106 protein-coding genes and 1 pseudogene (2 of these 107 only partly in view) are annotated in these 114476 nt (G+C 69.4%); 44 read left to right on the top strand and 63 right to left on the bottom strand.

Annotated features, from left to right (window positions below; all coding sequences use genetic code 11):
* Together ACH5AC_RS02535 and ACH5AC_RS02530 are read right to left on the bottom strand one after the other, a co-directional pair.
* Positions 1-120, bottom strand: partial view of a hypothetical protein gene (locus tag ACH5AC_RS02535; RefSeq protein WP_398859717.1) — the 5' end (the start) only. The gene continues 225 nt to the left of window position 1, outside the view; the window shows 120 of its 345 coding nt (coding positions 1-120); the start codon lies at positions 118-120; the stop codon falls past the left edge of the window.
* Between the two features lie 229 nt (positions 121-349).
* On the bottom strand, positions 350-520 hold the full coding sequence (locus tag ACH5AC_RS02530; protein WP_398859716.1) for a hypothetical protein: 171 nt from the start codon (positions 518-520) through the stop codon (positions 350-352).
* Positions 521-882: 362 nt separating this feature from the next.
* Here ACH5AC_RS02530 and ACH5AC_RS02525 point away from each other — a divergent pair, with 362 nt between their 5' ends.
* From ACH5AC_RS02525 to ACH5AC_RS02500, 6 genes are all read left to right on the top strand, one after another.
* Complete coding sequence (locus tag ACH5AC_RS02525; RefSeq protein ID WP_398859715.1) at positions 883-1113, top strand: GntR family transcriptional regulator; 231 nt, start codon at positions 883-885, stop codon at positions 1111-1113.
* A 266-nt stretch (positions 1114-1379) separates the two neighbouring features.
* Complete coding sequence (locus tag ACH5AC_RS02520) at positions 1380-1784, top strand: DUF6507 family protein (RefSeq protein ID WP_398859714.1); 405 nt, start codon at positions 1380-1382, stop codon at positions 1782-1784.
* Positions 1781-4144, top strand: a complete 2364-nt coding sequence (locus ACH5AC_RS02515; RefSeq protein ID WP_398859713.1) for a hypothetical protein — start codon at positions 1781-1783, stop codon at positions 4142-4144. The genes ACH5AC_RS02520 and ACH5AC_RS02515 overlap by 4 nt, the downstream gene beginning before the upstream one ends.
* An 8-nt stretch (positions 4145-4152) precedes the next feature.
* A complete protein-coding gene (locus ACH5AC_RS02510) occupies positions 4153-5157 on the top strand; it encodes a hypothetical protein (RefSeq protein WP_398859712.1) in 1005 nt (334 codons plus the stop codon).
* A 37-nt stretch (positions 5158-5194) separates the two neighbouring features.
* Positions 5195-5842: a hypothetical protein gene (locus ACH5AC_RS02505; protein ID WP_398859711.1), complete on the top strand. Its 648-nt coding sequence runs from the start codon at positions 5195-5197 to the stop codon at positions 5840-5842.
* A 61-nt stretch (positions 5843-5903) separates the two neighbouring features.
* On the top strand, positions 5904-7310 hold the full coding sequence (locus tag ACH5AC_RS02500) for a DUF6177 family protein (RefSeq protein ID WP_398859710.1): 1407 nt from the start codon (positions 5904-5906) through the stop codon (positions 7308-7310).
* A 115-nt stretch (positions 7311-7425) separates the two neighbouring features.
* Here the strand turns inward: ACH5AC_RS02500 and ACH5AC_RS02495 are convergent, their stop codons facing one another.
* On the bottom strand, positions 7426-7701 hold the full coding sequence (locus tag ACH5AC_RS02495; protein WP_398859709.1) for a DUF6086 family protein: 276 nt from the start codon (positions 7699-7701) through the stop codon (positions 7426-7428).
* A gap of 28 nt (positions 7702-7729) precedes the next feature.
* Positions 7730-7873, bottom strand: a complete 144-nt coding sequence (locus ACH5AC_RS02490) for a DUF6086 family protein (RefSeq protein ID WP_398859708.1) — start codon at positions 7871-7873, stop codon at positions 7730-7732.
* A gap of 43 nt (positions 7874-7916) precedes the next feature.
* On the opposite strand from ACH5AC_RS02490, the pseudogene ACH5AC_RS02485 reads away from it, so the two are divergent.
* Positions 7917-8126, top strand: a pseudogene (locus tag ACH5AC_RS02485) (transposase); the annotation flags it as partial.
* A gap of 97 nt (positions 8127-8223) precedes the next feature.
* Here ACH5AC_RS02485 and ACH5AC_RS02480 read toward each other — a convergent pair.
* The 4 genes from ACH5AC_RS02480 to ACH5AC_RS02465 form a co-directional block, all read right to left on the bottom strand.
* Positions 8224-9828 (bottom strand): N-6 DNA methylase, encoded by a 1605-nt coding sequence (locus ACH5AC_RS02480; RefSeq protein ID WP_398859706.1) that lies wholly within the window; start codon positions 9826-9828, stop codon positions 8224-8226.
* Positions 9825-11267 carry a restriction endonuclease subunit S gene (locus ACH5AC_RS02475; protein ID WP_398859704.1) on the bottom strand — a complete coding sequence of 481 codons (1443 nt, stop codon included), beginning with the start codon at positions 11265-11267 and terminating at the stop codon, positions 9825-9827. Before ACH5AC_RS02475 ends, ACH5AC_RS02480 begins: the two co-directional genes overlap by 4 nt.
* A gap of 2 nt (positions 11268-11269) precedes the next feature.
* The gene (locus ACH5AC_RS02470; RefSeq protein WP_398859703.1) at positions 11270-14881 is read right to left on the bottom strand and encodes a DEAD/DEAH box helicase family protein; all 3612 of its coding nucleotides are present in this window, start codon (positions 14879-14881) and stop codon (positions 11270-11272) included.
* Between the two features lie 79 nt (positions 14882-14960).
* Positions 14961-15155 carry a hypothetical protein gene (locus tag ACH5AC_RS02465; RefSeq protein ID WP_073498771.1) on the bottom strand — a complete coding sequence of 65 codons (195 nt, stop codon included), beginning with the start codon at positions 15153-15155 and terminating at the stop codon, positions 14961-14963.
* Between the two features lie 187 nt (positions 15156-15342).
* On the opposite strand from ACH5AC_RS02465, the gene ACH5AC_RS02460 reads away from it, so the two are divergent.
* Positions 15343-17484: a prolyl oligopeptidase family serine peptidase gene (locus ACH5AC_RS02460; protein ID WP_398859702.1), complete on the top strand. Its 2142-nt coding sequence runs from the start codon at positions 15343-15345 to the stop codon at positions 17482-17484.
* 150 nt (positions 17485-17634) lie between these two features.
* Here the strand turns inward: ACH5AC_RS02460 and ACH5AC_RS02455 are convergent, their stop codons facing one another.
* From ACH5AC_RS02455 to ACH5AC_RS02430, 6 genes are all read right to left on the bottom strand, one after another.
* A complete protein-coding gene (locus ACH5AC_RS02455) occupies positions 17635-18669 on the bottom strand; it encodes an ABC transporter ATP-binding protein (RefSeq protein WP_398859701.1) in 1035 nt (344 codons plus the stop codon).
* Positions 18662-19636, bottom strand: a complete 975-nt coding sequence (locus tag ACH5AC_RS02450; protein ID WP_398859700.1) for an ABC transporter ATP-binding protein — start codon at positions 19634-19636, stop codon at positions 18662-18664. Before ACH5AC_RS02450 ends, ACH5AC_RS02455 begins: the two co-directional genes overlap by 8 nt.
* A 261-nt stretch (positions 19637-19897) precedes the next feature.
* On the bottom strand, positions 19898-20878 hold the full coding sequence (locus ACH5AC_RS02445; RefSeq protein WP_398859699.1) for an ABC transporter permease: 981 nt from the start codon (positions 20876-20878) through the stop codon (positions 19898-19900).
* Complete coding sequence (locus tag ACH5AC_RS02440) at positions 20871-21794, bottom strand: ABC transporter permease (protein ID WP_398859698.1); 924 nt, start codon at positions 21792-21794, stop codon at positions 20871-20873. Before ACH5AC_RS02440 ends, ACH5AC_RS02445 begins: the two co-directional genes overlap by 8 nt.
* Before the next feature lie 6 nt (positions 21795-21800).
* Positions 21801-23426, bottom strand: coding sequence for an ABC transporter substrate-binding protein (locus ACH5AC_RS02435; protein WP_398859697.1), 1626 nt, complete (start codon positions 23424-23426; stop codon positions 21801-21803).
* 136 nt (positions 23427-23562) lie between these two features.
* Complete coding sequence (locus ACH5AC_RS02430; RefSeq protein ID WP_398859696.1) at positions 23563-23838, bottom strand: helix-turn-helix domain-containing protein; 276 nt, start codon at positions 23836-23838, stop codon at positions 23563-23565.
* Positions 23839-24223: 385 nt separating this feature from the next.
* On the opposite strand from ACH5AC_RS02430, the gene ACH5AC_RS02425 reads away from it, so the two are divergent.
* Positions 24224-24763: a hypothetical protein gene (locus tag ACH5AC_RS02425; protein WP_398859695.1), complete on the top strand. Its 540-nt coding sequence runs from the start codon at positions 24224-24226 to the stop codon at positions 24761-24763.
* A 76-nt stretch (positions 24764-24839) separates the two neighbouring features.
* Here the strand turns inward: ACH5AC_RS02425 and ACH5AC_RS02420 are convergent, their stop codons facing one another.
* The 8 genes from ACH5AC_RS02420 to ACH5AC_RS02385 form a co-directional block, all read right to left on the bottom strand.
* On the bottom strand, positions 24840-25220 hold the full coding sequence (locus ACH5AC_RS02420; RefSeq protein ID WP_398859694.1) for a VOC family protein: 381 nt from the start codon (positions 25218-25220) through the stop codon (positions 24840-24842).
* 183 nt (positions 25221-25403) lie between these two features.
* Positions 25404-26513 (bottom strand): ABC transporter ATP-binding protein, encoded by a 1110-nt coding sequence (locus ACH5AC_RS02415; protein ID WP_398859693.1) that lies wholly within the window; start codon positions 26511-26513, stop codon positions 25404-25406.
* Positions 26506-27561, bottom strand: coding sequence for an ABC transporter ATP-binding protein (locus ACH5AC_RS02410; protein ID WP_398859692.1), 1056 nt, complete (start codon positions 27559-27561; stop codon positions 26506-26508). The genes ACH5AC_RS02415 and ACH5AC_RS02410 overlap by 8 nt, the downstream gene beginning before the upstream one ends.
* Before the next feature lie 11 nt (positions 27562-27572).
* Positions 27573-28535 carry an ABC transporter permease gene (locus ACH5AC_RS02405; RefSeq protein ID WP_398859691.1) on the bottom strand — a complete coding sequence of 321 codons (963 nt, stop codon included), beginning with the start codon at positions 28533-28535 and terminating at the stop codon, positions 27573-27575.
* Positions 28528-29454: an ABC transporter permease gene (locus ACH5AC_RS02400; protein ID WP_398859690.1), complete on the bottom strand. Its 927-nt coding sequence runs from the start codon at positions 29452-29454 to the stop codon at positions 28528-28530. Before ACH5AC_RS02400 ends, ACH5AC_RS02405 begins: the two co-directional genes overlap by 8 nt.
* A 93-nt stretch (positions 29455-29547) precedes the next feature.
* Entirely contained in the window at positions 29548-31182 is a 1635-nt protein-coding gene (locus tag ACH5AC_RS02395; RefSeq protein ID WP_398859689.1) for an ABC transporter substrate-binding protein, read from the bottom strand.
* Positions 31183-31631: 449 nt separating this feature from the next.
* Positions 31632-34982: an AfsR/SARP family transcriptional regulator gene (locus tag ACH5AC_RS02390; protein WP_398859688.1), complete on the bottom strand. Its 3351-nt coding sequence runs from the start codon at positions 34980-34982 to the stop codon at positions 31632-31634.
* A gap of 59 nt (positions 34983-35041) precedes the next feature.
* Positions 35042-35863, bottom strand: a complete 822-nt coding sequence (locus ACH5AC_RS02385; protein WP_398859687.1) for an alpha/beta fold hydrolase — start codon at positions 35861-35863, stop codon at positions 35042-35044.
* 102 nt (positions 35864-35965) lie between these two features.
* On the opposite strand from ACH5AC_RS02385, the gene ACH5AC_RS02380 reads away from it, so the two are divergent.
* The 3 genes from ACH5AC_RS02380 to typA all read left to right on the top strand — a co-directional run bounded on the left by ACH5AC_RS02380 (position 35966) and on the right by typA (position 39533).
* On the top strand, positions 35966-36640 hold the full coding sequence (locus ACH5AC_RS02380; protein WP_398859685.1) for a LuxR C-terminal-related transcriptional regulator: 675 nt from the start codon (positions 35966-35968) through the stop codon (positions 36638-36640).
* 254 nt (positions 36641-36894) lie between these two features.
* A complete protein-coding gene (locus ACH5AC_RS02375) occupies positions 36895-37404 on the top strand; it encodes a hypothetical protein (RefSeq protein ID WP_398859684.1) in 510 nt (169 codons plus the stop codon).
* Between the two features lie 221 nt (positions 37405-37625).
* On the top strand, positions 37626-39533 hold the full coding sequence (gene typA, locus ACH5AC_RS02370) for a translational GTPase TypA (protein ID WP_398859682.1): 1908 nt from the start codon (positions 37626-37628) through the stop codon (positions 39531-39533).
* 266 nt (positions 39534-39799) lie between these two features.
* On the opposite strand, the gene ACH5AC_RS02365 is transcribed toward typA, so the two are convergent.
* Positions 39800-40489, bottom strand: a complete 690-nt coding sequence (locus ACH5AC_RS02365) for a hypothetical protein (protein WP_398859681.1) — start codon at positions 40487-40489, stop codon at positions 39800-39802.
* A 179-nt stretch (positions 40490-40668) separates the two neighbouring features.
* Positions 40669-42741: an ABC transporter family substrate-binding protein gene (locus tag ACH5AC_RS02360; RefSeq protein WP_398859680.1), complete on the bottom strand. Its 2073-nt coding sequence runs from the start codon at positions 42739-42741 to the stop codon at positions 40669-40671.
* Between the two features lie 332 nt (positions 42742-43073).
* Between ACH5AC_RS02360 and ACH5AC_RS02355 the strand changes: the two genes are divergently transcribed.
* From ACH5AC_RS02355 to ACH5AC_RS02325, 7 genes are all read left to right on the top strand, one after another.
* Complete coding sequence (locus ACH5AC_RS02355) at positions 43074-43367, top strand: hypothetical protein (RefSeq protein ID WP_398859679.1); 294 nt, start codon at positions 43074-43076, stop codon at positions 43365-43367.
* Between the two features lie 146 nt (positions 43368-43513).
* Positions 43514-44335: a hypothetical protein gene (locus ACH5AC_RS02350; RefSeq protein ID WP_398859678.1), complete on the top strand. Its 822-nt coding sequence runs from the start codon at positions 43514-43516 to the stop codon at positions 44333-44335.
* The gene (locus tag ACH5AC_RS02345) at positions 44335-46263 is read left to right on the top strand and encodes a fumarate reductase/succinate dehydrogenase flavoprotein subunit (RefSeq protein ID WP_398859677.1); all 1929 of its coding nucleotides are present in this window, start codon (positions 44335-44337) and stop codon (positions 46261-46263) included. The genes ACH5AC_RS02350 and ACH5AC_RS02345 overlap by 1 nt, the downstream gene beginning before the upstream one ends.
* Positions 46260-47033 carry a succinate dehydrogenase/fumarate reductase iron-sulfur subunit gene (locus ACH5AC_RS02340; protein WP_398859675.1) on the top strand — a complete coding sequence of 258 codons (774 nt, stop codon included), beginning with the start codon at positions 46260-46262 and terminating at the stop codon, positions 47031-47033. Before ACH5AC_RS02345 ends, ACH5AC_RS02340 begins: the two co-directional genes overlap by 4 nt.
* 126 nt (positions 47034-47159) lie before the next feature.
* Positions 47160-48605, top strand: a complete 1446-nt coding sequence (locus ACH5AC_RS02335; RefSeq protein WP_398859674.1) for a hypothetical protein — start codon at positions 47160-47162, stop codon at positions 48603-48605.
* 111 nt (positions 48606-48716) lie between these two features.
* Positions 48717-51269, top strand: a complete 2553-nt coding sequence (locus tag ACH5AC_RS02330; protein WP_398859673.1) for a hypothetical protein — start codon at positions 48717-48719, stop codon at positions 51267-51269.
* A 30-nt stretch (positions 51270-51299) separates the two neighbouring features.
* Positions 51300-51806, top strand: coding sequence for a hypothetical protein (locus ACH5AC_RS02325; RefSeq protein ID WP_398859672.1), 507 nt, complete (start codon positions 51300-51302; stop codon positions 51804-51806).
* 18 nt (positions 51807-51824) lie between these two features.
* Here the strand turns inward: ACH5AC_RS02325 and ACH5AC_RS02320 are convergent, their stop codons facing one another.
* Complete coding sequence (locus ACH5AC_RS02320; RefSeq protein ID WP_398859671.1) at positions 51825-52247, bottom strand: hypothetical protein; 423 nt, start codon at positions 52245-52247, stop codon at positions 51825-51827.
* 374 nt (positions 52248-52621) lie between these two features.
* Here ACH5AC_RS02320 and ACH5AC_RS02315 point away from each other — a divergent pair, with 374 nt between their 5' ends.
* Positions 52622-53098, top strand: a complete 477-nt coding sequence (locus ACH5AC_RS02315) for an immunity 49 family protein (RefSeq protein WP_398859670.1) — start codon at positions 52622-52624, stop codon at positions 53096-53098.
* 8 nt (positions 53099-53106) lie between these two features.
* Here ACH5AC_RS02315 and ACH5AC_RS02310 read toward each other — a convergent pair whose 3' ends face one another.
* The 7 genes from ACH5AC_RS02310 to ACH5AC_RS02280 form a co-directional block, all read right to left on the bottom strand.
* Positions 53107-53691, bottom strand: coding sequence for a DinB family protein (locus ACH5AC_RS02310; protein ID WP_398859669.1), 585 nt, complete (start codon positions 53689-53691; stop codon positions 53107-53109).
* 77 nt (positions 53692-53768) lie between these two features.
* The gene (locus tag ACH5AC_RS02305; RefSeq protein WP_398859668.1) at positions 53769-56351 is read right to left on the bottom strand and encodes a SpoIIE family protein phosphatase; all 2583 of its coding nucleotides are present in this window, start codon (positions 56349-56351) and stop codon (positions 53769-53771) included.
* Between the two features lie 227 nt (positions 56352-56578).
* Positions 56579-56986, bottom strand: coding sequence for an ATP-binding protein (locus ACH5AC_RS02300; protein WP_398859667.1), 408 nt, complete (start codon positions 56984-56986; stop codon positions 56579-56581).
* A 202-nt stretch (positions 56987-57188) separates the two neighbouring features.
* Positions 57189-57608 carry a (deoxy)nucleoside triphosphate pyrophosphohydrolase gene (locus ACH5AC_RS02295; protein ID WP_398859666.1) on the bottom strand — a complete coding sequence of 140 codons (420 nt, stop codon included), beginning with the start codon at positions 57606-57608 and terminating at the stop codon, positions 57189-57191.
* A gap of 31 nt (positions 57609-57639) precedes the next feature.
* Entirely contained in the window at positions 57640-57852 is a 213-nt protein-coding gene (locus ACH5AC_RS02290; RefSeq protein WP_398859665.1) for an SPOR domain-containing protein, read from the bottom strand.
* 320 nt (positions 57853-58172) lie between these two features.
* Entirely contained in the window at positions 58173-58925 is a 753-nt protein-coding gene (locus tag ACH5AC_RS02285; protein ID WP_398859664.1) for a GntR family transcriptional regulator, read from the bottom strand.
* A 161-nt stretch (positions 58926-59086) separates the two neighbouring features.
* Positions 59087-60331, bottom strand: a complete 1245-nt coding sequence (locus ACH5AC_RS02280) for a DUF4190 domain-containing protein (RefSeq protein ID WP_398859663.1) — start codon at positions 60329-60331, stop codon at positions 59087-59089.
* A 122-nt stretch (positions 60332-60453) separates the two neighbouring features.
* Here ACH5AC_RS02280 and ACH5AC_RS02275 point away from each other — a divergent pair, with 122 nt between their 5' ends.
* The gene (locus ACH5AC_RS02275; RefSeq protein ID WP_398859662.1) at positions 60454-61662 is read left to right on the top strand and encodes a serpin family protein; all 1209 of its coding nucleotides are present in this window, start codon (positions 60454-60456) and stop codon (positions 61660-61662) included.
* A gap of 7 nt (positions 61663-61669) precedes the next feature.
* Here ACH5AC_RS02275 and ACH5AC_RS02270 read toward each other — a convergent pair whose 3' ends face one another.
* A complete protein-coding gene (locus ACH5AC_RS02270) occupies positions 61670-63241 on the bottom strand; it encodes a S8 family peptidase (protein ID WP_398859661.1) in 1572 nt (523 codons plus the stop codon).
* A 393-nt stretch (positions 63242-63634) separates the two neighbouring features.
* Here ACH5AC_RS02270 and ACH5AC_RS02265 point away from each other — a divergent pair, with 393 nt between their 5' ends.
* The 3 genes from ACH5AC_RS02265 to ACH5AC_RS02255 all read left to right on the top strand — a co-directional run bounded on the left by ACH5AC_RS02265 (position 63635) and on the right by ACH5AC_RS02255 (position 66129).
* Positions 63635-64624: a TerC family protein gene (locus ACH5AC_RS02265; RefSeq protein WP_398859660.1), complete on the top strand. Its 990-nt coding sequence runs from the start codon at positions 63635-63637 to the stop codon at positions 64622-64624.
* A gap of 82 nt (positions 64625-64706) precedes the next feature.
* Positions 64707-65597, top strand: a complete 891-nt coding sequence (locus ACH5AC_RS02260; RefSeq protein ID WP_398859659.1) for a universal stress protein — start codon at positions 64707-64709, stop codon at positions 65595-65597.
* Positions 65598-65613: 16 nt separating this feature from the next.
* The gene (locus ACH5AC_RS02255) at positions 65614-66129 is read left to right on the top strand and encodes an aspartyl protease family protein (RefSeq protein ID WP_398859658.1); all 516 of its coding nucleotides are present in this window, start codon (positions 65614-65616) and stop codon (positions 66127-66129) included.
* Positions 66130-66135: 6 nt separating this feature from the next.
* Here ACH5AC_RS02255 and ACH5AC_RS02250 read toward each other — a convergent pair whose 3' ends face one another.
* The 10 genes from ACH5AC_RS02250 to ACH5AC_RS02205 form a co-directional block, all read right to left on the bottom strand.
* A complete protein-coding gene (locus tag ACH5AC_RS02250) occupies positions 66136-67818 on the bottom strand; it encodes a Na(+)/H(+) antiporter subunit D (protein ID WP_398859657.1) in 1683 nt (560 codons plus the stop codon).
* 4 nt (positions 67819-67822) lie between these two features.
* Positions 67823-68143, bottom strand: a complete 321-nt coding sequence (locus tag ACH5AC_RS02245) for a hypothetical protein (RefSeq protein ID WP_398859656.1) — start codon at positions 68141-68143, stop codon at positions 67823-67825.
* Entirely contained in the window at positions 68140-69621 is a 1482-nt protein-coding gene (locus ACH5AC_RS02240; protein ID WP_398859655.1) for a proton-conducting transporter membrane subunit, read from the bottom strand. Before ACH5AC_RS02240 ends, ACH5AC_RS02245 begins: the two co-directional genes overlap by 4 nt.
* Entirely contained in the window at positions 69618-71093 is a 1476-nt protein-coding gene (locus tag ACH5AC_RS02235; RefSeq protein WP_398859654.1) for a monovalent cation/H+ antiporter subunit D family protein, read from the bottom strand. Before ACH5AC_RS02235 ends, ACH5AC_RS02240 begins: the two co-directional genes overlap by 4 nt.
* Positions 71090-71512 (bottom strand): cation:proton antiporter subunit C, encoded by a 423-nt coding sequence (locus ACH5AC_RS02230; RefSeq protein ID WP_398859652.1) that lies wholly within the window; start codon positions 71510-71512, stop codon positions 71090-71092. Before ACH5AC_RS02230 ends, ACH5AC_RS02235 begins: the two co-directional genes overlap by 4 nt.
* Positions 71509-72501 carry a DUF4040 domain-containing protein gene (locus tag ACH5AC_RS02225; RefSeq protein WP_398859651.1) on the bottom strand — a complete coding sequence of 331 codons (993 nt, stop codon included), beginning with the start codon at positions 72499-72501 and terminating at the stop codon, positions 71509-71511. The genes ACH5AC_RS02230 and ACH5AC_RS02225 overlap by 4 nt, the downstream gene beginning before the upstream one ends.
* Positions 72498-72812 carry a monovalent cation/H(+) antiporter subunit G gene (gene mnhG / locus ACH5AC_RS02220; protein WP_398859650.1) on the bottom strand — a complete coding sequence of 105 codons (315 nt, stop codon included), beginning with the start codon at positions 72810-72812 and terminating at the stop codon, positions 72498-72500. The genes ACH5AC_RS02225 and mnhG overlap by 4 nt, the downstream gene beginning before the upstream one ends.
* Positions 72809-73090: a monovalent cation/H+ antiporter complex subunit F gene (locus ACH5AC_RS02215; RefSeq protein WP_398859649.1), complete on the bottom strand. Its 282-nt coding sequence runs from the start codon at positions 73088-73090 to the stop codon at positions 72809-72811. Before ACH5AC_RS02215 ends, mnhG begins: the two co-directional genes overlap by 4 nt.
* The gene (locus ACH5AC_RS02210) at positions 73087-73554 is read right to left on the bottom strand and encodes a Na+/H+ antiporter subunit E (RefSeq protein WP_398859648.1); all 468 of its coding nucleotides are present in this window, start codon (positions 73552-73554) and stop codon (positions 73087-73089) included. Before ACH5AC_RS02210 ends, ACH5AC_RS02215 begins: the two co-directional genes overlap by 4 nt.
* Positions 73555-74107: 553 nt before the next feature.
* Positions 74108-74569, bottom strand: a complete 462-nt coding sequence (locus ACH5AC_RS02205) for a CBS domain-containing protein (RefSeq protein ID WP_398859647.1) — start codon at positions 74567-74569, stop codon at positions 74108-74110.
* 212 nt (positions 74570-74781) lie between these two features.
* Here ACH5AC_RS02205 and ACH5AC_RS02200 point away from each other — a divergent pair, with 212 nt between their 5' ends.
* Positions 74782-76026 carry a PucR family transcriptional regulator gene (locus ACH5AC_RS02200; protein ID WP_398859646.1) on the top strand — a complete coding sequence of 415 codons (1245 nt, stop codon included), beginning with the start codon at positions 74782-74784 and terminating at the stop codon, positions 76024-76026.
* A 21-nt stretch (positions 76027-76047) separates the two neighbouring features.
* Here the strand turns inward: ACH5AC_RS02200 and ACH5AC_RS02195 are convergent, their stop codons facing one another.
* From ACH5AC_RS02195 to ACH5AC_RS02180, 4 genes are all read right to left on the bottom strand, one after another.
* Entirely contained in the window at positions 76048-77097 is a 1050-nt protein-coding gene (locus ACH5AC_RS02195) for an SPFH domain-containing protein (protein ID WP_398859645.1), read from the bottom strand.
* 3 nt (positions 77098-77100) lie between these two features.
* A complete protein-coding gene (locus tag ACH5AC_RS02190; RefSeq protein ID WP_398859643.1) occupies positions 77101-77532 on the bottom strand; it encodes an NfeD family protein in 432 nt (143 codons plus the stop codon).
* A gap of 112 nt (positions 77533-77644) precedes the next feature.
* Positions 77645-78094 carry a hypothetical protein gene (locus ACH5AC_RS02185; protein WP_398859642.1) on the bottom strand — a complete coding sequence of 150 codons (450 nt, stop codon included), beginning with the start codon at positions 78092-78094 and terminating at the stop codon, positions 77645-77647.
* Between the two features lie 53 nt (positions 78095-78147).
* Complete coding sequence (locus tag ACH5AC_RS02180; protein WP_398859640.1) at positions 78148-80331, bottom strand: DEAD/DEAH box helicase; 2184 nt, start codon at positions 80329-80331, stop codon at positions 78148-78150.
* Between the two features lie 107 nt (positions 80332-80438).
* On the opposite strand from ACH5AC_RS02180, the gene ACH5AC_RS02175 reads away from it, so the two are divergent.
* Together ACH5AC_RS02175 and ACH5AC_RS02170 are read left to right on the top strand one after the other, a co-directional pair.
* Positions 80439-80708, top strand: a complete 270-nt coding sequence (locus ACH5AC_RS02175) for a type II toxin-antitoxin system Phd/YefM family antitoxin (RefSeq protein WP_060180502.1) — start codon at positions 80439-80441, stop codon at positions 80706-80708.
* Positions 80701-80964 (top strand): type II toxin-antitoxin system RelE/ParE family toxin, encoded by a 264-nt coding sequence (locus tag ACH5AC_RS02170; RefSeq protein ID WP_398859639.1) that lies wholly within the window; start codon positions 80701-80703, stop codon positions 80962-80964. The genes ACH5AC_RS02175 and ACH5AC_RS02170 overlap by 8 nt, the downstream gene beginning before the upstream one ends.
* A gap of 85 nt (positions 80965-81049) precedes the next feature.
* On the opposite strand, the gene ychF is transcribed toward ACH5AC_RS02170, so the two are convergent.
* A complete protein-coding gene (ychF, locus tag ACH5AC_RS02165; RefSeq protein ID WP_398859638.1) occupies positions 81050-82138 on the bottom strand; it encodes a redox-regulated ATPase YchF in 1089 nt (362 codons plus the stop codon).
* 400 nt (positions 82139-82538) lie between these two features.
* On the opposite strand from ychF, the gene ACH5AC_RS02160 reads away from it, so the two are divergent.
* Positions 82539-82925 (top strand): DUF6542 domain-containing protein, encoded by a 387-nt coding sequence (locus ACH5AC_RS02160; protein ID WP_398859637.1) that lies wholly within the window; start codon positions 82539-82541, stop codon positions 82923-82925.
* A 42-nt stretch (positions 82926-82967) separates the two neighbouring features.
* Here the strand turns inward: ACH5AC_RS02160 and ppgK are convergent, their stop codons facing one another.
* Together ppgK and ACH5AC_RS02150 are read right to left on the bottom strand one after the other, a co-directional pair.
* On the bottom strand, positions 82968-83714 hold the full coding sequence (gene ppgK / locus ACH5AC_RS02155; RefSeq protein WP_398859636.1) for a polyphosphate--glucose phosphotransferase: 747 nt from the start codon (positions 83712-83714) through the stop codon (positions 82968-82970).
* Positions 83715-84085: 371 nt separating this feature from the next.
* Complete coding sequence (locus tag ACH5AC_RS02150; protein ID WP_398859635.1) at positions 84086-85105, bottom strand: 4-hydroxy-3-methylbut-2-enyl diphosphate reductase; 1020 nt, start codon at positions 85103-85105, stop codon at positions 84086-84088.
* A 104-nt stretch (positions 85106-85209) separates the two neighbouring features.
* Here ACH5AC_RS02150 and xseA point away from each other — a divergent pair, with 104 nt between their 5' ends.
* From xseA to ACH5AC_RS02135, 3 genes are all read left to right on the top strand, one after another.
* Positions 85210-86418: an exodeoxyribonuclease VII large subunit gene (xseA, locus tag ACH5AC_RS02145; RefSeq protein ID WP_398859634.1), complete on the top strand. Its 1209-nt coding sequence runs from the start codon at positions 85210-85212 to the stop codon at positions 86416-86418.
* 31 nt (positions 86419-86449) lie between these two features.
* The gene (locus ACH5AC_RS02140) at positions 86450-86686 is read left to right on the top strand and encodes an exodeoxyribonuclease VII small subunit (protein ID WP_398859633.1); all 237 of its coding nucleotides are present in this window, start codon (positions 86450-86452) and stop codon (positions 86684-86686) included.
* Positions 86687-86823: 137 nt separating this feature from the next.
* On the top strand, positions 86824-87411 hold the full coding sequence (locus ACH5AC_RS02135; RefSeq protein WP_398859631.1) for a malonic semialdehyde reductase: 588 nt from the start codon (positions 86824-86826) through the stop codon (positions 87409-87411).
* Between the two features lie 80 nt (positions 87412-87491).
* On the opposite strand, the gene ACH5AC_RS02130 is transcribed toward ACH5AC_RS02135, so the two are convergent.
* A complete protein-coding gene (locus ACH5AC_RS02130; RefSeq protein WP_398859630.1) occupies positions 87492-88016 on the bottom strand; it encodes a DUF4245 domain-containing protein in 525 nt (174 codons plus the stop codon).
* A gap of 127 nt (positions 88017-88143) precedes the next feature.
* On the opposite strand from ACH5AC_RS02130, the gene glpX reads away from it, so the two are divergent.
* The gene (glpX, locus tag ACH5AC_RS02125; RefSeq protein WP_398859629.1) at positions 88144-89178 is read left to right on the top strand and encodes a class II fructose-bisphosphatase; all 1035 of its coding nucleotides are present in this window, start codon (positions 88144-88146) and stop codon (positions 89176-89178) included.
* A gap of 171 nt (positions 89179-89349) precedes the next feature.
* Here the strand turns inward: glpX and ACH5AC_RS02120 are convergent, their stop codons facing one another.
* Both ACH5AC_RS02120 and ACH5AC_RS02115 read right to left on the bottom strand, forming a co-directional pair.
* Positions 89350-89724, bottom strand: a complete 375-nt coding sequence (locus tag ACH5AC_RS02120; protein ID WP_398859628.1) for a WhiB family transcriptional regulator — start codon at positions 89722-89724, stop codon at positions 89350-89352.
* A 115-nt stretch (positions 89725-89839) separates the two neighbouring features.
* Positions 89840-90526 carry a DUF1707 domain-containing protein gene (locus ACH5AC_RS02115; RefSeq protein WP_398859627.1) on the bottom strand — a complete coding sequence of 229 codons (687 nt, stop codon included), beginning with the start codon at positions 90524-90526 and terminating at the stop codon, positions 89840-89842.
* A gap of 156 nt (positions 90527-90682) precedes the next feature.
* Between ACH5AC_RS02115 and ACH5AC_RS02110 the strand changes: the two genes are divergently transcribed.
* Positions 90683-92350: a fumarate hydratase gene (locus ACH5AC_RS02110; protein WP_398859626.1), complete on the top strand. Its 1668-nt coding sequence runs from the start codon at positions 90683-90685 to the stop codon at positions 92348-92350.
* A 111-nt stretch (positions 92351-92461) separates the two neighbouring features.
* Here the strand turns inward: ACH5AC_RS02110 and ACH5AC_RS02105 are convergent, their stop codons facing one another.
* Entirely contained in the window at positions 92462-92713 is a 252-nt protein-coding gene (locus ACH5AC_RS02105; protein ID WP_398859625.1) for a GntR family transcriptional regulator, read from the bottom strand.
* A gap of 155 nt (positions 92714-92868) precedes the next feature.
* On the opposite strand from ACH5AC_RS02105, the gene ACH5AC_RS02100 reads away from it, so the two are divergent.
* The 4 genes from ACH5AC_RS02100 (at position 92869) to ACH5AC_RS02085 (ending at position 97698) form a co-directional block, all read left to right on the top strand.
* The gene (locus tag ACH5AC_RS02100; RefSeq protein ID WP_398859624.1) at positions 92869-93204 is read left to right on the top strand and encodes a hypothetical protein; all 336 of its coding nucleotides are present in this window, start codon (positions 92869-92871) and stop codon (positions 93202-93204) included.
* A gap of 19 nt (positions 93205-93223) precedes the next feature.
* Positions 93224-94630 (top strand): class II fumarate hydratase, encoded by a 1407-nt coding sequence (locus ACH5AC_RS02095; protein WP_398859623.1) that lies wholly within the window; start codon positions 93224-93226, stop codon positions 94628-94630.
* Between the two features lie 72 nt (positions 94631-94702).
* Positions 94703-95404, top strand: coding sequence for a DUF402 domain-containing protein (locus ACH5AC_RS02090; protein ID WP_398859622.1), 702 nt, complete (start codon positions 94703-94705; stop codon positions 95402-95404).
* A gap of 287 nt (positions 95405-95691) precedes the next feature.
* Positions 95692-97698 carry a SpoIIE family protein phosphatase gene (locus ACH5AC_RS02085; protein WP_398859621.1) on the top strand — a complete coding sequence of 669 codons (2007 nt, stop codon included), beginning with the start codon at positions 95692-95694 and terminating at the stop codon, positions 97696-97698.
* 44 nt (positions 97699-97742) lie between these two features.
* Here ACH5AC_RS02085 and ACH5AC_RS02080 read toward each other — a convergent pair whose 3' ends face one another.
* Positions 97743-100070: a transglycosylase domain-containing protein gene (locus tag ACH5AC_RS02080; protein ID WP_398859620.1), complete on the bottom strand. Its 2328-nt coding sequence runs from the start codon at positions 100068-100070 to the stop codon at positions 97743-97745.
* Positions 100071-100341: 271 nt separating this feature from the next.
* Here ACH5AC_RS02080 and ACH5AC_RS02075 point away from each other — a divergent pair, with 271 nt between their 5' ends.
* The 5 genes from ACH5AC_RS02075 to ACH5AC_RS02055 all read left to right on the top strand — a co-directional run bounded on the left by ACH5AC_RS02075 (position 100342) and on the right by ACH5AC_RS02055 (position 105156).
* Positions 100342-101280, top strand: a complete 939-nt coding sequence (locus ACH5AC_RS02075; protein WP_398859619.1) for an SPFH domain-containing protein — start codon at positions 100342-100344, stop codon at positions 101278-101280.
* Positions 101277-101516, top strand: coding sequence for a hypothetical protein (locus ACH5AC_RS02070; RefSeq protein WP_398859618.1), 240 nt, complete (start codon positions 101277-101279; stop codon positions 101514-101516). Before ACH5AC_RS02075 ends, ACH5AC_RS02070 begins: the two co-directional genes overlap by 4 nt.
* Before the next feature lie 93 nt (positions 101517-101609).
* Positions 101610-102137 carry a PadR family transcriptional regulator gene (locus ACH5AC_RS02065; protein WP_398859617.1) on the top strand — a complete coding sequence of 176 codons (528 nt, stop codon included), beginning with the start codon at positions 101610-101612 and terminating at the stop codon, positions 102135-102137.
* Positions 102134-102823, top strand: coding sequence for an ABC transporter ATP-binding protein (locus tag ACH5AC_RS02060; protein ID WP_398859616.1), 690 nt, complete (start codon positions 102134-102136; stop codon positions 102821-102823). The genes ACH5AC_RS02065 and ACH5AC_RS02060 overlap by 4 nt, the downstream gene beginning before the upstream one ends.
* Entirely contained in the window at positions 102820-105156 is a 2337-nt protein-coding gene (locus tag ACH5AC_RS02055; protein ID WP_398859615.1) for an FtsX-like permease family protein, read from the top strand. The genes ACH5AC_RS02060 and ACH5AC_RS02055 overlap by 4 nt, the downstream gene beginning before the upstream one ends.
* A gap of 73 nt (positions 105157-105229) precedes the next feature.
* Here the strand turns inward: ACH5AC_RS02055 and ACH5AC_RS02050 are convergent, their stop codons facing one another.
* From ACH5AC_RS02050 to ACH5AC_RS02035, 4 genes are all read right to left on the bottom strand, one after another.
* Positions 105230-105658 (bottom strand): hypothetical protein, encoded by a 429-nt coding sequence (locus ACH5AC_RS02050; protein ID WP_398859613.1) that lies wholly within the window; start codon positions 105656-105658, stop codon positions 105230-105232.
* Between the two features lie 4 nt (positions 105659-105662).
* Positions 105663-106046, bottom strand: a complete 384-nt coding sequence (locus tag ACH5AC_RS02045; protein WP_398859612.1) for a roadblock/LC7 domain-containing protein — start codon at positions 106044-106046, stop codon at positions 105663-105665.
* Between the two features lie 97 nt (positions 106047-106143).
* On the bottom strand, positions 106144-106953 hold the full coding sequence (locus tag ACH5AC_RS02040) for a MarR family transcriptional regulator (protein WP_398859611.1): 810 nt from the start codon (positions 106951-106953) through the stop codon (positions 106144-106146).
* Between the two features lie 179 nt (positions 106954-107132).
* Positions 107133-108116 carry a LysR substrate-binding domain-containing protein gene (locus ACH5AC_RS02035; RefSeq protein WP_398859609.1) on the bottom strand — a complete coding sequence of 328 codons (984 nt, stop codon included), beginning with the start codon at positions 108114-108116 and terminating at the stop codon, positions 107133-107135.
* 133 nt (positions 108117-108249) lie between these two features.
* On the opposite strand from ACH5AC_RS02035, the gene ACH5AC_RS02030 reads away from it, so the two are divergent.
* Positions 108250-108804, top strand: a complete 555-nt coding sequence (locus ACH5AC_RS02030; protein ID WP_398859607.1) for a peroxiredoxin — start codon at positions 108250-108252, stop codon at positions 108802-108804.
* Between the two features lie 6 nt (positions 108805-108810).
* The gene (locus ACH5AC_RS02025) at positions 108811-109344 is read left to right on the top strand and encodes an alkyl hydroperoxide reductase (RefSeq protein ID WP_398859605.1); all 534 of its coding nucleotides are present in this window, start codon (positions 108811-108813) and stop codon (positions 109342-109344) included.
* A 374-nt stretch (positions 109345-109718) separates the two neighbouring features.
* Here ACH5AC_RS02025 and ACH5AC_RS02020 read toward each other — a convergent pair whose 3' ends face one another.
* The 4 genes from ACH5AC_RS02020 to ACH5AC_RS02005 form a co-directional block, all read right to left on the bottom strand.
* Entirely contained in the window at positions 109719-111053 is a 1335-nt protein-coding gene (locus ACH5AC_RS02020; RefSeq protein WP_398859604.1) for an AI-2E family transporter, read from the bottom strand.
* Positions 111054-111167: 114 nt separating this feature from the next.
* On the bottom strand, positions 111168-111842 hold the full coding sequence (locus tag ACH5AC_RS02015) for a transglycosylase SLT domain-containing protein (RefSeq protein ID WP_398859603.1): 675 nt from the start codon (positions 111840-111842) through the stop codon (positions 111168-111170).
* A gap of 404 nt (positions 111843-112246) precedes the next feature.
* Positions 112247-113572, bottom strand: coding sequence for a PhoH family protein (locus tag ACH5AC_RS02010; RefSeq protein ID WP_398859602.1), 1326 nt, complete (start codon positions 113570-113572; stop codon positions 112247-112249).
* A 332-nt stretch (positions 113573-113904) separates the two neighbouring features.
* Positions 113905-114476 carry the 3' portion of an isoprenyl transferase gene (locus tag ACH5AC_RS02005; protein ID WP_398859600.1) on the bottom strand. 202 nt of this gene lie beyond the right edge of the window, so the window shows 572 of its 774 coding nt (coding positions 203-774); the start codon falls outside the window, past its right edge; its stop codon occupies positions 113905-113907.

The following is a 114476-nucleotide window of genomic DNA, read 5'->3' as shown; positions in this document are numbered from 1 at the left end:
GGGCAGGGGGACGTCCTCGATCCGGCGGCATCGTGCGTGCAGGTCTCCGTAGCCGTCCTCGCGGGCGACCGCGCACTCGGCTGACAGCCGGGATGCGTCCACGGCACTGTGTGCGCTCACTGATCCTCACCCCCACTGTGGGCGGAGGGTAGGAAGGTGAGCACGTCTGGCACCTTCGGGAACAGCGGGGCGCAGTCGCGGCAGGCATATACCGTGAACCCAGGCCCGGTGTTCTGGTGCACTTCCGAGACTACGACCGGCACATCGGTGATCGCGCCACAGCGCACGCACATCCGGACCGGCGCCCGCCTCCGGCGCGGGGACGTCCCGGAATCTTCGCTCTGCCCGCTCACCTGGCCACCGCCTCATCGACGACCACATGCCGGTCACGGTCGATCCCGAAGTCGGTCCCGAGCCCAGCAGCCAGACGCCGCCGTCGCTGCCACAGCCGCTCACGCTCACGGTCGGCTTCAAGGACGTAGAGACGGGCCAGGCCCGCCTCGTACTCGTCGAGGGGCACGTCATGCCTGTACGGCGGCCGCTGAACGGGGCGCGACGGGGCGGCCGTATGGGACGCCTCCGGCCGTCCGGCGGATGCCGGTGCGGTGGATCGCGCACACGGCTGCGGCCCACCGTTGCCGCGCACGAACACACCCAGAGTCCACCGCACGATCGCGTGGATAATGCTCACCGTTATCAACCTCCATGGGGTTGGTGGCCACGCCCCTGGACGGCTCCACCCGTCGCAGGGGTCTTCTCCATTCCAACCATGCCATACCCTGACATGGCGCGATACGGCGTACTGACGATCGCTGGATCAAATCATGGCTGCCTACGCTGCGCTATATGGAGCTAGCGGACAATCGCCCCAGGTGGCGACAGGTGCACGAGATCATCACCGCCCGAATCAAAGACGGGACGTATCCGCCCGGCACGCGAGTGCCGAGCGTCGTGCAGCTCCAAGGTGAGTTCAATATCGCCAACGTGACTGCACAGAAGGTGCACCGGCAGCTGCGCGCGGACGGCTTGGTTTACACCGAGCCCGGGATGGGATCCTTCGTCGTTGACGCACTGCCGCCCATCGACGCTCCTACGGGCGGCGAGGCCGACTGACACGGCTGCACGAGCAGCGTTCCGTCAGCCGAGCCACTGTGAGTCTGGCCGCCAGTCTCCGGTCTGACTGCCTTCAGCCCCTCCTGTACCCCACTATGTTCCACCGCGTGAATCCAGCCAGCTGACCAGAGCCAGGCTGCGAGTTCACAGCCGCGTACGACAGAATGTTCGACGATTCACGGGACGCACGCGAGTCGCGAGCCGGGGGATGGATTGCCGCATGTCGGCCCCACGCCGCTGGCGCGTGCAGGACTTGGGGGAGCAGGGTGACGGGGTGGGACATAGACGTCGTCGGGGTGTACGGGGTTCTGTCGCAGTCGGGTGCGGAGGCGCGGAATCTGTCGGACACGGGTGTGGCGATGCAGGGGAATCTGGCGGAGGCGGCGTCGGCGGCGGGGACGATCACCAGCCAGTTGGGGCCGTATACGAGCACGGCGGGGCCGGTGGGTGCGGCGCTGGGTGAGTTCCTGCAGCGCTGGAGCCTTGATCTGCGGTACGTCGCAGAGCGTGCGTCGAGGTCGCTGAACGGGGCCGGTGAAGCGGTTGGCCATTACGTCCAGGGCGACTTGGCGATGGCGGCGACCGCGCAGGCGGAGGCGGCGAAGGAGCCGAGGCTGGATCTGCCGGGGGCGGGAGGCACTCCTGGTCTGCGGGCGGGGGCGCGGGAGTGAGCGGCGGGGCGGATCTGATCGACCCGGACGGGATACCGCACTTCATCGGGGACCTGTCCACGCTGGATATGGACGTGATGCTGCTGTCCGCGAACGCGGCGCAGTTCCGTGCCTCCGGCGGGAACGTGCACACCCTCTTCCAGGGGCTTGCCGCGTTCTACCGGGCCCCGGAAGCCCCGGACCTGTTCGCCACCACCCTGCCGGTGAAGACGAAGGCCGACGAGTTCGCCGGTGACCTGGAGCAGGTCGCCCAGGCCCTGTCGGACTACAGCTTCACAGTGCAGCCGCTGATCGAGAAGCTGGCGGTGCTGAAGGCGGACGCGACCGCCTTCGTCAACTCGGTCGCGGGGGACGGCGACTGGCGCAAGGACCAGGACAAGGTCGACCGCAACAACGAACTCTGGCGGGACGTCAACCACACCGTCGCCGCGTTCCAGGCCGCCGAACTCGCCTGCCACAACAAGATCACCGCGCTGGTCGGCGGCACGGTCCTGACCGTCGACGACGGTACGCACGGCCCGGACATGTACGGCTACCGCGCCGAGGACCTCGACCAGGCCGGCGCGACCCCGTGGGGTGCGCCGGTGGAGCGGGAGCGGGAGGGCGTGGACTGGCTGCTGCATGAGGGCAAGCAGGTCTGGGACGGCGTCTGGGAAGACGGCGTGATCGGCACCTACCACGGCCTGAAGACCCTGGTCGGCGGCGACGGCTGGGACGCGGCCGGCCAGGCGTGGAAGAGCCTGGCCCAGGTCGGCACCGCCTCCGTCCTCACCAGCGCCACGCTGGGCACCTGGTGGCTCGTCCCCGCCGACAAACTCCCCTCCTGGCTGCGCGACTCCCGCACCGCCTACAAGGAGACGGTGAAGGGCTTCGTCGCCTACGACCAGTGGCAGACCAACCCCTCCCGCGCCGCAGGTCACGTCAGCTTCAACGTCCTGACCACCATCGCCGGCACCGAAGGAGCCGGCGCGGCGGCCACCGCGGCGGGCAGGACCGGCGCCGGAGCCCGCGCCCTGTCCGCCGCGAGCAAGGTCGGCAAGGCCATCGACCCCTTCACCTACGTCGGCAAGGCGGGCGAGGTCGCCTTCGTCAAGGTCGGCGACACCTTCCGCGTCCTGAAGGACCTCCACTCCGGAGACGCCCTCAACCGGCTCCAGCAAGCCGACGCCCTGCGCCCCCCGAGGGTCCCGGACAACGCGATCCCCCTCCTCGACGAAGCCACCGGCAAGACCGTCTACCTCGTCGAGGAAGGCCACCTCCTCAACGCCGACGGCACCATCCACCAGTACAAGGACCAAGCCCCGGTAGAGAACTCGGCCGCCGAACGCGCCGTCCCGACAGAGGCGGGCGCCCGCCAACCGGAATTGGTGGGAGGTGCCCGCTCGACCGACGCCACTGCTCACGCCGGCGAAAGCCAGCCGGCGCCTCGGGCTGGCCACGACATCGCGGCAGACAGCGGTGGTACCTCTGGTTACACGGGCAGTACTCATTCGGAGTCGGGCACCGGGGCAGCTCACGACACCGGTTCCGGGGGTGGCTCCGACCACCCGGCGTCCGGGCACGCCGACGCAACGTCCGGACACGGCTCCCCGGGGAGCGATGAGATCAGGCCGGATGTGCATGGTGGTAACAGCGCAGGCGGCCCTTCGGGCGGTGGCGGCCCTGAGGGTCAGGCGCCACGCCAGGGCGAATCGGGTCCGATGGAACTGGGTGGCGAGGCGGAGCAGCGGCTGCGGGAGGGAATCCGGAGCATCCCGCGAAACACCATGAAACCCAAGGTGCTCGAGAGGATTGTAGCCAGATTGGGGGAGCATCCGTTCGGGAGTGAAATCGCCGAAATCATTAGCTCCGGCCATTTTTCCCAGTCGCCTGGCTTCAGGGAGCTGGTCTCCACTCTGGGCTCCGGTAACCTACACGCAGTTCCTCGTGCCGTCGATCAGCTTCGACTCGGCGAGCAGTTCCACAGAAGCGGCCTGCGTGATATCTCCTTCGAGCAGAAGAATGCGTCGATCAAGGCGGATATTGATGTCCGCGTCGTGGACGAGGCGGGAGAAAGCTGGGGGTATCAGCTAAAGCGTCTGGATAATCCGCGGAACCCGTTTGAGAACATTACGAAGGCGGACAATCTTGGTCAGCTATCGAAATCGAATGTCGACCAAAGGATCATGCTCGTGGATGCCCAAGGAACCATTGCTGAATGGGAAGCCAGGGGGATTCCGGAGGAACTTCTCCAGGTAAACCGAGGTGAGCACTCGGTCAAGAGTGAGAAGGGGCGTGGCATCCTGTTCGTGATCCGGCTGGAGGACGGAACGATCGTGATTCCACCGGGCTCCAAGGTCGACCCGCGAGGTGTTCTGTGATTACGACGATGCCGGTCGGCAGCTGGTCCTGGGAGACCAAGACGCAGCAGCCGCACGACAATCCGTCCAAGCGATGTGTGCAGCAGGTACTCACCGCGTGGACGGCTCTGCGGGCGTGCGGTCTCGCCGAGGGAGACGCTCAAGCGGATGTCACCGTGTACGGCAAGCACGAAGGTGAATTGCTGCTCGACCTAAAACGTGTGTGCGTGCCCATGGACATGACTGCAACCGACGACGAACTCTCGCAGGCGCTACGGTCTGTGGACCCCTCACAGTCCCGATTGGTAACCGTCGACCTTGCCACGCCCGGCGTCCTGCTTCGCACATCAGGAGTCCCCCGACGCGTTCAGAAACTGTTCGTGATCTCAGTCGATGCCTGGGCGAGCGGCGCTGGAACGGTCACGCTCCGAACCTTCTCCGACGCCTGGATGTCTCATGATCTGCGCGGTCACAGGCAGAGCGAGGTGCAGCGCGAAAACGCTCCTCGCCTTGCAGCGGCGCTCGCGGAGATCACGCGGATCACCAGGGTCGAGGTTGTTCCATCGGACCCCACTTCGTACGGCACTCCGACCACCACTGGGTTCGAGGACCTTCCGGATGAGGACCCGGACTTGCTGGATTCCTGGTACATGTTCGAAGTGCCGCGGCGAACCGACTGGCTCCTGGGACAGTTGCCGCCGAATTCTCCTCACTTCGAGACACAGGCCGAATCACCCGTCACGTTCGCCGAAGTAGCGCTGAGAGACCAAGTGATCGGTTACCTCTGGGCGTCGGACAGTGAAAATGCGGCAGGCTACGAGCCGCGTACGCCAGCCGGTGACATTTCTCTCGACGCCGGAAAGGAATGGCTGGCACGTCTGAGTGAAGCAAAACGGCGTGGTCTCCGCCCCTCCGATGCGCTGCGTGAATTCGCAGGGTGGCAGGGTGACTTTAGATCCGGCACTGTCTTGGCGGGCTCACTGCGAACCGCACCGTCATTGGAAGATCTGCAAGACCTTTCAGGGCGAGAGTAAACATGCCACACGAGGTCAGCTCCGTAAGGACAGAACATTGTCGAGGCTGATGCGCGCGCCGAGGGAACGCGGTTCCTGGTACTGGGATCTCGACAGCTTTGCCGAGCCGGGATTGGAGTCAGCCCTCTCCGTCGCGGCACACATGTGTGACGTGCTGGCCAGGCTTGAGCTCCTCACCCCCCTCCAGATCGAGTACGGCTGGTCCGTCCTAGGGGCCGGGACAACCGGCATCACCAGCACTCTTGTGCTCGCCAAGACGCCTCTGGGGGACCCCCGCCTTCCGGAGCGGGTACGTGGCAGTCGCCCAGCCGCCCACCCCGCCGCCATCATCACCGACTTCAACGTTCTCGGCAGCGGAACGTGGATCGACGCGGGAGGGCAGTCCCTGACCGAGTACCGGCTGCTAGACCTATCGCTCTGGACGGCCCCCAGTGGTCTCTCGGCTGAACTGTCCGTGCATCACGACATCTGGTCCCGATACGACTTCGCGGGACGTCCGCACCCAGAGATCCATCGGAACAACGCTCCACGACTCGCTGCCGCACTGGCAGACCTCACTGAGCTCCTCGGCATGCTCCCGGAACCTGGTGAGCGGACATTCTTCGGAGCATCCACCGTTGAGGGTGTCGCCAATTCGGAGCCGGATGAGAATGGCCTGGGTCCTGACGTGAGCAGCAGACTGTGAAAGACGAGATCGGAATGAACGAGCAGGCGGGACTCGCCGCTGAATCGATGGAACGCAACGCATGACAAAAGACGTCATAGCGCTCACCCCGAAGATGCCCGACGGCCGGTCACTGCTGACCGCGCTGCATGCGGGCGGCCCCGATCTCGGTCTGGCGGCTACCGACGACGGTGCGGTCATCCAGTTGTGTACGGCTGCTGGCCGTCCGCTGGTCTCGGTGGAATCGCCGGTTCTTGTGCACGTGCCGGGCGAGGCCCGCCGCCTTCTCGGAGATCAGGTGGCCGCCCCGGAGCTGCCGTTCTGGTGGACCGAGTTGCGTGCCTGCGTCGGCCTTCCTGAGGCGCCATCCTTGGCAGGCTCCGTCTGTGGTCGGCTGACAACGCTGCTCGGCGGGACCGTCTGGCCGCCCAGAGCCGCGCACACCGCACGTGTTTTGGCCAACGTGGATGAGAACGACGAAGCAGCGCCCTCCGGCGTCGACACCCTGACCGACTCGACAGCCGTCATCCTGGCGGACCGGCCGCTCCTCCCCCTCACCGCCTGGCTCTCCGACATCCTGCGCACCGCAGCACAGGCCAACCGTGCCCTGCACGTGGTCACACCTCCCCACACCCGCCTCACACTGCCGCTGCGCGCGGCGCTGGGCGGGACGCCCAACCGTTGGGTGGTGCAGGACCCGGCCGACGGCTACTACGACGGCCTCTCGGGCGTTCAACTCTCCTGGCAGAACGGCACGTTCCTGCCGACCGGCACCACGGTCGCCGACGCTTTCGCCGCAGGAGCCGTGTCCACCCGGCAGCGACAGCTCGCACTTTCCTTTCGCACGGTGCATGCACCGGACGAGCAACTCGTCCTCGGCCGCGCACTGGCAGCGGCCTGGCAGCACCTCACCGGTGCGCCGCCCGCCGGTTGGGGCACCGCGGAGCCCGTCAACCTGCCGTGGTCCCCGCACCAGTTGACCGATCTGGCTCGCGACCGGGCCCCTGCTTCCACGCAGCTCATCGTCGTGGGCAACACGGACCGCCCGGCCATCGCCACGCAGCGCATCGCCCGTACGACGGCGGGTGTGGCCGAGGAGGTCACCCTCACACTCGGCTACGACCAACCGCAGAACATGCCGCTGGATGCCCTGGAGTCCCTCGCCGCGACCCTCGTCTCGGAACACGGCCTGACAACCATGCTCGCCACCACCCGGCCTGCCCGCGCCGACCTGACCCTCCCGGCACGACTTGAGGCCCCACCCCTTCCGGTCTGCTTCACCCTCGGCCCGCGTGAGGTGCGCAAGATCGGCCTCACGCACGCCCTCCGCTCACCCATTGAGGTACAGCCCCGGCAACTTGGCTCACCTGCCGACCCGGCGCTTCACTACTCCCTCGGGGACGGGACCGACCACGAGGCATGGACCGCGTTCCAGAAAATCGGCGCGCATCTCAAGACCGCGCCGAGAACGGAACGTAACCACCTCTGACGGCGGTGACGAAGGGGCGCTTAAGAGGTCGTCTCAGTTGGGGCGGGCAAGAGGCAGAAATGGCAAGCTGGTCCAGGGTTCTGGGTCGGCATGGGGCGGTCTTGGACGCACCGACTCAGCGGGCCATCCAGCGCTCTACCTCCCGCGCCCGCGTGCGCAGCGCGGTGACGACAGCGGCTGGCGCCGTCCGGGGACTGCCGGGAACCTGCACGTCGCGCTGGACGCCACCACACACATGGCCGGATCCCGGTTCGGGCACCTCCACCTCGATTCCCGCGCGCCACACGAGCGCGACCGCCGCCGCCACGAACCCCTCGGAGAGCGCGAGGATCACAGAGTGCCTCGTCCGGCAGTGCCAGGCGACCAGGCCGCGCGTGAACTCCGCGTACACAGCCGGATCGACCTCGAGTGTGTCTGGGTCACCCCAATACTTGCCCTGGCTGATTTCCCGAGGGCAGCTTGAGCTCCGCCTCGAAGACCTCGACCTGCCGCAGGAAGAGGCGGCCGACACCATTCGACGGGTTCCATAGCGTCTCGTCACCGAGCTCGAAGTACATGCTCATCGCCAATTCCCCCCTGCTCAGCCGCCCCGGCAAAGGGTAGAAGATACGCAAGCGAGGCATCCGGCACCGCATCGCCCGCAAGGGCATCGAGTCCTCCACCCGGCTCGGCCGGCACCGCTGGACGATCGAGCGCACGATGTCCTGGCTGGGCGACTGCCGCCGTCTGCACCGCCGCTACGAACGCAAGGCCGAGCACTTCCTGACCTTCGCCGCCATCGCCTGCAGCCTCATCTATTACCGCAGACTGACCAATGGGACGACTCTTAGCCGTCTACCGAGAAGCGACAGCGCCGGTTCCAGGGACACACGGGACACCTGCAGGTCGGCCGCCCTTCACAGGCTCGAACCTGCTACTCGACATCGGCCTCCGGCACGTCGACCTCACCGCCCAGCGAGCGGGCGATGGCGGTGAACTCGTTCAGGGCCGACTGGAGGTCGCGGACGATCTCCTCGGCGATCACCTCGGGCGGCAGATCGCTGTCGGCATCGTCGAGGGCGGGGTCCTTCATCCATGTGATGTCGAGGTTGACCTTGTCGCGGGCGATCAGGTCCTCGTAGCTGAACTTCTTGAAGGGGCCGTTCTCGTCTTCCGACTCCGCTCGGGACGAGCGAGGCTCGCCGGGTCGGTAGGCCGCCACGAAGTCGTCGAGGTGGGCGCGGGTCAGGGGGCGCTGCTTGAGGGTGAAGTGCTGGCCGGTGCGGAAGTCGTAGACCCAGGTCTCGGTCGTGAGCGGTTTGCCGTCGGCGCGCGGGGGCTTCTTGTCGAAGAAGAGGACGTTCGCCTTGACACCGCCGGCGTAGAAGATGCCGGTGGGCAACCGCAGGATGGTGTGCAGATCGAACTCATCCAGCAGCTTGCGGCGGACTTTTTCACCTGCGCCGCCCTCGAAGAGGACGTTGTCGGGGAGGACGACGGCAGCACGGCCGTTGACCGCCGTGAGCGACATGATGTGCTGAAGGAAGTTCAGCTGCTTGTTGGTGGTCGTCGCGGTGAAGTCGTCGCGGTCGTACTGGATGTCCTCCTTCTCGACCTCGCCGTCCTGACCGATGACCGTGATGGCGGACTTACGGCCGAAGGGCGGGTTTGCGAGGACGAGGGTGGCGTGTTTCCCGCTGGGCTTGTCGGCGAGGGCGTCGCCGACGTGGATGAGGCTGGGGCCGTCGCTCTTGCCGATGCCATGGAGGAGCATGTTCATCGCGGCGAGGCGGGCGGTGCCGGTGACGAGTTCGTTGCCCCAGATCTTGCGGCCGCTGTCGTATGCCTTCCGCTCGTCCAGCGACATCTTCTTCATATGGTGGTCGCGGATGTAGGCGTGCGCGGCGATCAGAAAGCCGCCTGTGCCGCAGGCGGGGTCGGTGATCGTGTCTTCCGGGCTGGGCTGTGTGACGTCGATCATGGCGTCGATGAGGGCCCGGGGGGTGAAGTACTGGCCGGCGCCGGTCTTCGTGTCCGACGCGCCCTTCGCGAGCAGGCCCTCGTAGGCGTCGCCCTTGAGGTCCGTCCCGGTCATCGTCCACTCTTCGCGACCGATCAGCTCGACGACCAGCTTCTCCAGGAGGGCCGGCTTGGTGATTCGGTTCTGGGCATCGGCGAAGATCGTGCCGATGGTGGTGTCGGGCTTGCTGCGGAGGTGTTCCAGCGTGTCGCGGTAGTGCTTCTCCAGGGCCGCGCCGCGCTTTCCGACGAGCGACTTCCAGTTGTACTCGGCAGGCACGATCGCGCTCATGTCCTGCCCGTCCCACGGGTCGTTCTCGATCTCGTCGACCATCTTGAGGAAGAGCAGGTAGGAGAGCTGCTCGACGTACTCGATGGTGGACATGCCGTTGTCACGGAGGACGTTGCAGTAGTTCCAGAGCTTCGAGACGAGCGTGTTCGTCTGCGCCACGGCCTTGGCGGTCGCTGCGGCCGACTCGTTCGCGGGCTGCTGGTCCTGGGCGTCTACGAGGGCGGTCACAGGTCGAACTCCTGCTGTACGGCTAGCGCGGGGGCGGGGGTCGGCTCGGGGGCGAGTGCGGCGGCTCGCGGTACCGCGGCCTTCTTGGCTGTGATCTTGCGTGTACGCATGGCTTTGGGCTGCGCTGCGCGCTGCGCGGCGATGCGGGCTAGAGCAGCAGCAGCCGGTTCGTCTTCGGGCCGCTGCGTGACGAGGTTCCCGGTGAACGCCCGCTCCAGTAGGGCAGCCCGTAGGGCTTCTGCCCGCCTCAAGCCGTTGTGGACTTCCTGGTCCATGGCAGCAATACCACTCAACAACTCGTCGCAGCGCTGGACCAGTTTCTCCTGAACGTCGAGGGGAGGAATCGGAAATTCAACCGTCTTCAGCCGTTTAGCCGAGAGATGGGCGATATTCGTCGTAATGCGCACCTCACGCATGAACCGCTTTGCATGCAAATGCCTACGGAAGACCAGCAACGCCCACTCGGGCAGCACGCCCTCACCGGCCTGGAAGCGAATCAAACTGTTCGTGAAAGCGACATTCTTAGGGAACCCTCGGTACAGCGCTGGACGCCCTACGAGGTGCGGACTCTGACCCTCATTAAGCAGCACGTCTCCTGGCTCCAACCGATACTTTTCCCAGATTCCAGAGAAATCCATCTCCATGACATCCGTGGTATCGATTCGGTCTTCGAAGATGTTGGCCACTCGCAAGTACGGGCGCATTTCTGGGCCATGATGCCAATCAGGGTGCCGCGCCCGTCCGAGTTCGAGAGTACCCGCCTGCTCAACCGTGGTCATCCGCCATGATTCCGGAAGCTCCTCCGGGATCAGCGAGACCAAAACTCTCTTCCTGAGCCCCTCCAGCCGCTTGCGCGTCAACTGAAGGGTGGATGAGCCTGAGTCCAGTCGCGACAGCTGCTCTTCGAGGGCTTCGACAATGCGGTGCTGCTCCGGCAACGGCGGAACAGGGATCGGGATGGCCTTCATCGCAGCCATGCCCAGTCGAGGTCGTCCAACCCCCTTGATCAGCGCACCGGCATATCCACGTGTCTGCGGCGCAAGTAGAGCGTAGTAGACCCATTTAGTCAGAACTTCCGGATGTAGCCTCGCGCGAATAACGTCAGCCTTCACGATGGCCGGTTCGTCGAGCTTCGGAAGAATGGCGACGCGCGGCAGCGTCTCTCCCAGCGAAGCAAGGAGCAAGTCGCCTGCAACGGTCTCATGGGCACGCAGCGTCTCAAAGTGTTCGAGGCTGATGTAGGCACGCTCATCACGGAACTCCCCATCACCAACGTTCTGTAGTCGAATGACGCGAGCACCGGAATCCGTGTAGTGGGCTGACTTCAGGTTTGAGCCGAATGGTCCATCCGTTATGGCACGCGGTTCGCACGCAAGCAGGTCTTGCAGGGTGCTCCAAGCCCACCCCGCCGGAAGTGCCCTCTCCCCGTCCACGCTCACACTCAAGCCAGTTCCTGATTCAGCTCATCCAACAGTTCCAACGCCTTGTCCTTGTCCCCGAACGCCCGCATGAAGCCCCGGCCTCCGCCGCGCTCGGTGAAGGGAGCGACTCCGAAGTCCCCCGGCTCGATGCCGATGTCGTTGGAGATGGCGTCCTTTATCCGTTCCAGCCACCACAGCTGGTCCTCGGTGAACTCCACACCCGCCTGCTGCTGCCGCAGCAGCCAGCCCTCGAAGCGCTCCTCGACCACCGTACGGTACGGGCGGAGCTCGTCGTCTGCACCGAGCTCATAACGGATGAGCCTCATCAGGTCACCGAGGCCGGCTTCCTTGCCGGGGCTCGCCGCCGCCTTGCCGAGCTGTTCGTAGTGGTCCCACAGGACGCCCGCCGTCCAGGCACGGTTCGTCGCGCGGATCTTGCCCGCGAGTTCCTTCAGGGCGTCCCTCGCCTCGCGCGGGCTGACTCTCGCACCGCTGCCCAGTGCCACCCGGATCGCGGCGTTCTCGTCCCGCTGCTCCTTCTCCAGGAGCGAGTTCCACTCGGCGAGTTCTTTGCGGGCCCTCTCCGTGCGCGGTATCTCACGCATCTCGGTGACCCGCACCTCGGTCGTCTCGTCGTACGTCAGGTCCTGCTGGTGGCGGATCTCCAGGATCAGCTTCCGCAGCTCCGGGTTGCGGGTCAGGGGTGCCACGGCGTCCTGGACAAGCTTCTGGGCAAGCTCCGCGCCACCCTCGTATCGGGCACGGTCCTGGGTGTCCACGTCCACCGCGTCGGTGATCCGGCGCGCAAGGTCGGCCAGGCCGACACCTCCCGAGGTCTGAATCAGCAGCCCCTTCTCTTCCGCTCCCAACTGGCGGTCGATACGGGCCAGCCGTCGCGCCAGCGTCTCCGCCTCGTCCGCCGTCAGTGACCGCGTGCCGGTCTTGTCGAGGAGTTTCGCCAGCGAGACGCTCTTCTCCCCTGCCGGGATCAGCGGCCTGGCATCCACCAGCGGAGAGTCCGTGACACCCACGGCGTCGATCAGGAGGAAACGGTCCTTCGTCAGGTCAGGCGCGGCATCCGGCGTGACTGCCTTCAATTCGTCGGCGTCGATCGAGCGAGCGCCCCGGCCCTTCATCTGCTCGAACAGGACCGGACTCTTGATCGCTCGGAGGAAGATCACACACTCCAGCGGCTTCACATCGGTGCCTGTGGCGATCATGTCGACCGTGACCGCCACCCGCAGGCGAGGGGAGTTTCGCAGGTCGTTGATCAGTGCGTCCGGGTCTTCCCCGTTCTGCCGCGACCGATACGTGATCTTCTTCGCGAACTGGTCTCCGCGGCCGAAGACCTCCTTGACCTGCTTCAGCACCTCCTCGGCGTGATCGTCGCCCGCCGCGAACACCAGCGTCTTTGGAAGGTCCGCGCGACCCGGGAACCACCGCTGCCAGTTGTTCTTGTAGGTCGTCAGCACGGCCCGGATCTCGTCTTCGGTGATCACCGTGCGGCCGAGCTGCGCGGTGGTGTACTCGAAGTCCTCGTCCAGTTCCTCGTAGCGCTGAGCACGCGTCTGGCGGTCGCGGATACGAACGGTCGTCCCCTTCTCGATCTTCGCGCCGCCGTCGTCCCTGATGGTGGTGTTGACGCGCACGATGTCGAAGTCGACGTTGACGCCGTCGGCCACCGCCTGCTCGTACGTGTACTTCGACACCATGTTGTTGTCGAGGAAGCCCTTGGTCTGTCGAGTGGGCGTGGCCGTGAGGCCGACCAGGTGGGCGTCGAAGTACTCCAGGACGCCGCGCCACAGTCCGTAGATCGAGCGGTGACACTCGTCGATCACGATCACGTCGAAGGACTCGATCGGGACGTCCCGGTTGTACTCGACCGTGATGGGCTCGTCCGCCGCGTAGGTCTCGTCCAGGTTCGAGGCATTCTCGCGGCCCTTGGGGGCCGCCTCGTTCGTCTCCGGCTCGTCCGTCTCCAGGCCATCAGGCAGCTCCTCGCCCTTGAGCAGCGCGTACATCCGCTGGATCGTCGAGATCACGACGGCCGACGTCTCCTGAAGCCCGCCCCGGCCCAGCATGTCGACGTTGTAGAGGTCGGTGAGCTTCCGGTTCTCGTCAGGCGTGCGGTACTTGTCGAACTCCGCATGGGCCTGCCGACCGAGATTGTTGCGGTCGACCAGGAAGAGGACCCTGCGTGCGCCCGCGTGCCGCAGGAGGCGATACGTCTCTGTGACGGCCGTGAAGGTCTTGCCGGCGCCCGTCGCCATCTGGATGAGTGCGCGCGGCCTGTCGGCGGCCAGCGAGCCCTCCAGGCCCGTGATGGCGTCGACCTGAGCCATGCGCAGGCCATGAGTCTCCAGGAGCGGCATGCTGGTGCGCAGGGCCGCGCGGAAGGTGGGCGTCTCCGGTTCCTCATCCGCCCGCTTCATCCAGGCGGCGAGCGTCTCGGGCCGGTGAAACGCGAAGACCTCGCGGGAACGGGCGTCAGGGTCGACGCGGTTCAGGAAGTATGTCTCCGCGCCTGTGCTGACGTAGCGGAACGCGAAGGGCTCCTCCCGGCGCCACACGGCCATCGCGTGCTCTTTGAGCACCCCTGCCGCGTACCGTTCGTTCTGGGCCAGCGCCCCGGCAAGGGGCGTTCCCTCGCGCTTCGCCTCGATGACGCCCACGATCTTCCCGTCGACGTAGAGCACGTAGTCCGCGCGACCGGTCGCCAGGCTGAACTCCTCGATGGCGACACCCCGGCCCGCGAGCGGGTTGGCCTCGGCCTTGCTCTGGATCAGCCAGCCCGCCTTGGTCAGCATCGCGTCGATCTTCTTGCGTGCCTGCACCTCGTTGAGCGGCGCGGGGCGCTGCGCGCGCTCGACGATGGCCTCGCGGGCGGCAGAGGCGACCTTGCGGGGCTTGAGGCGCTCGCGGTCGTACTGCTCCTGGTGAGCCGCACGCAGTTCGGCGACCTGCGCCCGCAGCTCTTCTATCTGCTCGGCATACGCGGTCTTGGCCTGCTCGACGGTGGCGATGAGGCGCTCCGCCTCAGCTCGGGCTCTCTGCTCGGCCTCAAGACGGTCGCTGGTCTCGGACAGCCTGACGCGCGACTCTGCCAGCGCACGGCGATGCCCTTCCAGCGCCTCCTGAAGCTCCGCGATCTCCTCGGGGTCGGCCGACGGCACGTCGGCCTGCAGTGTCGGCGGGACGAACGCAGAGACCGCCCGGGTTCCGCCCATGGCCCGGTCGAAAAGGTCGCCCAGTTGCCAGCACAACTTCAGGGCTTCAAGCGCCTTCGTCGTGTCGAAGACGTGGTTGTGCGCGGCGTCGTTACGGCCTCGGCGCAGCCTGTCGAAGGCGTCGCGGCTCCAGCCGACCAGCACACCCGCTCGCGTGAGCGCATTGAGGCGGTCGAACTGGGTCGTGCCCTCGACGCGCGTGCCCGTCCGAGTGACGAACTCCTCGGCCAGCACCTCGCCGAACTGCCCGGCGCTCACATAGGCGGCGTTCGGGTTGGTGAACACCGTGAGTTCCGCCTGCGAGCCATAGATGGCCAGGAGCGGCTGGTACTGGTACAGCCGCCCGAAGTTGGGCGATGCCTTCGCCAGCGCCCGCAGCCGATCGTCAGCGTTGTGTCCGTTCACGCGCCCCCGCTCCAGCCCTGCAGTTGTCCCGGAGCCGTCAAGCTTATGGCCCCGGATGCCGGGCAGGTGCGGAACCGTGTCAGAACTTGATGCTGCCGATCATGCTCGCCACGCTCGTCGTCAAGTCGCTGATCGTCGGGGCGATCGTCGAGGAAGCGAGGTAGAAGCCGAGCAGGATGCAGACGACGGCGTGACCGCCCTTCAGCCCTGACTTCTTGATCAACAAGAAGACGATGATCGCCAGCAGCACCACCGCCGAAATCGAGAGTGCCACGGCGGCTCACCTCCAAGAACCCGGGTACGTGGGGGAAACAGAGCGGGTGAACTTGTAAACACATACAACAGCCAGCAGGTTCATACCCACACAGCGCTAGTGATCATAACTATGAGTACGCGCGCATCTGTCGGCGCACGGACGCGCAAGGGGGCGCATGGCCAATCATCGCCAATAGGGTCGGAGCATGACGACCGAGGCAGAGCACGAGACATACTCGTTCCCCCGACAGCACGCCCGTACCCAGCGATTCACCCTCGGCGCGCCGCGTTCGTTCGCCGCCGCGCCGGACGGCTCGCGCGTCGTGTTCCTGCGTTCCGGGTCCGGTACGGACCGCGCCAACGCGCTGTGGGTGCTCGATCCGGCGGACGGTTCCGAACGGATCGCCGCCGATCCGTACGCCCTGCTGGGCGGGGCGACGGAGGACCTGTCGCCGGCGGAGCGGGCGCGCCGGGAGCGCAGTCGTGAGGGGGGTGCCGGCATCGTCGGGTACGCCACCGACGACGCCGTGGAGCTGGCCTCTTTCGCCTTGTCAGGGCGGCTGTTCACGGCCGAGCTGAGGGCCGGGACGGCGCGTGAACTGCCCGTTCCGGGGCCGGTGATCGACCCGCGGCCGTCGCCCGACGGGCGGTACGTCGCCTATGTCAGCGGGGGTGCTCTGCGGGTGGTGGGGGCCGAGGGGGAGGGTGACCGGGTCGTCGCCGAGGCTGACGGGGAGTCGGTTTCCTATGGAATGGCCGAGTTCATCGCGGCCGAGGAGATGGGGCGGTCGAGGGGTTTCTGGTGGTCCCCCGAGTCCGACCGGCTGCTGGTCGCGCGCGTGGACGACACGCCGGTGCGGCGGTGGTGGATCTCGGATCCGGCCCAGCCGGAACGTGACCCACACCACGTCCCGTACCCGGCGGCCGGGACGGCCAACGCGGACGTACGACTGTTCCTGTTCGGCCTCGACGGGGACCGGACGGAGGTGCGCTGGGACCGGGAGCGGTACCCCTATCTGGCGCGAGTGCACTGGTCAGCGGCGGGTGCGCCACTGCTGCTCGTACAGGCGCGCGATCAGCGCAGCCAGCTGTATCTGGCCGTGGACACCGACTCCGGATCGACCCGGATGGTGCATGCCGATCAAGATCCGATTTGGCTGGATCTTTTCGCCGGGGTGCCGTGCTGGAGCCCCTCCGGACAGCTGGTCCGGATCGCCGACGAGGGGGGTGCGCGGGTCCTCGCGGTGGGCGAACGGCCGCTCACCGGAGCGCAGTTGCATGTACGGGCGGTGCTGGACGTGTCCGACGACGACGTACTGGTCTCCGCCTCGGCCGGGGAGGACGCGGACCCGGCGCGGCCGGAGATCGGCGAGGTGCATGTGTACCGCGTCAACGAACTCGGGGTCGAGCGGGTGTCCGAGGAACCCGGCGTGCACTCGGCGGTGCGCGCCGGGGGCGTGATCGTACTGGTGTCGGCGACGCTCGACCGGCCGGGCAGTCGGGTGCGGGTACTGCGGGACGGCAAGCAGACGGCGACGGTGGCGTCGTACGCGGAGGAGCCCCGGCTGTCGCCGCGCGTACAGCTCACCGAGGGGGGCGCACGCCGGATCCCGTGCGCCCTGCTTATGCCTACGGACTACCCCCGTGACACCTCCACGCCCTTGCCCGTCCTGCTCGACCCTTACGGCGGCCCGCACGGGCCGCGCGTGCTGGCCGCGCACAACGCGCATCTGACCTCGCAGTGGTTCGCCGACCAGGGGTTCGCGGTGGTCGTCGCCGACGGACGCGGGACGCCGGGGCGCTCGCCCGCGTGGGAGAAGGGGGTGCACGGCGACTTCACCGTCTCGCTGGACGATCAGGTCGAGGCGCTGCACGCCCTGGCCGAGCGCCACCCGCTCGACCTGTCCCGGGTGGCGATCCGCGGATGGTCGTACGGCGGCTGGCTCGCTGGGCTGGCGGTGCTGCGCCGGCCGGACGTGTTCCACGCGGGCATCGCGGGCGCGCCCGTCACCGACTGGCGGCTGTACGACACCCACTACACCGAGCGGTACCTGGGCGACCCGGCGGAGCAGCCCACGGCGTACGCGCGGAGCTCGCTGGTGACGGACGAGGGGCTGTCCGAGCCGGCCGAGCCGCACCGGCCGCTGATGATCGTGCACGGGCTGGCCGACGACAATGTGGTCGTGGCGCACGCCCTGCGGCTGTCCTCGGCGCTGCTGGCCGCCGGCCGGCCGCACGAGGTGCTGCCGCTGTCCGGCGTCACGCACATGACCCCGCAGGAACAGGTCGCCGAGAATCTGCTGTTGCTCCAGGTGGAGTTCCTCAAGCGGGCACTGGGGATGCGATAACCGCACAAACGCACATGAACTGCGTTAACACGCAGGCAACTTGGTGGAAGCCGTACCGATATACGGACGCGCGACGCTGAACAGCGTACGGCCGTGCGGGTGCCGTAAACGAGCCGGGGTGCGCCATGTCACCCCGGCTCGTTGCCGTCCCTATGGCTCTTCCGGGGGAACCACCTGTTTCTCCTCCGCGAAGTGGCACGCCGAGTCGTGCACGGCCGGGCCGGACGCGTGCTGGAACGCCTCCGGGACCGCCAGTAGGGGCACCTCCAGGGCGCAGCGCTCCTGGGCCTTCCAGCAGCGGGTACGGAAGCGGCAGCCGGAGGGGATGTTCGTCGGGGACGGGACGTCGCCGGCGAGCAGGATCCGCTCGCGGTGCTCACGGGCCTCCGGGTCGGGCACGGGGACGGCGGAGAGCAGGGCCTGGGTGTAGGGGTGCGTGGGGTGGTCGTAGATCTGTTCGTCGGTGCCGGTCTCGACGATGCGGCCCAGGTACATTACGCCGACGCGGTCCGAGATGTGGCGGACGATGGACAGGTCGTGCGCGATGAAGAGGTAGGAGAGGTTGAAATCGTCCTGGAGGCGGTCCAGGAGGTTGACGACCTGGGCCTGGACCGAGACGTCCAGCGCGGACACCGGTTCGTCGGCGACGATCACCTCGGGGCGCAGGGCCAGGCCGCGGGCGATGCCGATGCGCTGGCGCTGGCCGCCGGAGAACTGGTGCGGGTAGCGGTTGATGTACTCCGGGTTGAGACCGACGACGTCCAGCAGCTCCTGGACCTTGCGGCGCCGGTCGCCCTTCGGCGCGACCTCCGGGTGGATCTCGTACGGCTCGCCGATGATGTCGCCGACCGTCATACGCGGGTTGAGGGAGGTGTAGGGGTCCTGGAACACCATCTGGATGTTGCGGCGGACCGCCTTCAGGGCGCGGCCGGAGAGCTTGGTGATGTCCTCGCCCTTGTAGTGGATCCGCCCCGCCGTCGGCCGTTCCAGGTTGACCAGCATCTTGGCGACCGTGGACTTGCCGCAGCCGGACTCGCCCACGATGCCTAGGGTTTCGCCCTGGTCGAGGGTGAAGTCGACGCCGTCGACGGCCTTGACGGCGCCGACCTGCTTCTTGAAGAGGATGCCCTGGGTGAGCGGGTAGTGCTTGAACAGCCCGCTCACTTCGAGGATCGGCTCAGTCATTGAGGCACTCCCTCCAGAAGTGGCAGGCGCTGCCCCGGGTCGCGGAGACCTCGTACAGCGGTGGTACGTCCGTGACGCACACGTCCTGGGCCATCGGGCAGCGCGGGTGGAAGGGGCAGCCCGGCGGGATGTGCATGAGGTTGGGCGGCAGGCCCTTGATGGCGTAGAGCTGCCGGCCCTTCTGGTCGAGGCGCGGGATGGAGTCCAGCAGGCCCCTGGTGTACGGGTGTGCGGGGGCCTTGTAGATGTCGTGCACCGGCGCCGACTCGACGATCTTGCCCGCGTACATCACGGCGATCTTGTCGGCGACGTCGGCGACGACGCCCAGGTCATGGGTGATGAGGATCAGGCCCATGTCGTACTCGCGCTGCAGTTCGGCGAGCAGGTCCATGACCTGGGCCTGGACGGTGACGTCGAGGGCGGTCGTCGGCTCGTCGGCGATGATCAGGTCGGGCTCCAGGGCCAGCGCCATGGCGATCATGATGCGTTGGCGCATACCGCCGGAGAACTGATGCGGGTACTGCCGCACCCGCTCCTTCGCGGCCGGGATGCGGACCCGGTCCATCAGCTCCACGGCGCGGGCGCGGGCGTCCTTCCTGGACATGCCCCGGTGGACGACGAACATCTCGCCGAGCTGGTCGCCCACGGACAGCACCGGGTTCAGCGACGACAGCGCGTCCTGGAAGATCATCGCCATCTCGGCACCGCGCACCTTGCGCCGCTCGTCCTCCTTGAGCCGGAGCAGATCGCGCCCCTTGAAGAGGATCTCGCCCCCGGTGATCCGCCCGGGGGGCATGTCCAGGATCCCCATGATCGCCTGCGCGGTCACCGACTTCCCGGACCCCGACTCACCGAGCACGGCGAGGGTCTCCCCCTCGTCCACGCTGTAGCTGACCCCGTTGACGGCCTTGGCGATACCGTCCCGGGTGCTGAACTCCACCTGGAGACCACGTACTTCGAGCAGCACGGACACTGTCACCTCAGTTTGGGATCGAGAGCGCCGCGCACCACCGCGCCGCCGGGCAGGACGAAGGACCGGGCTCGGACTCCCCGCCAACCCACGGCCGCCGGACCGCCGACCCACAGCCGCCGGACCGCGCCGGGCGAGAGGCGACCGTCCGACGCCGCCGCCCCTCCCACCTGGCGCTACAGCGAAGGCCACGCCGAGCGCCGCCCGGCCGGGGAAAGCCTCATGGGCGGCGGTCGCTTCAAGTAGCAGCACCGGGGGTCACCTCAGCTTCGGGTCGAGTGCGTCGCGGACCGCGTCGCCGAGCATGATGAAGGCCAGGACGGTGATGGCCAGGGCACCGGAGGGCCACAGGAGGGCGTGGGGGGCGTTGCGGATGAAGGGGGAGGCGGCGGAGATGTCGATGCCCCAGGAGACGCTGGGGGGTTTGAGGCCGACGCCGAGGAAGGACAGGGTGGCCTCCAGCGCGATGTAGGTGCCGAGGGCGATGGTGGCGACCACGATCACCGGGGCGACCGCGTTGGGCGCGATGTGGCGGAGCAGCATGCGGGAGTTGGAGGCGCCGAGGGAGCGGGCGGCGTGGACGTAGTCGTTCTGCTTGGCGGTGAGGACGGAGCCGCGGGCGATGCGGGCGATCTGGGGCCAGCCGAGCAGGACGATGAAGCCGATGACCGGCCAGATGGTGTTGCTGGTGACCACCGAGAGGAGGACCAGACCGCCCAGGACGACGGGGATCGCGAAGAAGATGTCGGTGACGCGGGAGAGGACCGAGTCCCAGACGCCGCCGAAGAAGCCGGCGAGCGCACCGAGGACGCTGCCGAGGACCGCGACCCCGAGCGTGGCGAGGACGCCCACCGCGACGGACGTACGGGCGCCGTAGACGGTGCGGGTGTAGACGTCGCAGCCCTGTCCGTCGAAGCCGAACGGATGGCCGGGCTGGGAGCCCTCCTGGGCGCGGGCGAGGTCGCAGCGCAGGGGGCTGCCGGAGGCGATGGCCGAGGGCCACAGGGAGATGAAGACCAGGAAGAGGATGATCAGGCCGGCGATGATGAAGACGGGGTTGCGGCGCAGGTCCCGCCAGGCGTCGGACCAGAGGCTGCGGGGTTTGGTCTGGGGGCCGGTGCCTTCGGGGCCACCCGGTGTCCTCTCCAGCGTCTCCGCCTCGTCGACGCCGAGGTCCATCGCGCCTCCCATGCCCGTGCCGGCGATCGCCCTGTCCTGGTCGTACGGCTGCTCAGGCATAGCGGATCCTCGGGTCGAGTACCGCGTACAGGAGGTCGACGACGAGATTGGCCACCAGGAACACCAGCACCAGGACGGTCACGAAACCGACGACGGTCTGTGTGTTCTGACGCAGGATGCCCTGGTAGAGCTGGTAGCCCACACCATGGATGTTGAAGATCCGCTCGGTGACGATCGCCCCGCCCATGAGGAAGCCGACGTCGGCGCCGATGAAGGTGACGACGGGGATGAGGGAGTTGCGCAGCAGGTGCCGGGTGACGACCCGTCGTCTCGGCAGGCCCTTGGCGATGGCCGTACGGACGTAGTCGGAGCGCCGGTTCTCCGCGATGGAGGTGCGGGTCAGCCGGGTGACGTACGCCAGTGACACGGAGGCCAGGACGAGGCCGGGCAGGATCAGCTCGTCGAAGGGCGCCGCGGAGGACACCGACGGCCGGATCCAGCCCCACTTCACCCCGAGGAGCAGTTGGAGGAGCAGTCCGGTGACGAAGGTCGGGACCGAGATGACGACGAGGGTGAGCATCAGGACGCCCGTGTCGACGGGGCGGCCCCGCCGCAGGCCGGTGATGACGCCCAGGGTGACGCCGATGACGATCTCGAAGAGGATCGCGACGACGGTGAGCCGGATGGTGACGGGGAACGCCGTCGACATCAGCTCGGTGACCTCCTGGCCGTTGAACGCCGTGCCGAAGTCGCCGGTGAAGACGTTCCCCATGTAGGTCAGGTATTGCTCCCAGACCGGCTTGTCGAGCCCGAACTCCCTGCGCAGCTGCGCGGCGGTCGCCGGGTCGCACTGCCGCTCGCCGCACAGGCCCGCGACGGGGTCGCCCATCACGTTGACCATCAGGAAGATCAGCAGCGTGGACCCGATGAACACCGGGATCATCTGGAGCAGCCGGCGGACGACATAGCGCCCCATGGCGGGTCAGCTGACCTTGATCTCGTCGTAGACCGGGACGGAGAACGGGTTGAGTTTGACGTTCGACAGCCGCTCCGAGTAGCCGGCCGAGCCGTTCTGGTACCAGAGCGGGATGGCGGCCATGTTGTCGCGGACGACCTCCTCGGCCTGCTGGAAGAGGTCGACCGCCTTGCCCTGGTCGGTCTCGGCGTTGGCCCGGTCGACGAGGTCGTCGAACTCCTTGTTGCTCCACTTGCCGTCGTTGGAGGAGGCGTTGGTGTAGTAGAGCGGCTGGAGGAAGTTCTGGATCAGCGGGTAGTCCATCTGCCAGCCGGCGCGGAAGGGGCCGCTCATCTTGCTCTCGGTGATCTGGCTGCGGAAGTCGGCGAAGGTGCCGATGGGGTTGCCGACGCAGGCGCGGGTGTTGTCGAGGGCGTTGTTGATGGAGTTGCAGACCGCGTCGACCCACTGCTTGTGGGAGCCGGCGTCGGCGTTGTACGAGATCTTGACCTGGCCGCCGGGCAGGCCGCCACCCTCCTCGATCAGCTTCTTCGCCTCGTCGGGGTCGTACTCGCACAGGTCCCCGCACAGGTCCGGGTCGTAGCCGCCGTCCTCGCCGAGCACCGGTGAGGTCCAGTCCTTGGCGGGGGTGCGGGTTTTCTGGAAGATCGTCTCGGTGATCTGCTCCCGGTTGATCGCCCTGGACAGGCCCTTGCGGACCTTCTCCGAGCCCTCGGTGTTCCAGTTCTTGTCGTAGAACGGGAAGGCCAGGGTCTGGATGATGCCGGCCGGGGTGTTGAGGTAGCGGTCGCCGAGGTCGTTCTGGACGTTCTTCAGCTGGGCGGCCGGCACGTCGTCGACGAGGTCGAGGTTGCCGGCGAGGAGGTCGGTGTAGGCGGTGTTGTTGTCGGTGTAGACCTTCAGGTCGACACCGCCGTTCTGCGCCTTGTCGTCGCCGGGGTAGTCCTCCCACTTCCTGAGGGACATCTGGGAGCCCTTGGCGTACGACTGGACGGTGTACGGGCCGTTGCCGACCGGCTTCGCCAGCCAGCCCGCGTGGTTGTCGAAGAACGCCCGCGGCAGCGGGGAGAAGGCGGTGTAGCCGAGGGTGTCGGGGAAGGTGGAGAACTTCTGGTTGAGCGTGATGGTGAAGGTCCGCTCGTCGACGACCCGCAGACCGGACAGCGTGTCGGCGCTCTGGGCGCCCTCCTCGGGGTGGACCTTGTCGTAGCCCTCGATGGCGCTGAAGAAGAAGGCGTTGCGCTGGTTGTTCTTCAGGCTGGCGCCGTAGTTCCAGGCGTCGACGAAGGAGTTCGCCGTCACCTTCTCGCCGTTGCTGAAGGTCCAGCCGTCCTTGACGGTGACGGTGAAGGTCTGTGAGTCGTCCGTCTCGATCTTCTCGGCGAGCATGTCCTCGGCCTCGCCGGTCTCCGGGTCGTACCGCTTCAGGCCGCGGAAGACCATGTCGAGGACCTTGCCGCCCTGCACCTCATTCGTGTTGGCCGGCTCCAGCGGATTCTGCGGGTCGCCCCAGGAGGAGCTGAGCACCGCGCCGCCGGCACCGCCGCCGTCGCCACCGCCTCCGCAGGCCGTCGCCGCCAGGACCACCGCCGCCGCGCATGCGGCCCACTTGGCGTGCGTGGCTCCACGCATGGGATGCCTCCTCTTGACTGCCCTGATCCGTTATCGGCCAATATCGCCGCAAAGTGGATCAATTGCATATCAAGGGCCCCCGTATGCGGGACGGACCACCCATTCGTACGGGGGTACGGCACGGCGGCGGAAGGCGTCAGCCGGCCGGCGGCACCGGCGCCCGGAACGCCACCCGGACGTCACCGCGCGGCGACAGCGCGATCAGCAGGCTCGCCGCCATCGCGGCCGCCAGCCGCTCCAGCAGGGGCAGGGTGGGCACCCCTTTCCCGCACTCCAGGCGCGACAGCGCGCCCTGGCTCATACCGGCCTGCGACGCCAGCCGCTGCTGCGTCAGCCCCAGCTCCACACGCCGGGCACGCACCGCCGCGCCGAGAGGCCCGCTCCACGCCTCTCCGTTGTACGGAATTCCCATCGCTTCTCCCCGTTTTCTTGGTCGCGGGAAAGACGCGGAGAGACCACTCACGGTTCCCTTCTTGGGAGAGTCCCGAGCAAGTCCCGAGCAAGTCCGGGGCGTTCACCGAGCCTTATACCGAGGAATGCATATCCCAGCCAGATGTGGCCCGGATCACATGCGGCCAGGCAAATCATGGGGCCATTCGGGCGGACCCGGCAAATCAAAGCGGCGGCTTATCCCCTTTTGCGCGATTGACTCTCCCAGCGCCGACCGAAGCCAACGCCCGCACCGGGCATTGCAGTTGCCAAGCCGCCGACCACGCGGCCAATCTTCCGCTGCGCCTCGGGCGACAGCGAACAGCGACAGCCCAATCGGATTGACCAACCGAAGGAAATGCAACCCGATGAAGAAAATCGTGAGTTCCGCGCTGGTGTCCGCCCTCCTGGCCGGCGGCGTGGTGACCCTCGCCGCCGCGCCCGCCTCCGCGGCCTGCGCGCCGAGCCCGGGGAAGGGCTACCGGATCACGAACAAGTCCACCGTGAGCAAGCCGACCAACCTGCACAGCGAGTGGATGTACGACAACCTGGGCGGCACCCTCACCTACAACGAGGCCAAGACCGCCGAGGTCAACGCCAGCGGCACCGCGGGCATCGAGGCGGAGGCCGGCGCGATCTTCGCCAAGGCGAGCACCTCGTTCAGCGTCACCGTCGGCGGCTCCTGGTCGAAGACCAGCAACTGGACCTACTCGATCCCCGCCAAGAACAAGGCGGGCAAGACCAAGGTCCGTATGACGATGTTCCACGAGTCGAAGAAGTTCAAGGCCACCAAGTACACGTACTACTACGACGGCAACTGCAAGTACCACGAGAAGATCGTGTGGTCGAAGTGGATCACCGCCCCGGTGAAGAAGAACAGCAACGTGTGGGGCCTCGAATGGAAGTAGCCGCACGATGAGACCGGCCCGCCGGGGTGTCCCGGCGGGCCCGTCGCCCCGAGCCCCCCGGCGGCACCGCACCGCCCTACACCGCCACCAACTCCACCTCGAAGCCGTCCGAGTTGACCAGGTAGGCCGCATAGTGCTCCGGCCCACCCGCATACGGATACCGTTCCGCGAACAGCGGCCGCCAGCCGTGCCCGGGCGCGGCCTCGGCCAGCGCGTCCACGTCGGCGCGCGAACCCGCGTGGAACGCGAGGTGGTTGAGCCCTGGCCGCAGCCGGTCGTGGTCGACGCCGGTCATCGCCGGCGACTGCTCGACCACGACGTACGTCTCCCCCGCCCGCCAGCTCCTGCCCCGCTCCCACTCCTGGTGAGGCAGCCAGCCCAGCCGGTCGAACAGCCAGCCCCATTCCCGTACCGCACGGGACAGGTCGGGAACCCACAGCTCGACATGGTGCAACATCGCCTCTCCCTGTGCGCAGGCATGCCCGAAGGGGCGCGGGACTGTATCGATATGCGGCTCCGCCGCGTGGGCGCGACCAGCCACAACGGCGCCGCACAAGACACCCCACAGCCACTGAAAACACCAGTTCCCGGCACCCCTGAAAGCAAGGGGCACCGGGAACAACGGCCAAGCCGCCGCAGGCTACGCGTGCACGACGTCCTTCTCCTCCGCGAAGTGGCAGGCCGACTCATGCGCCGCCGGGCTGTCCGAGCCCTTGAACCGCTCGGGCACCGCCAGCAGCGGGACCTCCTCGGCGCACTTGTCCTGCGCCTTCCAGCAGCGCGTACGGAAGCGGCAGCCGGACGGCGGGTTGGCCGGGGAGGGCACGTCACCGGTGAGGATGATGCGCTCGCGGTTGTCGCGGGCCTCCGGGTCGGGCACCGGGACCGCCGACAGCAGCGCCTGGGTGTAGGGGTGCGTCGGGTGGTCGTAGATCTGCTCGTCGGTGCCGATCTCGGCCATCTTGCCGAGGTACATGACCCCCACCCGGTCCGAGATGTGCCGGACGATCGACAGGTCGTGCGCGATGAAGATGTAGGACAGGTTGAACTCGTCCTGCAGTCGCTCCATCAGGTTGATGACCTGCGCCTGGACGGAGACGTCCAGGGCGGAGACCGGCTCGTCGCAGATGATGATCTCGGGGTTCAGGGCCAGGCCGCGGGCGATGCCGATGCGCTGGCGCTGGCCGCCGGAGAACTGGTGCGGGTAGCGGTTGATGTACTCCGGGTTGAGACCGACGACGTCCAGCAGCTCCTGGACCTTGCGGCGCCGGTCGCCCTTGGGCGCGACCTCCGGGTGGATCTCGTACGGCTCGCCGATGATGTCGCCGACGGTCATCCGCGGGTTGAGCGAGGTGTAGGGGTCCTGGAACACCATCTGGATGTTGCGGCGGACCGCCTTCAGGGCACGCCCGGACAGCTTGGTGATGTCCTGGCCCTTGTAGAAAATCTCACCGGCGGTGGGGGTCTCGAGCATCATCAGCAGCTTGGCCACGGTCGACTTGCCGCAGCCGGACTCCCCGACGATGCCCAGGGTCTCGCCCTGGTAGAGATCGAAGGAGATGCCGTCCACGGCCTTGACAGCGCCGATCTGCCGCTTGAAGAGAATGCCCGTGGTCAGCGGAAAATGTTTGACCAGGTTCCGCACCGTCAGGATGGGCTCACCTCGCCGACCGTCCTCGGAGGGTTCCGCCTGGACGGCTGCCGTGGCGTCGACGTCCACAGCCGCGTCCTGCTTGCTGAGTTCAGCCATGGATCGTCTCCTTCCAGTGGTGGCACGCGCTCGCACGGCCGGGTAGTTCGGTCCCGTCCCGTTCGGTCACCGGCACCAACTGCGGAACATCGGTGCGGCAGACGTCCTGCGCCAGGGAACAGCGCGGGTTGAAGGCACAGCCTCCAGGGATCCGCAGCAGGTTGGGCGGCAGACCCTTGATCGCGTACAGCTCCTGGCCCTTCTGGTCCAGGCGCGGGATCGAGTCCAGCAGACCCTTGGTGTACGGGTGGGCCGGACGCTTGTAGAGCTCGTGCACCGGGGCGTTCTCGACGATCCGGCCCGCGTACATCACCGCGATCTTGTCCGCGACGTCGGCGACGACTCCGAGGTCGTGGGTGATGAGGATCAGTCCCATGTTGTACTCGCGCTGGAGCTCCGCGAGCAGGTCCATCACCTGGGCCTGAACCGTCACGTCGAGGGCCGTGGTGGGTTCGTCGGCGATGATCAGATCCGGCTCCAAGGACAGTGCCATGGCGATCATGATGCGCTGGCGCATGCCCCCGGAGAACTGGTGCGGGTAGTCGTTGACGCGTGCCGCAGCCGCCGGAATCCTCACCCTCTCCATCATTTCGATTGCCTTGGCCTTGGCCTCCTTCTTGGAGACGCCCTCGTGCACGCGGAACATCTCGCCGAGCTGGTACCCCACGCTCAGAACAGGGTTCAGCGCGGAGAGCGCGTCCTGGAAAATCATGGCGATGCGGCGGCCGCGGATCCTCCGACGCTCGTCCTCCTGCATGGCCAGCATGTCCTGTCCGTGGAAGAGAATCTGGCCCTTGGGAATGCGGCCGGGCGGCATGTCGAGAATGCCCATGATCGCCTGCGCGGTCACGGACTTACCGGAGCCCGACTCGCCGAGTACCGCGAGGGTCTCCCCTGCATTGACGGTGTAGTTGACGCCGTTGACCGCCTTGGCGATGCCGTCCCGCGTGTGGAACTCCACATGCAGATCCCGCACTTCCAACAACGGAGCATCCGACTCCTCCGGCATGAGATCGGAGGCGTCCGCCTTCTTGTCGATGAGAGTCACGTACGCCTCCCTCAGCGCAGCTTGGGGTCGAGGGCGTCGCGCACAGCGTCGCCGAGCATGATGAACGCCAGCACTGTCACGCTGACGAAACCGGCCGGAAAGAGCAGGGGGTGCAGGGCCTCACGGATCCGGCCCAATGACTGGTTGATCATGACGCCCCACGAGATCGTCGGCTCCTGAATACCGACGCCCAGGAAGCTCAGCGTGGCCTCAGCCGAGATCGTGACACCCAGTGAGATGGTCGACAGCACGATCAGCGGGGTCAGCGCGTTCGGCAGGACGTGCCGGAACATCAGCCGGGGGGTCGACGCGCCGAGAGACCGGGCAGCGGTGACGTAGTCGGCTTCCTTGCCCTGGATCACCGTGGAGCGCATCACGCGCGCCATGCTCATCCAGCCCAGCAGGGTGAGAGCGGTCAGCACGCCCCAGATACCGCCGATACGCATGCCGTCCTCGTCGCGGAAGCTGTTGAGGATGACGATGGCACCCACGAGGAAGGGGACTCCCATGACGATGTCGATACCGCGGGAGATGATCGAGTCGAGCCACTTCCCGTAGTAGCCGGACACCAGGCCGAGGACCAGGGCGATGAATGCCGATCCCAGGGTGGCCAACACGCCGACGGTGATCGACGTGCGGGTGCCGTAGACGGTCCGCGCGTACACGTCGCAGCCACGGGCGTCGTAACCGAACCAGGCGTCCCCGCTGGGCTCCTGGAGCGACTTGGACAGTTCACACAGCTGCGGATCAGCGCTGGTGAACAGGCTCGGTGCAATCGCCATGACAACGAGCAACAGAATGATGCCGGACGGTATGAGAAACAGCGGACGCCGGATCAGGTCACGAACGGCGTCCTTGAACAGGCTCCTGGGCTTGTCCGGTTCGGCACCGGTGGCCGTGGGGGCACCGACCGCCGTGGAAGCCGTCTGCTCAGCCGGCTCGGCGGTGACAGTGGTCTTCGTTGCGTCACTCATAGCGAATCCTCGGGTCGAGCACGGCGTACAGCAGGTCCACGACGAGGGCCATCACCACATAGACGATGACCAGAAGCGTGACGAAGCCGACCAGGGCAGGGCCGTCCTCGATCTGAATCGCCTTGAACAGGTTGTAGCCCACGCCGGGAATGTTGAAGATCCGCTCGGTGACGATGGCACCGCCCATCAGGGTCCCCAGATCGGCACCCAGGTAAGTGACCACCGGAATGAGCGAGTTGCGCAGCACATGTACGCCGGTGATGCGAAACGGCGGCAGTCCCTTGGCTTTGGCCGTGCGCACATAGTCCATGCGCAGGTTCTCCGCCACGGACGCCCGTGCCAACCGGGCGATGTACGCGAGGGAGACAGACCCGAGCACCAGGCCGGGAAGCAGGTAGCTCTTGAATCCTTCGAGTGTGCCGGCGACCGGGAAGATGCCGGCCTTGACACCAAGAAAGATCTGAGCGGAGACGCCGAGGACGAAGATGGGCACGGCGATGACCGTCAGGGTGGACATCAGGACGAGGGTGTCCAGGAACTTGCCCCGCCGCATACCGGCCACGACACCGGCTGCGATGCCCACGACCATCTCGAAGGCAAAGGCGATACCGGCGACACGGAGGGTCTCCGGCCATGCCTCGGCGATCATCTCGCTGATGGGCCGGCTGCCGCTGAGACTGGTCCCGAAGTCACCCTGCAACAGGTCCGTCAGGTAGTACCAGTAGCGGACCGGAAGGGCATCGTTCAGGTGGTACTGCGCTGTCAGCGCGGTTCTGATGCTTTCTGGAACTGGTCGCTCTCCGTACAGGTTCTGTACCGGATCGCCGCCCATGGCGGTGACAAGAGCGAAGATCAGAAAGGTGGTCCCGATGATGACCGGGATCATCTGGAGCAGCCGTCTTGCGACGTAGCGGCCCATGATTCCTCCTCGCGGGAACGACGGAGGCGGCGCAGGCCGTCTCCGTCGTCAGCTTCCCGTGTTATCTCTGTGTGACCCAGCCGCTGAGTCTGTTCAGGCCTTCTCGACCTTGGCGAGCTCTACCTGGTTGAACAGGTTCATCTCGACGTTCTTGACGTTGGTCGAGTAGCCGAAGACGTTCTTGCCGAAGCGCAGCGGGATCACCGGCATGTCCTTGACGAGAATGTCCTCAGCCGCCTGCCACTTGGCGATGGCCTCTTCCTCGGTCTTCGCCTCGCGGCCCTCCTGGACCAGCTTGTCGAAGTCCTTGTTGCTGTAGCCGTAGTAGTTGGAGGAACCGTTGGTGCTGTACAGCGGGCCGAGGTAGTTCTCCATGGACGGGTAGTCCATGATCCAGCCCATCCGGAACATGCCGGAGAACTTCTTGTTCTCGACCTGGGTCAGCAGCTCGGAGAACTTCGGCACCGGCTGGCCCGCACACTTGATGCCGAGGTTCTTCTTCAGCTGGTCACAGGTGGCGTTGATCCACTGGTCGTGGCCGCCGTCGGCGTTGTAACCAATGTTGATCGTGTTGCCGTCGATGCCGCCGGCCTCGGCCAGCAGCTTCTTGGCCGCCGCGGGGTCGAACTTGCACGCGTCACCGCACGCGCCCTCGCGGTAGCCGCCCACGACCGGCGAGACGAAGGCGTCGGCAACGGCCTGCGAGTCCTGGAAGACGACCTTGATGATCTCTTCGCGGTCGATGGCCATCGAAATGGCCTTACGGATGCGCGGGTCGCTGTACTTCTTGTCGTACGTCGGGAAGGCGACGAACTGGAAGGTGGACGCCTCGGAGCTCTTGAACCGGTCACCCAGCTCGGTCGGGGCCGTGCCCATGACCTCGGTCGGTATCTGGGTCACGACATCCAGGTTGTTGGCCAGAAGGTCGTTGTACGCCGTCTCCTGGCTCTGGTAGATGCGGAACTCGACACTGTCGACCTTGGGCTTGGCACCAAGCTTGTAGTCGGCGTACGCCTTGACCTTGATGGTCTTGTCGTGCTGCCAAGTGCCGTCCATCTGGAACGGGCCCTGGCCGATGGGAGCTTCCTCGTATGCCTTCAGGTCGCCGCTGACGGCCGACTCCGGCATCGGGTAGAACACCGTGTAACCGAGTACCGACTTGAAACCGGAGAACGGCGCGGACAGCGTGACCTGGATGGTCTTGTCATCGACTGCCTTGAGCCCGGAGAGTTCCTTCGCCTTCGGCTCAGGGGCCTTCTTCGGGCCCTCCTCGCCATCGGGGTCCACGGGGTTCATGTCCTCGTAGCCCTCAATGGTCCCGAAGAAGTAGTTGCCGTCGGCCGCGTTGGGTCCGTAGGCCCCCCAGTTCCACGCCGCGACGTAGTCCTTGGCGGTAACGGGCTTGCCGTCGTGCCAGGTGGCGTCCTTAAGCTTGATCGTCCAAACCTTGTTGTCCGGGCTCTCGATGGACTCTGCGGCGGCCAGCACAGGCTGGTTGTCGGCGTCGAACTCGACGAGCGGCGTGAAAAGACCCGACAGCACCTGCGAACCGGACGACTCGGTGGCGGCCTGGGGCACCAGCCGCTTGGGCTCGGCGATGTCCAGGCTGAATCCGCCTCCCTTGCCCGTGTCCTTCTTGTCGTCTCCACTGCCACTGCTGCAGGCGCTGACGCCCAAGGCGACGACGATGGCACCCGCGACCCACTTGGCGCTCTTGGCACCGCGCATGGGTTTCCTCCTCATGAGTCCAGTTGTTCACTGCATGACGGAGTACTGGACACACCACCGACACCAACGACGGAGAGAAAGTCCCGTACCCCCACGCTCGCGAGCCGCCGCCGCCCCCTGCGACGCGCAACCCCTTCCCCGAGCTCTACGCGCCTAACTATCTGCCATGGACGGTGACCGAACCACACCCCCAAGGTCTCGGTTCGATCACACCTGGCGCGTACTTCTTCCAAAATCCGGACAAACAGTTTGCCGAAAGATCCCTGCGAAACGGACTTGTTACACAACTTCCGGTACCCGGTGTCCGCATTTCGGACGCCGGGCAGAAAAACCAGTTGCGGATGAAGCCGTCGAGTGCCTGCCGCCCAGGCACGGCACGACGAAGCGGGCAGAAGTCCCCACACGACCAGCAGACTAGTGCGGACCAGGCAGAATCGAAGGCCCCTGGGTCAGGATGAAGGGTTTTCCCTGTGTCGTCTCTCTGTCCATGATCCGTTCGCCCCTGACAGCAGCGCACGAGTCTCGGACGCGCGGGCAGCGCCCGTCTCCTCATAGGTGGCCAATGCCTCCTGCCAGGCTCGCAGAGACGCCTCCGGCTCCCCCAAGGCCCGCCGCGCGTGCCCGAGGACGCGAAGGGCGTCGGCCCTGCCCATAGGCTGATCGCTGGCAGAGCAGAACGCGAGCGCCTGCTCCGCCAGCCGGGCGGCGCCCGCCGGCCGCTCCTCCGCGAGTTCGGCCTCCGCCAGGAGGATCAATGCCTGGGCATGGAAGAGGACATACCCTCCGGCCTCCGCTATCGCCTTCGCGTTCTCCGCACAGGCGCGGGCCTCGGCGAGCCTGCCCAGACGCAGGTTGCTGCCGGCCAGACCGTTCAGTGCGCGCAGTTCCTGAGTGCGCGCTCCGCAGCGGCGCGCCAGTGCCAGTGCCTCCTCGAAACGCTGCACCGCACTGCCGTGGTTGCCGACGCTGTGCGAGAGCAGGGCCCGCGCGGTGTGCAGGTCGGACTCGGCACGCGTGTCGCTCGTCTTCAACGCGGACGCCCGCTCGATGTACTCCAGGGCCCCGGCCCGGTCCCCGGACTGGAGCGAGGCGACGGTCAGCCAGAACAGGGTGTAAGCGAGATCGATGTGGCTGCTCCGGTCCTGCTGCATCTCGGCCGCCTCCGTCAGTGCCGCGACCGCATCGAGGGCCCGCCCCCGCTCATGCAGCACCACTCCCAGGTTGCGTCGGGTGATGGCTGCAAGAGTCGGTACGCCGGGACTCAGGTCAGCGCACAAGGCCAGAGTCTCGATGAGGCGTGCCTGCGCGTCGGCCAGCCGTCCCATCTCGCACAAAATGGCACCGACGTTGCCCAGGGTGATGGCCTCCCCGACCCGGAAGCCCGCCCGGCGTGCGGTGTTCACACTCCGCTCGCCATAGACGAGGGCGTCCTGCAAACAACCCGTATACCAGGAGGTCAGCGCCAGACTGTTGAGTGTCGCGGCCTGGCCCTGGGTCGCACCCGTCCGGTGATAGAGATCCAGGGCTCTCAGATCGTGCCTCTTGCTGTCCTCGTAGTCACTCTGGTTCAAGTGGGCACTCGACAGGCTTCGGTGGGCCGCTGCCTGGCCGGTCAGGCTGCCGTCGGCCTCCGCCGCAGCGAGGCCCGCGGACGCCACCTCGATCCAGTCGCTGGCATGTGCGCGCTGCATCATGTAGGGACGTATGGCGTCGGCGAGCGTCCAGGCGATCCCCAAGGAGCCGTGTTCCGCGGCGTGTCGCACCACGGCGACGATGTTCGCCCGCTCGCCGTCCAGCCACTCCAGGGCCGCACCGGCGTCGGCGAAGGCAAGTCCGGCGTCCGACTTCTCGACCGGCAGGCGCAGTGCCTCGGGGAGATACACGCCAACGGCGGCGTCGACCGATGCCAAATACCACTGGTGCAGCCGTACCAGGGCAGCCGTGCGCTCGGCCTCGCTGTCATGCAGATACGCACACTCCCGGGCATAAGCTCGCAATAGGTCATGAAACGTGTAGCGACCCGGGGCGCTGTCGTCCAGAAGATAGGTGCGCGTCAGCTGCTGAAGCAGATCGGCCGCTTCCGTTGCAGACGTGGCTGCGAGCGCCGCCGCCGCAGGCAAGGGGATGTCGGCTCCAGGTATCAGGCCGAGCAGACGGAACATACGAGCGGCCGCGGCCCCCAGAGCTGTGTACGACGCGTCCAGCACCGCCCGGACGGCGCTCTGCTCGTCTCCCTCCATCCGTAGCGCGGCCAGTCGGTCACCGCCGAGGCGGGCCACCTGGTCAGCGAGGGTCCGGTTCGGGTGGAGGACCAGGTCCGCCGCCATGACACCGACGGCGAGCGGCAGACAGGCGCAGGCGGACGTGAGGGCCGTCACAGCTTCGGGTTCGGCTCGTACCCTCGCGGTGCCGACCACCTTGGCCAGGAACTGCTCCGCTTCCGCGGGCTCCAGCACGTCCAGTGCTACGGGTACGGCGCCGTCCCGGGCGACAAGTCCGCCGAGGGCGTCACGGCTGGTCACCAGGACCAGACAGCCGCTACTGCCGGGAAGGAGCGGCCGGACCTGCGCGGCGGAGCGGGCGTTGTCGAGAACCACAAGTAATTGCCTGTCCGCGCACAGGGACCGGTACAGGGCGGCAGCGCTTTCCTCCTCGGCGGGAACGCGCTGGGCCTGAACCCCGAACGCGCGGAGGAACTCGCTCAGGACGTCGATGGGCCGGGCCGGCCGACCGCTGTCGTAGCCATGCAGGTTGGCGTACAGCTGTCCGTCAGGGAAGTGGTCGCGGCGTGCGTGCCCCCAGTGGACGGCGAGTGCCGTCTTGCCCACACCCGCCTGCCCGGTGACAAGGCCGATCGCGACCGCCCCCGATGAAACGTCTCGACGGTTCGGAAGCACCATGTCCAGGCGCCGCACAGCCCCTTCACGTCCGGTGAAGGCCGGGCTCGACGGGGGCAGTTGGGCGGGCAGGACCCACCCGGCGCCCTCCATGGGTGAGCGGCCCCCCGACACGTCCTCCCGGTCCTCGAAGCAGCCTCCCGGCTCCAGCAGAGACGCGTCGTCCGCCAGGATCCGCCGATGCGTGGCCGCGAGTTCGGCACCGGGCTCCAAGCCGATGTCCCGGATCAGCCGGTGCCGCGCCTGCTGATAGGCCGCCAGTGCGTCATAGCGGCGACCGGATCGGTAGAGGGCGACCAAGAGTCGCACATACAAACGCTCGCGCAGCGGATGGCCGGCGATCTGGGAAAAGAGGTCGGCTACGACTTCCGCGTGACGCCCGAGCCTCAGCTCCGCGTCGACCCACTGCTCGAAAACGAACATACGGGCGTCGTTGAGCCGGGGTGCCTCGACGTGGACAAGGTGTTCCGCGCGGCTGTCGGCCAGCGCATCGCCCCGCCACAGCGCCAGTGCCGCTCGCAGCCGAGCCGAGGCGGCGGCGACCTCTCCGCGTTGCCTGGCCTCTGCAGCGCGGTGGGTGAGCCGCTCGAACTCCGTGAGGTCGAGTGAGGCGTTGTCCAGCCGGAGCATGTAGCCGCCGGAGCGAGTGGCGATCGCCACCTGATCCCCGCTCACGGTGTGCATGCCTTGACGCAGCCGCTTGACGTAGTTCTGCAGGGTGGTGCGGGCCGTCGCGGGCGGTTTGTTCCCCCACAGGCCGTCGATCAGCTCATCCACAAAAACCGTTCGGTCTGCCCTGAGCAGCAGCAGGGCCAGCAGGTCTCGTTCCTTGGGGGCCGTGATCGGCAGGAGCTCCCCAGCCCAGCGCGCGTCCAGCGGTCCCAGAATCCGGTACTCAAACACCCGTGCGTCCCTCCGCCCCCGCAGCCCTCATCGTATGCGCGGCAGAGCGCGGACCGGTACTAACGGGCGAGGAACGGGCCTAGTACCGAGGCGAGTTCGGTGGGCGCGTCCAGTGCGATGAGGTGAGCAGCGGTAGCGAACTCGACCAGAGTGGCGTTGGGGATCTCCGTGGCGTACCGGCGGCCGATGTCCTGGAAGTCGGCGACGTCGAGCCTGCCGATCCCCACCAGCGTGGGGACTGAGATGAGGGCGATGTCACCGGCGGCGCCGCCCTGCGAGTGCTTGTCCACGATGCCTTGGTTAACCAGCGACGTCCGGAGCGGGCCGCGGAGTTGGTCGGCCGTTCCCGCGGCAACGTCGTCCCACCTGCGAGCAGGCCCGCGCAACCACATGTCCAGGTTCACACGGATGGCGGCCTCCAGGTCGCCCGCGGCCAGGGCCGCCGTTTCGGCTTCGTCGTACGCGACCATTTCCGCAGACCAGTGGTATCCCGGCCACGGCGGGGCGAGCAGCGTCAGGGAGTGCACCCGGCCCGGGTGGGTGAGCGTGAAGTCCACGGCCACGCGGCCTCCCCAGGAGGCGCCCACAAGCTGTACACGTTCGTGGCCCAGGTGGTCCAGGAGGCGGCGCAGGTCGTCGGTCTCGCTGAACGGCCCGGTCGGGGGTGCGGACTCGCCGAAGCCACGCAAGTCGTACCGGATGACTGTGTGCCGTTCAGCGAGGGCGGGGACGACCGCGTCCCACATGCGGTGGTCAGCGACACCGGCGTGCACGAGCACGACGGGCGGTCCGTCGCCGGCGACGGTGTAGGAGAGGTGGCCAAGATCGTCGACGAGTACGAGCATCCGCAGATGCTCGCAGGACGGCAGTGCCCGTGCCACCCAATAAGGAAGGGTCCCGCTCCCGCTTCGTGGCCACCACGCTAGCCATCCGCTAGCGCACGACTCACATGCTGCCGACGCAGAACACATGGAGGTGTATTCATGGTCAAGTACCCGAATGACCGCGGTGCGCTCCGGGTCGTCCTCGTGCAGCAGGATCCGCTGCTGCGGCGGGACATCCGCTCGGCGTTGACCGATGGCGCCATCGAGGTCGTCGCGGAGACCGGAGCGCTCGAACGGGCGATCCCTCTGGTCACCGCGTCGTTCCCGGACGTTGTCGTCATGGACATGGACTGGCCTGGCGTCGCCGCGCTCGACATGTGCAAGTCCCTCGTGGGCGAGATCGGAGTGGGGGGAATCCTGGCGACGACCCGGCGCTGCGAGGACGCCACGCTACTGCGCTCGGCGCTTGCGGCGGGAGTCCGCGGGTATGTGGCGAAGTCCACGGACACGACGGAGGTCGTCGGCGCGGTGAAAGCGATCGCCGACGGATCCATGGTCGTGGGCCATGCGGCAGCACAGCTCATGGCCGGACTGTTGCGGGCCACGGATCGGCCCGCCGGGCCGGGCCTGCGGTCGGCGTTGACGCGGCGGGAACTGGAGGTCCTCGAACTCGTCGCGAGAGGGTACGACAACCGGCGCATCGCGCGTTGCCTGACGCTGGCCGACAAGACCGTGCGCAACCACGTCTCCGCCATCCTCGGCAAGATCGGGGCGAGCAGCCGGACCCAGGCTGTGGTGCGCGCGCGGGAAGCGGGATTCGGGCTGGCCTACTGACTCGGCTTCCGGACGCTCACTCACCGAGTCCCACGGCTCTCGCCCGGCACCAGGACAAAGTCGGGACATCCGCCCCGTGCGCCCGGGACGGGCGGCCGGAGATCCTCTTCATGCCCGTCCGGGGACGACTGCGGGAACCCCGCCGGTCACGTACCGCGAGACAGGCAGTCCCACGCGCACGCCCTCTCGACCCGACCAGTCGACGAACAGGGCGGTCAGCGTGCCCAGTACCACATAAACGGAGGGAAGACAGAATGCAGAAGATGCGCGCGGCAGGAGTGGCGCTGGCCACCGCCTTGGCCGTTTCCGGCGGTGCCCTGACAGTGTCGGCAGCGCCCGCCTCGGCGGCCGAGCGGTGCAACCCCCAGGTGAGTCGTAGCTACGCGCAGACCCAGTCCAGCTGGTGGTTCATCGCGGCCAGCGGAACGGTGCGCAACACCACGGCCCAGCAGGTCCACGAAGCGGTGTCCTACACGCAGAGCGGGACCCGCTCGACCTCCGTGTCGGGCGAGATCAGCGCGTCGGCCAGCATCGTGGTCGCCGAGATCAACTCCAAGACGTCGTTCAGCGTCGACAAGAGCGTCACGTTCACCGCCGGGCGGACGACGACCATCGTGGTGGGTCCGCGCTCCACGGTGCGCTACAAGATCGGTGTCAAGAAGCGGACGTTCCTGGTGACGGAGAAGCGCACGTACTCCAACTGCAAGGTGGTCACCTCGTACGGCACGGTCACTGCGGCTGACCGCACAACCGAGACCAGCTAGTCCCAGGGCGCCGTGGGTGTCCCCGAGCCCACGGCGCCCCGCCCCGACGTTGGCGAGGAATCCGGCCATATGCCTCAGCCGGTGTCGCAACGGCCCTCCAGAAGTCAGTTCCCGGAGAGCCACGTACCATGGGGTGAGGCCGTGGCGTGTCAAGCCCGGCAGGCCCGCGTCACACGGACGTACGCGCAGGCCATCCTTACACTCCGGGAGAACGCCTCACTATGGCCACGCGCCACGACATCCGTAACGTCGCCATCGTCGCCCACGTCGACCACGGCAAGACCACCATCGTCGACGGCATGCTGAAGCAGGCCGGTGCCTTCGCCGCCCACCAGCTCGACTCCGTCGACGACCGCATGATGGACTCGAACGACCTGGAGCGTGAGAAGGGCATCACGATCCTCGCCAAGAACACGGCGGTGAAGTACCACCCCAAGGACGGCGGGGACCCCATCACCATCAACATCATCGACACCCCCGGCCACGCCGACTTCGGCGGCGAGGTCGAGCGTGGTCTGTCGATGGTCGACGGTGTCGTCCTGCTCGTCGACGCGTCCGAGGGCCCGCTGCCGCAGACCCGTTTCGTGCTGCGCAAGGCGCTCCAGCAGCGGCTGCCGATCATCCTGTGCATCAACAAGACGGACCGGCCGGACTCCCGGATCGACGAGGTCGTCAACGAGACCTACGACCTGTTCCTGGACCTGGACGCCGACGAGGACCAGATCGAGTTCCCGATCGTCTACGCCTGCGGCCGTGACGGCGTCGCCTCGCTGACCAAGCCGGAGGACGGCACGGTCCCGGCGGACTCCGACAGCCTGGAGCCGTTCTTCTCCACCATCCTGGACACCATCCCGGCCCCGTCCTACGACGAGGACGCCCCGCTCCAGGCCCACGTCACCAACCTGGACGCCGACAACTTCCTCGGCCGTATCGCGCTGCTGCGCGTGCACCAGGGTGAGCTGAAGAAGGGCCAGACGGTCGCCTGGATGAAGCGGGACGGCTCGGTCTCCAACGTCCGCATCTCCGAGCTGATGATGACCGAGGCGCTCACCCGCAAGCCGGCCGAGAAGGCGGGCCCGGGTGACATCTGCGCGGTCGCCGGCATCCCCGACATCATGATCGGCGAGACGCTGGCCGACACCGAGAACCCGGTCGCGCTGCCGCTGATCACGGTGGACGAGCCGGCGATCTCCATGACCATCGGCACCAACACCTCCCCGCTGGTCGGCCGCGGCGGCACCGGCAAGGGCGCCGACAACAAGGCGGCCGTGAAGGACCGCAAGGTCACCGCCCGCCAGGTCAAGGACCGCCTGGACCGCGAGCTGATCGGTAACGTCAGCCTCCGCGTCCTGGAGACCGACCGCCCCGACGCCTGGGAGGTCCAGGGCCGCGGTGAGCTGGCCCTCGCCATCCTCGTCGAGACCATGCGCCGGGAAGGGTACGAGCTGACGGTCGGCAAGCCGCAGGTCGTCACCAAGGACGTCGACGGCAAGGTCTACGAGCCGGTCGAGCGCATGACGATCGACGTGCCCGAGGAGCACATGGGCGCCGTCACCCAGCTCATGGGTGTGCGCAAGGGCCGGATGGACAACATGTCGAACCACGGCTCCGGCTGGGTCCGTATGGAGTTCGTGGTGCCGTCGCGCGGTCTCATCGGCTTCCGTACCGAGTTCCTGACCCAGACCCGCGGCACCGGTATCGCCCACTCCATCCACGAGGGCCACGAGCCCTGGTTCGGCACGCTCCAGACGCGCAACAACGGTTCGCTGGTCGCCGACCGCTCCGGCGCCGTCACCGCGTTCGCCATGACGAACCTTCAGGAGCGCGGTGTGCTCTTCGTGGAGCCGGGCACCGAGGTGTACGAGGGCATGATCGTCGGTGAGAACTCCCGCTCCGACGACATGGACGTGAACATCACCAAGGAGAAGAAGCTCACCAACATGCGGTCCTCGACGGCCGACGTGGCCGAGTCGATCGTGCCGCCGCGCAAGCTGTCGCTGGAGCAGTCCCTGGAGTTCTGCCGCGACGACGAGTGCGTCGAGGTGACCCCGGAGGCCGTGCGCATCCGCAAGGTGAACCTGGACGCCCGTGAGCGCGCCCGGGCGGCCAGCCGCGCCAAGCACGGCTGACGTCGGCACGCGGCCCGGGGCGAGGGTGCTCTCTCCGGGCCGCTGTCATCCGGGGGCGCTGGTACAGCGAGATGGAGCCGACCAGCGCCCGGATGCAGGAGTCGGCAGCACGGAACGCAGGGGAGCGCGTTGCCGTCCTGAGCGAGGTCCTTCTCCGGTGCGCGCCCGTATGACGCGGCCCTGCTGGGCTGACCATGCCACGGTCTCATCGTCTGGTACGGAGACGCCGGGACGGGCGCCCGCACAGAGCAGGCGCCCCGTGTTCCCTAGGCCGCGCCCTTCGTGGCCGGGTCGCCCTCTACGCAGGAGTGCCGGGCCGCCTGTCGGGCAAGACGGTCGTCCCCGGTGACCTGGCCCTCAATGGTCTGGTGGCAGTCGAGGATGCCGTCGAGTTCCGACCTCCAACTCCACGCATGCCCTGTGGCGGTCTTGCCACCGGGGCATGCGTAGCTGAAGTCACCCTCCACTTCCCGCACCGCGGCGTAGCGCACGAAGGCTCCGGCGCCGTACATCTCGGAGGTGGTGTTGCCCAGGCCCGAGTCCTTGGCATTCAGATCGGTGAAAGCGTACGAGTCGACGTCCTCCGCCAAGGTGCGCGCGTCGGTGTCGATCTCACCGATCTCCTTGCCCAGCGAGAAGAGGACCTCCGCCGCGGAGACGGATGGCCCGGTGGCACTCTCCACCGACCGGCGCGGAACGTACACCCGCGTCAGCTTGCTCTGCAGCATTCCACCGGCATCGTCCAGCTGCTCCTGCTGGGAGACGATGGTCAGCTTGTCCGTCTCCTTGACGCCGGTCCACACGAAGGTGCCGTTCGCGCATCCCTTCACCTCGGGCTCAGCGCTGCCGCTGTCGCCGGTCTTGTCGTCACCGCCACTCGTGCAGGCCGTCAGCCCAGCCACCAGCGCCGCCGTGGCCAGACCCGCCGCCCAATTCCGCCATGCCGTGGCGCGCATTTGCCGACTCCCTTCCCCCGCTTTGTTCCCCCAGCGCACGCAATGCCTTGCGCCCGCAGCTTGATCAATGGTCGATCTCATCGTGCGGATGCCGGGACATGCGCGGCAAGCGTGTTGAGCAAACCTTGAGTCATGGGGCCATCAGCCCGGAACGCCTGTTTCTCGTCGGGCCGGGAACCTCAGCCCCCGGAGGACGGGCTCGCCGACGGCTTCGCGGTCTTCTTCAGGAACCCCATGTCCTCGTAGACCGGCGTCTGGAAGCCGAAGGCGCCCGCGTTGACGAGGTTCTTGCGGGCGGCCGTCAGCTGGGGACGCTGATAGAGGGGAATCGACCCGGCCGCGGCCCAGATCCGGGCGTCGGCCTTGCGGAGCAACCCCCGCTCCTCGTCCTCGTCCAGCGTGGAGATCGCCCGGTCGAAGAGCTGGTCGACCTGGTCGGTGCCGACGCGGGTGTAGTTCTGCTCGACGTTGAGCGAGCCGTCCGCGGCCGGTACCGGCTTGGCGTAGATCGGCCGGGCGTCGGTGGCCGGGAAGGCGGAGGCCGGCCAGGAGTACAGGGCGAGGTCGTACTGGCCGTTGGCGATGTGGTCCTTGAAGTAGCTGGCGTCGGAGACCTTGGTGATCTCGGTACGGATGCCGACCTTCTCCAGCATCTTCACGATCCGGTCGGCCACGGTGCGCAGGCTCTGCGAGCCCTCGCCGGAGGGCACCACGAAGCGCAGGGAGAGCGCCTTGCCGTCCTTGGCGAGTGCGCCGCCCGCGGCACCGGCGGGCGCCGCGGTGCCCTTGGGGGCGTAGGCGCCGGGCGCGCCGCCCTGCTGCGGCTGGGGGCCGACGAACTGCTTGCCGTCCTGAGCGAGGTCCTTCTCTGCCTTCTCTGCCTTCTCTGCCTTCTCCGACTTCTCCGACTTCTCTGCCTTCTCCCCCTTGTTCTCCTCCCCGACGATGTACGTCCCGTCGTCCCCGCCCTCCGACTTCTCGTCGGTGTCCTTCCCGGCCTTCTTGCCCTCGCCCCCGGCCGCCTCGTTCTCCTTGACCGGGCCGCCCACGACCCACCCGGCGTCCGCGAGCAGCGCCCGTGCCTCGGCGGTGTCCTGGCCGCCGAGCGCCCCGCTGCTGTCGGCGTAGGCGTCCTGCCCGGACAGGGCGAGGTGGCTGCCCACCGGTACGGCCGGCAGGCCGAGCGGCTTGAGGACCAGCTGGGCCAGCTCCTTGCGGTCCAGCGCCCGTGCCACGGCGCGCCGCACCCGCTCGTCGGCGAGCGGACCGTCGGCGCCGTTCAGCGCGAGCTGGGTGTACGCCGGCTCCAGCGACCGGCGGACCTCGATCTCCCGCAGCCCGCTTTCCGAACCGGCCTGTGCCCCGGCCGCCCCCTTCGCCGCGCCCTCGATCCGGTCGGCGGCGGCCGCGTCCACCTCCGCGAGGTCGACCTTCCCGTCGGCCAGCGCGGTGACCCGCTCGTCCCTCGGCACGGCCGTCAGCACGATCTCGGAGAGCTTGGCCGACTGCCCCCACCAGCGCGTGTTGCGGACGAGGGTGACCTGCTCGCCCTTGCGGTCGACCTCCTGCACGGTGAACGGCCCCGCGGTCACGTTCAGCTTGCGGCGCGCCCCGTCGTTGAACGCGTCGGGCGTGCCCATGACGTCCTTCGGGTACAGCGGCGAGAACAGCGACTGCCAGTCGGAGTAGGGGCGGGCGAAGGTGACCCGGACCTCCAGGTCGCTCTTCCCGCGCTCGATCTTCTCGACGCGGTCGTAGCCGGCGTTGCGGGCGGTCCAGTAGGCGCTGTCCTTGCCCGACAGGGCGCGCCACTGGGCGGCGAAGTCGGCGGCGCCGATCTCCCGGCCGTCGCTCCACACGGCCTGCTGGTTGAGCCGGTAGAGGACGACCTGTTTGGGTTCGGTCTCGACGACCTTGGCGGACTCCAGGTAGTCGGGATTGCGCTCGGGACGGCCGCCTTCGTCGAGGCGGAACATCGACGGCAGGACGGCCTGCGCGACCCGGGTGGTGGTGGCGTCGGCGTCGGCCTGGAAGGCGTTGAAGGTCTCCGGTACGGAGTCCACGGCCCAGCGCAGGGTGCCCCCGTCGGCGATCTTCGCGCGGGCGGCCGGGGCGATGTCCTGGGCGGCCAGTGGCTTGCCGGCCTCGTCCGCGGAGCCGCAGGCGGCCAGGGTGGGCACCGCGAGCACGCCCGCGGTGAGGAAGGCGACCGAGCGCTTCACCGCGCGCGGGCCGACGCCGTCGTAGGACATCTCTGGGTACCTCCGGGGAGCCGCAGGAGTTACGATCACCTTTAGACCACTTTGTGATCACTTTGGGCGATATTTGAGTGATCACATGTAAGTGATCAGATCTATTCGGATGTACGCAGCCACTGAAGAGGAAAGGGTTCGGCAACCCCCGGAAAGACGGCGGCGACGCGCCGCAAGGCCACCCGTACGGCGCAACGCGTCAAGGGCGCACCCGCACACATCGGCCAATCGGTGCACACGCCTTCCCCCCGGCCGGTGTGACGCGCGACACTCGCAGGCGCACGAACGCCCCCGTCCAGGGCCGCCGCGCCCGCGGAAATGAGGTGCACACCATGTCCGTGCAAGACGAACTGGCATCGGTCCAGCGCTGCCTCGACGACCTGCAGCGGTCGGTGGGCCGACTGGAGAAGCAGGTCGGCAGCGGCGGGCTCGACATGCGCCGGGTCCGTACCGACGCCGACCATCTGCGCGAAAGCGTGGCACTCCTGCGGGAGGCATCCGCGAGTACCACCGCGCAGCAGCGCAAGCCCGAGCTCGTCACCATCCCCGACACGCCGTACGACGACTCTCTGTGGATCGACACGGACGACGAGGGTCTCGGCGCCCGGCACCGCCACGCCCCCTGAGAAACCCTGAGAGCGCTGAGGGCCCGAAGCCCCCTCAGACCCCGAAGCCCCCTCAGACCCCGGAGCCCCCTCAGACCCCGGAGCCCCCTCAGACCCCGGAGCCCCCTCAGACCCCCTGAGACCCCGCACCCGACCGGAGTCATGCATTGGCCACTGGTACGGAACCTCAACCGAACAGCGGCGGCGTACGCACCGCTACGCGCGCCGCGATCGCCGCCCCGCACCTGCGGACCGACCGCTGGTGGCTGGCCCCGGCCGCCACCGCGGCCGGTCTGCTGGCTTTCGTCGTCTACTCGACGTGGCGGGCCTTCACAGGCGCCGACTACTACGCGGCGCCGTACGTCTCGCCGTTCTACTCGCCCTGCCTCGCGGAGAGCTGCGAGCCCATGCGCGCCGGGCCGAACTGGGAGCTCTTCGGGAGCTGGTGGGGCCTGTCCCCCGCGATCCTCATCCTGATCTTCCCGCTCGGCTTCCGCCTGACCTGCTACTACTACCGCAAGGCGTACTACCGCGGCTTCTGGGCGTCCCCGCCCGCCTGCGCGGTGGCCGAGCCGCACAAGAAGTACACCGGCGAGACCCGCTTCCCGCTGATCCTGCAGAACATCCACCGCTACTTCTTCTACGCCGCGCTCCCGGTCGCCGGAATCCTGACGTACGACACCGTGCTGGCCTTCCGCGACGAGCACTACGACTGGGGCCACATGGGTCTCGGCACCGTCGTCTTCGTCGTCAACATCGTGCTGATCTGGGCGTACACGCTCTCCTGCCACTCCTGCCGGCACATCGTCGGCGGCAAGCTCAAGCACTTCTCCAAGCATCCCGTGCGGTACCGCGTGTGGCAGTGGGTGGGACGGCTCAACGCCCGTCACATGTCCCTCGCCTGGGCGTCGCTGCTGAGCGTGGCGCTCGCCGACTTCTACGTCTATCTCGTCTCGTCCGGTGTCTTCGATGATCCGAGGTTCTTCTGATGGCAGCGGTGGAACGACAGCAGTGGGACGTCGTGGTCGTCGGCGCGGGCGGCGCGGGGCTGCGGGCCGCCATCGAGGCACGTGAGCGGGGCGCCCGTACGGCCGTGATCTGCAAATCGCTGTTCGGCAAGGCGCACACCGTGATGGCCGAGGGCGGCATCGCGGCGGCCATGGCCAACGCCAACGAGAACGACAACTGGCAGGTCCACTTCCGCGACACCATGCGCGGCGGCAAGTTCCTCAACCAGTGGCGGATGGCCGAGCTGCACGCCCGTGAGGCCCCGGACCGGGTGTGGGAGCTGGAGACCTGGGGCGCGCTGTTCGACCGTACGAAGGACGGCCGGATCTCGCAGCGCAACTTCGGCGGCCACGAGTACCCGCGCCTCGCCCACGTCGGCGACCGTACGGGCCTGGAGCTGATCCGCACGCTCCAGCAGAAGGTGGTCTCCCTCCAGCAGGAGGACCACCGGGAGACCGGCGACTACGAGGCCCGCCTGAAGGTCTTCCAGGAGTGCACGGTCACCCGGATCCTGAAAGACGGCTCACGGGTCTCCGGCGTCTTCGCCTACGACCGCGAGACCGGCCGTTTCTTCGTCCTGGAAGCCCCCGCCGTGGTGATCGCGACCGGCGGCATCGGCAAGTCCTTCAAGGTCACGTCGAACTCCTGGGAGTACACCGGCGACGGCCACGCGCTGGCGCTGCTCGCGGGCGCTCCCCTGCTGAACATGGAGTTCGTGCAGTTCCACCCGACGGGCATGGTCTGGCCGCCGTCGGTGAAGGGCATCCTCGTCACCGAGTCGGTGCGCGGCGACGGCGGGGTGCTCAGGAACTCCGACGGCAAGCGGTTCATGTTCGACTACGTCCCGGACGTCTTCAAGGACAAGTACGCCCAGTCCGAGGAGGAGGGCGACCGCTGGTACGACGACCCGGACAACAACCGGCGACCGCCCGAGCTGCTGCCCCGCGACGAGGTGGCCCGGGCGATCAACGCCGAGGTGAAGGCGGGCCGCGGCTCCCCGCACGGCGGCGTGTTCCTGGACGTCTCCACCCGTATGCCCGCCGACGTCATCAAGCGCCGGCTGCCCTCCATGTACCACCAGTTCAAGGAGCTGGCCGATGTCGACATCACGGCCGAGGCGATGGAGGTCGGGCCCACCTGCCACTACGTGATGGGCGGCATCGCGGTCGACTCCGACACGGCGGCGGCCCGCGGGGTGCCCGGCCTGTACGCGGCCGGCGAGGTGGCCGGCGGTATGCACGGCTCCAACCGGCTCGGCGGGAACTCACTCTCCGACCTGCTGGTGTTCGGCCGCCGGGCCGGGCAGCACGCGGCGGAGCACGCGCTGGGCTCGGCCCGTCCCGAGGTGAGCGACACGGAGATCGACGCGGCGGCCGCGGAGGCGCTGCGCCCCTTCTCGGCGGAGGCCGGTGAGTCGCCCGGCGGCACCCCCGAGAACCCGTACACCCTCCACCAGGAGCTCCAGCAGGCCATGAACGACCTGGTGGGCATCATCCGCCGCGAGGCGGAGATGGCGCAGGCCCTGGAGAAACTGGCCGAGCTGCGGGTACGGGCCCGGCGGGCCGGCGTCGAGGGGCACCGCCAGTTCAACCCCGGCTGGCATCTCGCCCTGGACCTGCGGAACATGCTGCTGGTCAGCGAGTGCGTGGCGCGGGCCGCGCTGGAGCGCACCGAGTCGCGCGGCGGGCACACCCGGGAGGACCACCCGGCGATGGACCGCAAGTGGCGCAACGTCAACCTGCTGTGCGCCCTGACGGACCCCACGGGCGGCCCGGCCGCCACGGACCCGCAGCGCGGCCAGATCACCCTGACCCGCGAGACCACCGAACCCATCCGCCCGGACCTGCTCGCCCTGTTCGACAAGGAGGAGCTGGTCAAGTACCTCGCCGAAGAGGAGCTGTACCAATGAGCGGCTACGCGGCCCGGTTCCGGGTCTGGCGCGGGGACGCGGACGGTGGTGGCCTTGAGGACTTCGAGGTCGAGGTCAACGAGGGCGAGGTGGTCCTGGACATCATCCACCGCCTCCAGGCGACCCAGGCCCCCGATCTCGCCGTCCGCTGGAACTGCAAGGCGGGCAAGTGCGGTTCCTGCTCGGCGGAGATCAACGGGCGGCCCCGGCTGATGTGCATGACCCGTATGTCGGTGTTCGACCGCGACGAGACGATCACGGTGACCCCGCTGCGGGCCTTCCCCGTCGTACGGGATCTCGTCACGGACGTCGGCTTCAACTACGACAAGGCCCGGCAGGTCCCGTCCTTCGTGCCGCCGGCCGGGCTCGGCCCCGGCGAGTACCGCATGATGCAGGAGGACGTGGACCGCTCGCAGGAGTTCCGCAAGTGCATCGAGTGCTTCCTGTGCCAGGACACCTGCCATGTCGTGCGCGACCACGAGGAGAACAAGCCGGCGTTCGCGGGCCCGCGCTTCCTCATGCGCGTCGCGGAACTGGACATGCACCCCCTGGACGCGGCGGCGGAAGCGGGCCTGGACCGCAAGACCACCGCCCAGGACGAGCACGGCCTCGGCTACTGCAACATCACCAAGTGCTGCACGGAGGTCTGCCCCGAGGGCATCAAGATCACCGACAACGCGCTGATCCCCTTGAAGGAGCGGGCCGTCGACCGCAAGTACGACCCGCTGGTGTGGCTGGGCTCGAAGATCAGGAGGCGGACGTCGTCGTAGTTCCCGGCATGTCGTAGTTCCCCGCAGGTCGTAGTATCCCGCAGTCGTAGTTCCCCGCAGTCGTAGTTCCCCGCATCGGACGCGGCCCGGTCGCGTGGCCGCGGGTGCGGCCATACGCTCCCAAATGTGACGTCGTCCCTGTTCCGCGGCCGGCCGCGGCGTGCCCGCTCGCACATATCCGTGCGGGTGGCGCATGCCGTGCTGGGGGGTACGGCCGGGGTCGTGTGGCTGGTGCTCCCGGGGATGACGACGGGCACGGACGCGACGGTTGCGGCCCCCCGGCCGTCGGCGTCGGCGTCGGCGTCGGCGGTGCGGTCGAGTACGGCGGCCGCGTCCGCCCAGGACGAGTACTCGGACACCGATCTGATCCTCCCGGTGGCGCTGCTGGGCGCGGCGGGCGCGCTGGCCGCCTACGGCTACGTCCGACGGGTCCGCCGCGCCCGCACCCGGACGACCCCGGCCGCCGGCCCTGCCTCCCGCCCGGTCGCCGCACCGGACGAACTGACCGACCTGGACGAGCAGTCGAGCGCGGCCCTGGTCGAGACGGACAACCGCAGACACACCGCCCGTGCCGAGCTGGCCTTCGCGGAGGCGGCGTTCGGCCCCGACGCCGTCGAGCCCCTGACCCGGGCGGTGGAGGCGGCGGAGGCGGAGCTGGCGGCCGCGTTCCGCATACGGCAGCGGTACGACGAGGGCGTCCCGGAGGAGACGGCATCCCGCAGGCACGCGCTCGCCGGGGTGCTGGGCCGGTGCCAGGAGGCCCGGAGCCGCCTGGACGCCGAGGCGGCGGCGCTGCGGGAGCTGCGGGGCCCGGACCCGGCCGAAGCCCTGCCGGTCGCGGAGGCCCGCTTCCGTGAGCTCGCCGCCCGTGTACCGGCCGCCGAGGCCATCCTGGTCGACCTGCGCGCCCGGTACGGGCCGACCGCGAGCGCGACGGCGATCGGGTACGTCGAACAGGCGAAGGACCGCCTGGTGTTGGCGACGACGCGCCTCAACCAGTCCCGCCAGGCGGCCGATTCGGGACAACCCGAGGACTCGTCCCGTCACCTGCGTGCCGCCGAGGACGCGATCGCCCAGGCCGGTGTGTTCGTCGAGGGCGTCGCCCGGCTGGCCGGCCACCTGGACGAGGCCGCACGCCTGGTCCCGGCCGCGCTCACAGGCGCGGAGACCGAACTGGCGGGACTCCGTACGCCGCTGGTCCGCGAGGGCGAGACCTACTCCCAGCTGCTGCACGCGGACGCGGTACTGGCCTCCGTACGCCTCGCGTTGACCGCGCGGCGGCCGTACGACCCGACAGACCTCCTGCGCCGGGTCGTACGGGCGACCGCCCCGCTCGCGACCGGCCGCACCGGGGTGCTCCGGGCCGCCGCCGTCCTCATCGCCCGGAGCAGCACGGCGGCCGCACGCGAGTTCGTCCTCACCCACCGGGGCACGGTGGCAGCGACGGCCCGTACCCGCCTGACCGAGGCGGAACGACTCGTCGCGACCGACAGCGTCCGGTCCGATGAACTCGCCCTGTCGGCCCGCGAGTTGGCCGAGCAGGACGTGCGGCTCCATGGAGCGGAGCTGTAGCGGTTCAGTGACACTCCCGCACTCCTGTTAACACCCGTTTGTATGATGATGTGTTGTTGACTGACGTCATTCCAGGCAACGCCAAACGGGACCTACGGGGGTGGGTGACGCGTGATCAAGCCGGGGGAGATCCCTCAGTTCACCGGCGATCTGGCCCAACTGGAGCTGGACCATGCCGCGTTGAAGAAGGACGCGGGGAACATCCGGACGACGGGCAGTGATGTCCATTCCAAGTTCCAGGGCCTGTCGGCGTTCTACCGGGCGCCGGAGGCGGAGCAGTTGTTCGCGACGACGAAGCCGGTGCAGGAGAAGGCGGACGCGTTCGCGTCGAACCTGGAGACGGTGTCCTCGGCGCTGTCCTCGTATGCGACGGAGATCCGTCCGCTGGTGTCGAAGCTGGCGGAGCTGAAGACGAAGGCGCAGACGTTCGTCACGTCGGTGAAGGACGATGACGAGTGGGAGTACGACGGGGACAAGGTCGAGGAGCACAACCAGATCCGTGACGAGATCACGGCGACGGTGGCCGCGTTCTGGGCGGCGGAGCGGACCTGCCACAACAAGATCACGGCGATCTGGGGCGGGACGCAGATGGTCGCCGGTGACGGCTCGGAGCGCACGGACCAGTACGGGTTCTCGGCCGAGGACATGCAGAACGCGCAGCTTCCCTGGGGTGACCCGGTGGAGGAGAAGCACCACTGGTACGAGGTCGGCCACTGGGTGAAGTCCTTCGTGTGGGACGGCCTGATCGTGGATGGCATCTGGGGCACGATCAAGGGCCTGGGCACGCTGGTGGGCTTCGGTGGCTGGGAGGCGATGGGCCAGGCGTGGAAGGGCCTGGCCCAGCTCGCGACCGGTCTGGCGATCACCGCGATCCCGATCGCGGGCGCGGCGTTCTGGGCGCTGCCCGACGACAAGCTCCCCTCCTGGATCCGCGATTCGCGCACCGCGATGAAGGAGACCGGCAAGGCGCTGGTGGCCTGGGACGAGTGGGGCAAGAACCCCGGCCGCGCTGCCGGTGCGGTCACCTTCAACGTCCTCACCACCGTCTTCACGGGCGGCGCGGGTGCGGGTGTGGCCGGTGCGGGCAAGGCGGGCGCGGTCGCGCGTGTCCTGGGTACGGCCGGCAAGGTCATCGACCCGATGACCTACGTTGCGAAGGGCGCGGGCGCGGGTCTGTCGAAGATCGGGGATATCTCGGCGGCGCTGAAGGGCGTCGGGAACATCGACATCCCGGCGATCCCGGAGAACGCGGTCCGGCTGCCGGAGGGCTCGGCGGTGCTCCCGGACGGCACGGTGCGGCTGCCGGACGGCGCGGAGGTCCCGGCGGGCGTGACCCAACTTCCTGACGGTGGTTTCAGGGTGCCCGACGATGTGCCGGTGGTGCACGAGAACGCGCTGCCGGTCAAGGCCGAGGGCGGCGATCCGACGCTGTACGCGGCGCCGGACGGCAACCTGGTCGACGCGCACGGCAACGTCCTGCTGGATGTGAACAAGCAGGGCCCGCCGGACATCGCCAACGGTACGTCCGGCCCGGAGGTCACCGGCCCGGCGGGCGCGGACGTACCGCGGGTGGACTCCCCGGTCCGGGAACCGGCCATGGCCTGCGCGGCCACCCACACCGCCGACAACGCCGGGCAGCACATCAGCCTCGGCAGCAGCCTGGACAACACCCTCGGCGACATCGGCCGCGCCCCGGACAACGCGGCGGTCCACGCGGGCGGCGACATCCCCACCGTCCATGCGGGCGGCGACCTGCCCACCGGCCGCGCCGACACCGCCAACCTGCCGACGAACAGCGTCGACACCCACGTCCCCACCGGCGCCGCGGACAACACCGCGCCCGGCACCGCAACGGGCGAGCACCTGCCAGGCAGCCACGCCGACGACGTCACCAACCCCGGCCGCGACCTACCAGGCAACGGCGACACCACCCTGCCCAGCCACGGCGTCGAGCCGCCCGCCGACACAGGCGGCCTGGACAACCTCGGCGGTCCCGGCGACGAGGCCATTCCCGGGCACGCCGACGACAGCGGCTCGATTCCCGCAGAGGGCGCCACGGACGACGCAACCGGCGGCCGCCCGGATTCGGGCGATACGAATGGCGGAGACGGCAACCCTTATGCCGGGCATGAACCCGATTTCTCCAGGCCTGCGTTGCTACCGGCCAACGGTCCCCTCACGTTGCGGGACGTCCGGTACACAGATGATGTCCGTACCCGTTGGGAGCGTGGTGAGGAGTTCCACCGCCAGATGATGGGGGGCGGGCCCGAGCGCCACTACCCGGTTCCCACAAACAGCGACCCGCAGTATCCGGTGACAGCCACTGGTGGGCGTAAGGTCGACGTACCCGTCGACATGCCTGACGGACGTACGGTCGCCGTCGAGGTGAAGACCTACGGGCCGTATCGCACCATCACACTGGACGATGGAACTCGCCAGGCGGTCAAGAACGAAGTGCCGCTCAGCAAGCACATCAAGGAACAGATCCACAAGGACATCGCGCTGCGGCGCATGAACCCCGGATATGACCCCCGGTGGTCATTCACGCACGCCGGCCCTTCCGCCGAACTACGCGCCTACCTCATGAAGGCGAAGATCATATTCGTCGAATATGGCCCTACCCCCAAGAAAGACCAGTGGGATGCACCCCGTAAGGGGAAGTAGACTCCAACCGAGTCGACTGGAAGGCTGTGCATGATGCAGGAGAAGACACCGGACGGATCGGCCGCGATCTTGGAGTGGACAGAGGGGGCACACCGCAATGCAGCCGGTCTTGCCTCCGTCCTCGGCGTAACACAGGAGCGGTACGCCGAGGATCCGTTGACTCTCATGCCCGCCCTGCAGAGTTACGTGGACCGGATCCCGCTGAACGAGTTCGAGCAGTCGGACTGGATCAGGCTTCACACGGACCTGACGTCATATTTGGGCGACCTGCTGGTACGTCGACACGGGGCCACCTGGACAAAGGTTGACGATGCGAGCTCACCGGCCGGCTATCGCTACCTTGTGGAAGCAACAGGACTGGACGGAAAGACACATCAGGTCGAGCCATATGACGTGGTCATGGAGGAATTCCACAACCTTCCGATCGAGATCGGACGAATGATCGCGAACGCGGAAGTCGTGCTGAATCTGACGCGACTCGTCGACGAGGAATCCCTCAGCAACATGTCGCTTGAGGAGCTGATGAGGGAAGACTGACGATTCCACAGGTTCAGCCTATGAATCAGCTGGCCCTGCCGGATGCAGGGCCAGTTTCACGAGAGTCCCCGACCTGTTAATCAAGAGGTCGGGGACATCGTCTTCGTAGAACCGCACCTGCCCGATGACTCCCTTCGTCTTCGCATGGGCGGCCAGTCTCCTGGCCAGCGAATCCAATTCGTCCAGGAACTCGGCATGCATCTCTTGACGCACGGTCAGGGACCAGCGGTCGGCGCTCTGAACCAGGTCGCCGACCAGAACTCCGCCAATACGTGCGGCGGGACCACGACCGGCCAGCAGAGGAACCCCGTCGTACATGTCTCCGACGGCGCGGCCGTCGTCATCCTCCACCCCAAGATGCCAGCGCAGATCGTCAAGTACGGCGCTCGGTACGGCGGGCGAGAGATCCAGGGCGAAGTCCACAGCGAACAGGTCACTCATACCGAAACCCTAATCAACCTGCGGCCTCGCTGACGCATGAATCGGCTCGGCATCCCTGACAGGAGCATTCCGTGAACTTCGTCACCAGCTTCGATCAGGCCCCGTCGGGGGCAGTAAAGCTGCACAAGGCATGCTGGGCCGACGGGACCGACGACCCTTCAGGCATGGTTGCTCTCGACCCCTGGCCTTCGTTTGCCTGGCGCACGGCGGCGGAATCCCCGTCGAGTTCACCTCCGGAAGCCTCCCGCAGCACCTCCTCCAGCGCGGCTGGCTGGGCGAGTTCGACATCTGAGGAGAACGCGGGCCGCTAAGACGTTCACGATGCCTCGGTACGAGATCGAGCAGGCCGTGAAGCGGCCCTGAGGAGGGCGTCAGTGGTCACGACCGTTCCCCGCCACGAGTACGCCACGGACGACGTGCCGGACACTTTGGGCACCCTCGACGAGACCGCGGCCTGGATTCTCGGCGAGTTCCCTACCTCGCCCGTCCTGCGTCCGCAGGCATTGAGCAGCGACCGCCTACGTCAGCTGGCCGAGGTTCCTGTCTCCTTGCTGCGCGCTTCCGGCGCGATGTTCGACGAGTACATCTACTCCTGGGTGGAGACGCTGCAGAGCTTCTGGCTCGGCCGCCAGGACGTGGGCGAGAAGCTGGTCGCGGCGGTCGACGGCACCGCCCCGGATGCGCTGCGCGCGCACAAGGCGTACTGGACCACCGACGAGGACCGCGCGACCAGAGCCGACGGCCTCATCGCCCTCGGCCCCCTCGCCATGGCCTGCCTCGCCCGCGACCAGGGCATCACCGTGGACGTCGAGTCCGAGTACACCATGCCGCACGGACATCAAGTCACGTGAGACAGCCTCTAAGCCTTGATTGGTGCGGCCGACCTGGCGGCCTGCTCGATCTTCGCGCAGTAGGCCGCACGGGCTTCCTCGTCGATCGGCTTCTCGTGTTCGGCGCGCAACCCGGTCCGGCCGTCGAGGCCCTCGCGCAGGATGTCGGCGTGCCCGGTATGCCGGATGGACTCGCCGAGGACATGGACCATGACGGCGAACAGGTTCGTGTCGGCATAAGGCTCCGGCCACCACGGCACGTGGCCGGGGGCGTCGAGGGGAAGCTCGTTGATCGTCGCGTCCGAGTGTTCCCACGTGCGCCGGTAGAACCCGATGATCTGATCGCGGGTCTCGTCCTCGGTCGCCCACAGGTCGCTGCCGTCGTAGTCCTGCCACCGGGGCAGCGGTTCCGGGGAAGGGCGGTCGAAGACCTCTCCGAAGTACCTGGCCTCGACGGTGGCCACGTGTTTGACCAGGCCGAGGAGGTTGGTGCCGGTCGCTGTCAAAGGTCGGCGGGCGTCGTACTCGGACAAGCCGTCGAGTTTCCAGAGCAGCGCCTTGCGGTCCCGCCGCAGTCTCCCGTGCAGGTTGTCTTTCGCGAATTCATCGATCACGCGGCATGAGCCTGCCATGGGCTGCTCGTGGTCTCAAGATCCCGTACGTGGTCCGCAACGGCTGGCAGAGCACCGGCTCAGAACAGGCTCAGCAGCGCCTCCGCCGGATCCGTCAGGCCCGTTTCGCCGTCAGGCAACGGGAGTTCGAACCACACCGTCTTGCCTCGGGGGGTGCGGCGGGAGCCCCAGGCGGCTGAGAGGAGGCCGACCAGTTGGAGGCCCCGGCCGCCCTCGTCCGTGTCGCGGGCACGGCGGCGGCGGGGCTGGACGAGGCCCGCGTCCCAGACCTCGCAGACCAGGGTGCGGTCCAGGAGGAGGCGGAGCCTGATGTCGCCCTCGCCGTAGCGCAGTGCGTTGGTGACGAGTTCGCTGACGAGGAGTTCCGTGGTGTCGACGAGGGCTTCCATGTCCCAGCTGAGCAACTGCCCGCGGGCGTACTCCCGCGCGCGGCCCACGCTGCGCGGCTCGCGAGGGAGTGTCCAGTCGCCCACCGAGTCCGCCGGCAGTCCCTGGACACGGGCCATCAGCAGCGCGATGTCGTCCTCGCCGTGGTGGGTGTCGAGGGTGTTGAGGACATGGTCGCAGACGTCCTCCAGGGGGCGGGAGGGGTCGGTGAGCGCGCCCACGAAGGCTTGCAGTCCCTCGTCCAGGGGGTGGTCGCGGGACTCGACCAGGCCGTCGGTGTAGAGGGCGAGGAGGGCGCCCTCGGGGAGTTCCACCTCGACCTCCTCGAAGGGTTCCCCGCCGACGCCGAGCGGCATCCCCGGCGGGACGTCCAGCATCAGCGCCTGGTCTCCGGGTTCGACCAGTACGGGTGGCAGATGGCCGGCGTTGGCGAAGGTGCAGCGGCGGGTGACCGAGTCGTAGACCGCGTAGACGCAGGTCGCGAGGTACACCTCGGACAGGTCCGCCTCGCGGGGACGGCGGGCCGCGCGGGTGGCCTGCTGGACGCCGCCCGGTGTGCCGAGGCCGCGCGCGATCTCGTCCAGCGCGGAGAGGACCTCGGCCGGTTCGAGGTCCAGCAGGGCCAACGTACGCACGGCGGTGCGCAGTTCGCCCATGGCCACGGCGGCGCGCAGCCCGCGCCCCATCACGTCGCCCACCACCAACGCCGTACGGTGGCCGGGCAGTTCGATGACGTCGAACCAGTCGCCGCCGACCTCGCTGGGGCGCCCGGTGGAGGCGTTCCCGGGAAGGTAGCGGCACGCGATGTCCAGGCCGGACGCCACCGGGTCGCCGGGCGGCAGCAGCGACCGTTGCAGTATCAGCGCCCGCTCGTGCTCACGCCGGTACAGCCGGGCGTTGTCGATGCACACCGCCGCCCGCGCGGCCAGCTCCACCGCGAGGTCCCGGTCCCGTTCGCCGAACGGCTCGCTGCCCTTGGTCCGGGAGAACCGCGCCAGTCCTACGACGGTGTCGTGGGCCACCATCGGCACGGCGAGCGTGGACTGCACCAGGCCGCCCTCCTCGCCGGGGATGGTCCGCGGGCGCGCGGTGCGCAGGGCGTCCGCGCAGGGCGAGTTGAAGGCGAAGTGGTGTACGGCGCCGACCGGGACGGGCGTGCCGGTGCCGGCGAAGGGCACGTCGGAGACGGCGGAGGCGAAGGCGACCCGGCGCAGCTGGGCGCTGCCGTCGGCGAGTCCGGGCGGGGTCTCGTCGCCGGCCAGCAGGCCCTGGTAGAGGTCGACGGTGGCGAGGTCGCAGAAGCCGGGCACGACCACGTTCAGCAGTTCCCGGGCGGTGGTCTCCAGGTCGAGGCTGTTCCCTATGCGTGCGCCCGCCTCGTTGAGAAGGGCGAGATTGCGCCGGGCGGCGGCGGCCTCGCGGGCGGCGGCGCGGCGGGCGGTGATGTCGAGGCCGAGCCAGGCGATACCGATGGGACGGCCGCTGCCGCTGTGCACGCGGTAGAGGTTGACGGACCAGTGGCGGCGGTCGTCGGAGCCGGGCACGAAGCCCGTGACGTGCATGTCGGTGACGGAGTCGCCGGTCTCCAGGACTCTGCGCAGCACCGCGGCGACCCGCTCGGCCTCCGGCCTGGGCAGATAGTCGTGCACGCCCTTGCCGCGGTGGTCGTCGGGGGTGCCGCCGAAGATCGAGGCGAACCGCCGGTTGGCGCGGCGGACCGTGAAGTCGGTGTCGATCAGCAGGAAACCGAACGGAGATTGGCCGAAAATGGACTGCGAGGCGGCCAGGTCGGTCTCGATGCTGCGCAGGGTGCGCACGTCCACGACGATGCACACGGCGGCGTGTTCGCCGTCCTGGGTGCGGGTCGGCATGACGTAGACCTCGGCGAGCCCCTCCTCGCCGCGGGTGCCGTCGGCCGCGTCGGGCATCCGGAAGGGGACGACCCCGGTCCACTCCCGTCCGTCGAGGATCTCCGCCATCTTCCGCTGGCCGCGATCGCGCAGGTCGGGGTCGATGAACGCCTCAATGGGGTCCATCCCGACGGCCCGCTCGGCCGGCACGCCGAGGATCTGCTCGGCGCGCAGGCTCCATTGGTCGACCAGTCCGTCGGCGCCGATGGAGAAGGAGGCGACCTTGATGTAGTCGTAGATCGAGCCGGGCGGACTGCTCTGCCACAGGGCGTCGCCCGGGGCCTTCGCCATCGCGCCGTCCGACGGGTCCTCGGACTCCGTGGCCTTCGCTGGTATCTCGCTCACGCGAACCGTCCCCTCCAGCTCACCGCGCCCGGCACCGGTCACCGGAGGCGGCTGCCCGCAGTATCCAGCACTACGGCGCCGCACGACACGGTGTTCACGATCACAGCACGGTCCAGGCGTTTTTTGGACCGTCCTGCCAGAACACTTCCACTCTTCTAACCAGCGGACACGTCGTCGAATCACACACTCGGGCAGTTCCGGGCGGCAGCTTCCGGCCGGGTGTCGACTCAGCCCGGCAACGCCAGTTCGAACCAGACCGTCTTCCCGGAGTCGCCGGAGCGGCTGCCCCAGCGGCGGGACGAGGAGGCGACCAGCTGCAGCCCCCGGCCGCTCTCGTCGTCGGGCCGCGCCACCCGCTCGCGGGGCAGCTCGGGGAGCGGGTCGGAGACCTCGACCAGCAGGACGTCGTCGAGGCCGGGCGGGCGGATCAGGCGGACGCCGATGGGCCCGGTGGCGTGCCGAAGGGCGTTGGTGACCAGCTCGCTGACCAGGAGGGCCGTGATGTCGCTGACACTGTCGAGGTCCCAGCCGCGCAGTGTGCTCCGCACGACGGCCCGGGCGGTGCGTACGGCGCCGGGGTCCGCGGGGAAGCTCCACTCGGCGCAGTCACCTTCGGTGTCGATCACGCGGATCACTTCCCGGGCCAGCGGGGTCCCCCATGTCCCGGTTTCGTGGGGTTAGTGGGCACATACCCGATATTCCGTGGGCGGTACCGCACGGCTGGGTGCACTGTGGGGAACGGCGTAACCGAAGTGCGCCCGGGAGTCGGAAGGCGCTGGTGTCGTGCGACCGCGGGCACGCGGGGGCTGGTCGCGTCCACGCGGCGGAGCCGCGTGGTCAGCACAGCCCCGCGCCCCTGACACGCCACCCGGCGATCACCTGCTGGACCGCGGGCACGTCCTGGTCCAGCCAGGCCACGTCCCAGATCTCCGCCGCGGTCAGCCAGCGCAGCTCGTCGTGGTCCTGGAGGGGGTGGGGGTCGGGGGAGCCGGGGCGCAGGCGGGCGGTCCAGACCCGTAGGACGTACGGCGGGCGCAGCGGCCACTCCCCCGGGATCCGGTCCAGCGCCTCCGCGTCGACGCCCAACTCCTCGCGCAGTTCGCGTTCCAGGGCGGCCTCGGGGCGCTCGCCGGGTTCGACCTTGCCGCCGGGCAGCTCCCAGCGGCCGGCGAGGTCGGCGGGTGCGCTGCGGCGCGCGGCGAGCAGCCGGCCCTCGTCGAGCAGGGCGGCTGCGACCACCACGATCCGTTCCGTCATGGGGCCGGAGCCTACGGGATGCCCGCCGGGGTCAGTTCCGGGTGCCGTCCGCGTTCCGGGAAGCCTGGGTCTGGGTCTGGCCGATGTGTTCGACCCAGTAGAGCTGTTTGTGGCCGCGCCGGTCGAGGCTGTCCGCGATCTTCTGGGCCTCGGCGCGGGTCGGGTACCGGCCCACGCGATAGCGATTGCCGTTGTCGTCCTGCCGGATGACGAGCCAGGGAAGTGAGATGGTGCCGTCACTCATCGCGCCCCTCGCTCCCTTCGCGCCCCGCCGTCTAAGGAAACCGCAATCCGCATATGCCCGAGCGTACGCCTTACCTTTACGCACCGAACACGCCTTTTCACGAAGAGGTACGCAACCAGCCAGAACGAAGGGGGCGCGCGAGCGCGAACGCGCCCCGCGCACTCCAAGACGCCTCCGGTCGCGGGCATGACGGGCAGATCGCGGGCGACCTGCGGCAACGACCGGAAACGACCGGATTCCACCGGCCCGACACACGAACGGAACGGCTCCTTACCGATTCCTGCCGGCGCGAGCACCGCGACGCTGTGCGCCCTGTGCGCTCACCGCACCGGCAGGTGGTACGCGACCCGGTAGCGGTCCGCGGGGATCACGACGTCGGCCGTCTCCACCGCGCGGCCGGAGGCGTAGTAGGTGCGCTGGACGACGAGGACGACATGGCCGGGGACGCCACCGAGGGCGAGGAGTTCCTCGGCGAGGCCGGGGCGGGCGCCGACCTCCTCGGTAACGTTGTCGACGATGACCTCGATGGCGCGCATGCGCTCGACGACGCCCATGCCGCCGAGGGGGCCCTCCTCGGGCAGCATCACGGGCGTACGGCCGGTGACGGCGAGGGGCTCCCAGGAGGTGGAGAGCATCATCGCCTCGCCGGCCTCCCGGAAGACGTATCGGGTGCACATGACGCGGTCGCCGGGCTCGATGCCGAGCCGCTCGGCGACCGCGACGCTCGCCTCGGTCTGCTCGCTGCCGGACTCCCAGGTGCCGCGCGCCTCGGCGTCGGCCTGCTCCTGCCGGAACGGGGTGGCCCCGCCGGCCGGGCGGAATCCGGAGCGGGCGATCCGGCGGGGCACGGGCCGCTCCCGGACGTACGTCCCGGAGCCGGAGCGGCCCTCGACCAGGCCCTCGGCCATCAGCACCTTGCGTGCCTCCAGCGCGACGGTGTCCGAGACGCCGTACTCCTCACGGATCCTGGCCTGCGACGGGAGGCGGGTGTGCGGGGGCAGTGAACCGTCGACGATCTTCTTGCGGAGATCACCCGCGACACGCAGGTACGCCGGCTGCTCACCGAATGTCACTGGCCGCTCCCATCAGGTTGTACAGACAGCAACAGCGTGGCAACGGTGGGTTGGCCCGTGCAAGCAAAGGCCAGAGAACCACTCGATGTGATGACATGTGCCGGGGAGGGGCTTTACGCAGGCACTTTCTCCCCGCTATGGGTGGCGATCATGCGCTCCGATCAGACGCTGAGGCCGTCGTCGGACGGCCCGGGGCCCTCGTCGTAGCCGTAGCCGTCGTACGACGGCGGGACGGTGGCCAGGCCGAGCGCCTCGCGGACCTCGACGGCCGCGTCGCCGTCGAGGTACCACTCGTAGCCGGCGTCGTAGTGCTCGTAGAAGGCGTCGGCGTCATCGGCGGTGGCGGCCTCGGCCCACTCGTCGGCGGCGGCCTCCAGGTCCTTGATCAGGGCGTCGACGGGCTCCTGGACGTCCGACAGCCAGACATGGGCGCGCAGCACCTCGGCCTCGGCGGCCAGCCGGCCCCGGACGTCCTCGGCCCATGCCTGGTTGCCCTCCAGGTCGTCCTCCGCGAGGTCCTCGGGCTCCTCGAAGAACACGTCGTCCACTTTGGCCATGGTGGAGAGGAAGAAGATCTGGTCGGCGTCGAGGGTGGTGGCGTCGGCGCGCAGCGAGCCGGTGAGCGTGTCCGAGCGGGTCGCGGAGGTGAAGACGCAGGTGATCTCGCGGTCGCCGTACTCCCAGCTGTCGCTGGTGGGCCACAGGTAGGACACGTCGACGTTCTCCGGGATCGCCCAGGGGTCCATGGCGTAGCCGCTCTGCAGCTCCCAGCACTTCTCCTCGGCCATGTCCTGGATCCGGCCCTTGCCCGGGTAGGCGCTCCCGTTCACCGGGACCACGGCGAACACCTCGGCGTCGTGCCGACCGGAGCAGGGCACCTCGTCGACGTGGTCGACGTAGTCGTCGAAGTTCTTGTCGGCGCCGGGCACGTCGAAGCAGTCGCCCGCCTTCAGGGCCGTGACCGAGCCGCCGTCGAGGCCCTCCTTGAAACCGGCCCAGACGGAGGAGGCGGCACCGGTGGACAGCGAGACGATCCACAGCGCGAGGCCGAGGGTCGACAGCACCGCACCGATGATCGCCATCGGCATGCCGCGCTCGCCCCGCTTGCGGATCTGCAGCAGCGCGATGACACCGAGGAGCAGCCCCACACCCGGCAGGAAGCACATCACCCCGAGGACGAGCGCCGCGATGGCGACCCCGTTGATCGCCGGCCGCTGGTTGAACGGGGTGTAGCCCTGTGCCCAGGGCTGGTACGGCGACGGCGCCCCCTGGGGGCCGGGGGGCGGGAAGGCGGCCCCGGGAGGCGGGAAGGCAGCTCCGGGCGGCGGGGCGGCCTGGCCCTGGGGCTGCGGAGCCCGGTACGGGTCCTCCGGCTGCTGGGGGTCGGAGGGCGGGGGTATGGACACGGGTACCGTGCTCCTGGTTCGAACAGCAGTGGGCACTGACGCGGGACCGGCGTACGGGAACTGACGTACGACGTGCGACAGACAACAGGGCGCATGTTAAGCGTGGGACGGGTGGGGTGGGTATGCGGGTCGCGAACGTGACGATCCGGGCGGTCAACGGACTGACCGCCCGCTGGGCCGCAACGCTCGACCCCGACTCCGGCTCCGTGCTCTCGGCGGCCGGGGTGTGGCCGCTGCTGGCCTTCCTCGCGGACGGGGCCGGGGGTCCCGCGCGCCGGGAGCTGGCGGACGCCGTCGGGACGGAGGCCGGGCAGGCGGCGGGCGCCGCGCGGGAGTTGCTCACCGCGATGGGCTCACGGGAGGGCCTCGACATCGCCGTAGGACTGTGGACGAAACGGACGGTCGAGCTGCGGGAGGAGTGGGTGGCCGGGCTGCCGGCGGGCGCGCACGGGGTGCTCACCGGGGAACTCACGGCCGACCGGGAGGCTCTGGACGCCTGGGCGGCCAAGGCGACCGGCGGGCTGATCCCGCGGATGCCGCTGGCGCTGACGGACGCCACGCTGCTGGTGCCGGCGAGCGGGCTGGCGCTGCGGACGCAGTGGCTGCGGCCGTTCGTCGAGCGGCCGCTGGCGCCGGAGGCGGGGCCGTGGAGCGACCGTCTGCTCCAGGGACTGTGCCGCAGGTCCGAGCTGCTGGACCGGATCGGCGTGGCGGACACCCCGCTGGGCCATGTCACCGAGCTGAAGGTGCACGGCGACAACGGCGTCGACGTCCATCTGCTGCTCGGGGAGGAGTCGATGACGCCGGGACAGGTGCTCGGCACGGGCGTGGACCTCCTCACGCGCCGGCATCCGCTCGTCCCGGGCAACCGGCTGCCGCACGGCGAGGTCGGCCCCGGTCTGAGCGTGGTGAGGCGGCGCGGCACCCGGCCGGACCCGCCGACGCTGGACGTGACGACGGTGGCCTACGACATCGCCGCCGAGCACGATCTGCTGCGGCACCCCGCGCTGTTCGGCCTGGACACGGCCCGGGACGCCGCACGCGGCCACTTCCCCGGCATCAGCGCCTTCCCGCTGGCCGTCCAGGAGGCCAGGCAGTCGGCCATGTCCAGGTTCGGGGCACGGGGCTTCAGGGCGGCGGCGGTGACGATGGTGCCGGCGGCCGCCGGGGCCGCCCCGCCGCCGGTCCGCTGGGTCACCTCGGCCGTCGAGGCCCGCTTCGACCGCCCCTTCGGCTTCCTCGCCGTGAACCGGCAGACGCGCCTCGTCCTCGCGGCGGGCTGGGTCACGGACCCGGAGCCCTACCGCGAGGACGAGTACCAGATGTCCTGACCGTGCGTCAGAACTGCAGCGCCCAGGCGTCGATCCGCCCGGTGTCGAAGTTCGCGTTGTCGCTGACCCTCAGCCGCCAGGTGCCGTTCGCGACCTCCGAGGAGGCGTTCACGGTGTAGGTGGCGTCGATGTTGTCCGAGCTGCCGCCCGTGCCGTAACCCTTGAGGGTGTACGCCGTGCCGTCGGGGGCGATCAGCTGGACCTGGAGGTCACCGATGTAGGTGTGGATGATGTGCACCTCGACGGCGAGGGCCGAGGGCGCGTTGCCGGAGACGCCGGAGACGGTGATCGGGGACTCGACCGTGGAGTTGTCGTTGATCGCGTAGTCGCCGGTGTTCTCGAAACGGTCCCCGGTGGGCGGAGGCGTGGTGCCGCCGTCGCCGACGTACAGCAGGCGGTTGGGTGAACCGCTGCCGGGGCTGGTGACGACGCCGGTGGTGGCGGCGGACGTCAGCGCGGTGGAGACCTGCGCGGGGGTGGCCGTCGGGTTGTCGGCCAGGTACAGCGCGGCCGCGCCGGCCACGTGCGGGCTCGCCATCGACGTACCGGAGATGGTGTTGGTGGCGCTGTCGCTGCTGTTCCACGCCGAGGTGATGGAGGAGCCCGGGGCGAACAGGTCCAGGACGGTGCCGTAGTTGGAGTAGCTCGCCTTGGCGTCGGTCGATGTGGTGGCGCCGACGGTGATCGCCTCGGTGACGCGGGCGGGCGAGCGGGTGGAGGCGTTGGTGGACTCGTTGCCGGCCGCGACGGCGAAGGTGATGCCGGCGGAGATGGCGTTGCGTACGGCGGTGTCGATGGCGGTGTCGGCGCCGCCGCCGAGCGACATGTTGGCGACGGCCGGCTTGACCGCGTTGCGGGCGACCCAGTCGATGCCGGCGACGACCTGGGCGGTCGTGCCGGAACCGGAGTTGTTCAGCACCCGCACGCCGACGACCTTCGCCTTCTTGGCGACGCCGTAGGAGCCGCCCGCGACCGTGCCGGCGACGTGCGTGCCGTGGCCGTGGCCGTCCTGGGCGGTGTTGTCGTTGTCGACGGCGTCGTAGCCGTAGGAGGCCCGGCCGCCGAAGTCGCTGTGCGTGATGCGGACGCCGGTGTCGATGACGTACGTGGTCACGCCTTCCCCGGCGGAGTCCGGGTAGGTGTACGAGTTGTTGCGCGGCAGGCTGCGCTGGTCGATGCGGTCCAGGCCCCAGGAGGGCGGGTTGGGCTGGGTCGCGTTGATGTGGAAGACGCGGTCCTGGACGACGGAGGCGACGGCCGGATCGGCGGCGAGACGTTTCGCCTCGACCTCGGACGCCTCGATCGCGTAGCCGTTCAGCGCCTTCGTGTACGTACGCTCGACGGTGGCGCCGTACTTGGCGGCCAGGGCCTTGCCCTCGGCGGTGCCGGCGCGGGCGGCGCCCGGCTTGAAGGTCACGATGTAGCTGTCGGCCACGGCGTTGGCCGCGCCCTCGTACTGGATGCTGCCCTCGGGGGCGGCGGTGGCGGGGAGGGCGGAGACGAGGCCCGCGGCGAGCACGGCGGTTGCCGCCGCGCTGATGGTGGCCAGTCTTCGCCGGGTGTAACGCATCACTGCCATCTGAGGGGTCCTCCTCAATCGGTGGTGCGCTGGTGGGGAGCGCGCGCAGGACGAACCGCATGATTGACGAGGTCATGTCAATCACGTGTGGTTCGTTTCTGTGCGTCAGCGGAAAGATTGGGCCTTCCACAGGAATTGCACAAGGGTCGTGCACGGTCGTAACACGCGCGCCACGCGCCGGACATGACCCGGGAAGCGCCCTCGACCGGCTCGGCCCCCAGGTCAGGCAGCGCCCGTCGGCCGTCCGGGAACCCGGCGAAGGACAGACCGCCCGGACATCCCCCGCGGTTCCCCGCGCGTGACGCGGGGTACCCGCCGTCGGGCGGCGACCAGCGTCGCGGGCCGAGGTTTCGGCGGAGGGCTGTCAGTCGATCGTGCTCAGGGGGCGGATCCGTGCATGACGTGCCGTTCTGGCTGTGGTTGGTGTTCGCCGGCACCGTACTCGTCTCACTGGCCGTCGATCTGCTCGCGCACCGGCGGGAGCACGCGATCGGCTTCCGGGAGGCCGCCGTCTGGAGCGGAGTCTGGGTGGGGCTGGCGCTCGTGTTCGGCGCGGTCGTCCATCTCGTGGTCGGCACCACCGCCGGGGTGGAGTACACCACCGCGTGGCTGCTGGAGAAGAGCCTGTCGGTCGACAACCTCTTCGTCTTCGCGCTGATCTTCGGCTACTTCCAGGTCCCGCGCGCCTACCAGCACCGGGTGCTGTTCCTGGGGGTACTGGGCGCCCTGGTCTTCCGCGCCCTGTTCCTCGCCGCCGGCGTGGCGGTGGTCAGCCGGTTCACCGCGGTGCTGTTCGTCTTCGCCGCCTTCCTCTTCTACAGCACGTACAAGATCCTCAGGAAGGAGGAGGGCAGCGTCGACCCCGGCCGGAGTCACGCCGTACGGCTGCTGCGCAAGGTCGTCCCCGTGCGCGACGAGTACGCGGGGCACCGGTTCTTCGTCAGGGAGGCCGGCCGGCTGGTCGCCACACCGCTGCTCGCCGTCGTCGCCGCGGTGGAGGGCGCCGACCTGGTCTTCGCCGTCGACAGCGTGCCCGCCGTGCTGGGCGTCAGCAACGACGTCTTCATCGTCTACACCAGCAACGCCTTCGCGATCCTCGGGCTGCGCGCCCTGTACTTCATGCTCGCCGGCCTGCTGGACCGCTTCCGGTACCTCGGCAAGGGCCTCGCGGTGATCCTCGCCTTCATCGGCGTCAAGCTGATCATGCAGGCGTCGCACGAGATCGTCAGCCCGGCCGTGCCGGAGGTGCACTCCTTCCTCAGCCTCGCTGTGATCGTCACGGTGCTGACCGTCTCGGTCGTGCTCAGCGTGCTGCGTTCACCGGGTGCCGACGAGCCGTCGCCGGACGGCGCCGCCACCGCACCGGAAGGTGACGGCCGGTGACGGCCCGCGGCTCTCGGCGCCACCCGGGCGTGCGTGGCTCGTCCCGGCGCGGGTACTCGCCCTGCCTCTTGTGGGAGGCGAGATGGCAGACCCCGGGCCCGTGATCGTCGGTGTCGACGACACCGACGACCAGGACGCCCTCGTGCGGTACGCGGCCCGTCAGGCCGTGCTGCGCGGCGTTCCCCTGAGCATCGCCCATGCCATCGGGATCCCGTGGCCCTTCGGGAACGCGGAGGAGAGGAAGACCGAGGGGGGATCCCTCGCGAGGCGGGGCGCGGAGGTGGTCGACCGGTTCGAGGCGGTGGCCCGGGCGGCGTTCCCCGACCTGACCGTCGTGGGCGAACTGCCCTTCGGCGACCCCGCCGGGACCCTGCTGAAGCGCTCACCGGAGGCGTCCCTGCTGGTGCTGGGACACCGCGGCGCCGGTGGCTTCCCCCGCCTGCCCCTGGGCTCGGTCAGCCTTCAGGTGGCCACGCACTCCGAGTGCCCGGTGCTGGTCATGCGCCCGGGCGCATCGGCCGAGCGCCCCGGCGAGCGCGTCGTCGTCGGCGCCGACGTCGTGCACTACGCGCCGGAGGTCGTCGAGTTCGCCTTCGCGGAAGCCGACCGGCGGGCGGCCCGGCTGGAGGTCGTGCACGCGTTGCACCGGCACGCGCTGCTGCCGGACGGTCCGAGCCACGTCACCTCCGCCGAGCCCGACGTGGGCGAGACCGAGGCGCGGGCCCGCCGGTCCCTCCAGGAGCGGATCGCCGGACCGAGCGCGCGGTACCCGGACGTGCGGGTCGCACTGCGCACCGTGTGGGCGCGTCCGGCGACCCACCTGACCGAACTGTCCGAGACGGCCGATCTCGTCGTGGTCGGCTCACGCGGCCGTACGGGCCTGCGCAGGCTTCTCCTCGGGTCGGTGAGCGGCGAGGTCCTGCACACGGCCCGCTGCCCTGTCGCCGTCGTCCCCGCGGCCGCGAGCGGGTAGAGCGGGAGGCGCCGCCATGTTCCCGCGCAAGGGCTGTGCCGCAGGCGCGGCGGCGCTGTGCCTGGCGGCCGTGTCCCTGACGGGATGCACCGATCCGACCGATTCCGGCACACCACCGCCCGGCACGGCCGACAGCCACCGGATCCCCCTCACGGTCGTCGAACGGGCCGGTCAGACGATCGTCCTCGTGCCCGTCACCATCGAGGGCGAGGGCCCCTTCACGTTCCTGCTGGACACCGGGGCCTCGTCCAGCGCCGTCGACGACGACGTCGCCCGCGACCTGGACCTGCCCGGCACGGGGGAACGCCGGCCCATCAGCGGCGTCGTGGGGACCGATCGCGTGCCCGTGGTCGAGATGCGCGACTGGGCGGCGGGAGAGGTCCCCCTGGACGACGTGGAAGCCAGCGTCGTCGACCTGCCGGAGGGGCGGGGCGTCCAGCGCGTCCAGGGCCTGCTGGGCTCCGACGCCCTGAGCGGCCTCGGACGGATCACCATCGACTACGACAACGAGGTGCTCCTGGCGCCCCGGTGAGGGAAGCTACAGCAGCGTCAGCAGGAGGACCGTCCCCAGCAGGAGGACCGTCCACCAGACCATCAGATGGGTCGACCACGGAGTCGTCAGCTTGGTCTCCGGGCGCAGCAGCCGAGTGGTCTGGGTCCACACGGTGGCGCCGCCGTGGCGGAGCGGTGGGGCCACACTGCGGCGCAGGCGGGGGACTGCGCGGGTGAGTGCCTGCCAGGTGCGGGGCAGCAGGCGCCGGTAGACCACGTCGGTGTCGAGGTTGACCGAGCGGAGTTCCGGTGGGTAGAGGCCGGTGCGGACCAGCACGGTGAAGGCCATCGAGGCGAGCAGGAGCAGTTGCAGCTGGTTGATGACGTGCGCGGTGGTGTAGGGCACGTAGTCCACCGGGTACGGCAGAAGCTCGTACAGGAGGTTCGGCGCCACCCCGATGCCCACGCAGATCAGCGCGGCCAGCGTCATGGCCACGCGCATGTTCAGCGGGGCCTCGGCCACCCGGTGGCCCCGGTCGTGGGCGAAGAAGGCGAAGAACGGGATCTTGATGCCGGCGTGGTGGAACACACCGGCCGACGCGAAGAGGAGCAGCAGCCAGACCACGGTCAGGTGTTCCAACCCGGCCGCCTCCATGATCATCGACTTGGTGGTGAAGCCCGAGAAGAGCGGGAACGCCGAGATCGACGCGGCCCCCACCACGCACAGCGCGGCCGTCTGCGGCATGGACTTGTAGAGCCCGCCGAGTTCGGAGCCCTTGATCGTGCCGGTGCGGTACAGCACGGCCCCCATGCTCATGAACAGCAGCGCCTTGTAGACGATGTGCGCGAAGGCATGGGCGGCGGCGCCGTTGACCCCCAGCGCACCTCCGATGCCGACCCCGACGACCATGAACCCCAGCTGGTTGATCAGGCTGTACGCCAGCACGCGGCGCAGGTCGTTCTCCAGCACGGCGTAGAAGATCGGGAACACGGTCATGGCCGCGCCGACCCAGATCAGCAGGTCGGTGCCCGGGAAACCGCGCGCCAGCACGTACACCGCGAGCTTGGTCGTGAACGGCGACAGGGCCACCGCGCCGACGACCGTGGCCTCCGGATAGGTGTCGGTCAGCCACGCGTGCAGCAGCGGGAACGCGCACTTGATGCCCACGCCCAGCAGGATCAGCGCGCCGCCGGGGCTGTCGAGCCCGAGATAGGTGAAGTCCAGCCCCTCGCCGGCCTGGACGCGCTGTGCCGTTCCGGCGAGGATCAGCAGCCCGGCGACCAGCTGAGCGACCAGGTACCGCATGCCCGCTCGGTAACTGCGTTCGGTGCGCCTCGCCCAGATCAGGAAGGCCGACGACAGACTGGCGAGCTCCCAGTACACGAGCAGGGTGATGAGGTCACCGGCGAGCGCTCCGCCGACCGTGGTACCGGCGTAGAGCAGGACCATCGCCTGCTGCAGCGGGTCGCGCAGGTGCAGGGCGTAGATCGAGGTCAGCAGCGCGGCGACCAGGAAGCCGGTGGCGAACACGCGGGACAGGGCGTCCACCCGTACGGGGGTCAGCTCCAGGCCGAAGAGCGCGAACCCGGCGGCGGGGCCCTCGGGCAGCAGCCACAGCACGACCAGGCCCGCCACCGGCAGCAGCACCATCAGGACGCGGCGCGGCAGACCGCGCAGCAACGGCACTCCGGCCGCGCCGAGCATCAGCAGCAGAGCGGGACTGATCAACGGGCTAGTCGTCATCGCGGTCCCGTTCCGGCGGCTCGTAGTAGTCCTCGTCGCGCCGCAGCAGCCGCCGCAGCCCCTTCGCGGTGAGCACCAGGGTCACGCTGCTCACGAAGCCGAAGACGGCGAAGAACCCGGGCCACCGCTCGACGGAGAAGTAGGGGTGCTTGGCGTAGAGGAAGTCGGCCAGCAGGGCCATCAGGCACAGCACGGCGAGGCCGTGGACGAGGCGGGTCACGTTGCGCGGCTCGTCCAGCCAGCGGCGGTCGTCGGGCCGGCGGTCGTCGGGCTCGCGGTCGTCACCGAGCCGGCGGCGGTCGTCGCTCACGGCAGCTCCAGCGTTCCGGCCAGGGGGTCGAGCACCGCGTCCGCGCCGAAGAACAGCGCGACGCAGCCGAGCGCGGTCAGGACCAGCGGCCCGGTCATCACGAGCGGGGCGTCACCGTGCGCGAACGGTGCGGCCGGCGGCCGCAGGAAGGCGCGCACCACGATCGGCATGAGATAGGCCGTGGCGAGCAGGGAGCCGATCAGCAGGACCGCGAGCGGCACGATCTGGTCGGCCTCGGCAGCGCCGAGGAGCAGCAGCCACTTGCTCCAGGTGCCGCCCGTGGGCGGCAGGCCGATGATCGAGACGGTGGCCGTCAGGAACGCGGCGAACGTCCACGGCATGGCGCGGCCGAGCCCGTCGAGTTCGCTGACGCGGGTCTTCCCGGCCGTGACGGCGATCGCGCCCGCGCACAGGAACAGGGTGATCTTGCCGACCGCGTGGGTGACCAGGTGCAGGGCGCCACCGGCGGCGGCGACGTCGTGGGCCAGCGTCGCGGCCAGCACGATGTAGGCGAGCTGGCTCACCGTCGAGTAGGCCAGCCGGCGCTTGAGGTCGTCGGACCGTATCGCCACGATCGCGGCGGCGACCAGCGTGAACGAGGCCACCCAGGTCATCGGCGCCGCGGCACCGCTCTCCCGCAGGGTGTCCAGGCCGAACACGTACACGGCGACCTTGAGGACCGTGAAGACGCCCGCCTTGACCACGGCCACCGCGTGCAGAAGCGCCGACACCGGCACGGGGGCCACCATGGCGGCGGGCAGCCAGCGGTGCACGGGCATCAGCGCCGCCTTGCCGATGCCGAACAGGTAGAGCGCGAAGAGCAGGGTGAGCACCCCCGCCCCTGCCTGCCCGGCCAGGATGCCGCCGGGCCGGAAGTCGGTGGTGCCCGCCAGGACCCACGTCCAGACGATCGCGGGCAGCAGCAGTCCGACGGAGGTCACCAGCAGCAGCACCACGTAGGTGCGTGCCCCGCGCCGGGCCGTCCGGTCGCCGTGGTGTGCCACCAGGGGCCAGGTCGCCAGGGTCATCAGCTCGTAGCCGATGAGCAGGGTGATCAGGTTCGCGGACAGCGCGATCCACATCGCGGACGCGATCGACAGCGCGAAGAAGGCGAAGAACCGGGCGTGCGCGGGCTCCCGCGCGGCGCGCAGGTAGCCGGCGGCGTAGACGGTGGTCACCGGCCAGAGCACGGCGGCGACCGACGCGAACAGCAGGCCCAGCGGTTCGAGCGCGAACTCCAGCGACAGGCCGGGCAGCCACGTCCACAGCTCGAAGCGCAGCCCGTCGTCGGCCATCGGCCACAGGGCCAGTACGACGCCCGCGAGCGCCACGCCTGAGGCCACCGAGGCCGCGTCACGGCTGAGCGGCCGGTGCCGCAGCAGCAGTACGGCACCGCAGGCCAGCAGGGGCAGGGCCACCGCTGTCGGCAGGGCGGCGGCCCGGTCGGGGGAGGTCCAGGCGGCGGTCAGCTCGCTCACCCCCCTCGTCCGAGCAGCGCCGAGGCCGCGGCGTCGGCGAGGTGGGCCGGCAGGGACGCGTCGATGCCGAAGGAGAGGGACAGCAGGACGAGGAACCAGATGGCCGCGACCATCGACGCCGGTGGGCGCGGCGGTTCGGGCCCGTCGGGCGGCTCGCGGAACCAGGCGAACTCCACGACGCGGCCGACGTAGACCAGGGCGAGCAGCGAGCCGGCCAGCACGGCCGCCAGCACGGCCCACTGGCCCTCCTCGACCAGCGCGGTCACCAGCGCCCACTTGCTGACGAAGCCCGCGGTCGGCGGCACCCCGACCAGGCCGAGACCGGCCACCACGAAGGCGGCGAACGTCCACGGCATCCGGCGCCCGACCCCGGCCAGCGCCGACAGCCGGACCGAGCCGAGCCGCAGCATCAGCAGCCCGGCGATCGCGAAGAGCGCGGCCTTGGTCACCGCGTGCATGATCATGTGCAGATACGCGGCGGAGACACCGGCCGTGGTGGCCAGACCGACTCCGGCGACGATGTAGCCGACCTGCGCGACGCTCGACCAGGCCAGCACATAGCGCAGGTCGTCCTGGAAGCACGCGGCGGCGGAGCCCACCAGGATCCCCAGACAGGCCAGCAGCAGGGTGATCCGGTCGACGGGCATCGTCCCGAACACCAGCGACGCGCCGAAGACGGTGAACGCGAACCGGCAGAACACGTAGATCGCGACCTTGGTGCCGGTGGCGGCGACGAACGTGCTCACGGCGGACGGCGCCTCCCCGTAGGCCGCGGGCAGCCAGGCGTGCAGCGGGAAGACGGCCATCTTGACCGCGAGCCCGACGAACACGAAGACCACCGCGGCCTGCAGCGCGCGGTTGTCCTGGCCGCCGGTGAGCCGCTGCGCCAGGTCGGCCATGTTCAGGGTGCCCGTGACCGCGTAGGCGAGGCCGATGCCGATCAGCAGGAACGTCGCCCCGACGGTGCCGATCACCAGGTAGCGGAAGGCGGCCAGCAGCGCCTGCCGGCGACGCCCCATGGCGATCATCGTGTACGTCGCCAGCGAGCTGATCTCCAGGAACACGAACGCGTTGAACACGTCGCCGGTGATCGTGAGCCCCAGCAGCCCGGTCAGGGCGAGACACAGGCAGGCGTACAGCAGCGTGGCGCGCCGGGCGTCCAGCTCCGCCGCCACACTGCGGCGGCTGTAAACGGCGACGACCACGGCGGTCAGCGACACCAGCAGCAGCAGCGGCGTGTTGAAGCCGTTCACCACGAACTCGATGCCGTACGGCGCCTGCCAGTCGCCGATCGCGTAGCGCAGCGCCCCGCCGCTGTCCACGCGCTCGGCCAGGCTGACGGCGCAGGCCAGCGAGGCCAGGGCGGCGGCGAGGAACAGCAGCCACGCGAAGAGCCGTGAGCGCAGCAGCACGCACAGCGGCGCGCACAGCAGAGGGGCCGCCACCTGGAGGGCGGGCAGCTGAGCCGTCATGAGCCGCCGCCGTCGTGCTCGGCGGCGCGGTGGCGCTCGGCGGCGCGCTCACGGTCGTGCTCGGCGGCGCGGTCGTCGCTGTCGCGTTCGAGGACCTCGTCCTCCTCGACGGTGCCGTACGCCTCGAAGATGCGGACGGCCAGGGCCAGTCCCACGGCGAGGGTGGCGACGCCGACCACGATGGCGGTGAGGATCAGCACCTGCGGCAGGGGGTGGGAGTAGGTCTCGACGTCGTCCGAGATGATCGGCGCGCTCCCCCCGTCCCGCTTGCCGAGGCCGATGTAGAAGAGGAAGACCCCGACCTGGAAGAGGCTGAGGCCGATCAGTTTCTTCAGCAGGTTGCCGTGGCTGATGACGACGTACAGCCCGATCAGCATCAGGGCGAAGAACGTCCAGTAGACGTAGTGGGAGGTGATCACCGCGACACCCCCCGGCCCGCGAAGCCGAAGAAGATCGTCGTCATGACGGACGCGACGGTGATGCCGATGGCCGTCTCGACGACCAGGATCCCGACGTGCTGCCCGGTCTCGGCGTGGCCGGCGAGGACGTCGTAGTCCAGGAAGGAGCCGCCGAGCAGCATGGTGGTCAGGCCGAGCCCGATGTAGAGCAGCAGGCCGAGCGAGACCAGGAACCACAGGGCGGCCCGCGGCACGACGCGCTGCGCCCGGTCAAGACCGAACACCAGGCCGTAGAGCACGAACCCGGACGCGAAGATCACGCCGGCCTGGAATCCGCCGCCGGGACCGTAGTCGCCGTGGAAGAGCACATAGAGCGCGAACAGCAGGATGAACGGCATGAGCGCGCCGCTGACCACCCGGATGACGCGGTAGTCGGCGAGGTGGAAGTCCGCGGTCGGCCGGGTCTGCTCCGGCCGGGCCAGCGGGCCGAGCAGCGACAGCACGGCGAGGCCCGCGGTGAAGACGACGACCAGCTCACCCAGCGTGTCGAGCGCTCGGTAACCGGCCAGCACCGAGGTGACCGTGTTGGGGATGCCGATGTCCTCCTGGGACCGGTGCAGGTACACCTCCGTGACCGGGTGGCGCTGCACCGGGCTGTCGGCGCTGCCGAACTCCGGCAGGTCCAGGGTGGCGTAGCCGAGGGTGCCGCCGACCAGCAGCACGGCGATCGCGCCGGGCAGGCGCCGCCGCCGTGGGGTGACGGACTCCCAGGAGCGGGTCAGCGCCAGCACGCCGAGGATCAGCACAGTGCTGATGCCGACACCGACCGCGGCCTCGGTGAACGCCACGTCCACGGCGTCGAGGAGGACGAAGAGGCACGCGGTGGCCAGGCTGAACAGCGCGGCCAGCATGGTGGCCTCGTAGAGCGCGCGCAGCCGGGTGATGGTCACCGCGGTCGCCGTGAGGATGGCGAGGAGTGACACGTTGATCACGGTGAAGGTCGTGGTCACTGGCGCGGATCGCCTTCCCGCCACATGGGCACGCCGTCCCGTCGCGCGGCGTGCGCCAGGATGTGCGTCGCGGTGGGGCCGGTCAGCGCCAGGAACAGCAGGATGATCAGCAGCCGCATAGCGGTGTCCCACGCGTCCACCCGCAGCAGCAGGCCCAGCAGGATCAGCCCGGCGCCCGCGGAGTCGGTGACGCCGGCGGCGTGGATACGGGTGTAGAAGTCCGGGAAGCGCAGCATGCCCACGGCACCGGTGAGCACGGCCAGGGCGCCGACGATCAGCGAGACGCCGCTCAGTACGTCGAGAACACTCACGCTCCTTCGCCTCTCTCCGCGTCGCTCAGCAGTTCCTGGTAGTGGGTCAGGCGGAGCACGGCGACGGTGGCGACGAAGTTGACCAGGGCGTAGAGGATCCCGATGTCGAGGAACTCGGGCCGGCCGAAGAGGAAGCCGGCCACCGCGACGAACAGCACGGTCTTGGTGCCGAACGTGTTGACCGCGAGGATGCGGTTGTAGCGGCCGGGGCCCAGGAACGCGCGAAGCAGTGTGAGCACCATGGTGACCAGCAGCGCCGCCATGACGGCGAAGATCATCGTCGCGCCTCCGTCTGCCGCACCCGGCTCAGCATCCGTCCCTCGCGGAGCTCCTCCACACCGGACCGTTCCAGGCTGTGCACCTCGATGTGGTCCGCCTCCACGTCCAGCGACAGCGTGCCCGGGGTCAGCGTGATCGAGTTGGCGTAGACGACCTGCGACAGCTCCGGCAGGTCCTTCGCCGGCGTGGGCTCGACCACGGGCCGCAGGTCCGGCCGCGGCGCCCAGACCCGCCGCGTCACCGCGACCGTCGAGACGAGGATCTTCCCGCTCAGCCACAGGAAGTACCACGGCAGCCGCAGGGCGAAGGCGACCGTCACGTGGTGATCGAGTCCGGCCCGCCGCGTCAGCCAGCAGACCACGGCGACCGAGAGGGCGCCCAGCGTCAGCAGCAGCGGCCCGTAGTGGCCGGACAGCAGCAGCCAGAACACGGCGGGAAGCGGAGCGGCCTGCAGAAAGCGCAAGGCGCCCCTACGCCGGAGGTGCTCCCGAGCGCCCGCGGCGCCGGCCGAATCCCGGCTGAGCAGACTCACCCGACTCCCTCACGACCACACCACCCGGCCGACCTGCCCCCGAGCGCGACACCCCACCGAGCCCGCCCGCCCCTCGCCCACGACGCTCCGAGGGCCGCCGAGGCATCCCCGACAACCACGGCGCTCCCTCGCCCACTCCGCCCGGCAGTCCCGGCCGACCCGCACGAAGCCCCGGCGGACGGCAAGGCGTCCCCGGTCATCACGGGGCTCCCTCGCCCACTCCGCCCGGCAGGCCCGGCCGACCCGCACGAAGCCCCGGCGGACGGCAAGGCGTCCCCGATCATCACGGGGCTCCCTCGCCCACTCCGCCCGGCAGGCCCGGCCGACCCACACGAAGCCCCGGCGGACGGCGGGGCAATCCCGAGCAACACAACGCCCTCACGGGCACGCCGGCACCCCGACCGGCCACCGAGCGCGTCGACCCACCAGGCACCCCCCGCCGCCGCGCACGAAGCTCCGGCGGACGGCAAGGCATCGCCGGTCATCACGGGGCTCCCTCGGCCGCGGTGGCCAGTAGGGCGAGCAGGCGGTTGGCGGTGACGATGCCGAGGATCCCGCCGCCTTCCCGTTCGACCAGGGCGAACGGACACTGTCGCCGTACCATCAGCTCGGCGATCTCGACGGCCGTGGCCTGCGGCTCGACCCTCGGTATGCGCGGCGCACCCCAGGTGAGTACGTCACGGACGCGGGTGCCCGCCATCGCCGCGGCTATCCGGTCGGCGTGCCGCTCGTCGATGACATGGGTGAGGCCGGGATCGTCCAGGAAGTAGTGCGGAAGGGCCGCCCGGAGCAGATCGACCGACGACATGCAGCCGATCACCTCACCCTGTTCGTCGGCGACGACGAGACCGGGCAGCCCGTGGCGGGCAACCATCTGTACGGCGGACAGGATGTCGTCGTCCGGGAGCGCGGTCGGCAACGTCTCGATGACATCGGCGGCATGCATGAGTGTCTCCCGTCATCGAAACTTCGGCGCGGGCACCTCGATTACCACGATTATCTGGTACTTCGTACACCTGGCCAACGTCCGACGTGGTCAATCAGTGGCCCACATTCTTTGCCGACGACCGGCAAGAAGCGCTCAGCCACGCCGATGGAAGCACTCTGCTTTCGGTCAGCCGGTAGTGGTGGAGCGCGCGACATAGCAAGCTGTCTGGTGTGCCATCGCATGAACCGCATGAGCCGCAGGGAAGAAGGACGGATCTCGCCATCTCAGGGAAAGCGCCGTCGGACACCTCCGGCGCGGGCCTGCCCGACGCGGGCCTGCCCGACGCGGGCCTGCCCGACGCGGCGGACCTCCCCGGGCGGGCGAGCGACGAGGCGCGCGGCGTACCGGCGGATCTCCTGGAGGGATATCTGCCGGTCCTCGCGAAGATCAGCACGGGCGGCCGGCTCTGCCCGGACGAGTTGCGCCGCCGCCGGGCCATCGGCGCCCGCGCGGCCGAGCAGAACGTACCCATGCGGGGCGTCGTGGACCTCTACCTGAGCGCTACGTGGCTCGCCTGGCCCACGCTGCCCGGTGTGCGGGAGGCCGCGGGCACGGAAGCGCTGCGCCGGATCGGCGAGGCCGTCTTCCGCGCCGCCGACGCGACGATCACGGCGGTGGCGGAAGGGTACGAGGAGGCCCAGCGCTGGTCGCTGCGCCAGGAGGAGTCGTTCCGCCGCGAGTTCGTCGACGACCTGCTCGACGGGCGCAACCTGGAGACGCTGGTGGGGCGCGCCGAACGGTACGGCCTGCGTCTCGCCGGCAGCTACGCGGTGATCGTGGCCGCGGGCCCGCAGCCGTTCGTCGACGGCGGCCCGATCACCCGCCAGGTGGAGTCCATCGTCGGTCTCGGTCCGGCGAGCCGGGACGTGCTGGTGACGACCAAGGACGGCCTGCTGGTGTGCATCGTGCCCGATGTACGCGGCACCGTGGAGGAGTTCGTCACGCGCGTCGGGGAGAGCCTGCGGCCCGACGGCGCCTGGCGGGTGGGCATCGGGCGTCCGCAGCGCGGGCCCGGCGGTGCCGTCCGCTCCTTCGAGCAGGCCCGGCAGGCCCTGCAGATCGGCCAGCGCCTGCACCTGCCCGGTCAGGTGCACCGGGCCTCCGACCTGCTCGTCTACCAGGTGCTGATCCGGGACCGGAGCGCGCTCGCCGATCTCGTCGAGGTCGTCCTGGATCCGATAAAGAAGGCACGCACCGGCCCCGGCACGCTGCTGACCACCCTGGCGGCGTACTACGCGGCGGACAGGGTGGCGACCGCGGCGGCGCGTGAACTGCACGTCGGGGTGCGGACCGTGACCTACCGCCTCGACCGGGTCGAGGAACTGACCGGCTACTCGGTGCACGACCCGCAGCAGAGCTTCACCCTCCAGGTCGCCGTCCTCGGCGCCCAGCTGCTGGGCTGGCCCGAGAGGTAGGGCGCCACCCGGCCGTGGGCGTCACCCCCGCTCAGGCTGGGCGGACGGGAGGTCGCCGGACGCGGCCCGGTCCGCCTTGGCCGCGTCGGCGAGGGCGGCGGCAGCGGCCTCGGCGGCCTGGGCGGTGTCGCTGGCGGCCTGGGCGGCCATCTCGTCCGTCGACGCGGGCTTCTCGCGGGTGGCCGGCGACTGCGGCAGCACTTCGCTGAAGGCGCGGGACACGCTCTGCAGCGCGGAGGTCATCTCGCTGGGGACCACCCAGAAGGTGTTGCCCGGGCCCTGCGCCAGCTGGGGCAGCATCTGCAGGTACTGGTAGGCGAGCAGCTTGGGGTCCGGGTCGTTGCGGTGCACGGCCTGGAACACCTCGTCGATGGCCCGGGACTGGCCCTCGGCCTGGAGGATCGCGGCGGTGCGGTTGCCCTCCGCGCGCAGCACGGCGGCCTGCTTGTCGCCCTCGGCGGTGAGGATCTGCGACTGGCGTTGCCCCTCGGCGCCGAGGATCGCGGCCCGCTTGTCGCGCTCGGCCCGCATCTGCTTCTGCATCGCGTCCTTGATGGACTGCGGCGGGTCGATGGCCTTGATCTCCACGCGGTTGACCCTCAGCCCCCACTTGCCGGTGGCCTCGTCCAGCACGCCCCGCAGCTGGCTGTTGATGGTGTCCCGTGAGGTGAGCGTCTTCTCCAGGTCCATGGACCCCACGACGTTGCGCAGGGTGGTGACGGTGAGCTGCTCGACCGCCTGCAGGAAGTTCGCGATCTCGTAGAACGCCGCTCGCGGGTCGGTGACCTGGAAATAGAGAACGGTGTCGATCTCGACGACGAGGTTGTCCTCGGTGATCACCGGCTGCGGCTTGAAGGAGACGACCTGTTCGCGCAGGTCGATCACCGGATGGACGCGGTCGATGTAGGGGATGACGAGGTTGAGGCCGGGGTTCAGGGTGCGGTGGTAGCGGCCGAGTCGCTCGACATTGCGGGCGCGTGCCTGGGGCACGATACGGACCGCCCGCACCACGGTGAATACCGCGATCAGCGCGATGATCAGGCCGGCCAACAAGAACGCCGAGATATCCATGGTTCAGTCCCTGGGGTAGACGATCGCGGTGGCGCCATTGATCTCTATGACGTCGACGGTCTTTCCGGGAGGGATCACCAGCGTCTCGTCATAGGCGCGGGCCGTCCATTCCTCGCCGTCGATGCGCACCCTGCCGTCCAGACCCGTCACCTCCGAGACGACGTAGGCGGACCGGCCGACCAGCGCGTCCACGCCGAACCGCGCCGCTTGGGGCGGGAGCACATGGCGCAGGGCGAGGGGCCGCAGGAACAGCACGGTGACCGCGGAGACCACGGCGAACACCAGGAACTGGAAGGAGACCGGAAGCCCGACCGCCGCGGACCCCGCCGTGACCAGCGCGGCCACACTCAGCATGCCGAGCGCGGCGGTCAGGGTGAAGATCTCCGCCACAGCCAGCACGGCTGCGATGATCAACCAGATCAGCCATGGATCCATTGCGTGCCTCTTCTGACCGAGCGGTGCGCGGAAGGGCTTGACCCTCCCCATTGGACCTCGCCAAGGGCCCGCCGCGATACCCCTGGGGAGCGACGGCCGCCCCGTCTGGCCACTACGCGGTCCTCTTGAGGAGGTCGACGATGCACCGGGGGTCGTCGGACCACACGTTCGGGTCGTTGATGATGCCGCTCGGCTTGTCGGTCTTGACGCAACAGCGATCGATGATCCACTCGATGTCGCCACGATCGAGAATCCCCCGGACCAGCCCCGGGCTCAGGAGCAGAAGCCGGTGATGGTGGCGGTGAGGATGTCGGTGAGGCGGTCCGGTGAGGCGAGGTCGACGTACTCGGTGGCCGCGTGGCGCCTTCGCCGTCGACGCCCCGAGGCCACGATCGGGGCGGAAGTCGGGGACAGTGGCGGTGGGGTGGCTGAGAACGGCGGTCAGTTCCCACTCGCCGGTGTCGGCGTTCTCACCGGGGACGGTGCGGTGCTCCAGGGTGATGCGGCAGTGCGCCGGGGAGGTGGAGGCTTCCTCGCCGCTGCGGATGACGGCGGCGTGCATGCTGCCCGTACCCAGGAGGGGGGGTCGGCGCGTCGTTGGGTCCCGACGGTCACTTACGGGTGTCCTACGGACTCTTTGTGGACCGCTCCCAGCCTCACCTGCTCCTCCTCGACGATCTGGCGGGCCATCGCCGTATCCGAAACGTCGACCGCCTCCGGCGTCGACTCAGCGACCGCGCTGCGACGCGCGTACGCGTCGAACAGGCGATTCTTGTTCTTCAGCATCTCCACCATCCGCTCGTCCACCCCACGGGTGGCGAGCAGCCGGTGCACCCGGACCGAGCGCACCTGTCCCATGCGGTGGGCCCGCGCCACCGCCTGGTGTTCGATAGTCGGTTTGATCTGAGGCTCACAGATGATCACGACGGACGCGGCCTGCATGTTGAGCCCCACCCCCGCCGCCTCGATCTGCGCCACCAGCACCGCATGACCCGGCACGGCGGCAAACTCGTCCACGAGCTGCTGCCGGCGCGCGGGCGGCACGCTTCCCGAGATCGGACCGAACACCTGACCGCCGCCCTTGCTCCGTGCGTCGTCCAGCATGCCCTTCACTGCTCCCAGGACATCCCTGAAGTTGGAGAACACCACCACCTTCAACCCGGTCTCGGCGGCATCCTCGACGATCTCGCGCAGCCGGTTCAGCTTGGCCGACTTCTCGGGGCGCGCGTACGCCGCTCTGCGCATCGCCATGAAGTTGCCGGCGCGCACGGCCTCGCGGTAGGCGTCTTCGTCCGACGCGCTCAGCTCCTCCCACTCGTCCGTCTGCTGGAGCGCCGGCAGTTCGGTCAGAACGTCCTGCTGATTGCGGCGCAGATACACCGGGGCGACGGCCTTCCGGAATGCCTTGGACCCGGCCACACCGTCTCGGTCATCGACAGCGTCCACCAGGTGTGGCTGGAGAATCTGTACAAGGCTGCGAAACTCGGCGACCCGGTTCTCCATGGGCGTGCCGGTCATGAAGAGAACACGTTCGCAGTGCCCGGACCATTCGGTCACGGCCTGGGAGCGACGCGCCTTCGGATTCTTCACGTAGTGCGCCTCGTCCACGACCAGCATCCCCAGCTCGCCACCTTGGGGGGCCGGGAAACTGCTCAAGGCGTCGAAGGTCGTCACTCCTACACCGCCCCTGCCCTTCCAGTCGGCGAACGCTTCCTGCCTCTCGGGGCCGTGAAGAGGCATCACGCGCAGCCTGCTGCGGGCCTCGATCTCGCGTGTCCAGTTGATCAGGACGCTGGCCGGGCAGACGACCATGAAGTGGCTCTGCCCCTCGGCAGCGAGATGAGCCAGAGCGGCGATGGCCTGAATGGTCTTGCCGAGCCCCATCTCGTCGCCGAGAATCACCTTGCGTTGCGCCAGGGCGAAGCGTGCCCCGAAGGCTTGATAGCCGCGCAACGACACCCGCCGGTGAGTGTCGTCAAGCCACTGGTCGCGGACCCGCTCGGCGACTTCGTCGGGCAGGAAGCCCTCGGCGGCGGCAGTGTCGGGTCTGCGGCCGGAGATCTCAGCGAGCAGGCTGTAGTACTCGGCGGCACGCAGCTCGAAGTCGACCCAAGCCGCGACCTCGGTCGAGGTACCACGCAGCAGATCCACCGATGCCTGTGCGAGCAGCTCCGGCACACCAGCCTCAGCTGCCTCCTCGGTCAGCCTGCGGACCTCTGCGACGGCCTCCAGTGCCCGAGCTCGTCTGGCATGCCCCATCAGCAGCAGCCGCAGCCGCGCGGCGGCAGGCTTGGCCTCGGCCAGCAAGGGACCGAGCCGCTCAGAGAGAGCCGCGGCCGTGTCGACGGCTCGCCGCGCGTCGGGGCCCGCTTCCACCAGTACCTGCAGGGCCATGACGAGTGCGGTGGTTCGCGGATCCGGCCGATCCACGTCGAGGTGGACGGCGATGGTCTCCTGAACGGCATCCGATATCTGACGCGCCGCCGCGATGACCTGATCGGCGGTGCGCTGTCCCACGCCAGGAATCTGTCGCAACCGGTAGGAGCCGGCATCGAGTACCTGCCGGACCGACCGCAGCCCGCTCCTCTCAACCTCCCCAAGCCTCAGCCGACCCTCGGTGACCTCTTTCAACCGGGCCACCGGGATGGCGTCCAGCGCCTGTTCCGCCGCCGTGTCGCAGATCGGCTTCAGCGCCGCCCGAACCGCCTCGACAGCCCGCCCGTGGTCACCGGCCACCGATTGCGCCGCCTCGTACAGCCGCCCTCCCGCGGCAACCGCCTCCCGCTCACTGCGCCCCATCCCGCCCCGGCCCCTCTCGCTGTGTCCCCGCATACTGCCACCGCTGACCCCGCTGCCGGGCGGCACCAGCATTGTGTACACATGGAACACTCGGTACCCTTGAGCGCATGACGCAGCCGCTGCCCATAGAGTCCATCCGCGATGTCCGCGCACACCTGGCAGAGGTCGTGGAGCGGGCCGACCGGGACGACGTACCCACCGTGATCACCCGTCGCGGCAAGCAGGTCGCCGCCGTGGTGTCGATCGAGGTGCTGCGCAAGTACCAGGAGTGGGAAGAGCGCGAGATCAACCGCATCATCGACGAGCGCATGGCGAGCCCGGCCGCCGGCGTCCCGATCGAGGATGTGATGAGGGAGACGCTGGCACGCAGTGAGTGACTACCGCACAGTGTTTCGCCCTGAGGCCCAGGCCGAGCTGCGCAAGATCCCGCGGGACATGGCGCTTCGCATCCTGGCCAAACTCACGGAGCTGGAGAGCGACCCCTTCGGCTTCAGCACCACCGCTCTCGTATCCCGGCCTGAGCGCCGTCGCCTACGGGTCGGCGACTACCGTGTCGTCTACACGATCGACAACGGGGAACTGGTGGTGTGGGTCGTACAGGTCGGACACCGCTCCACGGTCTACGACACATAGCTGCCCCAGCTTCTGCGGACCACTGCAGACAGCACAACGGCCCGGCCTGCTTTCTCGAAGGTCAGGGCCGTTTGTGCACGTCCTGTCAGACGTTGAAGCGGAACTCCACCACATCCCCGTCCTGCATCACATACTCCTTGCCCTCCATACGGGCCTTGCCCTTCGCGCGGGCCTCGGCGACCGAGCCGGTCTCCACCAGGTCGGTGAAGGAGATGACCTCGGCCTTGATGAAGCCCTTCTGGAAGTCGGTGTGGATGACTCCGGCGGCCTCGGGGGCGGTGGCGCCCTTCTTGATGGTCCAGGCGCGGGCTTCCTTGGGGCCGGCCGTGAGGTAGGTCTGGAGGCCGAGGGTGTTGAAGCCGACGCGGGCGAGGGTGGCGAGGCCGGGCTCGTCGGCGCCGACGGACTGGAGGAGTTCCAGGGCGTCCTCCTCGTCGAGCTCGGCGAGGTCCGCCTCCAGCTTGGCGTTGAGGAAGATCGCCTCGGCGGGGGCGACCAGGGCGCGCTGCTCGTCCTTGAAGGCGTCGTCGGTCAGTTCGTCCTCGTCGACGTTGAAGACGTAGAGGAAGGGCTTGGTGGTGAGGAGGTGCAGGTCGTGCAGGAGCTCGGCGCACTCGGTGCCCTGGACGATGCCGTGGGCGAACAGCGTGTCGCCCTTCTCCAGGATCTCCTTGGCCTCCTCGACGGCCTTGACCTTCGGCGCGACGTCCTTCTTGATGCGCGACTCCTTCTGGAGGCGCGGGAGGACCTTCTCGATGGTCTGGAGGTCGGCGAGGATCAGCTCGGTGTTGATCGTCTCGATGTCGTCCTTCGGCGAGACCTTGCCGTCGACATGGACGACGTTCTCGTCCTTGAAGGCGCGGATGACCTGGCAGATCGCGTCCGACTCACGGATGTTCGCCAGGAACTTGTTGCCCAGGCCCTCGCCCTCGGAGGCGCCTCGCACGATGCCCGCGATGTCGACGAAGTCGACCGTCGCCGGGAGGATCCGCTGGGAGCCGAAGATCTCGGCCAGCTTGTCCAGGCGGGTGTCGGGGACGCCGACCACGCCCACGTTCGGCTCGATGGTGGCGAACGGGTAGTTGGCCGCCAGCACGTCGTTCTTGGTCAGGGCGTTGAACAGGGTCGACTTGCCGACATTCGGCAGACCGACGATTCCGATCGTGAGCGACACGTTGCGACTTCCCGTAGGTGGTGTGGGCCAGGGGGGCGGGGCCAGAGGATCGGCCGATCCACCAGTCTACGGCGGCCACACGGCGTGTCTGACCCCGGATTCGGCACATAAACAGACCTAAGTTGTTCCAGTGGAGCAACACGGAACGCGGTCCCCGCAGCACGGAACGCGACAGAGCACCTCGCCCCTGCCGCCCCAGGCCCGTAAGGCGGCCGTCCGCAAGGCGGTCACTCGCGGTCCTGTGCGGGCCCAAGGGGGGCCGCAGGGCGGTCGGGGCGGTGGGCAGCCGGCCCGGGCTCCGCGGCCCCGGGGCGGCGGAGCCCCGAGGCGGCCTCCGGCGGACGCGCGGCCCCCGGCCGGTCGCCCGCCGGCCTCGCCGCTCGTACGCGACCTGCGGCGGTTGCCGAACCCCCGGCTCACCGGGCTGGGCGGGGGACTGCTCAGCGGTGCGCTGATGCTGGCGTTCGCGTGCCTCGACCGGGTGGCGTTCGGCTCGTCGCTGACGGTGTACGGCGTGCTGTTCCTGCCGGTGTGTCTGCTGACCGCGCTGTGGGTGCGGCGCGGGGACCTGGTGTCCCCGCCCGTGGTCGTGCCGATCGCGTTCACCCTGGGGCTGCTGCCCCTGGCGGACGGCGACGGCGGCTTCGGGGCGCGGCTGATGGGACTGATCACCGCGCTGGCCACCCAGGCCGCATGGCTGTACGGCGGGACGCTGGTCGCCGGTCTGACGGTGATCGTGCGGCGCGCGCACCTCGCGAACCTCCGCCGCCGGGCGCAAGGGCGGTAGGCCCCAACGGTAAGCCCCGCCGGTAAAGCCCCGCCGGTAGTCCTACTCCCCCTTCGCCGCCCGCATCGCCGCGCCCACGATCCCCGCGTTGTTCTGCAGCTGGGCGGGGACGATCTCCGCCTTGATGCCCTCGATGAGGGGCAGGAACTTGTGGGACTTGCGGCTGACTCCGCCGCCGATGATGAACAGCTCGGGCGAGAACAGCATCTCGACGTGGGCGAGGTACTTCTGGACGCGGCGCGCCCAGTGCTCCCAGGTGAGGTCGCCGTCCTCGCGGGCCTTGCTGGAGGCGCGCTTCTCCGCGTCGTGGCCGTTCAGCTCCAGGTGGCCCAGCTCGGTGTTGGGGACCAGGGCGCCGTCGAGGAAGAGGGCGCTGCCGATGCCGGTGCCGAAGGTGAGCAGGATGACCGTGCCCCGGCGGTCCTTGCCGGCGCCGAAGGCCATCTCGGCGACACCGGCCGCGTCGGCGTCGTTGACGACCGTCACCGGCAGTCCGCCCAGCCGCTCGGTGAACAACGCGCGCGCGTCGGTGTCGATCCAGCTCTTGTCGACGTTTGCCGCGGTGCGGATGGTGGCGCCGCCGGTCACCACGCCCGGGAAGGTGAGCCCGACGGGCCCCGTCCAGCCGAAGGCGTCGACGACCTGTTTCACGCCGTCGGCCACGCCTTCGGGTGTCGCGGGCTGCGGGGTGAGCACCTTGAAGCGCTCGTCCGCCAGGTCGCCCCTGTCCAGGTCCACAGGGGCGCCCTTGATCCCGGATCCACCGATGTCCACGCCGAAGATCTGCATGGATCCACGTTACGACGGCCCACCGACAGCCACGTCCCGGCCACCGGTGGGCACCCGGCCGGATCACTCAAGGCCGGTCGCACCGGCCGGCCGGGCAGCGGCCGGACCGTCCAGCGGTCGACCGGTCAGCAGCCAGACCGGCCAGCGGTCGACCGGTCAGCGGTCGACCGGTCAGCAGCCAGACGGCCAGCAGCCAGACCAGGCAGCGGTCGACCGGTCAGCAGCCAGACCGGCCAGCGGCCAGACGGCCAGTAGCCGGACCGGGCAGCGGTCGACCGGTCAGCAGCCGGACGGCCAGTAGCCAGACGGCCAGCAGCCGGACGGCCAGCGGCCAGACCTGTCGGCAGCCGGCCCTGTCAGCCCCGGCCCGGTCAGCCCCGGGAAGCCGCGCCGCTCCCGCCGCGCTCGGCCACCAGTGCCGCCGCCTCCTCGCGCAGATCGCGGCGCAGCTCCTTGGGCAGCGAGAAGGTGATGGACTCCTCGGCCGCCCTGACGAGCTCCACGTCGCCGTAGCCGCGCTCGGCGAGCCACTCCAGGACCTCCTCGACGAGCACCTCGGGGACCGAGGCGCCGGAGGTCACGCCGACCGTCGTCACGTCCTCCAGCCACGCCTCGTCGATCTCGCTGGCGAAGTCCACCAGGTACGCGGCACGGGAGCCCGCCAGCTTGGCGACCTCCACCAGCCGCTTGGAGTTGGAGGAGTTGCGCGATCCGACGACGATCACCAGCTCGGCCTCGGCGCCCATCTGCTTCACCGCGAGCTGACGGTTCTGCGTGGCGTAGCAGATGTCGTCGCTGGGCGGGGAGATCAGCTGCGGGAACTTCTCCTTCAGGGCGTCGACGGTCTCCATCGTCTCGTCCACGCTCAGCGTGGTCTGGGACAGCCAGACGACCTTGGAGGGGTCGCGGACCTCGACCTTGGCGACGTCCTCGGGGCCGTCGACGAGCTGGATGTGGTCGGGGGCCTCGCCGGACGTGCCGATGACCTCCTCGTGGCCCTCGTGGCCGATCAGGAGGATGTCGTAGTCCTCGTTGGCGAAGCGGACGGCTTCCTTGTGGACCTTGGTGACGAGCGGGCAGGTCGCGTCGATGGTGGCGAGCCGGCCGCGCGCGGCCTCCTCGTGGACGACGGGCGCGACACCGTGCGCGGAGAACATCACGATGTTGCCGGGCGGCACCTCCTCGGTCTGCTCGACGAAGATGGCGCCCTTCTTCTCCAGGGTCTGCACGACGTACTTGTTGTGCACGATCTCGTGCCGGACGTAGACGGGGGCCCCGTACTGTTCGAGGGCCTTTTCGACGGCGATCACGGCGCGGTCCACACCGGCGCAGTAGCCACGGGGGGCGGCGAGCAGGACACGGCGGCCAGGCGAAGCGGTCATGCGTCCCATCGTAAGGGGCCGCGTCCGGTCGTCAGGGCCCGCGTCCGGCGGGCTCAGCAGGGCCGGGACGCGACGCCGACCGGATTGTCGGCGCCGCCCGTTACGCTCACGACATGGCTGTGAACACGTCCGCGGACGCCCCGCTGCCCGTCGGCGAGGTCTCGCGGCTCATCGGGGGCTGGATCGACCGGCTCGGCGCGGTGTGGGTCGAGGGGCAGATCACCCAGTTGTCGCGGCGTCCGGGCGCGGGCGTCGTGTTCCTGACGCTGCGCGACCCGTCGTACGACATCTCGGTCAGCGTCACCTGCTACCGGCAGGTGTTCGACGCGGTCGCCGATGTGGTCGGCGAGGGCGCGCGGGTCGTCGTCCACGCGAAGCCGGAGTGGTACGCGCCGCGCGGGCAGCTGTCGCTGCGCGCGGTCGAGATCCGGCCGGTGGGGGTGGGCGAGCTGCTCGCCCGGCTGGAGCAGCTGAAGAAGTCCCTGGCCGCGGAGGGGCTGTTCGCGGCCGAGCGCAAGAAGCCGCTGCCGTTCCTGCCGCAGCTGATCGGGCTGGTCTGCGGCCGGGCCTCGGCCGCCGAGCGGGACGTCCTGGAGAACGCCCGGCACCGCTGGCCCGCCGTCCGCTTCGAGGTGCGCAATGTCGCCGTCCAGGGTGTGCACGCGGTGCCTCAGGTCGTCCAGGCGGTGAAGGAGCTGGACGCGCTGGACGGCGTGGACGTGATCATCGTGGCGCGCGGCGGCGGCAGCGTGGAGGACCTGCTGCCGTTCTCCGACGAGCAGTTGGTGCGCGCGGTCGCCGAGTGCCGTACGCCGGTGGTGTCGGCGATCGGGCACGAGCCGGACAACCCGCTGCTGGACCACGTCGCCGACCTGCGCGCGTCGACGCCGACCGACGCCGCGAAGAAGGTCGTGCCGGACGTCGGCGAGGAGCTGCAGCGGGTGCGGGTGCTGCGGGACCGGGCGCGGCGCTGTGTGGAGGCGTTCGTGCAGCGGGAGGAGCGCGGGCTGGCGCACGCGCTCGCCCGCCCGTCGATACAGGACCCGCACCGGATGATCGACGAGCGGGCGGACCACATCGCCTCGCTCGCCGACCGCGGCCGCCGCTGCCTGGGCCATCTCCTGGATCGCGCCGACTCGGAGCTGACGCACACGCACGCGCGCGTGGTCGCCCTCTCCCCCGCGGCGACGCTCCGGCGCGGGTATGCGGTGCTGCAGCGGGCGGACGGGCATGTGGTGCGGGATCCGGGTGAGGTCACGGCGGACGAGGCGCTGCGCGCGCGGGTCGCCGAGGGTGAGTTCGTTGTTCGAGTCGACGGCTGAGACGGCCGGGGACGGTCCGAGGATGGGTGGCATGACGAGCAAGGTGGACGAGGCGCTCGGGTACGAGCAGGCACGCGACGAGCTGATCGAGGTGGTCCGCCGCCTGGAGGCGGGCGGTACGACGCTGGAGGAGTCCCTCGCCCTGTGGGAGCGCGGCGAGGAGCTGGCGAAGGTCTGCCGGCGCTGGCTGGAGGGCGCGCGGGCACGGCTGGACGCGGCGCTGGCCGAGGCCGAGGAGGAGGAAGAGGCGGACGCCGGGGAGGTGTGAGGCCGTCACCTGGGGCGACAGCCCGTGAGTGCGGTCACACACCCCCTTTAATTGAAGAATCAACTTTTCTGGCGTACTGTCGAGGCCGTAACCGGTCCCCGGTCCGTTTCCGACACTCTCCCCAGAAGGCTCCCCGCATGTCTTTCGTTCTTGACTCCGCCGCTCAGGACCTGCTGTTCCGCGAGGCCCGCACCGCGAACACCTTCACCGACGAGCCGGTGACCGACGAGCAGGTCCAGGCGATCTACGACCTGGTCAAGTTCGGCCCGACCGCCATGAACCAGACCCCGCTGCGCATCACCCTGGTCCGCTCCCCCGAGGCCCGCGAGCGTCTGGTCAAGCACCTCATGGAGGGCAACCGGCAGAAGACCGCCGCCGCCCCGCTGGTCGCGATCCTCTCCGCGGACAACGAGTTCCACGAGGAGCTGCCGCACCTCTTCCCGCACTTCCCGCAGGCCAAGGAGCTCTTCGGTGACCGCGCGGGGCGTGAGAGCAGCGCCACGCTGAACGCCGCCCTCCAGGCCGCCTACTTCATCATCGGCGTGCGCGCCGCCGGCCTGGCCGCCGGCCCGATGACCGGCGTGGACTTCGAGGGCGTCCGCAAGGAGTTCCTGGACGACGACCACACCCCGCTGATGGTCGTCAACATCGGCAAGCCGGGCGAGAACGCCTGGTTCCCGCGCTCCCCGCGCCTGTCGTACGAGCAGGTCGTGACGACCGTCTGAGCCCACGGCACGGACACCCACGGCACGGACAACAGAAGAGGGCCCCCGGCGTGGAACGCCGGGGGCCCTCTTCATGTCGCTCACGCCATCTTCAGAGCCTTCACCATCGTCGTCAGCTGGTCGAAGGAGCCCGTGCCCGCTACCACCGTCGTCGAGCCGTCGTCACCCTTCAGGACCAGCGCGTCGTACCGGCCGCCGGTGTAGCGGGTCCAGGTGCGGCCGTCGATCTCCTCGACGGTCTCCGTCTCCCCGGCGCCCTGGGTGGCCTCGGCGATGAACTTCGAGGGCTTCCCGGTCGACTGCTTGATCGCCACGTACTCACCGTCGGCGAGGTGGAAGCCGAGGTGCCAGGTGTCGGAGTCGGCGGCGCTGAAGCGGACGGAGGTGGGCTTCCAGCTCTCCGGCAGGCCCTCGGGTGCCGCCACCGGGTACGGCGCCGCGCGGCGGGCCGTGAGCAGCTCGATCCGGTAGTCCACCCGCGGGAGGTCGGGGTCCTTGTCGTCGTGCGGGATGAACACGTAGATCACCGCCGCCGCGATCATGATCACGCCCAGGGAGAGGATCATGTCCCGGACCGTCTTCTGCTTGCCGTTCGAACCTGCCACGCCCCCTATCGTCGCAGGTGCCCGCCGCGCTCATCCGTGGGGTCCCCTGCTCATTTTGTCGGACTGACGATAGAGTCGGGGCGAAAACCCTCATCCGGCCGTCGTCGTATCAGAAAGGTGCGCTCCGATGACCGAGAATCATCAACTGCCGACCGAACTCGATGTCCCCTCCGAGGCTCCCGACCGCAACCTCGCCCTGGAACTGGTCCGGGTCACCGAGGCCGCGGCGATGGCCGCGGGCCGCTGGGTCGGGCGCGGCGACAAGAACGGCGCCGACGGTGCCGCGGTGCGCGCGATGCGCACCCTCGTCTCCACCGTCTCGATGAACGGCGTGGTCGTCATCGGCGAGGGTGAGAAGGACGAGGCGCCGATGCTCTTCAACGGAGAGCAGGTCGGGGACGGGACCGGGCCCGAGTGCGACATCGCCGTCGACCCGATCGACGGGACGACCCTGACGGCCAAGGGCATGCCCAACGCGATCGCCGTGCTGGCCGCGGCCGAGCGCGGGTCGATGTTCGACCCGTCCGCCGTGTTCTACATGGACAAGTTGGTCACCGGCCCCGAGGCCGCCGACTTCGTGGACATCGACGCGCCCGTCTCGGTGAACATCCGGCGCGTCGCCAAGGCCAAGCGGGCCACGCCGGAGGATGTCACCGTCGTCATCCTCGACCGGCCCCGGCACGAAGGGATCATCAAGGAGATCCGGGAGGCCGGCGCGCGCATCAAGCTGATCTCCGACGGCGATGTCGCCGGGTCGATCTACGCGCTGCGGGAGGGCACCGGGGTCGACATGCTGCTCGGGATCGGCGGGACGCCGGAGGGCATCATCTCGGCCTGTGCCGTGAAGTGTCTGGGCGGCACGATCCAGGGGAAGCTGTGGCCCAAGGACGACGAGGAGCGGCAGCGGGCGATCGACGCGGGGCATGACCTGGACCGGGTGCTGACGACCGAGGACCTGGTGACCGGGGAGAACGTGTTCTTCGTCGCGACCGGGATCACGGACGGGGAGTTGTTGCGGGGGGTGCGGTACCGGTCGGAGACCGCGCTGACCGAGTCGCTGGTGATGCGGTCGAAGTCGGGGACGGTGCGGAGGATCGATTCCGAGCATCGGCTGAGCAAGCTCAGGGCTTACAGCGCGATTGATTTTGATCGCGCGAAGTAGGGGGTGATCGGGGAGCGTCGGCGGCTGCGGGTGCGTTGTGGCTTGTCGCGCCCACGTGGCGGAGCCGCATATCGAGACGGCCCCGCGCCCCTGAGGGCGGACCACTCCCCTACGTCAGGAAGGCGCCCCCAGTGCGGTGGGGGCGCCCTTCTCGTACCGGAGAGATCTGGCTCAGCCCGCCTGCGCGATGGTCGTCTGCCGGGTCGCCTTCTTCAGTTCCATCTCCCTGCGGCGGCGCCTCGCCAGGACCACTCGGCGTTCGGCGGCGGTGAGGCCGCCCCAGACGCCGTAGGGTTCTGGCTGAAGGAGGGCGTGTTCGCGGCACTCGACCATGACCGGGCAGCGGGCGCAGACGCGCTTGGCGGCCTCCTCGCGGGACAGACGGGCCGCGGTCGGCTCCTTGGAAGGCGCGAAGAACAGGCCGGCCTCGTCACGCCGGCACACCGCCGCGGTGTGCCAGGGGGCGTCTTGGTCCCTGTCTCGCACTGGCACCCGCTGGGCCGGAACGGCAGCGACCTGCAGGGACGAATGCGGCGGTTGCAGCACGGTCTACTCCTGACGACGGCTTCGCGAGCGAGAGACGATGCAGCAAGGTCTACCCGCTGTGCGCGCGCCTATGCAGTGAGTTTCCAAGCGCCGGACCGAATCGGAATCACGACCGTCAGCGGTCCAGATGCTTGCGCAGGCTCCGGTCGACCTTGCGGTGCACCCGGTCGAGGATGTCCGCGACGAGCTTGCCGCGCCTCGGCCGGCCCTCGACGCTGCCGAGGATCGCCCAGCCGTCGAGATAGACCACGGGCGCGTCGGGCTCCGGCGCGTCCAGCGTGTCGACCTCGAAGCTGCCGAGGACGCCGCCGCCGGTGCCGCGCAGCGACACGTTCTCCGGGACGCACACCTCGACGCTGCCGAAGACCGAGAACGCCTTGATGACGACGTGCTGGTACTCGAAGAGCGCCTCGCTGAGGTCGATCTCGACGCTGCCGAAGATCGCGTACGCGTGGATACGACGGCCCGCGCGCCAGCGGCCCCGGCGCGCGGCGCTGCTGAAGACCGCGACCACGTTGTCGTAGGGGTCGGCCGGAAGGGGCGCCGGGGCCGGGCGGGGCGGTGGACCGGCGGTGGGGGCGCGGCGGGCGTGGGCGGCGGGCAGGTCCCGTATGAAGGCGTCCAGTTCGCCGACCGTCTTGGCGGCCAGTACGCCCTCCACGCGCTCGGCGTGTTCCTCGGCGGTCAGGCGGCCCTCGGCCAGGGCGTCGCGCAGGATGTCGGCGATACGGTCCCGGTCGGCGTCCGAGGCGCGCAGTTCGGCGGGCGCGGGAGCGGAGGCGGGCTGCTTCTGAAGGTCCACGACAGCAGCGTAGCGAAACACGATAGATCGCGATAGCCCTCGCGGCGCCCAACTGAGCCCTACCTCACAAGCGCACCTGTCAGTGGCAGGTTCTACGCTGGTGGGCGCTGCCAATCGAAGCCAGCCGCTGTCTGTCGTGAGTGAGGAATGGGCGAGATGCCTGAGTTCGCGTACACCGATCTGCTCCCCATGGGAGAGGACACCACCCCGTACCGGCTGGTGACCTCCGAGGGTGTCTCCACCTTCGAGGCCGACGGGCGGACCTTCCTCAAGGTGGAGCCGGAGGCGCTGCGCAAGCTGGCCGAGGAGGCCATCCACGACATCCAGCACTATCTGCGCCCGGCCCACCTGGCGCAGCTGCGCCGCATCATCGACGACCCCGAGGCGTCCGCCAACGACAAGTTCGTCGCGCTGGACCTGCTGAAGAACGCGAACATCGCTGCGGCCGGTGTGCTGCCCATGTGCCAGGACACCGGCACGGCGATCGTGATGGGCAAGCGCGGGCAGAACGTGCTGACGGAGGGCGGCGACGAGAAGGCCCTGTCCCGCGGCATCTACGACGCCTACACCAGGCTCAACCTCCGCTACTCGCAGATGGCTCCGCTCACCATGTGGGAGGAGAAGAACACCGGCTCCAACCTCCCGGCCCAGATCGAGCTGTACGCGACCGACGGCGGCGCCTACAAGTTCCTGTTCATGGCGAAGGGCGGCGGCTCGGCCAACAAGTCGTTCCTGTACCAGGAGACGAAGGCCGTGCTGAACGAAGCCTCCATGATGAAGTTCCTGGAGGAGAAGATCCGCTCGCTGGGCACGGCCGCCTGTCCGCCGTACCACCTGGCGATCGTGGTGGGCGGTACGTCGGCCGAGTACGCGCTGAAGACCGCGAAGTACGCCTCCGCGCACTACCTCGACGAGATCCCCGCCGAGGGCTCGCCGCTCGGGCACGGCTTCCGGGACAAGGAGCTGGAGGAGAAGGTCTTCGAGCTGACGCAGAGGATCGGGATCGGGGCGCAGTTCGGGGGCAAGTACTTCTGCCATGACGTCCGGGTGGTCCGGCTGCCGCGGCACGGCGCCTCCTGCCCGGTCGCCATCGCCGTGTCCTGCTCGGCCGACCGGCAGGCCGTCGCGAAGATCACCGCCGAGGGGGTCTTCCTGGAGCAGCTGGAGACCGATCCGGCGCGGTTCCTGCCGGAGACGACGGAGGAGCACCTCGACGAGTCTTCCGACGTCGTGAAGATCGACCTGAACCAGCCCATGGAGACGGTCCTCGCCGAGCTGACGAAGTACCCGGTCAAGACGCGGCTGTCGCTGTCCGGCCCGCTGGTCGTCGCCCGTGACATCGCGCACGCCAAGATCAAGGAGCGGCTCGACGCGGGTGAGGAGATGCCGCAGTACCTGAAGGACCACCCGGTGTACTACGCCGGGCCCGCGAAGACGCCTGAGGGGTACGCGTCCGGGTCCTTCGGGCCGACCACGGCCGGGCGCATGGACTCCTACGTCGAGCAGTTCCAGGCGGCCGGCGGGTCGAAGGTGATGCTGGCCAAGGGGAACCGGTCGCAGCAGGTCACGGACGCGTGTGCCGCCCACGGCGGTTTCTACCTCGGGTCCATCGGCGGGCCCGCGGCCCGTCTCGCGCAGGACTGCATCAAGAAGGTCGAGGTCGTCGAGTACGAGGAGCTCGGCATGGAGGCCGTCTGGAAGATCGAGGTCGAGGACTTCCCGGCGTTCATCGTCGTCGACGACAAGGGGAACGACTTCTTCAAGGACCCGGCGCCGCAGCCGACCTTCACGTCGATTCCGGTGCGGGGGCCGGGGCTGGCGTAATGCCTCGGGGCGCGGCGGGGAGGATTTTCGCCCCCGCCGCCCCTACCCGTTCCCCTCCCCAGGGGCTCCGCCCCTTCGACCCCGCCAGGGGGCTCCGCCCCCTGGACCCCCCTACGGGGTGGGCTCCGGCGGCTTGCGCAGGACGTACGTTCCCTTGGCGGGCAGAGTGCCGACCAGACCTCTGTCCCTGAGCTCCTTCACAACCCTTCGGGCAGTGCCGAGAGCGATGCCGTACGTCTCGGCCATTTCCCGCTCACCAGGAAGGCGGGCGCCGACCGGCAAGCGTCCCGACCTGATCTCGGCCTCCACCGCATTCGCGACCTCTACATACCGGTAGACGGGCATCGCGCCTGACTCGCTCATGCAGCCGACGCTACGGCGGCACACATCTGTTCGCATCACCCTGGACCGTCATAACTCTGCGTGGAGCGGCATGTAGCAGTTAGCATGCCAAATGAAGTTACCCCCGGATGGTTCACGGCCATGTCTACGCCACGACTGACAAGGAGTCGCCGACGATGCCCGACAACCTACCCTCCTCCGCCCCTCCGCCCGGTCTCCGCCGCCTCCCCTGGACCACCCCCGAGGGCAAGCCGTGTCTCGTTCCCTTCGGGAGCGGGCTGATCAACGACCTCGCCGACGCCACCGAGGAGGACATCGTCGCCACGGCCCTGGACGAAGGCTCCGGCGCCGTGCTGGACGCCGGGCGTCCCGATGTCACGGTGGAGGAGCTTCGCGGCGGCGTGAGGCTCCTGGGGCAGCTGCTCAACGACGTCATCGAAGTCGCCGTACTTCGGGGGGGAGCGCCTGGTCCGCCTCCACGGGGAACAGTTGTCACCTACCCGGTGCTGTGACACGTGGAGGTGATCGGCAGTGGCCGACGAAGAGCAGAGCAGCAGCAGCCATCGGATCGAGCGCGACTCGATGGGTGAGGTGCGGGTGCCCGCACATGCCAAGTGGCGGGCGCAGACCCAGCGGGCGATCGAGAACTTCCCCGTCTCCGGACAGCGCATCGAGCGGGCCCACATCGAGGCGCTGGCGCGGATCAAGGGCGCCGCGGCGAAGGTCAACGCCGGGCTGGGGGTGCTCGACGGGGAGATCGCGGGGGCGATCCAGGAGGCGGCCGCCGAGGTGGCGGCGGGGGCGTGGGACGAGCACTTCCCCGTCGACGTGTTCCAGACGGGGTCCGGCACCTCGTCCAACATGAACGCCAACGAGGTCATCGCCACCCTGGCGAGTGAGCGGCTGGGGCGGCCCGTCCACCCCAATGACCACGTCAACGCCTCGCAGTCGTCCAACGACGTGTTCCCCTCCTCCCTCCACATCGCCGCCACCGCCGCCGTCACGCGCGACCTGATCCCCGCCCTGGATCACCTCGCCGCCTCCCTCGGCCGCAAGGCCGAGGAGTTCGCCGACGTCGTGAAGTCCGGGCGGACGCATCTCATGGACGCCACACCGGTGACCCTCGGACAGGAGTTCGGCGGATACGCCGCCCAGGTGCGCTACGGGGTCGAACGGCTGAACGCCTCCCTCCCCCGGCTCGCCGAACTGCCGCTGGGCGGCACCGCGGTCGGCACCGGGATCAACACCCCGCCCGGTTTCTCCGCCGCCGTCATCGAGGAGGTCGCCTCCGTCACCGGGCTGCCGCTGACCGAGGCGAGGGACCACTTCGAGGCGCAGGGTGCCCGGGACGGGGTCGTGGAGATCAGCGGGCAGCTGCGGACCATCGCGGTCGGACTGACGAAGATCGCCAATGATCTGCGGTGGATGGCGTCCGGGCCGCGCACCGGGCTCGCCGAGATCTCCCTGCCCGACCTCCAGCCCGGTTCCTCGATCATGCCCGGCAAGGTCAACCCGGTCGTTCCGGAAGCGGTACTGATGGTCGCGGCCCAGGTCGTCGGCAATGACGCGACCGTCGCCACCGCCGGGGCGGCCGGCAACTTCGAGCTCAATGTGATGCTGCCGGTCATCGCCAAGAACGTCCTGGAGTCGGTCCGGTTGCTCGCCAACGCCTCCCGGCTGCTCGCCGACCGCACGGTCGACGGGATCGTCGCGCACCGCGAACGCGCCCTGGAGTACGCCGAGTCGTCACCCTCAGTGGTGACTCCGCTCAACCGGTACATCGGGTACGAGGAGGCCGCGAAGGTCGCCAAGAAGGCGCTGGCGGAGCGGAAGACGATCCGCCAGGTGGTGCTGGAGAGCGGCTATGTGGAGCGTGGTGACCTCACGCTCGAACAGCTCGACGAGGCCCTGGATGTCCTGCGGATGACGCGGCCGTAACAAGAGCGCCGCTCCACCAGAACCGTGACACGTACCGCAGCGTCGTATGCCGTGGGCACCTAATATCTGTGCATGGCAGACGGTGGAGCGGTGACGACGCAGGCGCAGGCGGGCGACGGCGGTTCAGCGGGGTTCTGGGCGCCCGGGCAGCAGATCCTGTGGCGGTACCGGGAGAACGCCGGCGCGCGCTTCCACATCGCCCGTCCCGTCACCGTCGTACGCGATGACGCGGACGTGCTCGCGGTGTGGCTGGCGCCGGGCACGCAGTGTGTGAGGCCGGTGCTCGCGGACGGCACCTCGCTGCACCAGGAGCCGCTCGCGACCCGCTACACCAAGCCGCGCACCGTGCAGTTGGACCGGTGGTTCGGCACCGGGGTGCTGAAGCTGGCCCGGCCCGGCGAGCCGTGGTCGGTGTGGCTGTTCTGGGAGCCGGGCTGGCGGTTCAAGAACTGGTACGTCAACCTGGAGCAGCCATTGGCCCGTTGGGTGGGCGGTGTGGACTCCGAGGACCACTTCCTGGACATCTCCGTGCACCCGGACCGCAGTTGGCACTGGCGCGACGAGGACGAGTTCGCGCAGGCCCAGCGGGACGGTCTGATGGGTGCCGAGGCCGCCGAGCGGGTACGGGAGGCGGGGCTGAGGGCGGTGGAGGCGATCCGCGCCTGGGGGGCTCCGTTCTCGGACAACTGGCAGAACTGGCGGCCGGATCCGTCCTGGGGGGTTCCCTCTCTGCCGGAGGACTGGGACCGTACGCCCGCGCACATGTCCTCATGAGACCCTTGATGCGCCCTGGGGCAGGAAACGTAGGATCGTCCTCCGGCACGGGCGCACCGAGACAACTCCGGGAACGGGCGCCGAGTCTGACCGAACGTCACCGAGGGGCGGCAGGACGTGAGCGAGGGGTACGAGGGCACGACCGGTGAGGGCCGCGCGCGGTCCACCGGTGGCACGGCAACAACCTCCGACCACTCCGGAATTCCGTTCCCGGGGCACGTATTGCGGGTATCGGCACTTCGGCGGGCGGAACAGGCGGAACTGCAAGCGCCCCTCGCCCCGGACGGATGGATTCGACAGGCGTGACGGAGCACCCGACCTCCTACGAGCGCCCCCAGGGCGTCGACCCCACGGACCCCCGCGGGGCGCTGCTGCGTACCCAGGCGCCTATGTCCGCCGCCGCCTTACCGGCCGGTTCCGACCCGGAGCACTCCCAGCCGGCGGCGGCCGAGCCGGACCACCACCGGCCGCGCCCCGCACCGGAGGGCATCCCGGCGCAGCCGGCCGCGGACGAGCGCGGCACCGGCCAGGAGCGGCGCACCGGACAGGCGCTGCCGCCGGGCCGGCCCACACCGATGCGGCGGGACGGGGACCGGCTGCGCTTCGTGGGTGCCGCGACCCGGCGGATCGCCCGCGGGCTCGACCTGGACGAGATCGTGATGGGGCTGTGCCGGGCGACCGTGCCGACGTTCTCCGACGCGATCCTCGTCTACCTGCGCGACCCGCTGCCGGTCGGCGACGAACGCCCGATGGGCCCGGTGGTGCTGCGGCTGCGCCGCACCGACCGGATCCCGCAGGAGCGCGACTCCGAGGGCGGCTGGGCGCAGCCCGCGACCCCGCCGGAGGCGCCGGAGCTGTCCGAGCTGTCGGCGGCGATCGCCGAACTGTGCGAGGTGCGGCCCGGCGGTGCGCTCGCCGAGGTGCTGCGCGGGGTGCGGCCGGTGTTCGCCGACGCCCCGGCCGCCCGCGCCGCGCTGCCGGAACTTCTCGGCGAGGAGGGCGAGTCGGTCGTACCGTGCGGCCAGCGCGCGATCCTCGCCCCGCTGCGGGGGCGGCGCCGGGTGATCGGGGCCGCCGTGTTCATCCGGCGGCCGGAGCGCATCGCGTTCGAGGGCGACGATCTGCTGGTGGCCGCCCAGCTGGCCACGCACAGCGCGCTCGGCATCGACAAGGCGGTGCTGTACGACCGTGAGGCGTACATCGCCGACGAGCTGCAGCGGACCATGCTCCCGGAGACCCTGCCGCGGCCGACCGGCGTACGGCTGGCGTCGCGCTATCTGCCCGCCGCCGAGACCGCTCGGGTCGGTGGTGACTGGTACGACGCGATTCCGCTGCCGGGGAGCCGGGTGGCGCTGGTCGTCGGTGACGTCATGGGGCACTCCATGACCTCCGCCGCGATCATGGGGCAGCTGCGGACCACCGCGCAGACGCTCGCCGGGCTGGATCTGCCGCCGCAGGAGGTGCTGCACCACCTCGACGAGCAGGCGCAGCGGCTGGGCACGGACCGCATGGCGACCTGCCTCTACGCCGTCTACGACCCCGTCTCGCACCGCATCACCATCGCCAACGCCGGCCACCCGCCGCCCGTGCTGCTGCACCTGGGCGGACGGGCCGAGGTGCTGCGCGTGCCGCCGGGGGCGCCGATCGGCGTCGGCGGCGTGGACTTCGAGGCGGTGGAGCTGGACGCGCCGGCCGGGGCGACGCTGCTGCTCTACACCGACGGGCTGGTGGAGTCCCGGTTGCGGGACGTGGCGACCGGGATAGAGCAGCTGCGGGAGAAGCTGGCGGTGACCGCGCAGCTCACCGGGCCGGATCATCCGCCGCCCCTTGAGGCGCTGTGCGACGAGGTGCTCGACATGCTCGGGCCCGGTGACCGGGACGACGACATCGCGCTGCTCGCGGCGCGGTTCGACGGGATCGCGCCGAGCGATGTCGGGTACTGGGTGCTGGACCCGGAGGACTCGGCGCCCGGGCAGGCCCGTCGTCTCGCGCGGCGGGCGCTGGCGCGGTGGGGGCTGGAGGAGCTGACCGATGCGGTCGAGCTGCTGGTGAGCGAGGTCGTCACGAACGCGGTGCGGTATGCCTCACGGCCGGTGACGTTGAGGCTGTTGCGGACCGACGTGTTGCGTTGCGAGGTGGGTGACGATGTGCCTCAGTTGCCGCGTCTCAGGCAGGCTCGGGCCACTGATGAAGGTGGGCGCGGGCTGTATTTGGTGAATCGGCTCGCTCGGCGGTGGGGGGCTACTCGGTTGAGCACCGGGAAGGTTGTGTGGTTCGAGCTCGCGAGGCCGTAGGGGGGCGCGGGGCCGCATGTCCGATGCGGCCCGCGCCCCTCAGGTCAGTTGTCCGACTGCGGGTTGAAGAAGTCCCCCGGGTCTGTCGTCGCGGGATCCGTCGGCGGAGTCGTCGTCGGATCCTCCGTGGCCGGCGGCGTCGTCGTGGCCGGCGGCGTCGTCGGCGGAGCCTGGGTCGTCGGCGGAGCCTGGGGCGTCGGGGGTGCCGTCGTCGTCGGCGGCTGAGTGGTCGGAGTCTCGGACGGGGACGCCGACGGGGACTGGGACGGAGTCGCCGTGACCGTGGGCTGGACCGCGGCGCCCTGGGTGGTCTCCAGGTCGAACTTGGAGATCTTGGTGGAGACGCCGAAGGTGTACTGGGCCCAGATCTGGGCCGGGAAGCCACCGCCGTTGACGCGGCCCTTGCCCGGGAGTGTGCCGGTCGCGCCGGTCAGGGTGACCTGGGCGTGGGTCTTGGCGTCCTCGCCGAACAGGCCGACCGTCGTGACCAGGTCGGGCGTGTAGCCGGCGAACCAGGCCGACTTGTTGTCGTCGGAGGTGCCCGTCTTGCCGGCGACCTTCTGGCCCTTGCGGTCGGGGTTGTCCCGTACGGACCTGCGCGCCGTACCGTCGTCGACCACGCCGGTCAGCACCGAGGTGACCGTGTCGGCGGCCTCGCGGCTGATGACCTGCTCGCCGATCGGGTCCGGAAGCTTGAGCGACTGGGTGCTGTTCTCGACGTCCTTGATGATCGCCGGGGTGACCTTCTTGCCGTGGTTGTCGAGGGTGGCGTAGACGGCGGCCATCTGCAGCGGGCTCGCACCCATGGTGCCCAGGGTCTGGGCGGGCACCGCCTGCAGTCCCTTGACGTCCATGCCGAGGCCGCCCGCCACCTCCAGCACCTTGTCCATGCCGACGTCGACGCCCATCTGCGCGAAGGCGGAGTTGATGGACTTGTTCATCGCCGTCTGCACGGTGACGGGACCGTAGTTGACGTCGTCCTCGTTCTCCGGCGCGAACGCGATGTCGCTGCCCACGACCGGGCGCTTGCTCTTGCCGTCGTAGATCGTGTTGGCCGTGATCTTCTCGCCGTCCTGCGTCTCGGCGCCCTTGTCGAGGGCGGCGGCGAGGATCACCGGCTTGAAGGTGGAGGCGGGCTGGTAGTCGGTGCGGGTGGCGTTGTTGACGTAGTGCTCGAAGTAGTCCACGCCGCCGTACATCGCGAGGACCGCGCCCGTCTTCGGGTCGACCGAGACGGCGCCGGCCTGGACGTCGCCGTCGACCTTGCGCTCCTTCGCGTCGAGCTTGCTGGTCAGCTGCTCCTTGACGGCCGCCTCCAGCGCCTGCTGCTTCTTCCGGTCGATGTTGAGCGTGATGGTCCAGCCGCCACGGCCGACCATGGCCTCGGCCGCCTTGCTGTCCTCGGCCACGCCCTGCGCGACCAGCTGCCGCTGCAGTTCCTTCTCGGCCGCGTCCACCAGATAGCCGACCTGGCCCTTCTTGGCGGGCGCAGGCTTGGGCTCCTTGGGCACCGGGAACTTCATGGCGCTGCGCTTGGCCTCGTCCAGCCAGCCCTCCCCGACCATGTTGTCGAGGACGTAGTTCCAGCGCCGCTGCACCAGCTGCTTGCCGGTGTCGCTGGCGACCGCCCAGTCGTACTGGCTGGGTGCCTGGAGCAGAGCGGCGAGGTAGGCGGCCTGCTCCACGTTGAGCTTCTCGGCGTCGACGCGGTAGTACGCCTGGGAGGCGGCCTGGATTCCATAGGCGCCCCGGCCGTAGTAGCTGGTGTTGAGGTACCCGGCGAGGATGTAGTCCTTGGACTTCTCGCGGTCCAGCTTCAGGGAGATGATCACTTCCTTCAGCTTGCGGGTGACCGTCTGCTCCTGGGTCAGGTAGTAGTTCTTGACGTACTGCTGGGTGATCGTCGAACCGCCCTGCGCGCCCTTGCCGGTGAGGGTGTTGAGGACGCCGCGGGCGGTGCCCTTCAGGTCGACGCCGGAGTCCTGGTAGAAGCTCTTGTTCTCGGCGGCGACGAACGCGTTGCGAACGTCCTTCGAGATCTTGGAGAGGTCGACGTTCTCACGGTTGAGCTCGCCGTCGCGGGCGAGGAGCGTGCCGTCGCTGTATTTGAAGGTGTTGCTCTGCTTGAGCGCGTCGGCGTTCACCTTCGGGATGTCGATCATCAGGTACAGGACGATGAAGGTGCCTATGCCGAGCAGACAGACGCCGAGGAACGTCCCGAGGATCTTCTTCCAGGTGAACAGCCGGCGTATGAGGCTCTTCTCGCTCTTGTCACTGCTGCCACGCTTGGCGCCGCGGTGCGACGAGCGGGTCCTGGGCGCCGCGCGGCGGCCACCGCGCTGTCGCGCTCGTCTCTCTTCCGCTCGTCCCATGAGTCCGCTCGCTCCGCTTCCTACTCGTCCGTCACACCAGTGCCCGGGGGCAGGTCAGCTCAGAAAGCTAACACCGCTCTCTATGACAAAGGGCCCTCGATCCGGGCTTTTCCGGGCGGCGGGGGCGTGAGAATCAGCACGCCGCCCACCGGAACCGACGTACGAGAGGGGCACAGGGTTGCCGCGCGCCGGTAATCTGATATCACTTAGCTATACGCACGCCAACGAGCGCGCCCGACCGGCGGCTCGCCTGACGAACGGGGGGACCCTCATGTCCGCACACGACTCCTCGGCCACCGCCGACACGCCCGAGATGCCCGCACCGCGCGTGCGGGAGTTCCCCGCGCACAGCGTCGGCGGCGCGCAGGCCCTGCTGCTCGGCCTGGTGGGACTGCTGATCGGGGGCGGACTCATGGCGGGCGGGGCCGTCGCGGCGCTCGCCGCCGGCGTCAAGGCCACGCTGGTCGTCCCGGGTGCCCTCGCCGTCCTCGGTTCGCTGCTGGCGATGTCGGGGCTGAACATGGTGGCGCCGGGCGAGGCGCGGGTGGTGCAACTCTTCGGGCGGTACCGGGGGACGATCCGCGAGGACGGGCTGCGCTGGGTGAACCCCTTCACGCAGCGCACCAGGATCTCCACCCGGGTCCGCAACCACGAGACCGCCGTCCTCAAGGTCAACGACGCCTACGGCAACCCCATCGAGCTCGCCGCGGTCGTGGTGTGGAAGGTGCAGGACACCGCGCAGGCCAGCTTCGAGGTGGACGACTTCCTGGAGTTCGTCGCCACCCAGACCGAGGCCGCCGTCCGGCACATAGCCATCGAGTACCCCTACGACGCCCATGACGAGGACGGGCTCTCGCTGCGCGGCAACGCCGAGGAGATCACCGAGAAGCTCGCCGCCGAGCTGCACGCGCGCGTGGAGGCGGCCGGTGTGCGGATCATCGAGTCCCGCTTCACCCACCTCGCGTACGCTCCCGAGATCGCCTCCGCGATGCTTCAGCGGCAGCAGGCCGGTGCGGTGGTCGCGGCGCGGCGCCAGATCGTGGACGGGGCGGTCGGGATGGTCGAGGCGGCGCTCGCCCGGATCACCGAGCAGGACATCGTGGAACTCGACGAGGAGCGGAAGGCGGCGATGGTGTCCAACCTGATGGTCGTGCTGTGCGGGGACCGGGCACCGCAGCCCGTACTCAACACGGGGACTCTCTACCAGTGACCGACTCCGGCGAAAGCTCCGCGTCCCAGCGGCGGCCGCAGCAGCGCAAGCAGGTGCTGCTGCGGCTGGATCCGTTGGTGTACGACGCGCTGGCACGGTGGGCCTCGGACGATCTGCGGTCGGCCAACGCGCAGATCGAGTTCCTGTTGCGCAAGGCACTGGCGGAGGCCGGACGGCTGCCCCGGGGCACCGGTCCGCTGCCACGCCGAGGGCGCCCCCCTGTCTCAGAACCGTGACAAACGGCTCCCACCTGCGCGGTTGTGCGGGACACCAGCCAGTCTGCACCGTGCGTATACACCGCAGGTATACACACTATGTAGAGTGCTGCCATGTCCATCGGTCACACCCTCCTGGGACTCCTGGAGTCCGGGCCCCGCCACGGCTACGACCTCAAGCGGGCCTTCGACGAGAAGTTCGGTCACGACCGGCCGCTGCACTACGGCCAGGTCTACTCGACGATGTCCCGGCTGCTGAAGCACGGCCTCGTCGAGGTCGAAGGCATCGAGGCCGGCGACGGCCCGGAGCGCAAGCGGTACGCCATCACCGACGCCGGGATCACCGACGTGGAACGCTGGCTGGCGACGCCGGAGAAGCCCGAGCCGTATCTCCAGTCGACCCTGTACACCAAGGTCGTCCTCGCCCTGCTCACCCACCGCGACGCCGCCGACATCCTCGACACCCAGCGCTCCGAGCATCTGCGCAGCATGCGCATCCTCACCGACCGCAAGCGCAAGGGCGACCTCGCCGACCAGCTGATCTGCGACCACGCCCTGTTCCATCTGGAGGCCGATCTGCGCTGGCTGGAGCTGACCACCGCACGACTGGACAAGCTGCGTGAGGCGGTGACGGCCCAGTGATCGCACCCGCCGGTTCCCTGCTGTCCGCGCACGGTCTGCGCAAGGCGTACGGTCCCACGCTCGCCCTGGACGGCGCCGAGTTCTCCATACATCCGGGCGAGGTCGTCGCCGTGATGGGGCCGTCCGGCTCCGGCAAGTCGACGCTGCTGCACTGCCTCGCCGGGATCGTGACGCCCGACGCGGGGTCGATCATGTACGCCGGACAGGAGATGGCGACCATGAGCGACGCCCAGCGCAGTGCGCTGCGGCGCAGCGATTTCGGGTTCGTCTTCCAGTTCGGCCAGCTGGTGCCCGAGCTGACCTGTGTCGAGAACGTCGCCCTGCCGCTGCGGCTCAGCGGCACGAGCCGCAAGGCCGCCGAGCGGACCGCGCTGGGCTGGATGGAGCGGCTGGAGGTCGACGACCTGGGCAAGAAGCGGCCCGGCGAGGTGTCCGGCGGTCAGGGGCAGCGGGTCGCGGTCGCGCGGGCGCTGGTCACCGGCCCCCGGGTGGTGTTCGCGGACGAGCCGACCGGCGCGCTCGACTCGCTCAACGGCGAGCGCGTGATGGAGCTGCTCACCGAGGCGGCCCGGTCCACCAACGCCGCCGTCGTGCTGGTCACGCACGAGGCGCGGGTGGCCGCCTACTCCGACCGCGAGATCGTCGTACGGGACGGCAAGTCGCGGGACATGGAGCGGGTCGTATGAACCTGCGCGGATGGGGGCGCGACCTCGCACTGGGCGTGCGGTTCGCGTTCTCGGGCGGGCGTGAGGGCTGGGTCCGGCTCACGCTGACCGCTCTCGGGGTGGGGCTCGGGGTGGCGATGCTGCTGCTGTCGACGGCGCTGCCGAACGTGCTCGCGACGCGGGAAGCCCGCGAGCAGGCCAGGATGGACTTCGGCTCCTCCGAGATCGACTCCCGCGCCGACAACACGCTTCTGCTCGCCCACGTCGACACGGCGTACCGCGGCAAGTCGATCCGCGGACGGCTGCTCGAACCCGAGGGACCACGCGCCCCGCTGCCCCCGGGTGTCGCCGAGTTCCCCGCGAAGGGCGAGATGGTCGTCTCCCCCGCACTGAAGAAGCTTCTCGCCTCCGACGGGGGCGGGCTGCTGCGGGAGCGGCTGCCGTACCGGATCACCGGCACCGTCGGGGAGCCCGGGCTGGTCGGCTCCCAGGAACTCGTCTACTACGCGGGCGCCGAGGGGATGGAGGAGGACACCGACGGGGCGTGGGTGGTGCGGCTGGAGCGGTTCGGGGAGGCGCGCCCGGCGGAAGAGCCGATGGATCCCGTGCTGATGATGCTCAACCTCGTGGCCATCGTGGTGCTTCTGATGCCGGTCGCCGTGTTCGTCGCGGCCGCCGTGCGCATCGGCGGGGAGCGGCGCGACCGGCGGCTGGCGGCGCTGCGGCTGGTGGGCTCCGACACTCTGATGACGCGGCGGATCGCGGCGGGCGAAGCGCTCTCCGGGGCGCTGCTGGGGCTGGTCGTGGGCTTCGGCCTCTTCCTGGTCGGCCGTCAGGTGGCGGGTTCGATCGAGCTGTTCGGGGTGAGCGTGTTCCCCAGCTATCTCGACCCGTCGCCCGTGCTGGCCGCGCTCGTCGCCGTCGCCGTACCGGTCGCCGCCGTCGGTGTCACCCTGCTCACCCTGCGCGGTGTGGTGATCGAGCCGCTCGGCGTGGTGCGTACGGCGAAGCCCGCGCGCCGCCGGCTGTGGTGGCGGCTGCTGCTGCCGCTGGCCGGCCTGGGGCTGCTCGCCCCGATGCTCGGACAGGGCCGCGACAGCGGGTACTTCAACGAGTACCAGGTGGCCAGCGGTGTCCTGCTGCTGCTCGTCGGGGTGACCGCGCTGCTGCCGTGGCTGGTGGAGACGGTGGTCGCCCGGCTCGGCGCGGGCGGCCTGTCCTGGCAACTGGCGGTGCGGCGACTGCAGTTGAGCAGCGGTACGGCCGCCCGGATGGTCAACGGCATCGCGGTGGCCGTCGCCGGCTCGATCGCGATGCAGATGCTGTTCGTCGGCGTGGAGGGCGACTACACCTCGAGCACCGGCAGGGACCTGCGCCGGGCCCAGATGGAGGCGGCTGTGCCGCAGGGCGCCTCGATCGACGAGACCGCCACGAAGTACGCCGGCACCAAGGGCGTACAGCATGTCATCGCGCTCTCCGAGACGTCCGTCGGCGACGCCGCCTGGCTCGGCGAGGGCCCGAACGCCACCACGGGCGTGTCCGTGGGCAGTTGCCCGAACCTGCGCGAGCTGGCGACGCTGCCGTCCTGCCGCGACGGCGACGTCTTCTTCCTGACGAACTCGGCGGACCCGGGGGAGGACAGCTCGGAACTGGCCACACCCGGCCGCACGGTGTACTTCGCCCCTGACGGCGACGAAGAAGACCCGGGCGTCACCTGGACCGTACCGGCGGGTGTGCGCCAGGTCCCGGCCCTCGCCCACCCGACCGGCATCCAGCGCGGCGGTTTCCTGATCACGCCGTCCGCGCTGACCCCGGAGGCCGCCGGCACGCTCAACGGGCGGCTGTATCTGTCGGTCGACGAGTCGGTGCCCGACGCGTTCGAGTACGTTCGCAACACCGCGGCCACGATCAGTCCGCTGGCGCAGCCGTTCGTGTGGTCGCAGCTGAAGGTCGCCTCCCGCTATGCCTCGCTCCGTACGGGGCTGCTGGTGGGCGCGGCCGCGATCCTGGCGCTGATCGGGGCGAGCCTGCTGGTGTCGCAGCTGGAGCAGTTGCGGGAGCGGCGCAAGCTGCTGTCGTCGCTGGTCGCCTTCGGTACCCGGCGGCGCACCCTGGGCCTGTCGGTGCTGTGGCAGACGGCCATCCCGATCGCGCTCGGCCTGCTGCTGGCCGCCGCGGTGGGCATCACGCTGGGCGCGCTGCTGCTGCGGATGGCGGACCAGCGGGTCGTCGTGGACTGGTGGACCGTGCTGTCGATGTCCGGGATCGGCGCGGCGGTCGTCCTCGCGGTGACGCTGCTCAGCCTGCCGCCGCTGCTGCGGCTGCTCCGGCCGGACGGGCTGCGCACGGAGTGAGACCGGCGGCGTGTGCGCGGCCCCTCCCCCACCGCCGGGGGGGGGGCCGCGCACGCTCCTACAGGCCGCACTCCTACAGGCTGTACTCCTTCACCACCCGCCGGACCTGAGCGAACAGCATGCCCACGTTCACCGACTTGCGGCACACGACCACGGCGACGACGTCCTGCTGCTCGTTCATGCGGACGAACAGATGGGTGAGGTTCTCGCTGTTGACGAGGATCTCCTGGAAGAAGTGGACATCGCTGCTGATCCCGCGGCGCTCCTTGAAGACGTCCTCGATCATCACCACCGTACGGCCCTGGAACAGGTCGAGGGTCGCGCCCGCCAGCAGGTCCAGCACCTCCGGCGGATGGTTGTCGATGGTCTCGTACGACAGGAGCATGCCGGTGGCCATGTCGACCACGCCGGCCGCGACACAGTCGGGGGCGTCCGCGCGCAGCGACTTGACCAGGCCCATGACCTGCTCGGAGAAGCCCGCGGTCATACGTTTGGCGGCCATCGGTTCACACTCCCTGCGGGGTGGCGGTGAGGATCGTGCCGATCCGGTCCAGGGCGGGCAGGCTGGCCGTGTGCAGCCGGTCCAGGTCCATGCCCTCGTCGCCGAGCACGACCATCAGCGCGGTGTCGCCGAGCGCGTAGAGGGCGGCGCAGCCGTGGCTGCCGTAGGTGACCGTCCGCTGCAGGGCGCCGCGGTCGGTGGCGTGGGCGGTGCGGCGGGCGAGGCCGAGTCCGGCCGCGGCGAGGGCGGCGAGGCCCTCCGGGTCGATGGAGTCGGCGGTGTCGGCGGCGATGAGCAGTCCGTCGGCGGCCGCGACGGCGGTGTCGGTGACGCCGGTCACCTGCTCGCGCAGGCTGCGCATCTCCCGCGCGAGGGCTTGGTGGTCCATGGCTGCGACTCTCCTGGTTTCTGTGCTCGTTCAGCTTGTGCGGTCGTTCGGCTGTAGCGGTCGTTCGGCTGTGCGGTCGTTGAGCTTCTGCGGTAGTTCAGCTTCTGCGGTCGTTCGGACGGAAGAAGGTCCTGCGGCGGGGCAGCCGAGCGGGCTGTGGGGGTTCTGCCGCCGGTGCGGCGAAGCCGGCCGGTTGCCGGCGGGTCACCCCCCGGGGCAGCCGGACCGAGACCGGAGTGGGCACGTCGACGCACTCCAGAAGCCCCTCCGCGAGCATCCGCCCCACCTCGACAGTGACCGCGTACACCCCACGCCCCGTGAGGAAGGCCAGGTCACGCGCGGTACGCCGGCCGTCCGCGTGGGCGAGCAACTCCCGCTGCTCCGCGCTGAGCCGGTCGTCGGCGTACGGCAGGGGCGCGGGCACCGGCCGCTCCCGGTCGGGCCGTACGGGATACGGCAGGGCGGCGAGCGCGCCGAGTCTGCGGGCCGCCTCCCGCAGCAGCCGTGCGGGCGGTTCGCCGACGGCGACGGGCGCAGGCGGCGGTCCTGTCACGGCCACGCGCTCGCAGCCGTCGATCCGTCCCGCCGCGACCGCGAACACGGCGTCCTGGAGGGCCATCGCGCACACCACCCGCAGTTGGGCGGCGCCCGCGTACCCATGGGTGACGATCCGGTCGACCGGCCAGCGCGCCCCGCCCGCCTCACGCACCAGGCCGGCCCACTCCTCGCCGCCGATCCGCCCGGAGCGCAGCAGCAGCGCCTCCGGTCCGGGCGCGCCCGGCGACTCGACGGCGACGACGAGTCCGTCCCGCAGATGGAAGGTGCCGCCGGGCGAGCCGGCCACCCGCAGTACCCCGGTGAACCCGTCCCGCCCGCACACGGCCAGTGCGGCTGCCAACCCCGACATCACTCCCCTTGGCCCCTTCGCACACGCGCCTGACGTGTAGCTCTGAGGGAGGAATGTGTATCAGCCGCGAGGGAGTTGAAAGCGGGTTACGCCCCACCTGCCCCGAGTTGACGGAAGTTGGACCTCTTGGGCCGCTCCATTAGCTTTGTTCGACGCCCATTTGAACGACTCGGAGGAGTTCAGGCGCCGTTGTCGAGCACCCGCACGGGCAGGGGCCGCAGCGCCTCACGCAACGCGTCGGCGAGTTGCGCGTACTCGGCACCACGGGCCGCCCCGGTGCGCAGGGCGAGGGCGATACGGCGGGTGGGTGCGGGGTCGGCGAAGGAGCCGGTGAGCAGCCGGCTGCTGCGGGTGGTCTCCAACCGGAGGGCGGTGCGCGGCAGCAGGGTGCAGCCGAGGCCGCCCGCCACCAGCTGGACAAGCGTGGACAGCCCTGCGGCGGTGGTGGTGACCGGCGCGTTCTCGCGGCCCGCCTCCCGGCAGATGTCGAGGGCCTGGTCGCGCAGGCAGTGCCCCTCGTCGAGGAGCAGCAGATGCAGTTCGCGCAGCGCCTCCCGGGGAATCCCCTCCCGGCCGCCGAGCGGATGGTCGAGCGGGGTGAGCAGCAGGAAGTCCTCGTCGTACAGGGGGAGTTCGGTGACGCCGGGCACCCCGAGAGGCACGGCGAGGAGCAGCAGGTCGAGGCGGCCGGAGTTCAGGCCGTCGATCAGGTTCGCGGTCTGTTCCTCGTGCACCTGGAGGTCGAGGTGCGGATAGCGCTCGTGCACCAGGCGCAGCACGGTCGGCAGCAGGTACGGCGCGACGGTCGGGATGACGCCGAGGCGCAGCGCGCCGGTGAAGGGCGCCCGCACCGCCTCGGCCTCCTCCATCAGCGCGCCGACCTCCGCCAGCACCGCCTTGGCGCGTACGGCGAGCCGCTCACCGGCCGGTGAGAGCAGCACCTTGCGGGTCGTACGCTCCAGGAGGGTCACCCCGAGGGTCTCCTCCAGTGCGGAGACCGCGCCGGACAGGGCGGGCTGGCTCATGCCGATGGCCGCGGCGGCGTCGCGGAAGTGGAGGTGCTCGGCGACGGCGGCGAAGGCGCGCAGCTGGGCGAGGCTGGGCTGCCGTCTCTTGGCGCCTGGCCCCAGCGTGCCGGGCAGACTCGTATTACTGACGGTCACTGATAACTGCCTCCGATCAACTCGACCGAGTGTAGCTATTTCCCGTATCAATGCACCTTGTGCCACGATCGCCCTCGTCCAACCCATGGGAAGCGTCCGCTATCCGGATGCTTCTTCGCTGCAAGGAGAGCTAGTGCTCACTGTCGGTGACAAGTTCCCCGAGTTCGAACTGACCGCGTGTGTCTCGCTGGAGAAGGGCAAGGAGTTCGAGCAGATCCACCACAAGTCCTACGAGGGCAAGTGGCTCGTGGTCTTCGCGTGGCCGAAGGACTTCACCTTCGTCTGCCCGACGGAGATCGCCGCGTTCGGGAAGCTGAACGACGAGTTCGCCGACCGCGACGCGCAGATCCTCGGCTTCTCCGGTGACTCGGAGTTCGTGCACCACGCCTGGCGCAAGGACCACCCGGACCTGACCGACCTGCCGTTCCCGATGATGGCGGACTCCAGGCACGAGCTGATGCGCGACCTCGGCATCGAGGGCGAGGACGGCTTCGCCCAGCGCGCCGTGTTCATCGTCGACCCGAACCGCGAGATCCAGTTCACGATGGTCACCGCGGGCTCCGTCGGCCGTAACCCCAAGGAGGTCCTGCGGGTCCTGGACGCCCTGCAGACCGACGAGCTGTGCCCGTGCAACTGGACCAAGGGCGAGAACACCCTCGACCCGGTCAAGCTGCTGGCCGGGGAGTGACCTGAGATGTCCCTCGACTCCCTCAAGTCCCGGATACCGGACTACGCCAAGGACCTGAAGCTCAACCTGGGCTCGGTCATCGGCAACTCCGACCTGCCCGCGCAGCAGCTGTGGGGCACGGTCCTGGCGACCGCGATCGCCTCCCGCTCGACCGCCGTCCTGAGCGAGCTGGCGCCGGAGGCGAAGGAGAACCTGTCGCCCGAGGCGTACACGGCCGCGAAGGCCGCCGCCGCCGTGATGGCGATGAACAACGTCTTCTACCGCACCCGGCACCTGCTGTCCGACCACGAGTACGGCAACCTGCGCGCGGGCCTGCGGATGAACGTCATCGGCAACCCGGGCGTCGACAAGGTCGACTTCGAACTGTGGTCGTTCGCCGTCTCGGCGATCAACGGCTGCGGGCTGTGCCTGGACTCCCACGAGCAGGTGCTGCGCAAGGCGGGCGTCGAGCGCGAGGTGATCCAGGAAGCCTTCAAGATCGCGTCCGTCATCCAGGCGGTCGGCACCACCCTGGACGCCGAGTCCGTCCTCTCGGACTGACCACCGCCCCTACGACGGCCCCGCTCACCCCTGGTGTGCGGGGCCTCCCGCGTCCCCCGCCCCGATCCACCTCCCCCTGATCACCAACCAGCCCAACAGACACCCCACGGCCGCCCCAATCCGAGCAACCTCCAGCTCCACACCCGCCCCCCCTCACCCTCGCGGGCGGAGCCACCCGCGTCCCCGGGCCCCTTCCGCCTCACTCTCGAACACCGAGGCCCACGCACCACCGACGACGACCAAGACCGCCCACCCCCTCCGAGCAGGCACTACGCAAGGCAGGACTCGCACACAAGGCGACCCGAGACCCCCTCAAGACCGGCACCACCCTGGACACCAAGGCCACCCCTTTCAAGCAACCTCCACCGGGCCCCTCAGCCCTCGCCGGCGGAGCCACCCGCGTCCCCGGGTCCGCTGTCGTCCCGAACGGCCTCGTTCTCGGTCGCCGTACCGGCCGACGGGAGATCGGCGACGGCCAGTGCCGCCTGTTCCCGCGAGTAGGCGGCGAGATAGCTGACGACCGTGTTGGTCACCGCCACCAGCGGCACCGCCACGATCGCCCCGCCGATGCCCGCCACCAGACCACCGGCCGCGACCGACAGGACCACGGCCAGCGGATGGACCCGCACCGCCCGCCCGAGGATGAACGGCTGCAGGATGTGCCCCTCGATCTGCTGCACCGCGAGCACCACGACGAGGGTCATCACGGCGGTGAACACGCCCTGCGTCACCAGCGCCACCACCACCGCGAGCGCGCCGGAGGCGACCGCACCCACCAGCGGGATGAAGGAGAACAGGAAGATGAAGACGGCGAGCGGGACGGCCATCGGCACATCGAGGAAGTAGATGCCGATGCCGATGAAGACGGCGTCGATGAGCGCGACGAGGACCGTGCCGCGGACGTACGCCGTGAGCGTGGCCCAGGCGCGCGGGCCCGCGCCGGCGACACCCGGGCGGGCGGCGGCGGGGACCAGCTTCAGCGTCCACTCCCAGATGCGCTTGCCGTCGTAGAGCAGGAAGAGCGTCGAGAAGAACGCCAGCAGGATGCCGGTGAGGGCCTCGACGACGACCGTGACGCCCTCCAGGCCGGCCGAGGTGATCTCGTCGGTGTTGGCGCCGATCGCCTCACGCAGGTTCTGGGCGATGGCGTTGATCTGCTTGTCGGTGACGTGGAAGGGGCTGTCGAGCAGCCAGCGGCGCAGATCCTCGATGCCGTCCTGGACCTGGTCGGAGAGGTCGTCGATGTTCGCCATGACCTGCCAGGTCACGAACCAGCCGAGCAGTCCGATGATGACGAACCCGAGGATCGCGGTGAGCGCGGTCGCCAGTCCACCAGGCACCCCGCGCCGCCGCAGCCGGGTCACGGTCGGTTCCAGGAGGGCGGTCAGCAGCAGCGAGACGACGAAGGCGAGCACCACCAGCTGTACGGCGCTGATGACCCGCATCAGCACCCACACGGTGCCCGCGAGCACCAGCAGCCGCCAGCCGGCCTCGGCGGCGACCCGGACACCCCACGGCACGGCCTGGGCCGGGTCGGGGCGGGGTACGGGCGGCGGCGTCACGATGACGGGCCGGGCCGGAGCGGGCTGCGGGGCCGGTTCGGGCTGGGCACGCTCCCGCTCGGCCTCGGCCCGACGCGCGTCGAGCTCCTTGCCCATCCGCGTGAGCCCGGCCCCGACCCGGCCGAGCCACCCTCGCACTCGCGACATGATCCGTCCCTTTCCCCCGTCCGTTCGATGTACGACCGTACAGCGCGGCAGCCCCTCCCCGAAGGACGGGGAGGGGCTGGGAGAAGGTCGAGGGGGTACGAGGGCCGTGACGGCTCAGTACCAGCGGTTGGCCTGCCAGAACGCCCACGCGTCGCACGGGCTGCCGTAGCGGCTCTCCATGTAGTTCAGCCCCCATTTGATCTGGGTGGCCGGGTTGGTCTGCCAGTCGGACCCGGCGGACGCGTACTTACCGGCGGGCAGCGCCTGGAAGAGACCGTACGCACCGGAGGACGGGTTCACGGCGCGGTAGTTCCAGCTGGACTCGTGGCTCACGATGTTGCTGAAGCACTGCCACTGCCCGCTGGGCACCATGGCGCGGGCCATCGCCTGGATCTCGGCGATCGTGTAGGAGCTCTGGACCGGGAAGTCCCCGGCGCTGCGGCTGGCCTTGAGCTTGGCCTCCTCGCGCGCCTTCGCGGCCTCCTCGGCCGCCTTCTTCTTCGCGATGGCGGTCTCGGCGGCGGCCTTGCGGGCCGCTTCCTCGGCGCCCTTCTTGGCGCTCTCGTCGGCGGCGATCGCCTGGAAGTTGGCCTGCTGCGTCAGGGACGCGGTCTGTACCTGGGCCTGCTGGCCCACCGGTATGTCCGCGAGGAGCATCGCGTCACCCGCCGTCGCCTCAGCGTCGTTGTTCTGGGCGACGCTGCCCGAGGCAACGCCGACGACGCTTCCGACAGCGGTGACCGCCGTGGCCGAAGCCACTGCGAATCCCCGGACCGAGATCCGGCTCACACGGTTTCCTTCCAGCATCGCCCGCTTCGGTGACCCTGGCGGACGCAATCGTGCCCCTGGCGCTGGCCTCCCAACTACGGGGTCACGGAGGCGCGGGCCCGGTGGACAACTCCCGCGTGGGGAGCGCCGCTTGGTGCTCGGGCGGCATACGACGTCGCTATGCAGTTGGCGATGGTGTCGCTGTGGTCCCGTACCGCTGGGGGCACGGATGTGTCGTATGCGGGGCCTGACAGGAGTGAGACTCTGCCGCAACCGGACGCCGCAAGGCAATTCCGCGTTGCGTGTGAAAGCTCACATCCGGTTTGGCCCTGGGGATTTCATCGAACGCCCACACACGACGGCGCCGCCCCGCTAGGCTCTCGGCCTTTGCGGGGCGGCGCCAACGGCCCTTTCTCCCCTACCCCTTAGATACTGCTCTCTTCGAGCATTTCGGTCACAAGGGCCGCAATCTGGGACCTCTCGGACCGGGTGAGGGTGACATGCGCGAAGAGCGGATGCCCCTTCAGCTTCTCCACGACGGCCACGACACCGTCGTAGCGCCCGACGCGCAGATTGTCCCGCTGTGCCACGTCATGGGTGAGAACCACCCGTGAGTTGGCACCGATCCGGGACAGAACGGTCAGCAGGACGTTCCGTTCCAGCGACTGCGCCTCGTCGACGATCACGAACGCGTCGTGCAGGGAGCGGCCGCGGATGTGGGTCAGCGGAAGCACCTCCAGCATCCCGCGCGCGGTGACCTCCTCGATGACCTCGCGTGAGGTGACCGCGGAGAGCGTGTCGAAGACGGCCTGGGCCCAGGGGCTCATCTTCTCCGCCTCGGTGCCGGGCAGATAGCCCAGCTCCTGCCCGCCGACGGCGTACAGCGGCCGGAAGACCATCACCTTCTGGTGCTGACGGCGCTCCAGCACCGCCTCCAGGCCCGCGCACAGCGCCAGCGCCGACTTGCCGGTGCCGGCCCGGCCGCCCATGGACACGATCCCGACGTCCGGGTCGAGCAGCAGATCCAGCGCGATGCGCTGCTCGGCGCTGCGGCCCTTGATACCGAACGCCTCCCGGTCCCCGCGCACGAGACGGACGTTGCCCTCGGGCGTGATCCGCCCCAGCGCCTTGCCGCGCTCGGACTGGATGGTCAGCCCGGTGTGCACAGGCAGGTCGGTGGCCTCGGGGACGTACAGATGCCCTTCCTCGAAGAGGATGTCCACCTGCTCACCGGGCAGGGTGAGTTCGGACATTCCGGTCCAGCCGGAGTTCTCCGTGATGGCGAGTTCGGCGCGGTACTCCTCGGCGAGGAGGCCCACGGAGGAGGCTTTGATGCGGAGCGGCAGGTCCTTCGACACGACGGTGACGTCGAACCCCTCGGCCTGCAGATTGCGGGCGACCGCGAGGATGCGTGAGTCGTTGTCCCCCAGGCGGTAGCCGGTGGGCAGCACGCTGGGGTCCGAGTGATTGAGCTCGACACGGATGGTCCCGCCCAGATCCCCGATCGGGATGGGGGCGTCTAGGCGTCCGTACCTCACGCGGTAGTCGTCGAGCAGGCGCAGCGCCTGCCGGGCGAAGTAGCCGAGTTCGGGATGGTGCCGCTTGGCCTCCAGTTCCGTGACCACGACGATGGGGAGCACGACCTCGTGCTCGTCGAAGCGGATCATGGCGTTCGGGTCGGCCAGCAGGACGCTGGTGTCGAGAACGTAGGTGCGCCGGTCTGGCTTGTGGCGCTTTGTGCTGGTCACCACGGAAGGACGTACCCCCTCGGATGAGGTCGGGGAGCGACGAGGAGTAACTGGACCGGTCTCAGGTCCCGCTGCACCGCGGGCCGAGGACCGGCCCTCCGCTGCGTCCGTGCCGGCCGCACGATCGGGCTGGTGCAAAGGGCCTCCCGGGCGGACGGCCCCGTGCCGCCCGCTGAGATCCGACACCCGTGGTTCGGGCGTCGACCTGCTTGGCTTATGCCCTCGAACACGCGCTGCCATGCCGACGTGTCCGACGGCAGACCGGTGAACTCCTTGTTACTTCCGTGGGCGATGGGGTAGGCGGGGGTTCCCCCGGGCGGGCCGCCCGGGGTGGGTCAGCCGCCGAAGCGGCGGTGGCGGGCCGCGTAGTCACGCATGGCGCGCAGGAAGTCGACCTTGCGGAAGGCCGGCCAGAAGACCTCGCAGAAGTAGTACTCCGAGTGGGCCGTCTGCCAGAGCATGAAGCCGGACAGCCGCTGCTCGCCGCTGGTGCGGATGACGAGGTCGGGGTCGGGCTGGTCGCCGGTGTAGAGGTGGCGGCCGATCATGTCGACGTCGACGGTCTCGGCGAGCTCCTCCAACGAGGTGCCCTTCTCCTCCGCGTCGAGGAGCATCGACCGTACGGCGTCGGCGATCTCCTGCCGACCGCCGTAGCCGATGGCCACGTTGACCGTTATCCCGGCGATGTGGGCCGTGGACTCCTCGGCCTCCTTCAGCGTGCGCTGCATGCCGGCCGGGAGGATGTCCATGGTGCCGACGTGGTGCACGCGCCAGCGGCCGTCGGCGGCGAGGGTGCGGACGACGTCCTCGATGATGCCGAGCAGAGGGACGAGCTCCTCCTGCGGCCGGTCGAAGTTGTCCGTGGACAGCAGCCAGAGGGTGACGACCTCGACGTCGGTCTCACTGC

The organism is Streptomyces sp. NPDC018693 (assembly GCF_044391385.1).
Classification (GTDB): domain Bacteria; phylum Actinomycetota; class Actinomycetes; order Streptomycetales; family Streptomycetaceae; genus Streptomyces.
This window is presented reverse-complemented; position numbering and strand designations above follow the sequence as displayed.

Excerpts from the sequence above, each read along its gene's own strand:
- ACH5AC_RS02205 (WP_398859647.1), bottom strand. The coding sequence starts at position 74,569 with ATGCATGCCGCCGATGTCATCGAGACGTTGCCGACCGCGCTCCCGGAC.
- ACH5AC_RS02110 (WP_398859626.1), top strand. The coding sequence starts at position 90,683 with ATGCCTGAGTTCGCGTACACCGATCTGCTCCCCATGGGAGAGGACACC.
- ACH5AC_RS02215 (WP_398859649.1), bottom strand. The coding sequence starts at position 73,090 with ATGATCTTCGCCGTCATGGCGGCGCTGCTGGTCACCATGGTGCTCACA.
- ACH5AC_RS02140 (WP_398859633.1), top strand. The coding sequence starts at position 86,450 with ATGACGAGCAAGGTGGACGAGGCGCTCGGGTACGAGCAGGCACGCGAC.
- ACH5AC_RS02340 (WP_398859675.1), top strand. The coding sequence starts at position 46,260 with ATGAGCGGCTACGCGGCCCGGTTCCGGGTCTGGCGCGGGGACGCGGAC.
- ACH5AC_RS02270 (WP_398859661.1), bottom strand. The coding sequence starts at position 63,241 with ATGGCAGTGATGCGTTACACCCGGCGAAGACTGGCCACCATCAGCGCG.
- ACH5AC_RS02490 (WP_398859708.1), bottom strand. The coding sequence starts at position 7,873 with ATGAGCATGTACTTCGAGCTCGGTGACGAGACGCTATGGAACCCGTCG.
- ACH5AC_RS02185 (WP_398859642.1), bottom strand. The coding sequence starts at position 78,094 with ATGCACGCCGCCGTCATCCGCAGCGGCGAGGAAGCCTCCACCTCCCCG.
- ACH5AC_RS02320 (WP_398859671.1), bottom strand. The coding sequence starts at position 52,247 with ATGAGTGACCTGTTCGCTGTGGACTTCGCCCTGGATCTCTCGCCCGCC.
- ACH5AC_RS02040 (WP_398859611.1), bottom strand. The coding sequence starts at position 106,953 with ATGTCGGGGTTGGCAGCCGCACTGGCCGTGTGCGGGCGGGACGGGTTC.
- ACH5AC_RS02290 (WP_398859665.1), bottom strand. The coding sequence starts at position 57,852 with ATGAGTGACGGCACCATCTCACTTCCCTGGCTCGTCATCCGGCAGGAC.
- ACH5AC_RS02380 (WP_398859685.1), top strand. The coding sequence starts at position 35,966 with ATGGTCAAGTACCCGAATGACCGCGGTGCGCTCCGGGTCGTCCTCGTG.
- ACH5AC_RS02260 (WP_398859659.1), top strand. The coding sequence starts at position 64,707 with ATGGCAGACCCCGGGCCCGTGATCGTCGGTGTCGACGACACCGACGAC.
- ACH5AC_RS02360 (WP_398859680.1), bottom strand. The coding sequence starts at position 42,741 with ATGTCCTACGACGGCGTCGGCCCGCGCGCGGTGAAGCGCTCGGTCGCC.
- xseA (WP_398859634.1), top strand. The coding sequence starts at position 85,210 with ATGGCTGTGAACACGTCCGCGGACGCCCCGCTGCCCGTCGGCGAGGTC.
- ACH5AC_RS02175 (WP_060180502.1), top strand. The coding sequence starts at position 80,439 with ATGACGCAGCCGCTGCCCATAGAGTCCATCCGCGATGTCCGCGCACAC.
- typA (WP_398859682.1), top strand. The coding sequence starts at position 37,626 with ATGGCCACGCGCCACGACATCCGTAACGTCGCCATCGTCGCCCACGTC.
- ACH5AC_RS02045 (WP_398859612.1), bottom strand. The coding sequence starts at position 106,046 with ATGGACCACCAAGCCCTCGCGCGGGAGATGCGCAGCCTGCGCGAGCAG.
- ACH5AC_RS02195 (WP_398859645.1), bottom strand. The coding sequence starts at position 77,097 with ATGGATATCTCGGCGTTCTTGTTGGCCGGCCTGATCATCGCGCTGATC.
- ACH5AC_RS02055 (WP_398859615.1), top strand. The coding sequence starts at position 102,820 with ATGAACCTGCGCGGATGGGGGCGCGACCTCGCACTGGGCGTGCGGTTC.
- ACH5AC_RS02460 (WP_398859702.1), top strand. The coding sequence starts at position 15,343 with ATGACGACCGAGGCAGAGCACGAGACATACTCGTTCCCCCGACAGCAC.
- ACH5AC_RS02105 (WP_398859625.1), bottom strand. The coding sequence starts at position 92,713 with ATGAGCGAGTCAGGCGCGATGCCCGTCTACCGGTATGTAGAGGTCGCG.
- ACH5AC_RS02425 (WP_398859695.1), top strand. The coding sequence starts at position 24,224 with ATGAAGAAAATCGTGAGTTCCGCGCTGGTGTCCGCCCTCCTGGCCGGC.
- ACH5AC_RS02345 (WP_398859677.1), top strand. The coding sequence starts at position 44,335 with ATGGCAGCGGTGGAACGACAGCAGTGGGACGTCGTGGTCGTCGGCGCG.
- ACH5AC_RS02455 (WP_398859701.1), bottom strand. The coding sequence starts at position 18,669 with ATGACTGAGCCGATCCTCGAAGTGAGCGGGCTGTTCAAGCACTACCCG.
- ACH5AC_RS02510 (WP_398859712.1), top strand. The coding sequence starts at position 4,153 with ATGCCGGTCGGCAGCTGGTCCTGGGAGACCAAGACGCAGCAGCCGCAC.
- ACH5AC_RS02255 (WP_398859658.1), top strand. The coding sequence starts at position 65,614 with ATGTTCCCGCGCAAGGGCTGTGCCGCAGGCGCGGCGGCGCTGTGCCTG.
- ACH5AC_RS02500 (WP_398859710.1), top strand. The coding sequence starts at position 5,904 with ATGACAAAAGACGTCATAGCGCTCACCCCGAAGATGCCCGACGGCCGG.
- ACH5AC_RS02295 (WP_398859666.1), bottom strand. The coding sequence starts at position 57,608 with ATGACGGAACGGATCGTGGTGGTCGCAGCCGCCCTGCTCGACGAGGGC.
- ACH5AC_RS02355 (WP_398859679.1), top strand. The coding sequence starts at position 43,074 with ATGTCCGTGCAAGACGAACTGGCATCGGTCCAGCGCTGCCTCGACGAC.
- glpX (WP_398859629.1), top strand. The coding sequence starts at position 88,144 with ATGACCGAGAATCATCAACTGCCGACCGAACTCGATGTCCCCTCCGAG.
- ACH5AC_RS02365 (WP_398859681.1), bottom strand. The coding sequence starts at position 40,489 with ATGCGCGCCACGGCATGGCGGAATTGGGCGGCGGGTCTGGCCACGGCG.
- ppgK (WP_398859636.1), bottom strand. The coding sequence starts at position 83,714 with ATGCAGATCTTCGGCGTGGACATCGGTGGATCCGGGATCAAGGGCGCC.
- ACH5AC_RS02430 (WP_398859696.1), bottom strand. The coding sequence starts at position 23,838 with ATGGGAATTCCGTACAACGGAGAGGCGTGGAGCGGGCCTCTCGGCGCG.
- ACH5AC_RS02025 (WP_398859605.1), top strand. The coding sequence starts at position 108,811 with ATGTCCCTCGACTCCCTCAAGTCCCGGATACCGGACTACGCCAAGGAC.
- ACH5AC_RS02395 (WP_398859689.1), bottom strand. The coding sequence starts at position 31,182 with ATGCGCGGTGCCAAGAGCGCCAAGTGGGTCGCGGGTGCCATCGTCGTC.
- ACH5AC_RS02190 (WP_398859643.1), bottom strand. The coding sequence starts at position 77,532 with ATGGATCCATGGCTGATCTGGTTGATCATCGCAGCCGTGCTGGCTGTG.
- ACH5AC_RS02020 (WP_398859604.1), bottom strand. The coding sequence starts at position 111,053 with ATGTCGCGAGTGCGAGGGTGGCTCGGCCGGGTCGGGGCCGGGCTCACG.
- ACH5AC_RS02075 (WP_398859619.1), top strand. The coding sequence starts at position 100,342 with ATGTCCGCACACGACTCCTCGGCCACCGCCGACACGCCCGAGATGCCC.
- ACH5AC_RS02405 (WP_398859691.1), bottom strand. The coding sequence starts at position 28,535 with ATGAGTGACGCAACGAAGACCACTGTCACCGCCGAGCCGGCTGAGCAG.
- ACH5AC_RS02375 (WP_398859684.1), top strand. The coding sequence starts at position 36,895 with ATGCAGAAGATGCGCGCGGCAGGAGTGGCGCTGGCCACCGCCTTGGCC.
- ACH5AC_RS02415 (WP_398859693.1), bottom strand. The coding sequence starts at position 26,513 with ATGGCTGAACTCAGCAAGCAGGACGCGGCTGTGGACGTCGACGCCACG.
- ACH5AC_RS02080 (WP_398859620.1), bottom strand. The coding sequence starts at position 100,070 with ATGGGACGAGCGGAAGAGAGACGAGCGCGACAGCGCGGTGGCCGCCGC.
- ACH5AC_RS02400 (WP_398859690.1), bottom strand. The coding sequence starts at position 29,454 with ATGGGCCGCTACGTCGCAAGACGGCTGCTCCAGATGATCCCGGTCATC.
- ACH5AC_RS02085 (WP_398859621.1), top strand. The coding sequence starts at position 95,692 with ATGGATTCGACAGGCGTGACGGAGCACCCGACCTCCTACGAGCGCCCC.
- ACH5AC_RS02180 (WP_398859640.1), bottom strand. The coding sequence starts at position 80,331 with ATGGGGCGCAGTGAGCGGGAGGCGGTTGCCGCGGGAGGGCGGCTGTAC.
- ACH5AC_RS02235 (WP_398859654.1), bottom strand. The coding sequence starts at position 71,093 with ATGACGGCTCAGCTGCCCGCCCTCCAGGTGGCGGCCCCTCTGCTGTGC.
- ACH5AC_RS02435 (WP_398859697.1), bottom strand. The coding sequence starts at position 23,426 with ATGCGTGGAGCCACGCACGCCAAGTGGGCCGCATGCGCGGCGGCGGTG.
- ACH5AC_RS02090 (WP_398859622.1), top strand. The coding sequence starts at position 94,703 with ATGGCAGACGGTGGAGCGGTGACGACGCAGGCGCAGGCGGGCGACGGC.
- ACH5AC_RS02325 (WP_398859672.1), top strand. The coding sequence starts at position 51,300 with ATGATGCAGGAGAAGACACCGGACGGATCGGCCGCGATCTTGGAGTGG.
- ACH5AC_RS02275 (WP_398859662.1), top strand. The coding sequence starts at position 60,454 with ATGCGGGTCGCGAACGTGACGATCCGGGCGGTCAACGGACTGACCGCC.
- ACH5AC_RS02150 (WP_398859635.1), bottom strand. The coding sequence starts at position 85,105 with ATGGGACGCATGACCGCTTCGCCTGGCCGCCGTGTCCTGCTCGCCGCC.
- ACH5AC_RS02065 (WP_398859617.1), top strand. The coding sequence starts at position 101,610 with ATGTCCATCGGTCACACCCTCCTGGGACTCCTGGAGTCCGGGCCCCGC.
- ACH5AC_RS02100 (WP_398859624.1), top strand. The coding sequence starts at position 92,869 with ATGCCCGACAACCTACCCTCCTCCGCCCCTCCGCCCGGTCTCCGCCGC.
- ACH5AC_RS02420 (WP_398859694.1), bottom strand. The coding sequence starts at position 25,220 with ATGTTGCACCATGTCGAGCTGTGGGTTCCCGACCTGTCCCGTGCGGTA.
- ACH5AC_RS02050 (WP_398859613.1), bottom strand. The coding sequence starts at position 105,658 with ATGGCCGCCAAACGTATGACCGCGGGCTTCTCCGAGCAGGTCATGGGC.
- ACH5AC_RS02135 (WP_398859631.1), top strand. The coding sequence starts at position 86,824 with ATGTCTTTCGTTCTTGACTCCGCCGCTCAGGACCTGCTGTTCCGCGAG.
- ACH5AC_RS02445 (WP_398859699.1), bottom strand. The coding sequence starts at position 20,878 with ATGCCTGAGCAGCCGTACGACCAGGACAGGGCGATCGCCGGCACGGGC.
- ACH5AC_RS02440 (WP_398859698.1), bottom strand. The coding sequence starts at position 21,794 with ATGGGGCGCTATGTCGTCCGCCGGCTGCTCCAGATGATCCCGGTGTTC.